Raw genomic sequence first — 113,661 nt, 5'->3', positions numbered from 1 at the left:
ATGATGGTGGCCTGGTACCTGCACAAGATGCCGCTGCCGCCGCGCTTCAACACCGTGCTCGTGGCCCTGGTCATCATCGGCGTGCCCACCGGCCTGGTGATGTTGCAGCCGGACTTCGGTACCGGTGTGCTGATCGCCGCCAGTGGCGTGTTCGTGCTGTTGTTGGCCGGCCTGCCGTGGTGGTGGGTCGGTCTGGGTGTGGGCGGCGTGGCCGCGGTCGCGCCGGTGGCCTGGTTCTGGCTGCTGCGGCCCTACCAGAAGGACCGCATCATGATGTTCCTCGACCCGGAGATGGATGCGCTGGGTGCTGGCTGGAACATCATCCAGTCGAAGATCGCGATCGGTTCCGGCGGCTTCGATGGCAAGGGGTGGGGCGAAGGCTCGCAGTCACACCTGAACTTCATTCCCGAACAGACCACCGACTTCGCGTTCTCGGTGCTGAGCGAGGAATTCGGCTGGATCGGCGTGGCTACCGTGCTGGCACTGTATCTGGTGGTGATCGGGCGCTGCCTGTGGATCGCCAGCCAGTCGCGGGATTCCTATTCGCGCCTGCTGGCCGGCGCTACCGGCCTGGCGTTCTTCGTCTATGTGCTGGTGAACGGCGGGATGATTTCCGGCTTGCTGCCGGTGGTGGGCGTGCCGATGCCGCTGATCAGCTACGGCGGTACCTCGGCGGTGTCACTGCTGGCTGGCTTCGGATTGGTGATGGCCGTGCGTAGCCACAACCCCGTACACGGCGGCTACGGCTGAGCCCGGCTCCGCAGCCTTTGTAGAGTCGAGCCATGCTCGACTGCCTTCCGTACAGCGCGTGCCGGCCCCAAGCCGAGCATGGCTCGACGCTACAAACGCAGAAGCACCATGACAGCTTCACGCAAGCGCCCGTTGCTACCGTGGCGGACGTGGAATGGAAACGAATGCTTGGCGGCAGCCGTGAGGCGGTGCGCACGATCGACCTGCCGTTGCTGGTCGCGTTGTTGATCCTGATGGCCGCGGGACTGGCGGTGCTGCACAGCGTGTCCGGCCCGGTGGGCGGGCAGGCGGCGCGCTTTGCCGGTGGCCTGGTGGCGATGTGGCTGCTGTCGCGTGTTTCGTTGCTGCGCCTGCGCGCGTGGACTCCGGCGTTGTACACGCTGTCGATGCTGCCGCTGATGGCGGTGTACGTCATCGGCACCGGCAAATATGGGCAGCGCTGGCTCAACCTCGGCGTGTTCTACCTGCAACCGTCGGAGCTGCTCAAGCTCAGCCTGCCGTTGATGATGGCCTGGTACCTGCACCGGCAGCCGTTGCCGCCGTCGCCACGCACGGTGCTGGCCGCCGCAGCGCTGATCGGCGTGCCGGCGGTGCTGATCCTGATGCAGCCGAACCTCGGCACCGCCACCCTGGTCACTGCCAGTGGCGTATTCGCATTGTTGCTCGCGGGCCTGCACTGGGGCTGGGTGGCCATCGGCGCGGCGGGGCTGGCGGTGGCCGCACCACTGGCGTGGTTCGGTCTGTTGCGTCAGTACCAGAAAGATCGCGTGCTGACCTTCCTCGATCCGGCGGCAGATCCGCTCGGCACCGGCTGGAACATCCTGCAGTCACGCATCGCAATCGGTTCTGGTGGCTGGCAGGGGCGTGGCTGGGGGCAGGGCACCCAGGCCACGCTGGATTTCCTGCCCGAGTACACGACCGACTTCGCGTTTTCGGTGCTGGCCGAGGAATTCGGCTGGATCGGTGTGGCGACGCTGTTCGCGCTGTACCTGTTCGTGGTCGGACGCTGCCTGTGGATCGCAGTGCATGCGCGCGACACGCATGCACGGTTGCTGGCCGGCAGCCTGGGGCTGGCGTTCTTCGTTTACGTACTGGTGAACGGTGGCATGATTTCCGGCCTGCTGCCGGTGGTGGGCATTCCGATGCCGTTGATCAGCTATGGCGGGACATCGGCGGTCTCGCTGTTGGCCGGCATCGGACTGGTAATGGCGGTGCGTGGGCACCGGCCCGTGCACGGGGGATAGGGTTTCCAGCCAACGGCGCAGCCCCTCGTGGGTGGAGTGGGTCGCTGAAAGCCGGATTGCTGAGGGCTGGCCGGGTGGGTGGGCAGTGCGGGGACGCCGTGAACCCATCCATGGGGGCTTGGCCGCGGCATCCATGCCGCGGACACCCCGCACTGCCCACCCACCCGGCCGCTGGCAGATTCCGTGTTCGTCCACCCACGGAGAAGAAAAAGAAGATCAAAAGCAAAAGCAGCTTGGCCGCCCGCTTCATTGCTTCCTGTAGAGCCGAGCCATGCTCGGCTCACGAGCAAGCGCAGCGTCGCGATCCGCTTTTGATCTTCTTTTTCTTCTCCGTGGGTGGCAGACCTCCGAAATCTGTCAGAGGCCGGTCGGGTTGGGTACGCGGGGGTGTCAGCCGCATGGATGCGGCTGACAAGCCTCCAGGGACGGATTCACGGCGTCCCCCGCGTACCCAACCCGACCGGCCCACCCGCGGCTTCTGCTTTCAGCGACCCACTCCACCCACGAGGGGCTGCGCCGTTGGCCGGAAACTTCCTGACTCTGCGCAACGCCCGTTGTGGAAGCGTTCTCACAACGATGCACGGCAGCACACCCGCTGACCAAAGTCCGCAAAAAATGTTAGCTGGTTCACACTTTTACAGCGCGTTGATCTTGATCAATGGACTTGTCGTAATCGGCCTGCACAATGGCGGCCCGCTCGGCACAGGCGCCGTCAATCGATGCAGCGCAGGGGGCGCCGGGCGGGAAGCAGTACTGATCCAACGGGTACAGGGAGCGCGGGGTACTGCCACTGGGGAGCGGCAGCCGCGCAGGTACCGACCGGATCCGGTCGCCGGTTGCGTCTGCGGGGATGGGGACGCAACCGGCAGCCTCTATCTGAATGGGGAAGCCTGATCACGACGTCTTCACATTTCCCGCTGAACGCAGGCAAATCGTTGTGATTCATGGTGTTAGGGGTTTTAATTCATCCATGACCTGCTAACCTGCGACGATGATTCGACGCACTCTGGCCTGCATGCTCACCCTCGGCCTGGTCGCCTGCGCGACCCAGCCGAAGTCCCCACCGTCTTCGCCCCAGGCCAGCAGTACGCCGCGCCAACCCGCCGCCAGGGCTCATGGCCCGGCCGAGGCCGCGCCCGAAGCCGCCGCTGCCACCGCGCCGCCTGTCGATCTCACCCCGGTACCGTTCGAAGTCGCGCGGGCCCGCTTCATTGCCGATACCGCCAAGCGCTATGGCTTGAAGCCGGAGCAGATCAGCAGCGTGCTCGACCAGGCGCAGGTGCGCCAGCCGATCATTGCCGCGATGTCGCGCCCGGCCGAACGGGTCAAGCCGTGGAATGAATATCGACCGATGTTCATCAGCAAGGCACGCATCGATGGCGGCCGTGCGTTCCTGGCCCAGCATCGCGCCGAACTGGATCGCGTGCAGCAGCGCACCGGTGTGCCGGCCGAAGTGATCGTGGCGATCATCGGCGTGGAAACCAGCTACGGCAAGAATGCCGGCAGCCATCGCGTGCTTGATGCGCTGTACACGTTGGCGTTCTATTACCCGCGCAGCGGCGACCCGGCCAAGCTGGAGCGCGAAGTACGCCGCGAGCTGTTCTTCCGCGATGAACTGGCCAAGCTGTTCGAGCTGGGCCGCGAAGAAAACCTGGACATCACCACGCTCAAGGGCAGCTATGCCGGTGCGATGGGCATGGGCCAGTTCATGCCGTCCAGCTATCTCGATTACGCCGTGGACGGAAACGGTGATGGCCGCCGCGACCTGTTCACCAGCTACGACGACGTGTTCTCGTCCATCGCCAACTACTTCGTGAAGAAGGGCGGCTGGGTGCGTGGCGGGCAGGTGGCCGTTCCGGCCACGCTGGCGCCGGGCCGCGAGGAGTTCAATCCGACCGAATGGATGCCGACCTGGTCGCTGGCTGACCTGGCCCAGCGCGGTTACCAGCCGAGCGCGCCGGTGCAGCCGGGCGCCACCGCCACCCCGATCACCCTGGAAGGCAGCACCGGCAAGCAGTACTGGCTGGGCTTCCAGAACTACTACGCGATCACCCGCTACAACCTCTCTAAGATGTACGCGATGGCCGTGTTCCAGTTGTCCCAGGCCATCGCCGGACAGGAGCTGCCCCCGGCATGAACACCAGATGGCTGGTCCCAGGCTTGATCGTCCTCGCGCTGGCTGCCTGCAGCAGCGCGCCGAAGAAGCCGGCCACGGCCGGCCATGGTGGCAAGTCCAGTGGCACGCTGGTGCAGGGCCGTGGTTCGCGCCCGGCGCACTGCCCGGAAGGTTCGCCATATGCGGCGGCCAAGGAAGACCTGAGCACCCGCGGCAACTACACCGCCGGTGGCCTGTACAAGCCGGGCGTGCGTGACAGCACGCCGGACTACATTCCGAACGTGGCCTGCATCCCCGAACCGGAAGTGACCGCGGAAGAGCGCTCGGCGATCGGCAACAAGACCCCGTACGTGGTGCTGGGCAAGTCCTACAAGGTGCTCGACGACACCCGCAACTATGTCGAACGCGGCACCGCGTCGTACTACGGGGCCAAGTTCCACGGCCGCCTGACCTCCAACCGTGAGGTCTACGACATGTACCAGTTCACTGCCGCGCACAAGACGCTGCCGCTGCCCAGCTTTGCCCGCGTCACCAACCTGGACAACGGCGAATCGGTGATCGTGCGCGTCAACGACCGCGGCCCGTTCCACGATGGCCGCGTGGTTGATCTCAGCTATGCCGCCGCCGTGCGCCTGGGCATCACCCAGCGCGGCACCGGCAACGTCGAAGTGCGCGCGCTGCAGCCGGGCGAGAGCAACCTGATGGCGCAGAAGCCGTCGCGTCGCGAGCGTCGTGCTGCCGAAGCGGCGGCAACCACCGCCGTGGCCAGCGCGCGGCCGGCTGCGGCCCGCGTGCTTCCGCCGACAGCGATATCGATCGCCTGGTCAACCGCCTGCCCACCGATGGCGCCCCGGCGCGTGGCCAGCCGGCCACCACCCAGGGCGTGGCCAGCACCGCGCCGGATGTGGCGGTCAGCAGCCTGCCGCCGAGTGCACCGCCGGTGCGCAGCGCGCCGTACGCGCCGGCTCCGGCGGCTGTTGCCAGCACCACGCCGCGCGCCGCTGCTGCGCCGGCACCCGTCCGCACCGCACCGGCCACCCCCAGCCTGTCGCAGCAGGTGGTAGGCGCGGTGATGGTGCAGGTGGCCAGCTTCTCCAACCGCGACAACGCCAACCGTGCGATGGGGCAGCTCAATGCCGCCGGCATTGTCGGCGCGACCATCAGCGACATCGCCGCCGGTGGCCGCACCCTGTTCCGCCTGCGCGTTCCCGCCAGCGACCATGCCAGTGCCGCGGAACTTGCCGGCCGCATCGCCGGTCTGGGCCTGGGTTCGCCGCAGATCGTGAAGGATTGATCCGCCCGGGCCGGTGCTGCCGGCCCATGCTCCCCCGGCCTACAATGGCCGTTACGTTCCACCCTCCATTCCCGGCCGTCCCCTGGAGCCTGCTGTCCAATGAATTTCCGTTCCGCCGCCACCGCCCTGGCCGCCACCCTGGTGGTGGGCCTGGCTTCCGCCCAGACCCCGCTGCCGACCCCGGCCACGCCGCGCCTGCCGCCGCCGCTGCCGCCCCGGCTACCGTCGCCACTCCGCCGGCCCCGGCGCCGAGCGTGTCCAAGGCCTGGGTCCTGATGGATTACGCCACCGGCCAGGTACTGGCTGGCGAGAACGTCCACGAACAGCTGGCTCCGGCCAGCATCACCAAGGTGATGACGTCCTACGTGATCGCCGCCGAGGTCAAGAACGGCAAGGTCCGTGCGGATGACCAGGTAATGATGAGCGAGCGCGCCTGGCGCGAAGGTGGCGCCGGCACCGACGGCAGCTACAGCGGATTCCCGGTCAACCAGACTGCACGCCTGGAAGACATGGAAAAGGGCATGGCGATCCAGTCCGGCAATGACGCCGCGATTGCCCTGGCCGAGCACGTGGCCGGCAGCGAAGAAGCCTTTGCGTCGCTGATGAACAGCTACGCCGCCAAGATCGGCATGAAGGACTCGCACTTCGTCAACGCCCACGGCCTGACCGCGCAGGGCCACCACAGCACCGCCTACGACCTGGCGCTGCTGGGCCGCGCGATGGTGCGTGATTACCCGGAAACCTACGCGTACAACAAGATCAAGGAATTCCAGGTCGGCAACATCAAGCAGCCGAACCGCAACCTGCTGCTGTGGCGCGATGGCAGCGTCGATGGCATCAAGACCGGCCACACCTCCGAAGCCGGCTACTGCCTGATGAGCTCGGCCCAGCGTGGCGACCAGCGCCTGATTGCCGTTGTGCTGGGCGGTGCGTCGGAGAAGCAGCGTGCCGATGACAGCCTTGCGCTGTTGAACTGGGGCTTCCGCTTCTTCGAGACCCACCGCCTGTACGAGCCGGGCAAGGCCGTGGCCGAGCACAAGGTCTGGAAGGGCACCACCGACAAGGTGCAGCTGGGCGTGGCCCAGCCGATGCTGGTGAGCGTGCCGCGCGGCCGCTACAACGACCTGAAGCCGAGCATCGACGTGCCCAAGACCCTGGAAGCACCGTTCACCGCCGGCCAGCAGATCGGCACCGTGAAAGTCACCCTGGATGGCAAGGTCATCGCTGAGGCACCGCTGGTGGCCGTGGCCGCCGTCGAACAGGCTGGCTTCTTCAAGCGCCTGTGGGACAGCTTCTGGATGTGGTGGGAATCGGAATGATCCACGCCCTGGCGTGGTGAACGGAAAAGGCCGGCGAATGCCGGCCTTTTCCGTTTTGCAGAGTCGAGCCATGCTCGACTGAGGTTGAATGCAGTCGAGCATGGCTCGACTCTACAAATGGCGCTTACAGCGAGCGGCTGATGGTGAAGCTGCCGAACACGGGGGCTTCGCGCTGGCCGTAGAACTCGCGGGTGCTGTGGTAGCGCGCTACCGCGAACTTCCAGCGGCCGTACATCAGCGCCATGCCGTAGCCGCCCTGGGCTACCACGTGGCGCTTGTCCACGCTGTGGCTGCTGCGGAACGTGTTGCCGTCCAGGGTGATGTCGCGGATCATCCACGCCGCGTCGGTGGTCACGAACATGTGCCATGACCAGCCATTGGGGCGACCGCCACGCGTCGGCGCCGTGTTCTCACCGGCCGGACGCAACGGCGTGCTGCCGAAATCATCGGGCAGCTTCCAGCCGAAACGCACTTCGCCACCGGCATTGGCCTTGGTTTCCAGGTTGCCGATCGCACCACCGTAGTGGCTGATCGCATCCCAACCCCAGCCGCCGGCATTGATGCTGGCATCGGCCGGCCAGCGGCGCATGCGCTCGTGGGTCAGCATGAACAGCGGCTCGTTGTGCAGCTGGTTGTCCCAGCCCTCGAACTTCTTGTCGCCCAGGATGTTGTGCACCGCGTCCTGCACCTGCTTGCCCTGGGCCCACGGGCCGACCACGCCCAGCGTCAGCTGGGTGGTCTGCAGGCGGTCGCCGCTGCGCGCGTTGAAGCCGAAGCTGGCGATCAGTACACCGGCATAGGGGCGGTCATCCTTGATCAGATCGCGGCGGGCCGGATCGGCCGGGGTGAAGATGCCCTGGCCGATGCTGAAGATCATGTTCTGCTGTTCGAACCTGCCGGGGTGCAGGCCTTCCAGATACTGGTTCACCCAGCGTGCCATGCGCGGCAGGCACGGGTCGTCGGTGTAGTCGACCAGGTTCGGCGAGACCAGGGTCAGCTGCGCGCCGTTGGTGTACCCCTGGTCCTGGTGGCGGCCACCGAACAGGTCGTTGTCGACGCGGAAGTTGATCTGCGGTGGGTGGTCGCGCATTGCGTCCGGACCACATTGTTCGGCGGCCTGGGCGGCAAGCGGGAGGGCGGCAGCGAGCAGGCCGGACAGCCCGAGGGCCGTGAGGCGGCGTTGGGAAGGGGGGCTCATGGGTGGGGCGGATTCTTTTGTCGTTTTATGCCGCGACACGGTACCCCCAGGCGGCGGTTGAAACGACTACACGGCGGTCACTTGTCTGTTCCGAAAACAACATTGTCCACCTGACACAATGCGATACATGAGGTGGGTCGGGATCGCGCGGTGTTGAGTGGCGGGATCGGACCACGCGTGTCGGCATCAGCATCTTCAGTCAGCTGCGGTTGTGGTTGGGGCCGTCCATGCCCTATTCTCTGCGCCGACGCCTGGGGGGCGTCGCCAAAGGATTCAGGTCCCAGACCCTTTCTCAACCCATGGATTGTGCTTCGCCGTCGGCGAAGTGCTGGATGACTCATATGAACAAATCGAATTCGCTCGCCCATGTGCTGGCCTGCGCGCTGCTGGGTGCCGGTCTGGTGGCCGTCAGTGCCCCGGCGTCGGCGGGTCTGCGCGACAGCTTCGCCAACAGCCGCACCTCGGCCCAGGAACAGAGCAAGAAGGGCCAGGCCGAGATTCCGGTCTGCACCAAGCCGCTGGGTTCCATCTCGGTGATCGAGCCGGAAGACGTGGTGAACTGGTGGACCGGCCAGCAGTTGCCGGCGCCTTCGAAGCTCATCAAGGTCTTCGTCAACAAATCCAAGTGCTTCACGCTGGTGGACCGTGGCGTCGGCATGGCCGCAGCCCAGGCCGAGCGCGCGCTGGCCAGCGAAGGCCAGCTGCGTGGTCGTTCCAACATCGGCAAGGGCCAGATCCGCGCCGCCGACTACGTGCTGGTGCCGGACCTGATCTCGCAGAACAGCAATGCCAGCGGCAACGCCATTGGTGGCCTGCTGGGTGGCCTGATCGGCGGCAAGGCCGGCGCCGTGGTCGGCGGCCTGAACTTCCGCAGCAAGACCGCGGATGTGACCCTGACCCTGACCGACGTACGCTCTTCCGAGCAGGTGGCCATCGTTGAGGGCAACTCCAAGAAGACCGATCTGGGCTGGGGCGCCGGTGGTGGCCTGTTCGGCGGTGGCGGCATCGGCGCAATGGGCGTCGGTGGCTATGCCAATACCGAAATCGGCCAGGTGATCACCCTGGCCTATCTGCAGGCCTACACCAACATGGTGGCCGAGCTGGGTGGTCTGCCGGCCAATGCCTCGGCGGCCAATGCCGGCCAGGCTGTGACCATGCTCAAGGCCGGCCGCCTGCTGGCCAATGCCAAGGGCACCGGCGCTCCGGTGCGCTCGCTGGAGCCGGGCATGCTGCTGTACCCCACCGGCGTCAAGGAAGGCACCATGTGGGAAGTGGAAGACGAAATGGGCAACAAGGGCTGGGTCAATTCCACCCTGATGGAAACGGCCAAGTAAGCCGCCCGCGTGCCGGTTCCGTGCCGGCACGCGTCGCCTGCCGGACCGGCCTGCAAGGGCCGGCTCCGTCAAGTGCGGAGGCCGTCTGCAACGCAGCGGCTCGCCTATGCCGCTTTTGACTTTGATGAATACTCTTGGGTTTGTTGCCCTGCGGCCCGATAATGGGTCCATGGAAATCAAGTCCGACAACCCCGACCACGGCTTCCAGTTCCCCGGCCAGTTCGAGCTCAGCGCAATGGGCCCGGCCAACCGCGGCCTGGAGCACGAGCTTCCCCGCCTGCTGCTGGCTGCCGGTATTGATGTCGTCAATGAGCGCATCAGCTGGAAGCATTCGTCCAACGGCAAGTACGTGTCCGTCCGCATCGTGTTCAAGGCCGAGAGCCGCGAACAGTACGACCTGGCGCACCAGGCACTGCGTGACCACCCGGAAGTGAAGTGGACGCTGTAGCCGACAACTGCCCGGCCCAAGCCGCCCCCGAGGACCGCGCGCCGCGTCCGGCCCTGGTCCGCGACCTCGGCCGTCAGGCTTACGAGCCGGTGTGGCGGGCCATGCAGCGCTTCACCGACCAGCGCAGCGATGCCGACGCCGACGAGCTGTGGGTGGTCGAGCACGACCCGGTGTTCACCTTGGGCCAGGCCGGCAAGGACGAGCACGTGCTGGCGCCGGGCGAGATCCCGGTGCTGCACGTGGACCGCGGCGGACAGGTGACCTATCACGGCCCCGGCCAGATCGTGGTCTATCCGTTGCTGCGTCTGCCGCGGCTGGGCATCGGTGTGCGCGATTACGTGTGTCGCATCGAGCAGGCCATCATCGACACCCTGGCCGAGTGGAACATCGGCGCCGAACGCCGCGAGGGCGCCCCGGGCGTCTACGTCGGTGGCGCCAAGATTGCCGCGCTTGGCATCCGCGTGCGACGCGGCTGCACCTTCCATGGCCTGGCGTTCAACGTGTCCATGGACCTGGAACCTTTCCACCGTATCAACCCCTGTGGCTATCAGGGGTTGCAGGTGACCTCGGTGGTAGACTTGGGCGGCCCCTCCGGGATGAATGCCGTCAAGCCGGTGCTGCTGGACCACCTGGCCCGCCAGTTCGGCCTGCTGCTGCAGCACACGCCGGAACTGCCTGATCTTTCTGCGGCCGCCTGACCGCCCCCCGGAACTGCCATGACTGAAACCACCGCCCGTTCCATTCCCCTGCAGATCGTGCAGGGCGACTCTCCGTCCGCCGCGCCGTTGCAGGCCGGGGTCAAGCAGCTGGGCGGTGACAAGATCAACCGTTCGCCGGTGCAGTTCGCCGACGCGCCGGTGCTGCGCAAGCCGTCCTGGATCCGCGTGCGCATTCCCTCGGGCAATGCCGTGCAGAACCTGAAGGCCAAGCTGCGCGAGAACCGTCTGGTGACCGTGTGCGAGGAAGCCAGCTGCCCGAACATCCACGAGTGCTTCGGCCACGGCACCGCCACCTTCATGATCCTGGGCGAGGTCTGCACCCGCCGCTGCTCGTTCTGCGACGTGGCCCACGGCCGCCCGAAGCCGCCGGACGCCAACGAACCGGCCAGCCTCGGCCAGACCGTGGCCGACATGGGCCTGAAGTACGTGGTGGTGACCAGCGTCGACCGCGATGACCTGCGCGACGGCGGTGCCCAGCACTTCGTCGACTGCATCACCGCCATTCGCGAGAAGTCGCCGGGCACCCGCATCGAAGTGCTGACCCCGGACTTCCGTGGCAAGGGCCGCATGGAGCGCGCGCTGGAGATCCTAGCGCAGAACCCGCCGGATGTGTTCAACCACAACATCGAAACCGTGCCGGACCTGTACCGCAACGTGCGTCCGGGCGCGGACTACCAGTGGTCGCTGAACCTGCTGAAGAACTTCAAGGCGCAGCATCCGGAGGTGCCGACCAAGAGCGGCATCATGCTGGGCCTGGGCGAGGAGTTCGAACAGATCAAGGCCACCATGCGCGACCTGCGCGCGCATGACGTGGACATGATCACCATCGGCCAGTACCTGCAGCCGACCGCGCACCACCACCCGGTGCTGAAGTACTGGACCCCCGAGGACTACAAGGCGCTGGAAGACTACGGCTACGAGCTGGGCTTCAGCCACGTGGCCTCCGGCCCGATGGTGCGCTCTTCGTACCACGCCGACGTACAGGCCAAGGGCGCCGGCATTTCCTGAGGTGGGTGCGGACCGTTGGTCCGTACGCCTTCGCCAGCCATGGCCCGGCGCTGCCAATGGGTGTCACCACCATCCTGGTGGCTGCGGATCGTTGGTCCGCACGCCTTCGCCTGCATTCACAATTTGCTACACCGGCCCGGCTAGGCTGGTTTTCCACCGAGCGCGCCGGGTGACAAACCCGGCAACTTTCGGCACTGTCGTGGTGTCCTAACACCCCGCAGTCTCCCCCTTGGCAAGGCGCCTTCGAGCACGTCAATGAAATTCAAAGCCCCCGCATTCCTGATGGCCCTGGCGCTGGTCGCGCCGCTGGCGTTGGCGGCCAAGGCCGACTCGCCCGCATTGCCCGCGGCGGCCACCGCCGATCAGGTGACCACCTCCAAGCTGGTGTACGGCCTGCTGTCCGACAGCCGTTACGCCTACCGCCCGCGCGCGCTGGACGAGGCCACCTCCAAGGACGTGTTCAAGCGCTACCTGGAGACGCTGGACGGCGGCAAGCAATACTTCACCCAGGCCGACGTGGCGCGCTTCGCGCCGTTCGAAGCCAACATCTCCTCGGCCATCCGTGGCGGCGAGCTGGAGCCGGCGTTCCAGGTGTTCGCGGTCTACAAGCAGCGCGTCGGCGAGCGCGTGGCCTATGCGCGCAAGCTGCTCAAGCAGGAGCCGGATTTCACCACCGACGAGCGCTTCGAATACGACCGCAAGAAGGTGCCGTGGGCGGCCAGCAGCGCCGAACTGGATGAGCTGTGGCGCAAATCGGTCAAGAACGACTGGCTGCGCCTGAAGCTGGCCGGCAAGAAGCCGGACGACATCCGCAAGACGCTGGACAAGCGCTACGCGACGCTGGAGAAGTCGGTCAACGAGCTGAAGGGCGAAGACGTCTTCCAGTTCTTCATGAATTCGTACACCAGCGCGGTTGATCCGCATACCGATTACTTCACTCCGCGCACCGCCGAGAACTTCAACCAGGCGATGTCGCTGTCGCTGGAAGGCATCGGTGCGCAGCTGCAGCGCCAGGACGATGTGGTGGTGATCCGCGAGATCATTGCCGGTGGTCCGGCCGCAGTGGACGGCACGCTGAAGCCGGGTGACCGCATCGTTGGCGTTGGCCAGGGCAAGTCCGGTCTGGTCGAGGACGTGATCGGCTGGCGCATCGACGATGTCGTGGCCAAGATCCGTGGCGCCAAGGACACCCAGGTCAAGCTGGAATTCATTCCGGCTGCCGAAGGTGCCGACGGCAAGCACCACACCCTGGTGCTGACCCGCCAGAAGGTGCGCCTGGCCGAACAGGCCGCCAAGGGCGAGACCATGACCATCCCGGCCGCCAACGGTGAGCCGGCACGCAAGATCGGCGTGATCAAGCTGCCGACCTTCTACCAGGACTTCGAAGGCCGTCGCCGCAATGCGGCCGACTACGCCTCGGCCACCCGCGACGTGGCCAAGCTGCTGGCCGGTTTCAAGAACGACAAGCTGGATGGCGTGGTGCTGGACCTGCGCAACAACGGCGGTGGTTCGCTGGATGAAGCCATCGAACTGACCGGCCTGTTCATCGAGCAGGGCCCGGTGGTGCAGGTGCGTGAGTCCGGTGGCCGCGTCACCGTCAACAGCGACCGCAACCAGGGCGTGGCGTGGGATGGCCCGCTGGCAGTGCTGATCAACCGCGGTTCGGCCTCGGCGTCGGAGATCTTCGCCGGCGCCATCCAGGACTACGGCCGTGGCCTGGTGATCGGTGAGACCAGCTTCGGCAAGGGCACCGTGCAGAACATCGTCGACCTCGACCGTTGGCCGAGCGGCGAGACCCAGCGCTTCGGCCAGGTCAAGCTGACCATTGCCCAGTTCTTCCGCATCAGCGGCAGCAGCACCCAGCACAAGGGTGTGGTGCCGGACCTGGCCTTCCCGGCCAGTGTCGATGCCACCGAATTCGGCGAGAGCACCTACGACAACGCGTTGCCGTGGACCCGCATCGCCGCCGTGCCTCACACCCAGTACGGCAACTTCGCGCCGCTGCTGCCGAAGCTGGAAACCCGCCACGACACCCGCATCGCCACTGACAAGGAGTTCCAGTGGTGGAACGAAGACGTGCAGCAGTTCCGCACCGAGGCCGCGAAGAAGTACATCTCGCTCAACGAGGCCACCCGCCGCGCCGAGCGTGAGCGCCAGGACACCCAGCGCAAGGAGCGCCAGGTGCAGCGCAAGGAACTGGGCCTGGCCCTGGACCCGCTGGCCGATGACAGCAGCGATGACGGCCTGACCGGCAACGAGCGTGACATCGTCAAGGATGCCGCGCGCGAGAAGGCTGCCGAGAAGCGTCCGGACCCGCTGCTGCGCGAGTCGGCCTCGATCCTGGCCGACGCCGTGAACCTGCTGGCCAATGACCGCCCGCTGTCGGCACAGGTGCTGCCGCAGTCCACCGGCGCCGGTCGCTGGGCCGACTGAGCCGGCAGGACGCGTGTGTATTCGAGGGGCCGGCATTGCCGGCCCCTTTTCGTTTGGGCGCCTCCGTCCCGGTAGCGCCGGGCCATGCCCGGCGAGCCATGTGCCGGAAACGACTTAATCCCCTCCGTCCCCTTTTACGTGCATGAACCGGCAGCAACGGCGTGACCCGGTCATGCTGGCTTCGACCTGCCGCACACGGCCGCGGGACTACCCTTGGCGGCAACGTCCTCGCAGGAGTACCCATGCGGGCCTCCCGTCTTTCCAGTGCTGTTGTGGCGCTTGGCAGCGCCCTGATCCTGTCGGCCTGTGGTGGCCGCGCCGCCGACAGCACGTTGCTGCGCGAATCCTTCGATTCCGGCGACACGTTCTCGCGTACGGTCGACGGTCGCCCGGGCGACGCCTGCGAAGCGGCGCGGCGCACCCTGCTCAGCCAGGGCTACGCCATCGCCCGTTCCGACGAAGCGCAGGTGGAGGGCAACAAGAACTTCCAGCCGCGCGAAGACGACCACGAGCAGCTGGTGCTGCGCATTTCCTGCGCGCCGCGTGGCAGCCAGACGCTGGTATTCGTCAGCGCGGTACAGGACCGCTATGCGCTGAAGAAGAGCCCAACGTCAGCCAGTGTCGGCGTCGGTGCGCTGGGCTCGGTGTCGCTGCCGTTCGGCAGCAATGACGACTCGCTGGTGAAAGTGGCCAGCAGCACGGTCACCGATGCCGGGTTCTATCAGCGCTTCTTCCAGCGCCTGCAGCAGTACCTGCCGGCGACTGCAGGCACACCCGCACCACCTCCGGCCGCACCACCGGAACCTGCACCGGCCAGCACGGACCAGGGTTGAGGGTGCGCGCCAGTTTGATCGGCGTGGCCCTGCTGCTGGCGCCTGCGCTGGGCAGTGCGTCCATGGTGCCGGACTGCAGGCAAGGCCTGCTGCAGCGGCTGGGATGGCGCTTCGACGAGGCCATGGTCAGTACACCCCAGGTGCATGGCGGTCCGGTATGCACGCGCGCGTCGCTGGCTGAAGCACAGGCGGCGGGCGATCTGCGCGTGCAGTGGCCGGCCGGAATGCCCGCTGCGGCCCGCCAGGCAGTGCTGCAGGAGCTGCTGGATGACCCTGCGACGGTCTGTGCCTATGCCTTCCAGCTGGGCGCAGCCACGCACCGTGCAGCCTCGGCATTGCAGGCCAACCCCACCTTCCGCTTCTCCGGCCCGCAGCTGGGCTGGATCGGCTTCGGCCTGCAGGGGCCGCGCGCGCAAGGCTGGCAGCGCACGCGCAGTTTCGGCCGCGGCTTCGTGCCCAGTGCAGGCAACAGCCAGGCGCTGCAGGCGTTCTACAGCGGTGCCGTGCGTGCCGAATGTGGTGTCGGTCGCCAGGTCGCGCAGCTGGCCACCCAGCGCGAGCTGTATGGCGATGCAGCATTCGATACGGAGTTCGCTGCGGATGAGCTGTCGATCGGCACCTTCCTCGCCCTGCATGGGACCGACAGCATCCTGCTTGGCGCGCATGCCGGCGATTTCTTCGCCGATGGCAAGGCAGTGCGTACCTCGGCGATGGGGCGCCAGGCGTTCGTCGGTGTGCCTGGTTTCATCGAGCATGTGTACGACAAGGGCATGCTGGACGACCTGAGCAACCAGGCCGAGAACTTCGTGGTGGTCGATGTGGGGGCGGACGCTGCGCAGGCACTGGCGATGCACGGTGGGCTGGCCTGGTACGACCAGCGCAATGCCGAACTCTGGAAACTCGCGCAGGGCATCCCGCGCATCGGCCAGCGCTACTTCGAGCGCCTGCTGTTCGAGCGCGATGCGGACCTTCGTGCACGGCTGGAACCGCGCTACCACGCCACGCTGGCACGCATGGACCAGCTGCTGGACGATCCGTTCTACCAGCAGTTCGTGATCTATGTGCACCCACGCGGTATACGTCCCATCGGCTACCACGTCGCCCGCCTGCTTGATCGCAACCCACGAACGCCGTTTTCGATCGATCTGGCGGTGCACAATCTGCATACCACGCTCTACCGGCGTTGGCGCGAGGCGCAGCTGCGCCACTGCGCGGCTACCGGCAGGCCAGGCAGCCTGACCCTAGACCCCAAATGAAGGTGAAACAATGGACATTGCAATGATCGGCCTCGGCCGCATGGGTGCCAACATGGCCCAGCGCCTGCATCGCGGCGGCCACCGCGTCGTTGGCTACGACCCGGGCGAAGGCGCCCGCCAGCGCGCCGCCGAGGCCGGCCTGGACGTGGTGGATTCGCTGGCAGCTGCCGTGGCTGCGCTGCCGGTACCGCGCGTGGTGTGGCTGATGGTGCCGGCCGGCGAGACCGTCGACCAGACGCTGGGCCAGCTGACCCCGCACCTGGCCGAGGGTGACATCGTCATCGACGGCGGCAACTCCAACTATCAGGACTCGATCCGCCGTGCCAAGTCGCTGGCCGAGGACGACCTGGGCTATGTTGACTGCGGCACCAGCGGTGGCGTGTGGGGGCTGCAGGAAGGCTACAGCCTGATGGTCGGCGGCGAAGCGGCGGTGGTGGAGCAGATCGCACCGCTGCTGCGCACGCTGGCACCGGCCGAAGACCGTGGCTGGGGTCGTGTCGGCCCGTCCGGTGCTGGCCACTTCACCAAGATGGTCCACAACGGCATCGAGTACGGAATGATGCAGGCCTATGCCGAAGGCTTCGCGCTGATGGAGCGCAAGCAGGAGATGGAGCTGGACCTGGCCCAGGTGGCCGAAGTCTGGCGCCACGGCAGCGTGGTGCGTTCCTGGCTGCTGGACCTGAGCACCGAAGCGCTCAAGCGCAATCCGTCGCTGGATGGCATCGCCCCGTACGTGGAGGATTCCGGCGAAGGTCGCTGGACCGTGGCCGAAGCGATCGCACTCGACGTGCCGGCACCGGTGATCACCTTGTCGCTGCTGGAACGCCTGCGCTCGCGCGAATCCAATTCGTTCACCGACCGCCTGCTGTCGGCGATGCGCAACGAATTCGGCGGCCACGCCATCAAGAAGTCGTAAGCACCGCGGTGGGGTCAGAGCCCTTCGGCGTTGCCGAAGGGATCCGACCCCAGGCAGATCGGGGTCGGATCCTTTTCTGAAGGAAAAGGCTCTGACCCCATGCAGCCAGTCGAGCATGGCTCGACGCTACAAAAGCCTTCTCCGATCGTTGCCACGTCATCCACGCATGGCGTGGATCTTATCTCTTGCCGATCTGGCACCTTGGCTGCCGAGAGCCCGGCGTGGGCGACCGTGTGGATCCAGGTCTTGCGACCGAGAAGTAGCTTGGGTCCCCACGCCGGATTCTCCCTGAACCGCCCGAACAGTTGGTTGAGTTGGCGCTCGAACTGATAAGACTGGGCAAGCGGGGAGAGCTCTCGACCCTGTCAGCCTAGCGGAGTTCTGCCATGTTTGGGATCGGGATCGATGTGAGCAAAGCCACGCTGGATGTGGTCGTCCATGGAGAGCAGTTTCGCCAATTCAGCAACGACAAGCGCGGCTTTGTGCGCTTGATTCGGTGGCTGAAGACGTGGCCGATCAAGCAGGTCGTTCTTGAGGCAAGCGGGGGTTACGAGCGTGCTGCTCTGGATGTATTGCACGCCGCCGGCCTGCCGATGGTGCGAATCAATCCGGCGCGTGCACGGCGATTTGCCCAAGGCACGGGCCGTGCCGCCAAGACCGATCGGCTCGATGCGACAGTGCTGGCGCAGATGGCCCATTTGTTGCCGCTGACCCGCTACGTACCGCCTGCCCCTTGGCAGCAGCGTCTGGCTGAATTTGCGCAATGCCGCAGGCATCTGGTGCAGATGCGGGTCAGTGAGATGCAGCGCTTGCGGCGATTGGTCGATCCGGATCTGATTGCGATGAAGCAACGCCATATAGCCCAGCTATCTGACGACCTGAAGCAACTGGATAAAGCTATTGCCGAGCAGCTTGAGGGACAGCCTGGCTGGAAGAATATCGGCACGCTCAAAGGCGTCGGCCCCATCCTGATCAGCACACTGGCCTGCGAATTGCCCGAACTGGGCAGCTTGGGAAGCAAAGCCATAGCATCGCTGGTGGGGTTGGCCCCAATGAACCGCGAAAGTGGCACCTGGCAGGGCCAACGGCGGATCAGTGGTGGGCGCGCAGTAGTACGCGAAGCCCTTTACATGGCGGCCCTGACGGCCATCCGGTACGAGCCAGGACTGCGCGCGTTTTACGCTGGCCTGAAGGCCAAGGGCAAAGCGAGCAAGGTGGCGCTCGTGGCGGTCATGCGCAAAATGCTGGTGATCCTCAACGCCCGTAAGCGGGACGCCGAGGTGGCCCTCGGCTGCCCCTGACAAGACAGTTGCTACTGGTCAGTCCAACGCGACCCGTCGGCCTTCACGCGCGCTGTCCATGCCGGCCTGCAGCAACCGCATCAGCTGCAGCGCCTGTACCGCGCTCACCGTTGGCTCGCCATCGCCATGCATCGCCGCCGCGAACTGCGCATACAACCGCCGGTAGTCGCCCGGCCGGTTGTCCACAGTGCTGCGCTGCACATTGTCCTCGGCGTCGCAGCGCACCAGCTCACCATGCCGCGGGTCGATCCCCCAGCCCGGCGCACCGGGTGCCACACTGCGGCGCAGCTGTGCCTCCTGCACGTCCAGACCGTGCTTGATCCAGCTGGCCTTGCTGCCATGCACGCTGAAGTGCGGCGTCTGCGCTGCAACCAGCGAACCGGAATGGATGATCGCGCGATGCCGTGGGTAGTGCAGCACGGCGTGGAAGTAGTCGATGCCGGTACCACCTTCGCGCTGTACGGCCAGATCGGCATCGACCGCCTCGGGCCAGCCGAACAGCACCAGCATCTGGTCCAGCAGGTGCGGGCCAAGGTCGTACCACAGGCCGCTTCCCGGGCCGTCCTGTTCGCGCCAGCGCTCGCGCACCTGCGGGCGGTAACGGTCGAAGTGGGCGTGGCATTCGGCCACGTCGCCGAGCGTGCCTTCGGCCAGCAGCGCCTGCAGGGTGAGGAAATCCGCATCGAAGCGCCGGTTCTGGAACACGGTGGCGATGCGTCCGGCATCGCGTGCGGCAGCCAGCACCGTTTCTGCTTCCGCGACATCGAGCGCGAATGGCTTGTCGACCAGCACGTGCTTGCCGGCGGCCAACGCTGCGATCGCAAGCGGGGCGTGCTGTTGGTTCGGTGTGGCGATCACCACCGCATCCACTGCTGGATCGTCGAACACCTCTTGCGGCGTAGCGCGCACGTGTACGTCGCTGAACGCGCGCAGCAGGGTGTCGCGTTGCGAACTGACAATGCTGTGCAGCACCAGGCCCGGCGTGTGCTGGATCAGCGGTGCATGGAAGACGCGGCCGGCAAGGCCATAACCGATCAGGGCCAGTTGCAGGTCGGGGCGCATGGCAGAGTTCCGGCAGTGGGAAGGGCAGGGTAAACGACGGGCCGTGGCAGGCCAAAACTGAACCGTTGCCGTTGGAAACGTTTCGATTCACGGCGGCATGACCGCAACGCCACGCCTGCTCCACGTGCGCTTGTCCAGACTGGCAGCACACACCAAAGGAGTACGACACGATGAGCAATACCACCCGTACGCTGATTGCTTCCGCCCTGACTCTGGGCCTGGCGCTGTCTTCCTCCGCCGCATTCGCCAAGGATCCGGCTGCCAAGAGCCCGCCGACCAGCACCCATCCGGCGACCCATGCTGATCGCCACGACTCCAACGAGCCGGTAACCGATACCTGGATCACCACCAAGGTGAAGGCCGATCTGCTGGCCAGCAGCAACGTTCCGGGCACTGAAATCAAGGTGGAAACCGTGAATGGCGTGGTCAGCCTCAGTGGCGCCGTGGCGAGCCAGGCCGAGAAGGACAAGGCGGTGACCACCGCCAAGGGCATCAAGGGCGTGACCCGCGTCGATGCCGCAGCATTGAAGGTCAGCGCTGCCGCCAAGCGCTGATCCCTGTGGGCGCCCCATGCGGGGCGCCCACTGACCTGTAGAGCCGAGCCATGCTCGGCTGGAACTCCAAGGCAGCCGAGCGTGGGCTCGGCTCTACAGCATCGAATTCCGAACCCGTTCAGCCAGCCGCGCTGGAAATTCCAGAGTTGTGACCGCCTGCGCTATATTGCCGGTTCCGCCGCAGTGGGGGCCGGTAACGGCAGACGCTTTGCGGCTGTGCTGACGAGGAACTATGGCGCTGGTTTTCAGTGACGACATCTGGGACCGCTGGCGGTTGCCGGCTTTGGCGCTGGCCGCTGCCGCGATCATCGTGGTGCCGTGGTTGACCCTGCGCCACCTGCAGCAGGACAGCGAAGACGCGATGGCCTGGGTCAACCATACCCAGGCCGTCGGTGTGGCCCTGCAGCAGCTGCAGGCCGATGTGCGCGATGTCGAATCGGCTGCGCTGACCCTGTCCAAGGGTGTGGACGCGCCGGGCCTGCGCGAACGCATGGCCAAGGCCAATGAGCTCCCCGGTCGTCTGGCCGAACTGGGACGGATGACCCGCGACAATCCTGAGCAGTTGATCCGCATCGGCCGCATCGAGTCGATGCTGGAAGGCCGTATGGCGCTTGCCCGCGAACTGGCAAAGTCCGAGCCCAACAGTGATCAGCGCGAGCTGGTGCAGGACCTGAGCACGCGTTATCCGATCCGTGGCCTGGTGGAGGAGCTGCAGGCCAGCGAACAGAAACTGCTGACACAGCGCGCCGAGCAGGCCGCTCGCCAGCGCAGGCAGACCGAGCTGGTGTCGTGGAGTTCGTTGGTGGTGCAGTTGGCCCTGCTTGGCCTCGTGCTGTGGCTGCTGCAACGACAGATCGGCCGCCGCCTGCATGCCGAACGGCAGTCGCTGCGTTCGGCCGCACGTGCAGCCTCGGTGCTGCAGACCGTGCGCGAACCCATTGTGCTGCTTGACCGCGACCTGCGCGTGCAGCTGCACAATCCGGCTTTCGCCGAGCTGTATGGACTGCAGGATGAGCGCGCCGATGGCCTGTTGCTGGACACCGTCGGCGATGGCGCCTGGAAAGACCCGGTGATGCGCCAGCGATTGTCCGATGTGCTGCTGCGTGGCCGCGAACTCTGGGATTTCGAGCATGAGCAGCGTGCCGCCGATGGCATGGTGCGCTACATGCTGCTCAACGCGCGGCGCATGCCGCTGCCGGACACCGACGACGAAGTGGTGCTGCTCACCGTCAGCGACGTCACCGTGCAGCGTGCCGTGCAGCTGCGGGTGGAGGAACTGAACCGCCAGCTGGAAGGCAAGGTTGCGCAGGTGTCCGAGGTCAACAGGGAGCTGGAAGCCTTCAGCTATTCGGTCTCGCACGATCTGCGCGCGCCGCTGCGTCACGTTGCTGGATTCTCCGACAAACTGTCACGCCATCTCGGCGACGCCGCCGATGACAAGAGCCGCCATTACCTGGAGGTGATCTCCAGTTCGGCGCGGCGCATGGCGACACTGATTGATGACCTGCTGGTCTATTCGCGGCTGGGCCGCGCGGCAATGCGCCAGCAGACGGTGGACATGCAGTCGCTGGTGGCCGATACCCGCGCCATGCTCGATTCCAACCTGCAGGCCGAGGCCGAAAGCAGCGGCCGTGCGCACCATGTGGAGTGGAGCATCGCGCCGCTGCCGATCGTGGTGGGCGATGAGAACATGATCCGCCAGGTCTGGCTGAACCTGCTGGGCAACGCGGTGAAGTACTCGGGCAACCGCGAACCGGCAAAGATCCGCGTGGACTACCAGCCGCAGCCTGACGGCGGTCATCAGTTCACGGTCAGCGACAATGGTGCAGGCTTTGACATGGCCTACGCCGGCAAGCTGTTTGGTGTCTTCCAGCGCCTGCACAAGGCCAGCGACTATCCGGGAACCGGCATCGGCCTGGCCAGCGTGCGCCGCGTGCTGACCCGCCATGGCGGCCGCATCTGGGCCGAGGCCGAACCGGACGTCGGCGCCACCTTCCACTTCTACCTGCCTCCCGCGATCGATGCGGACAAACAAGGGCCTTCTGCATGACCACTCTGCGCACCATTCTTCTCGCCGAAGACAGCCCGGCTGATGCCGAAATGGCGATCGACGCCCTGGAAGAGGCGCGTCTGGCCAACCCCATCGTGCACGTCGAGGATGGCGTGGAAGTGATGGACTACCTGTTGCGCCGCGGTGCCTTCGCCAACCGCGAGGAAGGCCTGCCGGCGGTGCTGCTGCTGGACATCAAGATGCCGCGCATGGATGGCCTGGAAGTGCTGCGGCAGATCCGCGAGCATGAAGAGCTCAAGCGCCTGCCGGTGGTGATCCTGTCGTCTTCGCGCGAGGAAAGCGACCTGGCCCGCAGCTGGGACATGGGCGTGAACGCTTATGTGGTCAAGCCCGTGGATGTGGACCAGTTCTTCGGCGCGGTGCAGACCCTGGGCAAGTTCTGGGCGTTGATCAACCAGGCACCGGAACTCGAGTGAGCCCATGCCCTTGACCGGTCCCGCCCTGGGGGCGCTGCGCATCCTGCTGGTGGAGGACTCACCGGAAGATGCCGAGCTGATGTCCGAACAGATGCTCGATGCGGGGCTGGACGCCCGCTTCGAGCGGGTCGAGAGCGAGGCTGAACTACGCCAGGCACTGGCAGCGTTCCAGCCGGACATCGTGCTGTCCGACCTGAGCATGCCGGGGTTCTCCGGTGACGACGCGCTGCGCATCGTACGCGAGACCTCACCGGAAGTGCCCTTCATCTTCGTCTCCGGCACCATGGGTGAGGAGAACGCGGTGGCGGCCCTGCAGAAGGGCGCCAACGATTACATCATCAAGCACCTGCCGGCGCGCCTGCCGTCGGCGGTGGCGCGTGCGATCCGCGATGCCCGCAGCGCCATAGAGCGCGCACGGGTGGAAACCGAACTGATGCGCGCGCAGCGCCTGGAAAGCCTGTCGCTGCTCGCCGCCGGCCTCAGCCACGACCTGCGTAACATCCTGCAGCCGCTGCTGATCATGCCGGACCTGCTGAAGGCGCGTACCGAAGATCCGCAGCTGCACCACCTGGCCGATGTCATCGCCGAGTGCGGCCGACGTGGGCACGAGATGGCCGAATCGATGTTGTCGTTCGTGCGCGGCTCGCGCAAGCCGAGCGAGCGCATCGAGATCGATGGCCTGTTCGATGCGGTGGCGCTGCTGTTGCGCAGCAACGTGCCCGATGCGGTGCGGTTGGAACTGCAGGTGCAGGACGAGGGCCTGGTGGTCGACGCCAACTACACCGAACTGCAGCAGGTGATGTTGAACCTGGCGCTCAATGCGATCCAGGCGATGCCGAACGGGGGCCGCTTGAGCCTCACTGCCAGCCATGCCGGCCAGCGCGATGGCGTGGACTGGATGCACATCCGGGTGGCCGACGAAGGGATCGGCATGGATGCGGACACACTGTCGCATCTGTTCAATCCGTTCTTCACCACCAAGGCCGATGGCACCGGCCTGGGCCTGATCTCCTGCAAGCGCATTGTTGAAGGCGCCGGCGGCAGCATCCACGTCAGCAGCCAGCCGGGGCAGGGCACCTGCTTCGAACTGCGGCTCCCGATGCACGACGCCATTGATGGCAGCGAGCCGATCGAGCAGCTGGTAGCGCTGGGCAGCGGCCAGTCGATCCTGGTGGTCGATGGTGAGGCCACCCGCCTTTCGCTGCTGGGCAATGCGCTGTCCAGCCAGGGTTACCAGCTGCAGCTGGCGTCCGACGGCCCGGCCGCGCTGCGCTGGATGCAGCAGGAGGCGTTGCCGGCCCTGGTCATTGCCGACGCCGGCTCCAAGCTGCTGCCGGCCAGCCAGTTGCTGGGCGAGATGGCAGCACTGGGCTATCGCGGCCCGGCGCTGGTGCTGGAAGACGCAGCGGTGGAGGTGGCGGCCGATGCATTCCCCGCTGGCGTGCAGGTGCACGTGCTGCGCAAGCCGCTGCAGATGCAGCAGGTGTTCCGCGCGGTGGCCGAAGCGCTGGGCTGATGCCGCTGGGGTTCTGTAGAGCCGAGCCCATGCTCGGCTGCTGTTCGCATTGACCTCGACAGCCGAGCATGGGCTCGGCTCTACAGCACGGTTTCCCAGGGGAATCGCGGCAGGGCGTCCACCGCCTGTTCCAGCCGCCGCGACCAGTTCTGGTGGATGTCGGCATACAACGCCGAATCCGCGCCCAGGCGCAGCTGCTGGCCGATGCGCAGCTCGCCGTCGCGCAGCAGAGCGAGATCGATCGGCAGGCCCACCGACAGGTTGGAACGGATGGTGGAGTCCAGCGAGACGATTGCCGTGCGCGCGGCATCCTCCAGGCGCGTGGCCGGGCTGAGGATGCGGTCGAGGATCGGCTTGCCGTACTTGGACTCACCGATCTGCAGGTAGGGCGTTTCCGGCGAAGCGGCGATGGCGTTGCCGAGCGGGTAGATCATGTACAGCCCAGGCCGCTCGCCGGCGATCTGGCCGCCGAAGATCAGTGTGGCCTGGGTGTTGACCCCGTCATGGCCGTGTTCGCTGTGGCTGCTGTGCACCTGGCTGTCCACCAGCAGCTGGCCGACGTACTCGGCAGCTTCGAACAGATGGGTCATGTCGCGCAGGTTGGGCGTGCGCCGTTCACCAGCGTCGCGCCCCAGGCGCGACACCAGCAGCTGGGTGGTGGCCAGGTTGCCAGCCGCCATCAGCACGTAGGCTGCCTGGCCGGGGTACTCGAACACGTGCAGCTTGCGATGCACGCGCACATCGTCCAGCGAGGCATTGGTCCGGGTGTCGGCAGCGAAGACCAGGCCCTCGTCCACCTCGATTCCAACGCAATAGGTCATGTCGGTGCCCTATCATGTGCGTCCCGGATTGTAGGCAGGCCGCCGTGACGACGGCATGTCCACGCCCCCCAAGTGCCGTCACCTGAACCGCATGACCACCGTGCTCCTGAGCCTGGGCAGCAACGTCCAGCCCCGCCGCTACCTCCACGCCGCGGTGACGGCCCTGCGCGAGCGCTTCGGCGCACTGCAGGTGTCGCCCGCCTACCGCACTGCCGCGGTCGGCTTCGATGGTCCGGCCTTCCTCAACAATGCGGTGGCGATCGAGACCGACCTGCCCCTGCAGGAACTGGACGACTGGCTGCATGCGCTGGAAGACGCGCATGGCCGCGACCGCAGCGGGCCGCGCTTCTCCGACCGGACCCTGGACATCGACGTGGTGTTCTATGGCGACCTGGTGGTGGAAGGGCCCGGCCACCTGCGCATTCCGCGCCCGGAGCTGAAGCATGCCTTCGTGCTGAAGCCGCTGGCCGACATCGCGCCGGACTTCATCGATCCGGTCAGTTGCCAGGACCTGGCTGCGCTGTGGCGTGCGCACGCGCAGTTTGGCGAAGCGTTCGAGGTGGTGGACCTGGAATGAGGGAGGTGGCCGGCCAGCGGCTGGCACTACCTCAACTTACTGTGCGCCCACCATCCACGCGCAGGGTGTGGCCGGTGACGAAGCTGGCTTCGGCCACCAGCCAGTAGACTGCCTCGGCGATCTCCTCGACCGTGCCGATCCGTGCCAGCGGCGTGCGTGCCAGCAGCGCTTCGCGGGCGAAATCATCCTTGCCCTGTTCCGGCCACAGGATCGCACCCGGCGCGACTGCATTGACCCGCACCTTCGGCGCCAGCTCCAGCGCCAGCGAGCGGGTGGCCATCTCCAGCGCGGCCTTGGCCATGGTGTAGGCGATGTGGTCGCGCATCGGGTCGGTGCCGTGCAGATCGGTCAGGTTGACGATGCAGCCCTGCTGGCGGCGCAGGTAGGGCGCCGCCGCCTGTGACAGCAGCAGCGGCGCGCGCGCGTTGACCGCATACAACTCGTCCATTGCTTCGGCGGTGACCTGGCCGAGCGGGGTGGGGAAGAAGTTGGAGGCGTTGTTGACCAGCGCATCCAGCCGCCCGAAGTGGGTGACGGCCTGTTCCACCAGGTCGGGCAAGGCGTCGGCGTCACGCAGGTCGGCCTGCAGGGCCAGCACGCTGCCGGGGCGCACGTTGTCGAAATCGAACGCGGCCTGCTGCAGCTCGGCGCTGGAGGTGTTGGCATGCAGCACCACCGACCAGCCACAGGCGTGGAACTGGCGGGCGATGGCCGCACCGATCCGGCGCGCGCTGCCGGTGATCAGGACCACGGGGTGGGTATCGCTCATCGAGGGTCCTCCAAGGCTCGGCTATCCTGTGCACCATTGTCACCGCATTCGAAGACGCCATGCAGCCCACCTTCCCCCTGCCCGAAGCCGATGCCCTGGCCCACAGCGACCAGCTGGCGGCCGCCCTGCGCGCCGAAATCCTTGCGCAGGGCGGGGCAATGCCGTTCTCCCGCTTCATGGAGCTGTGCCTGTACACCCCAGGCTGGGGCTATTACAGCGCCGGCGCCAGCAAGTTCGGTGGCAGCGGTGACTTCACCACCGCGCCCGAGCTCGGCAGCCTGTTTGCCGGCAGCGTAGCCAATGCGCTGGCACCGGTGTTCGCCCAGCTGGGTGCGCAGGCGCGCATGCTGGAACTGGGCGGCGGTACCGGCGCCTTTGCCGAGGCGGTGCTGCTGCGCCTGGCCGAGCTGGATGCGCTGCCGTCGCGCTACGCCATCCTCGAACCCAGTGCCGATCTGCGCGAGCGCCAGCAGCAGCGCCTGCAGCAGAACCTGCCCGCCGAGCTGGCCGCGCGCGTGGACTGGGTCGACCGCCCGTTCGAGGAGGACTGGGAAGGCGTCGTGTTCGCCAACGAGGTGATCGACGCGCTGCCGACCCCGCGCTTCCTGATCCGGGATGGCGAGGTCTACGAGGAAACCGTCGAGCTTGATGGCGAAGGCAATTTCATCCGTGGCGCGCAGCCGGCCGACATCCTGCTCAACGGTGCGGTGCGCCATATCGAGCGCTACCTGGAAAAGCCTTTCGCCGAGGGCTACCGGTCCGAGGTGCTGCCGCAGCTGCCGTACTGGCTGCAGGCGGTGGCGGGCGGCCTGCAGCGCGGCGCGATGCTGTTCGTCGACTACGGTTACAGCCGCAGCGAGTTCTACCAGCACGACCGTGACGATGGCACCGTGCGTGCGTTCTACCGCCATCACGTGCACAACGACGTGCATCGCTGGCCGGGCCTGCAGGACATCACCGCGTCGGTGGATTTCACCGCGATGGCCGAGGCCGGCATGCACGGCGGTTTCGAGCTGGCCGGCTACTGCAGCCAGGCCAGCTTCCTGCTCGGTAACGGCCTGGACCAGGTGCTGCTGCTGGCCGAGGAGCGTACCGACGAGGTCGGCCGCATCCAGCTGCGCGACCAGGTGAAGAAGCTGACCCTGCCGACGGAGATGGGCGAGCGCTTCCAGGCCATCGGCCTGCAGCGTGGTGTCGACTTCGAACCCGCCTTCGAGCTGGGTGACCTGAGCTGGCGCCTGTGAGCGAGGTGTTGCCGGTGATCAAGCCGCTGCGGCGGCCGCGGTTGTGGGCCACGTTGTGGGCGACGGCGGTACTGCTGGTGATCGTGGTCTGCCTGATTCCACCGCCGCCGATTCCGTTGCCGGAAAACAGCGACAAGGGCGAGCACTTCCTCGCCTACTTCATCCTGGCTGGCAGCGCGGTGCAGCTGTTCCGTCGCGGGCGTCCGCTGCTGTGGGTGGGCGTGGGACTGGTGTTGATGGGCATCGGCATCGAGTTCGCCCAGGGCGCGTTGACCAGCAACCGTACTGCCGACCCGATGGATGCCATCGCCAACACGATCGGTGTGCTTGCCGGCATGGCCACCGCACTGACCCCGCTGCGCGATCTGCTGCTGCGCTGGCGCGGGTAAAGTTCCTGTAGAGCCGAGCCCATGCTCGGCTGCCTTTGGGAGGAAGCCGAGCATGGGCTCGGCTCTACAGTAGATCCACGCCATGCGTGGATCGATTGCACCAGGACAGGCCTGGGGTCACTTCCCCAGCGTCACCTCATCCAGCACCCACATCGCCGGGCGCGTATCGCCGGTGAAGTTGATGCATAGGTCAGCGGTGCCCTGTGTACCCTTCGGTAGCGCTGCATGCAGCGTCACGAAGCCATCGGCATCGGGCTTGGCCGGCAGCGCTACTTCGGCGAGCACCTTGCCGCTGCAGTCGCCGCGACGCACCTGCATCTCGCCGTGCGCGCGCTTGGCCTTCTCGAAGCGACGCTTGGGCTCGTCGTGGGCCAGCTGGAAGTAGTACGGAATGCGACCGGCACGCACTTCCACGCTGCCGATGCCGTCCAGCTGCGCCTGCGGCCAACGCCAGCACGGCTGGAAGATGTCCACGTTGAACACCGCACGTGTTCCCTCGCGCGGGCCATCGTCTTCCAGACGCAGCACCAGCCCCTTCTTGCCCACGCAGCTGAGCAGTTCATCGCTGCGGCGGCTGAGCAGCGATTGTGCGCTGAACGCCGCTACCGTTGGCTTCGCCGCCAGCATCTGGCCCTGGTAGAACGCACCCGCCTGCACCGTAGCAGGCAGCGTCGCGGTCAGCGGCTGCTGGTACAACGGCGACTGCGCGGTCACCGGCTGGCCGTCGGTGCTGTAGCGCACCTCATAGCCCAGCGGATTGGCCAGCGACACGGTCACCGTGTCGGCCGCGCGGTTGTCGGTGTAGTCCACGCCCACTTCGAACGGGGTCTGCGCGTAGGCCAGGCCCCAGGCGCGGTAGCGTTGCAGCTGCGCGGGCAGGCGCGCGAGGAAATCGCGGAAGTCGCGATGTTCCGGCGTGCTCCAGCCGGTCTCGGCCACGGCGGCCAGGCGCGGGAACAGGTTGTGCTGCAGGCGTGCATAGCTGCGCGTGTGCTCGGTGAACATGTTGGCCTGCAGGCCGAGGATGTGCCCGCGCTTGTCGGCGGCCAGCTCGGCCGGAACCGGTTCAAAGTTGTACAGCTTGCCGAGGTTGACCTGGGTCGGGCGGCCCGGGGGCTCGTTCGGCGAGGCCGTCTGCAGGTAATCCAGATAGAGGTAACCGACCGGCGACATGATCACGTCATGGCCGGCGCTGGCGGCGGCCAGACCGCCTTCGGTGCCCTGCCACGACATCACCGTGGCCTGAGGCGGCAGGCCGCCTTCAAGGATTTCATCCCAGCCGATCAGGCGCCGGTCGTGCTCCTCCAGGAAGGTCTCCAGTCGCTTGATGATGTGGCTCTGCATGGCCATCTCATCCTTGATGCCCAGCGCACGCATGCGCTGCTGCACCTGCCTGGAGGCTTTCCACTGGTCTTTCACTGCCTCGTCGCCACCGACGTGCACGTACTTCGCCGGGAACAGCGCGATCACTTCTTCCAGCACGTTCTCGAGGAAGGTGACAGTGCTGTCTTCCACGTTGAACAGGTTCGGGAACACGCCCCATTCGCTGATCGGCTTCAGCGGGGTGTTGACCGAGCCCAGTTCCGGGTAAGCGGCGATCGCAGCGGTGGCATGGCCGGGTACGTCGATTTCCGGAATGACCTGGATATGCAGCTTGGCCGCATAGGCGATCACGTCGCGGATCTGCTCCTGCGTGTAGAAGCCGCAGTACGGATGCTCCTGGCCGCTGACCGGATCGATGCCACCGTCGCCGGCCGGCAGGCGGCAGCTGCCGACCCCGGTCAGCTTCGGGTAGCGCTTGATCTCCATGCGCCAGCCCTGGTCGTCGGTCAGGTGCCAATGGAAGGTGTTGAGCTTGTGCGCGGCCATCGCGTCGAGCACGCGCTTGATCTCGTCCAGGCTCTGGAAGTGACGTGCGGAATCGAGCATGAAACCGCGCCAGCTGAAGCGCGGCGCATCCTGGATCTGCACCGCCGGCAGCACGCCGTTGCTGCCGCCGGTGGCCAGCTGGGCGAGGGTGGTTGCGCCATAGAACAGGCCGGTCTCGTTGCCGGCCTGCACCAGCACGCCCTGCGCGGTGCTTTCCAGTGTGTAGCCCTCACCACTTTCGCGGAAGGTCGGCACGATCTGGAAACGGATGCCGCCACTGTGGGCGGCGATCTTGCCCTTGGCCAGTGCAAGGTGCGGTCCGCCGCTGCGGGCCAACAGATCGGCGAACTGGGTGGCGACCCGCTGTGCGGCCTCGCCTTCGGCGTGCAGCACGGTAGCGGCGCGCACGGTGATGCCGCTGCCCTGGCCGGGCTGCACGGTAGCCGGGGCGGGAATCAGCATCAGGCTGCCGGCGCGCAGTTGCGGACCGGGTGCTTCAGCGGCCGGCGTGGGATCGGCAGCGAGTGCCGGCAGGGCCGGCAACAGGGCGAGCAGGCTGCCCAGCAGCACTGCGCTGCGCATCCGGGCGCGGGAAGGCTTGACCATCGGGACGACTCCTTGGAACGGTGCGATGAACGCTATACATGAAAAACGCCGGGCCCGGAATGACCCAGGCCCGGCGTGCGTGCACGACTCGGCGATGTTGCCGCCGCTGGATCAGTACTTGAAGCGGAAGTTGAGGTAGTACTGGCGACCGTTGCTGTAGAACGAGGTCGGGATGGCCGCGGTCTGGTAGTACTTGTAGGTCGGGTTGTTGAGGTTCAGGCCATCCAGGCTGATGCTCAGCCAGTCGGTGGCCTTGTAGCTCAGCGATGCCGACAGCGTGCCGAAGTCATCCTGGTAGTACGGGTTGGTGCCCGACAGGCTGATCAGGAACGAGGAGCGGCGGGTATAGCTGACGCGGGCACCAAAGCGCTCGTTCTCGAAGTAGGCACCCACGTTGTAGGTGTTCTTCGAGGTGCCCAGCAGGTTGTGCGAGCCATCCGACCAGGTGTGCGAGGTGGTGCCGTTGGCATAGGTGTAGTTGGCATTGATGCCGAAGTACTCGCCGATCGGCTGCTCGTAGGCCACTTCCACGCCGGTGACCTTGCCGTCGGCATTGATCGGGGTGGAGATCTGGTAGGTCTCAAGCTGGTTGGTCAGTTCGCTGTACAGCTGGCGCGAGACCACGTCGAAGGCGATGTAGTCCTTCAGGTTCATGTGGTACGCGCCCACCGACAGCAGGCCGCGCGGCATGAAGTACCACTCCAGGTTGGCATCCAGGTTGGTCGACAGGGTCGGCTTGAGGTTTGGATTGCCGCCGCCGCCGGTGCGGTTCAGATCCGAGCCGTACGAGGAAGCGCCCAGTGCCGAGTAGTCCGGCAGGGTCTGGGTCTGCGAGGCGGCGACGCGCAGCACCAGCGAGTCGTCCAGGTCGAACTTGATGTTGGCGCTGGGCAGCACACGGTTGCGCTTGTTCTGGAAGGCCAGGCGCTCCCACATGCCGAACAGGCTGCTGACATCGGCATCGGCGGCCTTGCTGACCGCGTTGTAGGTGTCGATGTCCTGCTTGATGTTGACGTAGCGCAGGCCGACGTTACCGCTCCACCAGTCGCCGCGGAAGTTGGCCTGCACGTAGCCGGCGAAGTTCTTTTCCTTCACCTTCCACTCGGCGCCATAGTTATGGCGACCGGTCGGGCCATCATTGCCGGCCAGCCAGGTGGAGTTGTTCGTCACCGCGTCCTTCAGCGCGCCCGGGGTGAAGTACCAGAGGTTGCGCGGGAAGGTGCCGCCGATGTCACCGGCAAAGCCGCTGGGGTAGTTGGCCGTCGCACCGTTCTTCAGCGCGCTCCAGATGTCACCCGGGGTTGCACCTTCCGGCGACAGCGCTTCGCGCTTGTGGTCGGCGAAACGCAGGCCGAAGTCGATCGAGCTCAGCACGCCGCCATCATTGAAGTACTGGTTGAAGTCGAGCGTGGCCCACTTCTCCTTGTCCTCGGCGGTGACCTGCTGGTTGCCCCAGGTGCCGAAGCTGGTCACGCCATTGGGCGAGATGTCGCCGCCGACATTCCAGTCGATCGGCGAGCCATTGCCGTGGGTGGCCCAGCTGGCGCCGCCGCCGTTGGCCAGGGTGACCTCGGCGATGTACTGGCGCGGCGTCTCGCCGGTGCCCTTGGTGCTGCCGGCCTGGAACTTGGCGGTCAGGCTGTCGTTGATCTGCCAGTCGGCATCGAAGGTGACATAGCTCGACTTGGCCTTCGACTCACGGTAGATCATGTCGTACACCGCGTAGTCGGTGCCCGGCACGCCCTTGTAGGTGGCATTGGTCAGCACGCCGTCCTTGATTACATAGCCCGGATCCGGCGCCTGCGACTTGGCGAAGCTGTTGCCGAACATCATGAAGTTGCGGTTGTAGTTGTTCGCCTTCAGCTCGGAGCTGAAACCATTCAGGCCGAGGGTGAGGCTGTCGCTCGGCTTGAACTGCAGCGAGACCAGGCCGCCCTTGCGTTCGCGGGTCTGTTCGAACAGGGTCGAACCCAGCAGGCCTGGAACTGCCACACCGTTCAGATCGGGATGTGGCGCAACGCCCTTTGCCGCGTTGCCTTTAACCACGTCGTCGTTCGGGCCTAGGGTAAAGAAGCCGCCCGGAATTTCCTGCGCCTCACGGCGCAGTTCGCGCTTCTGGCTGAAGCCCTGCACCATTACGCCAAAGGTGCCTTCGTCGTTCTTGTAGTTGAACAGCGCCGAATACTGCGGGTCGTTCGACTTGGCCTGGTCCGAACGCACCATGCCGATCGAGCCTTCAGCGGTGAACTGCTTGGAGAATTCCAGCGGCTTGCGGGTGATGATGTTGACGGTACCGGTGGTGCCGCCGTCCTGCAGCTTGGCCTGCGAGGACTTGTTCACTTCCACCGAGCTGACCAGTTCCGACGGCAGCAGCGAGTAGCTGACGCTGCGGCCGACGTTGTTGCCCTGGCTGAGCACGAACCAGTCGGCCGAGCCGACGGTGTGGCCGTTGATCAGGGTCTGGGTCAGGCTCGGGCTGGTGCCGCGCAGGCTGACACGGTCGGCTTCATCGAAGCCACCTTCGTCGGCGCTGGACGAGCTGATGTTGACGCCCGGCAGGCGCTGCAGGGTGTCGGCGACGTTGTGCGCCGGCAGCTTGCCCACGTCTTCGGCGGTGACCACTTCCACGCGCGCATTGGCTTCGCGCTTGGTGTCCAGCGACTTTTCCATCGAACCACGGATGCCCGTGACAGTCACGGTGTCCAGATCGGTGGCGGTCTGGGCGGCCTGCTGCGCGTGTGCACTGAAGGCGATGCAGCTGACGATGGCGGCCGAAAGCAGGGTCTTGCGGGTATTCATGATGTCTCTCCTCATCACTCGATTGGATGCCGGCGGCGGTGTTCGATTACGGTTGCGATGACATGCGCGGGGCGGCGGCGAAGTCCCGTGCGTTGGCGTGCCACGTACTGCGTGCTGCGATTGCGTTGAAGCCTGTTGCGGTGTCAGGCGGCGGACTGCTGCTGCAGGTACCAGCTGGCAGCGCCGACCACGCCCAACTGGCCGTGTTCGACGACCTTCACCGGGATGCGTGCCAGCGCTTCGCCCATCGGCCCCTTCTGCAGGTAGCGTTCGACGAAGGTGCTGGCATGCAGGTATTCGCGGATCTGCGGCAGGATGCCGCCGGCCAGGTAGACGCCACCGTGGGCGCCGTAGAACAGGGCCATGTCGCCGATGGTGCTGCCGAGCAGGCCGCAGAACACATCCAGCGCCTGGCGGGCGTTCGCATCGGTATCGGCCATGGCGGCGGCAGTGACCGCATCGGGACTGGCCAACGTCGGTGCCTGCCCCTGCAGCGCGCACACCGCGCGGTAGAGGTTCATCAGGCCCGGGCCGGAGATCGCATGTTCGATCGACACATGGGCGCGGTCGCGCTGCATGTGGCGGACGATGGCCATTTCAAGTTCCGTGCTGGCGGCCAGGGTCGGCTGGCCGGCTTCGGTGGGAAGCACCACCGGGCCGTGCGCAGTGGGAATCCACAGTGCCGCACCGAGGCCGGTGCCGGGGCCGACCACCAGGGTCGGGCCACGTGCGGCGGTGTCCGGCCCGCACAGGTGCAGCACGCCACTGGCGTCCACCTGCGCGGCGGCATAGGCCACCGCTTCGAAGTCGTTGACGATGTAGACCCGCTGCAGGCCGACGTCGGCTTCCACCTGGCGCGCCGACAGCGGCCACGGCAGGTTGGCGGTGATCACCGTGCCGTCCTCGCGGGCGTAGCCAGCGCTGGCGACCACGCAATGCGTGGGCCGCGGGCCTTCACCCAGGAAGTCGGACAGGATCGCGCTGAGGCCGCCGTGGTCGGCGTTGCGGTACTTGCGGTACTCCAGCACCTGCACCGGGTGGGCGGCATCACCGCTGGCCTGGACCCGGGCCACACGCACATGGGTGCCACCGACGTCGGCGGCCAGGAACGAGGGCGCGATTCGGGACAGGACATGGGCCGGGGCGGGGTGGCTGGCGGTCACGCGGGCTCCTGCTGCAGGTGGGGCCGGACCCGGGAAAGGGGGCGGCGATTGGGCGGAGTCTGTAACCCCGCTGACAACGATGTCAACGAGTTCGTGACATTTTCGTTGCTGCGCCGCAACGAACGGGGCATGCAGTAAACGTTTACACGGCGTGAGCATGCGTTTCACGCGGGAACCTTTGCTGCACGGGGCTCAAGGGCTCAGGCGCATTCAGCAAAACGCGCTGTGATCAGGTTGCGCAGTGCAGCACGAGGTTCACAGGGCTGCGCGTGGAAGTTGACAAACCGCAGCTGTCCATCGAAAGAATGTGACAACGTTGTTCCCAGCCACTCTCCGACGCCGCGTTCTGCGGCCGTCGCCGCAGGAGCCCTCCTGATGTCCGCCGTCCCCGCTGCAAGCGCGCGCCCGAACGTGGCCACCTCCATCGCCATCGTTGGCGTGTTGTTCTTCCTGATCGGCTTCTTCACCTGGCTCAACGGCCCACTGATCACCTTCGTCAAGTTGGCCTTCGAACTCAGCGAGGTCGGCGCCTTCCTGGTGCTGATGGTGTTCTACCTGTCCTACTTCTTCCTGGCCCTGCCGGCGTCGTGGATCCTGCGCCGCACCGGCATGAAGAAGGGCCTGAGCCTGAGCCTGCTGGTGATGGCCGGTGGTGCCGCGTTGTTCGGCGAATTCGCCACCCAGCGCTGGTACCCGGGCGCGCTCGGCGGCCTGTTCGTGATCGGCAGCGGCCTGGCCCTGCTGCAGACCGCGATCAACCCCTACATTTCCATCCTCGGCCCGATCGAGACGGCGGCACGCCGCATCGCGCTGATGGGCATCTGCAACAAGATCGCCGGCATGCTCGCCCCGGTGCTGATCGGTACCGTGGTGCTGCATGGCATCGGTGATCTGTCGGCCACGGTAGCCGCTGCCGATGAAGCGACCAAGGCGCAGCTGCTCAACGAATTCGCCGCCAAGATCCATGCACCGTACCTGGCCATGGCCGGCCTGCTGGTGCTGCTGGCGGTGGCCGTGCTGTTCTCGCCGCTGCCGGAAATCAAGTCGTCCGAAGCCAACGCCACGCCGGTTGCGGCCGGTGCCGCCGAACGGCGCAGCATCTTCCAGTTCCCGCACCTGTGGCTGGGCGTGTTGTGCCTGTTCGTCTACGTGGGCGTGGAGGTGATGGCCGGTGATGCGATCGGTACCTACGGCCATGGTTTCGACCTGCCGCTGGACCAGACCAAGATGTTCACCTCGCTCACCCTCGGCGCGATGCTGGTCGGCTATGTGGTCGGCCTGCTGCTGATCCCCAAGGTGGTCTCGCAGTCGCGCTACCTGACCATCTCGGCGGTGCTGGGCGTGCTGTTCTGCCTGGGTGCCTGGGCCACCCACGGCTACGTATCGGTGGCCTTCGTGGCCCTGCTGGGCTTCGCCAATGCCATGATGTGGCCGGCGATCTTCCCGCTGGCGATCCGCGGCCTGGGCCGCTTCACCGAGACCGGCTCGGCCCTGCTGGTGATGGGTATTGCCGGCGGCGCGATCATTCCGCAGCTGTTCGCCGTGCTCAAGCAGCACATCGACTTCCAGCTGGTGTTCGTACTGCTGATGGTGCCCTGCTACCTGTACATCCTGTTCTACTCGGTGATCGGGCATCGCGCTGGCCTGCCGCAGGACAAGGCCTGATCGGCGATGATGGACGGCAGCCAACCCCAGGGAAAACCCATGCGCAGAGCGACCATCAAGGACGTTGCGGAGAAGGCCAAGGTCTCGCTGAAGACGGTCTCGCGCGTGATCAACAACGAGCCCTCGGTGATGCAGGCCACCCGCGCGCGGGTGCTGCGTGCCATCGCCGAGCTCGACTACGAACCCGATCCGTCCGCGCGCAACCTGCGCAGCGGCACCACCTTCGTGATCGGGCTGGTCTACGACAACCCGAACCCGTACCACATCATCGGCGTGCAGAACGGCGTGCTCGCCGCCTGCCGCGAGACCGGGTTCGGGCTGCAGATCCATCCCTGCGATTCCAGCTCGCCGCTGCTGGCCGATGAACTGGCCGATTGGGTGCAGCGTTCGCGCCTGGCCGGGCTGGTGCTGACCGCGCCGATGTCCGAGCGCCGCGACCTGATCCAGGCGCTGACCGCACGCGGCATCAAGCTGGTGCGCATCATTGCCGCCACCGAAGACCCGGCCGACGGTGCCTGCGTGTTCGTGGACGACCGCGAGGCCGCCTACGAGATCACCGAGCATCTGATCCAGCTGGGCCACCAGCGCATCGGCTTCCTCTGGGGCGGCAGCTCGCACCGCTCCTCGGGCGAACGCTATGCCGGTTACGAAGCCGCGCTGAAGGACTACGGCATGACCGTGGACAAGCACCTGGTGGTGCAGGGCGACTACACCTTCGACGACGGTTTCCGCGGCGCGCGCCGCCTGCTGGCGCTGCGCGAACCGCCCACTGCCATCTTCGGTTCCAACGACGAAATCGCCGCTGGTGTACTGGCAGCAGCGAAGTCGGCCGGCATGAACGTGCCCTACGACCTGTCCATCGCCGGTTTCGAGGACAGCCCGTTCTCGCGTCAGTCGTGGCCGCCGCTGACCACCGCCAAGCAAGCCACCGAAGACATCGCCCGCCATGCCGCGCGCCTGCTGATCGCGCAGCTGCGCAGCGACGCCTATGACGATGCGCCGGCACCGCTGCATAACCAGGGCTTTGTGCCGCAGCTGGTGGTGCGCGGTTCGACCGCGCCAATGCGCCCAGCCGGCGCACGCCCCCTTCCTTCCGATCCTGCCTGAGCCTGCCATGTCGCTGTCAGACCCCACGTCCACCCTGATGTTCGCCGAGGCCGCTGAAGCGGCGACGTGGTCGCGCGCCAGTTCTCGCGCAACCACGCCACCATGGAAACCCTGGCCGCCAGCCTGCGCGCCGCGCCGCCGCCGTTCGTGGTCACCTGTGCACGTGGCAGCTCCGACCATGCCGCCACCTATGGCAAGTACCTGCTGGAGACCCAGCTGGGCCTGGTGGTTGCCTCGGCCTCGCCGTCGGTGGGGTCGGTCTATGCCGCACCGCTGCAGCTTCGCGGTGCCTTGTTCATCGTCATTTCGCAGTCGGGCAAGAGCCCGGACCTGCTGCGCAACGCGGAAGCTGCCAAAGCAGCCGGTGCGCGCGTGATCGCGCTGGTCAACGTCGAGGATTCGCCGCTGGCGCAGCTGGCCGACACGGTGATTCCGCTGCATGCCGGTGCCGAAAAGAGCGTGGCGGCGACCAAGAGCTACCTGGCCTCGCTGGCCGCACTGCTGCAGCTGGCCGCGTACTGGAAGCAGGACAGCAGCCTGCGCGCCGCGCTGGATCTGCTGCCGGATGCGATGCGTGAGGCCTGGCAGTGCGACTGGACGCCGGTGACCGAGGGTCTGGTCGAGGCGACCAACCTGTTCGTGCTCGGCCGCGGCCTGGGCCTGGGCGCGGCGCAGGAAGCGGCACTGAAATTCAAGGAAACCTGCAGCCTGCACGCCGAGGCCTACAGCTCGGCCGAGGTCAAGCATGGCCCGATGGCGCTGGTTGGTCGCGGTTTCCCGGTGCTGGCCTTTGCTCAGCCGGACGAGACCGGCGCCGGCACCCGTGCGGTGGTCGAAGAATTTACTTCGCGTGGCGCGCAGGTGTGGATGGCCGGTGCCGGTGGCAACCTGCCGGTGGCCGCTACGCCTCACCCGCTGTGCGCACCGCTGCTGACCGTGCAGAGTTTCTACCGCGCGATCAACGCGCTGGCGCTGCGTCGTGGCTTCAACCCGGATCTGCCACCGCACCTGAACAAGGTTACGGAGACGGTGTGATGGCAACGGTCCTGCGCAACGCCCGCATCCTCGCCGGCGACGAATTCCGCGATGATCTGGCGGTGGTGATCGAGGAGGGGCGTATCAGCGCGCTGCTGCCCGATGCAGCGCCGCAGCTCGGCCACGCCGCCGAGCAGGTGGACCTGGGCGGCGGCTGGCTGCTGCCCGGCTTCATCGATGTGCAGGTCAATGGCGGCGGCGGTGCGCTGTTCAACAACACGCCGGACGTGGCGGCACTGCGTACCATCGCGCAGGCACACCGTCGCTTCGGCACCACCGCGATGCTGCCAACGCTGATCAGCGACGATGTGGGCGTGATGCGCGAAGCGATCGCCGCAATGCGCGAGGCGATCGCGCAGGGCGTGCCGGGCGTGATCGGTATCCATCTGGAGGGGCCGTACATCGCGCCGGCACGCAAGGGCACGCACGATGCCAGCAAGTTCCGCGTGCCGGACGAAGCGGAGATTGCGCTGGCCGCGTCGCTGGACAACGGCGTGACCCTGCTGACACTGGCACCGGAACGCGTGCCGCTGGAAACCATCCGCGCGCTGGTCGAGCGTGGCGTGATCGTTGCCGCTGGCCACACTGCAGGCACCTACGAGGAGATCCGCGCCGGTCTGGAGGCCGGCGTACGCGGTTTCACCCACCTGTACAACGCGATGTCGCCGCTGCAGGGCCGTGAGCCCGGCGCGGTAGGCGCTGCGTTGGAAGACCGCGACAGCTGGATCGGCATCATCGTCGATGGCGTGCATGTGCACCCGGCCAGCCTGCGCGTGGCGCTGGCGGCCAAGCCGCGCGGTCGCCTGCTGCTGGTGACCGACGCGATGCCACCGGTCGGCGCCGACAATCCCAGCTACGTGCTGTATGGCGAAACCATCACCGCCATCGATGGTGTGGTGCGCAATGCCGCCGGTTCGCTGGCTGGTTCGGCGCTGGACATGGCCACCGCCGTGCGCAACACCGTGCAGCTGCTCGGCCAGCCGCTGGCCGAAGCGGCGCGGATGGCCTCGACCTATCCGGCACAGTTCCTCAATGTCGACGACCGCCTGGGCCATATCGCCGAGGGTTACCAGGCCGACCTGGTGCTGCTGGATGATGCCCTGCAGGTGCGTGGCACCTGGATTGCCGGACAGTACGAGGCCGCCTGATGAGCAGTACGCAGCCACGCCGTCTGGGCTCGATCGATGCCCTGCGCGGCATCACCGTGGCGGCGATGCTGCTGGTCAACAACCCGGGCGAATGGAGTGCGGTGTTCGCACCGCTGCGTCATTCGGAATGGCATGGCTGCACGCCGACCGATCTGGTGTTCCCGTTCTTCCTGTTCCTGGTCGGCGTGTCGATGGCCTTCAGCGTGGCACCGCGCGCGCGGGATGCGGCGGCACGGCCGGCATTGGCGCGCGGTGTGCTGGAGCGCGCATTGCGCATCCTGCTGGCCGGTGCGCTGCTGCACCTGCTGATCTGGTGGGCGCTGCATACCCATCACTTCCGCATCTGGGGCGTGCTGCAACGGATCGCCGTGTGTGCTGCGCTGGTGGGTGTGCTGGCGGTGTATGCGCGGCCGCGCTTGCAGGCCGGTGCGCTGGTCACGTTGCTGGTGGGCTATACCGCGCTGCTGCTGGGCATCGGTGATCTGGCGCCATGGACCAACCCGGCCAGCCGCCTGGATACCACGCTGTTCGCCCCGTGGATCTATCAATGGCACGCCGATACCGGGCTGGGCCACGACCCGGAAGGCTTGCTGAGTACGCTGGGTGCGCTGGCCAGTACCGTGCTCGGTCTGTTGGCCGGAGGCCTGCTGCGCAGCGGACGTACTGCGGCGCTGGCAGGGCTGGGTACAGTGACCGCCGTGCTGGGTCTGTTGCTGGCCGTGGTGCTGCCGTTGAACAAGCAGTTGTGGACGCCCAGCTACGTGCTGTGGACCGGCGGTCTGGCGGCGCTGGCGCTGTGGCTGGGCCATGTGCTGATCGACCAGAAGGGCTGGCCGGCGCTGGGCCGTCGCTTCGGCGTCAACGCGATCACCGCGTATCTGGGGGCATCGGTGATGTCGGTGGCCTTGATGGCGACCGGTGCCTGGGGCTGGATCTGGCAGCAGCTGGCCGCCGTCATGCCGCAGGCGCTCGAGCTGGCATCGATGCTGCAGGCGCTGGCGTTCGTCGCGCTGTGGTGGGGCGTGGCGTGGTGGCTGGACCGGCGGAAGATCTACCTGAAGATCTGACGGCGCGGGGTCGGATCCCTTTCCGCAGGAAAAGGCTCTGACCCGGGAGGGCACCTCATCCACGCATGGCGTGGATCTATCGGATGGAACAGTAGATCCACGCCATGCGTGGATGCTCTCCGCGTGGCGTCTGACCGCCGCAAAGATGAACAATTTCAGTCACGTAGAGGTGGGGTGATAGCCGATCGAGTTCGCATCTGAACTGTGATAGTTGGCACGCTATTTCACCTGTCGAAACGGTTCACCATGGCGCAGACTGCGCTCGCAGTACCGCATATCCGCAGTTCCTGATCCCTTGTCCAGGAGTGCCGTATGTCCCGTGCCGTCCCGCGCGCAACGCGTATGCGCCGCCTCACCGCTTCCGTACTGCAGGCCCTGGCCGTCCCGTCCGTCATGCTGCTGAGTGCCGGCGCCGCCTGGGCGGGCTGTGACAACGCCACCCCGATTGCAGGCCAGACGGTCACCTGCGACGCCAACGCCCCGAACCCGCAGGCCGTTCCCATTACCGCCAATGGCGCGGCCGGCATCACCGTCAATGTCGCCAACACGGCACAACTGCAGCAGAGCGGTGGCAGCAGCGCGATTTCGCTTGTCGGCGAAGGTGGGCACCTGTTGTCCAACCTGGGCACGATCAGTTCGGTCGGCGGTGTGGCGGTCCAGCTCGGTGGCGGCAGTCGTGTCGAAAATGCGGGCAGCCTCAGCACCGGCAACAACACCGCCCTGCAGTTCGTCGGTGCGGGCGACAGCGTGCTGGTCAACCGCGGAACGATCAGCGGGCGCAGCGGGGTGCAGTTCGGTGCCGGCAATGATCGCCTGGAGATGCAGGCCGGCAGCATCAGCGGCGGGGTCCTGCAGGGCGATGGCAACGACGTGCTGCTGCTGGGCAATGGCACGATCGACAGCGTCGACCAGGGCAACGGCGATGACCAGATGACCGTCACCGGCGGCACCGTCACCGGCCTGGTGGCGCAGGGCAGTGGCCGCGATGATTTCGTCATGAGCGGCGGCACGATCGGCGCGCTGCAGCAGGGCGACAACATCGATACCTTCCGCATGAGCGGTGGCCGCATCATCGGCGCGTTCGAGGATGGCGACCAGGCCTGGATGACCGCTGGCCGCATCGGCCGCGTCAACATGAAGCTGGACAAGAACCTGTGGGACCAGTCCGGCGGCACCGTGGATGGCAATGTGGTGACCGGCTTCGACACCGACACCATCATCATCTCGGGTACGGCCTACATCGGCGGCAATATCAGCGTCAGCGGCGGCAATGACAGCGTGACCATCACCGATGGCACCGTGCGTGGGCAGGTACTGCTCAGTACCGGCAATGACACCTTCAACTGGAATGGCGGCGGCATCGTCTACGGCGCGATCGACCTGGGGCCGGACGACGACGTGGCCAACCTCAGCAACCTCAACCATGGCAATCTCGGTGCGGTGCCGCTGTTCGACGGTGGCGCGGGCAACGACAGGCTCAGCTTCAACAACGTCAAGACTACGGGTGTAGGCCGCTTCCAGAACTGGGAGACGATCAGCCTGGCCAACAGCACCGAGCTGTCCTTCGATGGCGATCTGGTGCTGGGCGACAGCGCAACCGGCACCGGCACGCTCACCGTGGATGACACCAGTACCGTGTATGCGGGCAGTGGCGGCCATGCCATCCGTCCGTTCAACAGTGGCGCACTGGTGGAGATGGTCAATGCGGGGCGCATCGACCTGACCGGTACCGGTGCCGGCGACGTGTTCACCGTGCGTGGCAACTATCGCGGTGATGGCGGTGGCCTGTACCTGCGTACTGTGCTGGGCGCGGACAATTCCACCAGCGACCGTCTGGTGATCGATGGCGGCGCCGCGACCGGCACCACCGGCATCGGCGTGCTCAATGCCGGCGGCAGCGGCGCCGCCACGCTGGCCGACGGCATCCTGGTGGTGCAGGCCTTGAATGGTGGCCGCACCGCGCTGGGCGCGTTCTCGCTGTTCGCACCGGTCGCGGCCGGTGCCTACGAGTATTTCCTGTTCAAGGGCGGTGTCAGTGCCGGTACCGGCGAGAACTGGTACCTGCGCTCCACGCTGGTCAGCGGGCCGACGCCGGCACCCGATCGCGGCCCTGCAGGCGTGAGATCGACGCCACACCACCACCACTGACGCCGCCGGTGGCACCACCGCCGCCGATCGCCCCGGCGCCGCCGCCGCCGCCCGAAGGCGCCACCGACCCGGACCTGACCGCAGGCGAGACCGCGCCGCCACCACCGCCACCGGAACCGGCGCCGGTGGCGCCGCCCAGCGATCCGGCCGTGCCGGACGTGCCGGTGGCCGGTGGTGCGCTGCCCGGAACCGGTACGCCGCCGACGCCGGGCGCACGCCCCGCCGAGGGCGCAGTGGTACCGCTGTACCGCGTGGAGACTGCGACCTATGCCGTGGTGCCGCCGCTGCTGCGTGAGACTTCGCTGGCCAGCCTGGGTACCTTCCACGAGCGCCAGGGCGAGCAGCGCCTGCTGTACAACCAGGGCACATTCCGTACCGCCTGGGGCCGCTTGGTGGGCCAGAGCAGCGAGATCCACTGGAAGGGCGATGCGCAGCCCGGCTTCGATGGCGATGTGATGGGCCTGCAGGCTGGTCTCGACGTGTGGGCTGCGGCGTCTGACAACCACCGCAACCAGATCGGCGTATTCGTTGGCCGCACCCGCGCGCAGGGCAAGACCACCGGCCTGGCACTGGGCTGGGAGAACGTACAGGTAGGCCAGAACCGCTTGGACGACAAGCACGTGGGTCTGTACTGGACGTTCACTGACAGCAACGGTGGCTACATCGACGCTGTAGCGATGCAGAGCCGCTATGACGGCCGCGTGCGTTCCTCGCGTGGGCTCGGCTTCGGGATCAAGGGCGATGGCACCAGCGTGTCGGTGGAGGCCGGCAAGCCGCTGCTGCGGTTTGGGCAATCGGCGTGGTGGTTGGAGCCACAGGTACAGGTGATCTGGCAACGCACCTCGCTGGATGACCGACGCGATGAAGTATCGAGCGTACGCTTCGACAACGACAACGCCTGGACCGGCCGCGTCGGCCTGCGTCTGGCCGGCGATTATCAATTGGCCGACAACGGCTGGCAGCCGTATTTCAAGCTCAATTACTGGCATGGCCGTTCCGGCGAGGACCGCATTCGCTTCGACGACGACGTGATCGTCAATTCGCAGCGCTCGCGCGCGCTGGAAGCCGGCGTGGGTGTGGTCGGGCGTTTCAACCGCACCATCAGCGCCTATGCCGTGGCCGACTACACGCGCGAGCTGGGTGGCGACCGCAACGAGAAGCGCCGCATCATCGAAGGCAACATCGGCCTGCGCGCGGACTGGTAGCGCGCGGTACGGATGTCATGGCCCGCTCTGGTAGGTGCCGACCTTGGTCGGCACGAATCTCTCCGCTGCCATGACCCTGTAGAGCCGAGCCATGCTCGGCTGCTTCGGTCCAATCCCACAAAGCCGAGCATGGGCTCGGCTCTACAACACAGCAGCGTGTGTATCGGGTTCCACCAGCGCCCCCGCGTGATCGGCCAACACCATCACTGCATGCAGCAGGCCTTCCTCCACGTGCGGCGGACACTGCACGGACGCATCCTCCATCTCACGCGCCGACTGTGCGGCCAGCAACACGCCGCCGCAGGCGGACAATGCGGCAAGGCAGCGCGTTGCCTCGGCCAGGTCCCGACCGCGCGCCTCGCTGAGTTGCCGCTCGCGCCACGGCTGACCATCGGCAGCGTGGCTGTGCGTGATGGCGCGCAACCGCGCGAAGAATGCGGATGGCGGCGCCTGTTCGTGGACTTCGGTGAGCGCATCTTCCAATGCCTCGGCTACGGCATTGGAGAGCTGCAGGCCGGGCAACGCGGCGCCGAGCAGTGCCTGCAGGCGTGGATAGGTGGGGAAGGGTGTGTTCATGGCGGCAACCTCACGGAGCAAGGCCACCTGCGGCATGCAAGGTGGCGGGCGGTGCGGGTTGGCGTGCCGGTCAAAATCAAAGAGAAAAAAAGCCGACGGATCACGAGGATCCCCACGCACCGCCCGCCATGGGCGAGCCGGTGCATTGTCGTGATTGCCGCAACGACGGCAACCCGTTCTCTTTGATGTTTGATTCAGGACGCCAATCCCGGCCAGCGCAGGAGGCGCCGACGGAAGCAACCTTCTCGCGTTCTACATGGCGATGACATGGGCAAAGTTGCAATTTTCTGATCGCGTGCAGGCTGTCTTGCTGCAACCCGCGGCGGGGCCAGATACGACAGTTCGCGCATGGCGGAAGCCATCAGCTGCGGGCTATGCTGCGCGCCTGACTCAACGACAAGGAAACGTCACATGCAGGTTCGCAAGGGAGTGCGTCGTATTGGTACGCTGGTGATCGCGCTGGTGGCTGCCAACGCCATGGCCGATACGCCCAAGGCAATCGAAGTGCCCTCGCCGGAGGCGGAGGCCGAGATCCTCAACCTGCTTGAACGACAGGCGCTGTATCGCGACCGGGTGGACTGGCCCGCCACCCGCACACGACTGCAATCGGTGCAGGGAGACCCCGTGAAGCGGCTGGCGTTGCTGCGCGAAGCCATTGCGCTCAGCACGGGCAATCATGGCGTATGGACGACGACCCAGCGCCAGAGCGAATCCCTTGCGCGCGCGCAGCAGGTCGGCGCCGTCGCCGTGGAAAGGGCCAAGGCCGCCGACGCGGTGGATGCGCGCATCGGCTGGCTGGTCATCGAGGGATATGCCTCCACGCCCGGCGCGACGCTACAGGAAGCGTTCCGCCAAAACATCCAGCGCGCCGCGCGGTGGCAGCAGGTCATCCGCAGCAAGGACGACGGCATGCGCTGTGGCTGGATCGTCGACCTGCGTGACAACAGCGGTGGCAACATGTGGCCGATGCTGCTGGGCATGGCACCGCTGCTGCGCACCTCGGTGGTGAACAACGAAGATGTGGGGTCGTTCGAAACCGCACAGGGGCCGGAGCGCTGGACGTTGACCGCGACCGCCGTGCAGCGTGCAGGCAAGTCGGTGCTGGACTTCGGCCAGTCCGGGTATGTGCTGCGGCAGCCTGGCGCGCCGGTGGCGGTGCTGTTCGGATCGCGTACCGGCAGTTCGGGCGAGGCCTCGGCGCTGGCGTGGCGTGGCCGCGCGCAGACGCGCAGCTTCGGCCAGCCGACGGCAGGGGTCTCGACTGGCAACAACGTGCGCACACTGGCCGATGGCAGCCGCCTGTTGTTGACCACCACCGTGATGCGCGACCGCAATGATCGTGGTGATGGGTTGAAGATCGAGCCCGACCAGCGCATCGAGGGTGATGCCGCCACTTTGGCCGCCGCCCAAGCCTGGTTGCTGGCCCAGCCCGCCTGCAAGGGCCACTGAGCCATGATCCTGATCGGCCAACAGGAACGGGTGCTGATCGTCGGCCCGACCGAAGCCCATCACTGTCTGCGCTGCCAGACGGAAACCGAGTTCGCGCCCCAACTGCGCTACAGGATGGCGCGCATCGACCTGCTGTTCGGTTTCACCTACCAGCGTCGCTACGAGCTGGCCTGCAGCCGGTGCGGGCACGGCTGGGTGCTGGACACCGAGACCATGGACCAGCAGCTGGGTGGGGTGCCGATCCCGTGGCGGCACCGCTTCGGCCTGCCGTTGATGCTGGTGGGGGTGGCCGGCCTGGCGGCGTTGGGCTGGCTGTGGCGGCACGGATTCCTCGGTTGAGGACCGGGCCTGTTAAAGTCTGCCCTGCAACCACGTACCGGAACCGACCATGGACCACGACACCCCGTTCGAACCCCTCAACGACCTCGAGGTGCGCCTGCTGCAGGCCCAGGACAGCACGCTGACCGCAGCGCAGTTCCTCGACGGCCTGCTGACTTCGACGGCGTTCGTGCTGCTGGACAAGGCCATTGGTGAGGATGGCGCCTGGGACGAAAGCATCTCGCCGCTGGTGCTGACCAGCGAGAGCGGCGAGCCGATGTTCGCGGTGTTCACCGCCCCCGAGCGCGCCGGCCTGTGGCACGAGCAGCTGCCGCAGTTCGCGCATGCCATGCCGATCGCGGTGCACGCGCTGCTGGCCGGTATCGGCGACGGCGTCGGCCTGGTGCTGAACCCGGGCCTGGACGTGGGCATGGAGATGATTCCCGATGCCGTGGCCCAGCTGAAGCAGCGTGCGGCGGCGATCACCCGTGGGATGGCGCACTGAATCCAGTGATTGTCTGGTTGCCGGCCAGCGGCCGGCACTACCCGTTGTGCCGGACGGCGGCGATGGCTTGCAAGCGCGTCCTGTTCAATGGAGAGGAGCATCGTGGGCAAGCGTTCCAACCGATCGCTATGGGTCCATGAAATCGGCCTTCTTGCGGGTTTGGCACTGGCAGCTGCGTTCATCACCCGGTTCAATCCGGTGGAGACGCTCCGGTTGGGTGGATGGCTGTTCCTCTTGATGCAACCCATCTTGTTGGGTGCTCATGCTGTCGACCATTTTTCGCGCAAGCGCCGTCGATAGACGGGAGATGTGAAGGTGCCGGCCAGCGACCGGCACTACCCGGTGCTTCAGCGGGCGGCGGCGATGGCTTTCACCCGCGCCTTGGCCAGTGCTTCGCCGATGGCCGGGCCCTTCAGATGCGTGGTATCCAGATCCCGCGCCTGCACTGACAGCGCCGCCTGGTGCAGGCGCTTGAGCGTTTCGCCCTGTGGGTAGTCGGCGTCCTCGAAGCCGAGCCGGCCGCGCTTGTCGGCCTCGCAGCACAGTGCGATGCGGGCCACGCGCTCCGGCCGGCGCAGGGCATCACAGCGGCCCAGCAGTTCCAGCACGGTGGCATCGCGCAGTTCGTCGATGCGGTGCACGTTCAAGTGCTCGCGGCACACCGCTTCGGCCAGCTGCTGGTGCTCGGTGGGAATCTTCAACCGCGCGCACAATGCCTTCAGCGGCTTGATGCCGCGCTGTTCGTGCATGATGTGGCGCGGCCATTCCTCCGGCGGTGTCAGGCCCTTTCCGAGATCGTGGGTGAGGGCAGCGAAGCCGACCAGGTCATCACCCGGTGCCAGTTTCGCGGCCATGTCGCTGACCATTTCCTGGTGGATGCCGGTGTCGACTTCCGGGTGGAATTCGGCACGCTGCGGCACGCCATACAGCGCTTCCAGCTCGGGCAGGATCGGGCCCAGTGCCTGCGCATCGTGCAGCGTGCGCAGGAAGGCGGAGGGCCGTTCACTGACCAGCGCCTTGCGCAGTTCCTGCCAGACGCGTTCCGGCACCAGCGCGTCCAGTTCGCCACTGGCGGCGACCTCGCGCATCAGTGCCATGGTCTCTTCGGCGACGGTGAAGCCCAGTGACGCGAAGCGTGCCATGAAGCGTGCCGCGCGCAGCACGCGCAGCGGATCCTCGACAAAGGCCGGACCGACATGACGCAGCACGCGTTGCTCGATATCGCGCACGCCGCCATAGGGATCGACCAGCGCACCGCTGTCTTCGTCGCAGGCAATCGCATTGATGGTGAAGTCGCGACGCTGCAGGTCTTCTTCCAGCGTCACCGCCGGATCAGCATCAACCACGAAGCCGCGATAGCCTCGGCCGGATTTGCGCTCGGTGCGCGCTAGTGCGTATTCCTCACCGCTCTTCGGGTGCAGGAATACCGGGAAATCGCGGCCGACGGCGGTGTAGCCCTGCGCTTCCATCTGCGCGGGCGTGGCGCCAACCACCACCCAGTCGCGGTCGCCGGCAGGGCGCTGCAGCAGGCGGTCGCGTACGGCGCCGCCGACAAGATAGATCTTCATGGGGGGATGATCGCATGGCCGGTGCAGATGTTCCGGTAGTGCCGGCCACTGGCCGGCAATCGCAGCCATCCCGAAGCTGCCGGCCAGCGGCCGGCACTACCAATGGGCATCACGGCAAACCGCGCCACTCCGGCACGAACAGGCCGGCCAGGAACCACAGGCCGTAGACGATCCACAGGCAGAGGAAATACAGCTTGATCTGCGCTTCGTCCCACAGGCTGCCCCAGCTGTCGACGAAGGCCAGCGACTTCCAGCCTTCCATCCAGGCCGCGCCACCCCAGCGCAGCACCCAGGTGGCGAGCAGGCTCCAGGCGGCGAATATCCCGATCCAGGCCAGCAGGCTCATGTTTTCCCCTCCCCGGGAATGGATACCGGGTCGTGCCGGCCAGCGGCCGGCACCACCGTGTTGCGATCAATCGCCGCCCTGGTCGGCGTTGGCGGCGCAGCTGAAGCTCTTGCGCTTGTCCACCAGGCGGCCCATCAGGCGGTCGCTCAGCGGCAGCGCATCACCATTGAGGCGCCAGTCGTAGATCACGCTGAAGGCCAGCACGCGGGCGACGTACTCGCGGGTTTCCTTGTAGCTGATGGTCTCGATCCACAGGTCCGGATCAAAGCCCGGGCGCTGGCCCTGCCAGCGTGCTGTCGGGGTCGGGCCGGCGTTGTAGGCCGCGATGGTCACGTACGGCAGGCCGTCGTACTTGTTCATCAGCTGGCGCAGGTAGGCGGTACCGATGGCGATGTTGGTGTCTGGGTCGTACAGGCTGTCGGCGCCGCCGTAGCCGGTCAGGCCGATCGACTTGGCCACGCCGGCACCGGTGGCCGGCAGCACCTGCATCAGGCCCATGGCGTTGGCAGGCGAGCGCGCACGCGGGGTGAAGGTGCTCTCGGCGCGGATTTCCGCCGCCACCCAGGCCGGATCGATCGCGTTGCGAGCCGATTCGCGGCGGATGGTGGCGTCGTGGTGCAGCGGGAAGCGCAGGTCGTACAGGCGCTGCTCCTGCGGCTGCTTGCCGAGTGCGAACACGGCGCGGTCGAACCAACCGTTGTCCTGCGCGACGCGTACCGCGAGGCGGCGCTGGGTGTCATCGAAGCGCGACAGCGCGCTGTTCCATTCGGCCACGGCCCAGCCGGCACGGTCGATCTGGTACAGCGCCATCGCGCGCTGGATGGCCGGATCGCGCGCGACTACTGCCTGTGCCTGCGCGCTGTCATTCGGCGTCCACGGGCACAGCGTGTAGCCCTGCTGCAGCTTGTCGGCGGCCAGGAAACCGTGGAAGGTCGGTGCGCGTGCGGCCTCGCGGAACAACGGCTGCGCCTGCTGGGCCTGGCCGGTCTTCTCCAGCATGCGGCCTTCGAAGTAGCGCCAGCGCGGGTCGCTGCGCTGCTTGCTGGCCATCTTGCGAATCGCTGTCAGTGCCGCTGGCCAATCGCCGCGCGACATCGCTTCGCGCACGCGCCATTCGTGCAGGCGCTCGTCATACGCCGATTCGGGTACCGCATTGAGGCGGCGCGCCGAATCCGGAAGATAGGACGCCACCGTCCACAATGCGATCTGGTACAGCACCTGGCCCTGCTGCTCGGCACTCAGGCCCAGCGCCTGGGCATACTGCGGCAGCTGCTGTTCGGTGGCGGCCGGGTCGGCCTTGGCCAGCTTGGCCAGGCCATCGGTGGCGATGCGTCGGCTGCGTTCGTTGCGCGGCCAGTTCAACGCGCTGGCATTGGGCTTGTCGACAAAGGCAGCGTAATTGTTCGCCAGCGCCAGGTCGGTGGCAGGCAGGCCACGTGCGGCGCTGCGCATCACGGCCGGCTGCTGGGCGTCGGCGGCGGCATCGATGCGTTCCCAGCGCAGGGCGTCGCTCAGGCCACCCTGCGCCTGCAGCACGGCGAAAACGGCATCACAGCCGTCCGGCAGCGACTTGCCGTTCTTGCGCCACAGGTCCTGCGCCTCGCTGATCCACTGCGGATCGACCTTGCCCGTCACCTGGCGCGCGGTCAGCTGCGCACAGCGCAGGCCGGCGTTGTCGGTGGGCACCCAGTTGGCGAGCAGGGTGGGCCAGTCCTGGCGGCGTGCGACCGAGGGCAGCCACACGCTGCGGAACGTGTTGGCCACGGCCTGGCCGTCATAGCGCTTGAGGAAGGCCTGTGCCTGCGCGGTATCGACGGTGTCGATGTTGCGGCGCAGGTTGGCGTACTCCAGCCATCCGTAAGCCGGATGGCGGCTGAGTGCAGCGGCCTGGCCGGGATCGAACTGGCCGCGTTCGGCGGCAGCGATCGCAGCCTTCAGCTGCGCGTTCTGGGCGTCGAGGGACTGGGCGTTGGCGCAGCCGATCAGCAGCGTGGTGGCCAAGGGCAGCAGGGACAGGGCAGTTGAAGTGCGTCGGGTCATGGCGACCAGCATAGCGGGCGATGGCTGAATTCAGTTTCGCATTGCGTGCACGCCGAGCGTCGGCAACGACAGCTGAATGACCCCGCGCAGGCCACTGCCGCAGCGGATGGGAGGCGTCGTAACGTCGGCCTTGGGCGAACGGCCCGGCTGCAGGGAGCGGCACATGGCGTTCAGTAGCGCAGGAAGAAGCGGCCCGCTGGCGGACATCAATGTCACGCCACTGGTGGATGTGATGCTGGTGCTGTTGATCATCTTCATCGTGACCGCGCCGATCGTGGCCCGGCCGATTGCCGTGCAGTTGCCACAGGCCACCGATCGGGTGGTCGACCGTCCCGAACCGCCACCGCCGATCGAGCTGCGCCTGGACGCTGCCAACCAGCTCAGCTGGAATGGCCAGCCGATGGCGATCGGCGAACTGCAGGCGCGCCTGCAGGCACAGGCGGGCGAACATGCCGGCAACCTGCCGGAGCTGCGCATCGCCACCGATCCGGCGGCCGAGTACGAAGGCATGGCCCGGATCCTGGCTGCGGCCGAGGCCACCGGCATGGAGCGCATTGCGTTCGTGCGGTAGCGCTATCTAAACCGCCGCTCATGGGGAGATTGCGACATGAGCGGCGGATGAGGGTGTCAGTATTGCTGGCAGTAGACTGTGCGACCATCCCAACTGCACGAGATGCGGCTGCTGCTTCCGCGCTGGACGGGGACTCCATACATCTGTGCGGATCTGACCCAGTTGTCCAGGTCGCCATGCTGGCCGAAATAGTATTGTCCGGCGTACGAAGGGGCGGAGATCGGGTCGGCGATGGATTCGTCAGGAACCTTGTTGCCTGTGCTGTCGCGGCTTTCGCCCTTCTGATACTTGGCTTCGGCAACGTTGTCCGGTGTTACTCAATAAAGCGTCTTAGACCCATCACGCCATGTGATCATTATTGTTATGGATCCGCCACCTTTGAGGCCTGCCCAGTTCAGGGCCGCTTGTTGAATCGAGAGCGCAATGCTGTTCCAGGTTGGGCTTCCCGTATTGGCTCCTGCCAATTCTGTGGCTAGATACTGGCCAAGTCGGGTTCGCAGTGTGGCTGAGGAGACGATGTCAAAGGTATTGGAGGACTTGTAAGACTCGGGGAACCTCACTCCATTGGAGTTTCCGGGGTTGTCTGGATGCAGCACGACCACTGATCCGCCTCCTGCCATCGCGTGGGCCTCTTCAGGTGGCGCTCGAAAGGCTGACGTCGCATCCAGAATCCGTAGGAAGGCCATTTGAATCTGTGCGGGAACCGGTGTCGAAAGTGCGCGCCACTTTCTGATCTCGCGGTCATATTCAACTTCGAAGGCGCTCAGTCTGGCTCTCTCGAAGTCCATTACAACCGCCAACCCGGAGCCTGACAGCAGGGCTGCATCCTTTGGAGATGCACAGTTGTTGCATTCAATCAGGCCTCCTGCTCTCGATTCGCTTGCCGAGAACAGAAGCAATGCCGTGACAATCGCGACATGGATCATGACGGTGATTGTTTTCACAATTGTGCCTCATGAGAATGACTGGGGTTCTCAGTCTCACCTTTGTCGGCCCCTGAGATTCGTCTGACGGGCAATTTTCAAACTATTCCTAAATGTTGTCTGAGTTTGCTTCGTAAGATTCAAGCAAGTCGATGCATGTGGCTCTGTCATCAAGATGGCAGCAGCCGAAAGGGCAGCCATTGAGTGCCTCACGTTCGCACGGTGATCTCGGCGATCTGCAGTCCGTCACTGCAAGGCCCCCTCCCTACGGGTTACTCGCCATCTTGGTAAGTTCCAGCTCGAAAGCGATCTGATCGATACCATCAACCCGACGGCAGCGGCGATCATCATGCTGCCGATGACGCAGGCGCATTGTCGTTGGACGGGTCGTCAAGAGCACTGTCCAACTGCGCGAAAGCTGAGAGATCCATGTCGCAGCCGGCATCAAGGCTGCCTGCTGTGAACAGTACCGTCCGGTCTTTAATTGCATTCATCTGTCGCAATCGGCCCGCATTTGCGTCAATTCCGCGTGAAAGAGTGTCGATCATCACGCCGCGACTTTTACCACTTGTTTACAAAGGAGACGCTGCCGCCATGCAGGGGGGAGCGCGGCAGCCAATGTCCCGACATTCCTTTGGAGAGAGAGCGAATGATTCACCTGCATCACCGCCCGTTGGCGGTTGCCGTTGCGCTGTGCGTGACGGCCCTGGCCCCGCTGGGTGTCGCTGCACAATCCACCACCAACCTCGATGCGGTGGAAGTGACCGGTACCCGCATCAAGCGCGCTGAAGTCGAAGGCCAGGTACCGATCCAGACGCTGACGCGCGGCGACATCGAACGCACCGGCCTGACCTCGATCGGCGAGGTGCTGCAGCAGCTCACCGGCTCTGGTTCGGCGCTCAATGCCAAGTTCAATTCATCCGGCAACTTCGGCTTCCCGCCTGACGGCAGTGGTGTGGGTGCCGGTTCCGCGCAGGTCGATCTGCGCCATCTGGGGGCCAAGCGCGTGCTGGTGCTGGTCGATGGCATCCGCTGGGTCAATGAGTCGTCCGCCTCCGGCGTCGGCTCGGCCACCGATCTAAATACCATTCCGCTGGCCATCGTCGAGCGCATCGAAGTGCTGGAAGATGGCGCGTCGTCGCTGTACGGCTCCGATGCCATTGCCGGCGTGGTCAACATCATCACCCGCCGCGATTTCGACGGCGGGCAGGTGACACTGAACTACGGTGAGTACAGCAAGGGCGACGGCACGCAGAAGGGCGTGGATCTGGCCTGGGGCAAGAGCGGTGACCGCTACAGCCTGTTCCTGGGCGCCAGCTGGACCAAGCAGGATCCGGTGTTCGCCAAGGATCGCGAGCAGTCGCGCTTCCCGATTCCCGGCACTGGCCTGGCCTTCGGCAGCGGCGGCATTCCGCAGGGCCGCTTCGCCTTCGTCGATCCCAACACCGGTGCCGAGCAGGACATCGTGCCCAATACCGGCGTAGGCAACCCGCGTTACGACGGCAGTGCCGGCTGCACGCGCACCGATGACTATCACTGCTTCACCAGCGCTGATCGGTTCAATTTCGCCGAGTACAACATGGTGCTGACGCCGTCGGAGCGCAAAGGCCTGTTCGGTCAGTTCCGCTTTGACATCACCGACAACGTGCAGTGGTACGTCAAGGCCCTGGGCAACCGCCGAGAGTCGACCAACCAGGCCGGGCCGGAGCCGCTGTTCTTCGGCCCCGATGGCGCCACAGGCAACCCGCTGGCCGACAACATCGTGGTGTCGCGCTTGAACCCGTACAACCCGTTCGGCTTCGATCTGGTGTCCGGCGGCAACATGAGCCTGATCGGCCGCCGCCCGGTGGAAGGCGGCGCGCGCGTGTTCGAGCAGAAGGTGGATACCACGTACTTCGCCACCGGTCTGGTCGGTGACTTCCATGCCGCTGATCGCAGCTGGTACTGGGACGTCAACGGCATGTACAGCAAGAACAAGGCCGAGCAGACCAACTACGGCAGCTACAACATCTACAACGTCAACATGGCGCTGGGTGATCCTGCAATCTGTGCGGCGACGCCGGGGTGTGTGCCGCTGAACATCTTCGGCGGCGTCGGTTCGATCACCCCGGACATGCTGAAGTGGATCCAGCCGGTGGTGCGCGATCGCAGCCAGAACGAGCTGAGCCTGTTCACCGCCAACCTGTCCAGCGAGCTGTTCTCGCTGCCGGCCGGTCCGGTGTCCTTCGCCACCGGCTTCGAGTACCGCAAGTACAAGGGCTCCTACCAGCCGGATCCGCTGACGGTGATCGGCCACTACAACGGCGTGCCGTCACAGCCGACCTCCGGTTCCTACGACGTCAACGAGGCCTACCTGGAGTTGAGCGTGCCGATCTTCGCCGATTCCTCGTTCGGCAAGAAACTGGACCTGAGCCTGGCCGGTCGTTATTCGGACTACTCCACCTTCGGTGGCGAGTTCACGCCCAAGTACGGCCTGCGCTGGCAGGTGACCGATGACTTCGTGCTGCGCACCACCTATGCCGAGGGCTTCCGCGCACCGTCGATCGGTGAACTGTACGGCTCGGCGGCACGTGCCGACCTGCAGCTGTTCGACCCGTGCTCGGTGGGCCTGGGCGGCACGCCGCCGCGTGGCAGCGCGGCCAACTGTGCCACGCTGGGCGTGCCGGCCGGCTTCCAGCAGGCCAACTCGCAGATCTCGGTGACCACCGGCGGCAACCGCGAGCTGGAGCCGGAACGCTCGCGCAGCTTCAGTGCCGGTTTCGTGTGGAGCCCGTGGTTCGGCAACAACGCCTCGTGGTCGGAGCGCTTCGATGTGGAGGTGACCTTCTACCGCCATGCCATCGACGGTGCGATCCAGGCGATCAACGCGCAGACCCAGCTGGACCTGTGCGTGGATACGCTGGATCCGATCTACTGCAATGGCATCACCCGTGCCAGCACCGGTGCGGTCAGCAGTTTCAACAACCGCCTGACCAACCTGGGGTCGATCAAGACCGATGGCTGGGACGTGGACCTGTTCTGGACCCTGCCGCAGACCTCCATCGGCCAGTTCAAGCTGGGTTGGAAAAACACCTTCGTCGGGCGTTACGAGGCCACCGGCGCGGCCGGGCAGAAGCAGCCGCAGAAGCCGGGTGTGGAAGTGGCTGACAGTTCGATTCCGGAATGGACCAGCAATGCCAGCATCGGCTGGACGTTGGACCGCTGGAGTGCCAACTGGACCGTACGGCACATCTCTGAGCTGACCGAAAACTGCGGTGATGCTGCTGCCTTCCCGGTGTGCAGCGACCAGGCCGCAGGCACCAACACACTGTCGGCCACCACCTTCCACGACATGCAGGTGGGCTACAAGATCGACTGGATGAAGGGGCTGCAGCTGACGGCCGGCCTGAACAACGTGTTCGACAAGGATCCGCCGATCTGCCTGTCGTGCTCGTTGAACGGTTACGACGCTTCGACCTATGACATCCCGCGTGGCCGCTACTGGTACCTGCGCGCGGACCTGCGCTTCTGATGTAACGGTGGCAGTGCCGGTCAGTTCCGGCGCTGCCTTGCTGGTGTAGAGCCGAGCCCACGCTCGGCTCAGAGAATCAGCCGAGCGTGGGCTCGGCTCTACAGGTGCGGGGCGATCGTGCCCCGCGCCTGATCAGAACGCCCAGGTGAACGTCAGCGAGCCATTCCGGCCATCACCGAACGCGCCGTAGCCGTTGATCTGCGACAGGTACTTCTTGTCCAGCAGGTTGTTGAGGTTGGCCTGCACGCTGAACTCCGGCGAGATGCGGTAGCGCACGAAGGCGCTGACCAGTGCATAGCCGCTCTGCTCGATGCGGCCGTAGGCCGGCACCGGATAGTAGATGCGGTTCTGCCAGTTGGCACCGCCACCGAAGGTCAGTGCCTGTAGCGACTGCGGGGTGTAGCTGGTGAACAGCTTCAGCGCGGTCTGCGGCAGGTTGGTATTGATGTCGGCACCGTTGATGTCCTTGGCCACGTAGCGCGACGCACCGAAGGTGGCATTCCAGCCCGGGGCCAGTTCACCGTTCAGCTCGAACTCGAAGCCACGGCTGACCGTGCCACGCGCGGCGCGGTAGGCGGTTTCGCCGCCGGTACCGCCGATGACCGGCTCACCGGTGGACTGGCCGACGTTGTCCTGTTCGATGCGGAACACTGCCAGCGAGGCGTTCAGGCGGTTGTCGAACCAGGCACCCTTGACGCCCACTTCGTAGCTCTTGCCATCGACCGGTTCCAGGTAGCTGCCGTTGCGGTCCTTCAGCGTCTGCGGCTGGAAGATTTCGGTGTAGCTGGCGTAGGTCGAGTAGGTGTCGTTGATGTCGAACACCAGGCCGGCATACGGCGTGGTGACCTTGTGCGCGCGGTCGGCGCCTTCGCCTTCGCTCTTCCAGTCGGTGTAGCGGGCGCCGATGATCAGCTTCAGCGGATCGGCCAGCGACAGGCGTGCGGCGGCGTAACCGGCCTTCTGGGTGATTGTGCCTTCGCTGGCCAGTGCCAGCGGGTTCCAGTTCGGCTCGCTGATGTTGCCAGTCCAGTTCAGATAGCTGGCGAACGGGTCCCAGGTCTGGCCCGCGCCACCGACCTGGTAGTCGCCGTAGTTGGCGTACTCGCGCTTGTTGTAGCTCAGGCCGGCCATGAACTGATGTTCGCGGCCGAACAGCTGGAACGGACCGTCGACATAGCCGTCCACGCCGGTGACCTTGCGCTCGGTGTTGTAGAAGCCCGCCGAGGGCGAGATGCCCGCGCCGGTGGTCTTGTCGAAGTACGACGCGCCGCTGGTCCAGTCGTTGTAGGCCGGGTAGAACAGCTTGTCGTCGGCCTTGGTCTCATCGTGGGTGGCGCCGACCTTGAACTTCCAGCCATTGCTGAAGGCATGCTGCAGGGTGGCGAAGGCGCGCTTGCTGGTGGTATCCCAGTAGGTCCAGTTCGGGCTGGCGTTGAAAGATTCGTCGTAGCCCGTGCGCGAGCCATCGGAGTACAGCATCGGGAAGCCGCCCCAGGTCGCACCATTGGCGCGCTTCTGCTGGTAGTCGTAGCCCACGCTCAGCTGGGTATCCGGGGTCAGGTCGGCGTCGATGACGGCGTAGCCCAGCGTCTTGCGCTGGTTGTAGCGGTCCATCTGGCCGTCGGTATCCAGGTAGCTGCCGATCACGCGGCCACGCACGCTGCCGCTGGCGTTGAGCGCGCTGCCCACGTCCACGGTGGTGCGGGTGCGGCCCCAGCTGCCCACGTTCACCGAGACGCTGCCGGCCAGCTCGGCGCTGTCGGCGTGCTTGCGCACCAGGTTCACCGACGCCGACGGATTGCCGGCGCCGCTGAGCAGGCCGGTGGCACCGCGCACCACTTCCACGCGGTCATACAGCGCCAGGTCCAGGCCGGAATCGCCGTAGCTCCAGTTCTGCACCATCTGCGTCGGCAGGCCATCGAACTGGTAGGCATCGATGTAGAAGCCGCGCGCGTAGAACTCGGTGCGCTCGCTGTCGGACTGGGTGCTGGTCACGCCGGTGGTATTGGCCAGCACGTCGATGATGTCGTCCAGCTTCTGATCTTCGATGCGCTGGTGGCTGATGATGCTGACCGACTGCGGGATTTCGCGCGGTGTCAGGTCGAAGCGGGTACCGGCCGAGGTGCGGCGCACCGAATAGCCTTCGGCACGCTCGCCCTTCACCACCACCTTGTCCAACGTGGTCGGATCGGCGGCGGTGGCGGCGAAGGCGGCCGGGGCCACGGAACAGAGCACAGCAAGCACGGCAACGGACAGCCGCTGCGGCTGCAGGGTACGGAAGGCGGGACGGGTCATGGGGGTCCTGGACGAGCACGCGCGTTCGGCCGTCATCCAGGAGGCGATGCGCTACGGGTAGGGGAAGGGCGGGCAGGCCGTCCTGGCACCACCGGAAACGAAAGAAATGGTAATACGAACTATTCCTATTTACAAATCATGAACAGATCGGTCCGCGGGTACGCGGTGGCGGTCAGTGCAGCAATGGCAGCGGATCGCGGGGGCCGTTCGAGCCGTAGATGCCCCAGTGCAGGTGCGGCGGTGTGCCCTTGGCGTTGCCGCTGTCGCCGACATGGCCGAGCAGATCGCCGGGCTGCACCACCTGGCCGCGTGCCAGGCCGTCGGCCCAGTTCTCCAGATGCGCGTAGTAGTAGCGTTCGCGTCCGGGCCCGATCACCCACACCTGGCGGCCGCCGAGTCCGCGCTCGCTGACATCCGCAACGACACCGGCCGTGGCGCTGCGCACTGGCGTGCCGCGCTTGGCGAAGATGTCGATGCCGGCGTGGGAGCGGTCGCGGCCACGTGGCGCACCGAAGGTATCGGCGATCTGGCGTGGCCGCACGCCGTCCACCGGCACCGGCAGTTGCGTGGCCGGCGGCATACGAGAGAGTGTCCACAGCAGTTTCGGTGCAGCGGCCCATGGGCTGTTCCACAGCGTCATCGCGGCGACGAGGGCGATGGCCAGCCACAGGCTGCGCAGCATCCAGCGGCGAAGGTGGTGGGCAGGGGAGGGCGGTGTACTCATGGTTTCGAAGTGTAGAGTCGAGCCACGCCCGACTGCTTCAGCTTTGCGGTCAAAAGGCAGTCGAGCCTGGCTCGACGCTACAGAGCCGGTGTCAGCGGGACTTCGAAACTCCGCTTCAACGTGCCCAGTGCCACCGAGGTGCGGAAGCGCTCGATGTTGTCATCGCCACCGAACAGGCGCTCGGTGATCGCCTCGTACTCTTCCATCGACGCCGCCGAAAGCAGCAGCAGGAAATCGCCATCGCCGGTGATCGAGTAGCACTGCTGCACGGCCGGGTCGTCCTGCACGCGGCGCTTGAACGGCGCCACGCGTTCGCGCTGCTCGCTGACCACGCGCACCTCCACGATGATGGTCAGCGGTCGCCCGACCTTGGCTGCAGCGACCACCGCCACATTGGCTGCGATCACGCCGCTGTCCTGCAGGCGCTTGATGCGGCGCTGCACAGCCGGGGTGGACAGGTGCACGGTCTCGGCGATTTCGCCCTGCGGCAGGGTGTTGTCCCGCTGCAGCAGGTCGAGGATGGCGCGATCGAAGCTGTCGAGCACGGGGGCGGTGGCCATGGCGAGCAGAAGTTGCACGAACGGGCTGTCAATTGAGCCAAGTGCTCGGCGCCGGCGCAATAGACTTTGCCCATGCAGACCTCACGACTCGCGCCGATGTTGCCGGCGCTGGCGGTGCTTGGCTCGGTCACCTCGCTGGCCATCGGCACCTCCTACGCAAAACACCTGTTCCCGCTGATCGGCGCCCAGGGCACCAGCGCGCTGCGCGTGGGCTTCTCGGCGCTGTTGCTGCTGCTGTTCTGGCGGCCATGGCGCTGGAAGACCAGCCGCGTGGATGCGATCACCATCCTGCGCTACGGGCTCACCCTGGGCCTGATGAACCTGCTGTTCTACATGGCCCTGCGCACGATTCCCTTCGGCATCGCGGTGGCCATCGAATTCACCGGGCCGCTGACGGTGGCGATGCTGTCATCACGACGCCCCATCGACTTCGTCTGGGTGGGCTGCGCGGTGGTGGGGTTGCTGCTGCTGTTGCCGCTGGGCGGTGGCCCGGCGCTGGACCCGGCCGGGGTGCTGTATGCAATGGGCGCAGCCGCGTGCTGGGGCCTGTACATCGTGTTCGGCAAGCGTGCTGGCCATCTGCACGCCGGGCATTCGGTCTCGCTGGGGCTGCTGGCCGCGTCGCTGGTGGTGGTACCGGTGGGCGTGGTGCATGCCGGCGCCGCGCTGCTGGACCCGAAAATCCTGGCGGCCGGCCTGCTGGTGGCGCTGGTCTCCAGCGCGATCCCGATGTCGCTGGAAATGATGGCGCTCAAGCGCCTGCCGAAGGAGACCTTCGGCATCCTGATCAGCATGGAACCGGCGGTGGCCGCGTTGTGGGCGATGCTGCTGCTGCACGAGCACCTGCATGGATTGCAGTGGCTGGCGATCGGCTGCACGGTGCTGGCCTCGGTGGGCAGCACGATGACCGCGCGGCGGTTGAAGGTACCGGTCACCGCCTGAAAAAAGGGACGGAGGGGATTAAGTCGTTTATGCCCTGATTTAGGGGGGCGCCAGGCGGCGGCCGGCGCGAAGCGTGCGGACCAACGGTCCGCACCTACCAGGGGGGCGGTTCAGCGCAGGGCGTCGGCCGGGACGTCGATCTGCATCGCCAGGGCGAGGTGATCGGAGAACGCGGCCGGCACAGCTTCAACGGTGCGGGTCTGCAGGCCGCTGCTGACCAGGATGTGGTCGATGGCGCGGTCGGGGCGCCAGCTGGGGAAGGTCGGTACGATGCAGCCCGGGGGCTGCAGCCGGGTCTTCTGGTACAGCACCTGCATTTCCGGGCGCTCGGCCAGGCAGTTGAAGTCGCCCATCAGCACTGCGTTGGGGTGGTCGGACAGCAGCTCGGCGATGAAGCCCAGCTGTGACATCCGCGAGCCCGCGCCCAGCGACAGATGGGCAACTGCCACCGCCAGACCATCGGCACCCTCGCCGAACTTGGCCAGCAGCACGCCGCGCCCGCCGATGCGGCCGGGCAGGGCGTGGTCCTGCACTTCCACCGGTTCCAGCTTGCTCAGCAGGCCATTGGCGCTGGAGGCGACCCCGCCCATGCGCCGGTTCGGCTGATGGCTCCAGTAGTTGAAGCCGGCACGCTGGGCCAGGTAGTGGGTCTGGTTGGTGAAACCCGAGCGCAGGCTGCCCGGGTCGGCCTCCTGCAGGCCGACGATGTCATGTTCGCGCGCCAGGGTGGCGATCGCGTCCAGGCTGCTGCGCTTGCGACCCGCCGGCAGCGCATGTGACCAGCTGCGGGTCACATAGTCGCTGTAGCGGCGGGTACTTGAGCCGGCCTGGATGTTGGCCGTCAGCAAGCGCAGGGTCCGTGTACGGGGGGAATTCACGGCCGGGAAGTGCTTCTCTTGGATCAGTGAGCCTGGGCCGCACCGCGTTCGCGGGCGATCAGGTGGTCGGCAATGCGCAGCATGTCCGGGAAGCTCTTGCCCTTCACCAGGTACTTGCCGTTGACGATGATCGACGGGGTGCCGCTGATCTGGCTGCGCTGGGCGAACTGCTTGGCCGAGTTGGTCTTGGCATTCACTGCGAAGCTGCCCATGGTGGCGGCGAACTGCTTCGGATCCACGCCGTAGGCACCGTAGAACTTGGCGATGTCGTCAACCGAATCGGTGCCGCGCTCGCCCTTCAGGGTCTTCTGCGAATGGATGGCAGCGTACAGGGCTTCGTGGGTCTTCTCCTGCACGCCCAGGGTCTGCGCGGCGTAGAAGGCACGGGCGTAGTTGTCCCAGGTGCCGCCGAACATGGCCGGCACGTAGACGAAGTTCACGTCGCTCGGCAGGCCGGCCTTCCACGGGCCGACCAGCGGCTGGAATGCGGCGCAGGCCGGGCAGACGTAGCCGAAGATCTCGGTCACTTCGATCTTGCCGGCGGCCGGCTGGAACGGCTGGCCGTTCGGGATCACCTGGTAGTCAGCGCCTTCCACCGGGGCCGGGCCGGTCAGTGCGGCGGTGGTCGGGGCCGGTGCAGCGGCCGGTGCCGCTTCAGTCGCGGCCTTCTCGCCTTCGGCAGCGGCCGGGGCAGCGCCCTCGGCGCCAGCGGCAGGCGCCGCCGGTTCGGTGGTGGCCGGCGCGGCCGCCGGTTCGGCCGGAGCCGCGGAGGTGTTGGCGGTGCCATCGTCGCTTGCAGGCGGCCAGGATCGGCAGCAGCGCTGCGAGTGCGAGGGCGTAACGGATCTTCATGGAAACGTCTCCAGCATCTGGAAAGGTGGGGCCGGCGTCAGGCGCCGGCCAGAGGGAAATGATGACATGCGGCGGCGACAGCGCCGTGTCGATGGTGGGCGTTGGTTCAGCGGCCGCGGGCGGCGCGGGCCTGGGCGATCAGCGCCGAGGCGATGCGCAGCTGGTCGTTGAAGCTGTTGCCACGCACCAGGTACTGGCCGTTGATGATGATCGCCGGGGTGCCCGGAATCCTGGTGCGCTGGGCGAACGCGCGGGCGGCGTCGACCTTCTTCTGTACGGCGTCGCCGCGCAGGGCCTGCAGATAACGGTCCGGAGTCACGCCGTAGGCCTTGTAGAAGGTGGCGAGCTCATCGGCCGAGACGTTCTGCATCGGCAGCGAGCCGTCCTCGTGCAGGGCCTTGAACACGGCCGCGTGGCTGCGCTTGGCCACGCCGACTTCGTCGGCGGCGTAGTAGGCCAGGGCCCAGGCGTCCCAGGCGCCGCCGAAGGCCGCCGGAACCGGGGTGAAGCGCACGTCGGCCGGCAGCTTGGCCGCCCAGGCTTCCAGCTGCGGTTCGAAATGGGCGCAGTGCGGGCAGGTGTAGCCGAAGACCTCGACCACCTCGATCTTGCCGGCCAGCGGCTGGAACGGGCCCGGCTGGGCGATGCGTTCGTAGTCTTTGCCCTCGACCAGCGGGGCATTGGCGGGGGTTGCGGCGCAGGCCACCAGGGGCAGCAGCACCAGCACGGACAACATCAGGCGGGAAATCAACCTCATCGACACGCATCTCCGTTGAAAAAAGCAACGCCGGCGCGGTCGCCGGCGTGAAGGAAACATACCGCAGGCGAGGGCCGCGGTGGCGGCCCGGGCCGACCAGCGGTGGTCAGGGCGCGGCAGCCGGTTGTACCGGCGTGGTCGTCACAGCCACGTCGTCGGCCTTGTTGTGCAGGCCCTGCAGGTAGCTCGACAGCGCCTGCACCTCCTGCTCGCTGAGCTTCTGCGCGACCGTGGCCATGATCTGGAAGTGCGCCTTGTCGGTCTCGTTGGTCTGGCCGGCCTGGTATTCCTGCAGGCGGCGCGCGACATAGCTGGCGTGCTGCCCACCGAGGTGCGGATAGGCCGGTCCGGGATTGCCGGCACCGCTGGGGCCGTGGCAGGCCATGCAGGCCGGCAGGCCACGCTTGGCATCGCCGCCACGGTACAGCTGCTGGCCGATCTCGTAGAACTTCATGCCCTTGTAGGGGCCGTCAGTGACCGCCGTGTCATCGGCGATGCCGGCGGTGGCCTTCTGCGTGGCGAAGAACGCACCGATGTCGCGCATGTCCTGCGGGGTGAGGTTCTGCACGAACGGCACCATCGCCACCGCCGCACCGGAGCTGCGCTGCCCATTGGCGATCAGGGCCATCTGCTGGGCGACGTAGCGTTCGCTCTGGCCGGCGATGGACGGGTACATCTCCACCGTGGAGTTGCCGTCGGCGCCATGGCAGGCCGCGCAGGCCGAGGCCTTGGTCTGGCCGGCCTTGGCATCGCCCCAGTGGGTCTTGCTGAAATCCACCTCCAGCGAGGCGGTGTTGATCGGCCCGTTGTCGGGCAGCGGGGTCAACGTGGTCTGCGCGAACGCAGCAGCGGCAACGACTACAGCAGTGGCAAGGGCGGATACGGCAAGAACGCGAGCGTGGCGCATGCTGAAGCTCCGTATGGACCGGGCCGGGCGGTGGCCGCCGGCATCGCCCGGATTATCAACGCCGTTTCCGCACCCGGTCAACGCAGCAGTGCAGCATTTTCCCGGCGGAGGGCCCTGGGCCGGGCGCGCGGTGCAGCAACATGCGATCCTATGCACATGTCATTGCTCATCGAACGCGCCCGTTACCACCTTTCGGCCCACAACGTGCGGCAGCTGCCGCCCGACGAAGGGGCCGAAGTGGCCTTCGCCGGCCGCTCCAACGCCGGCAAGTCCAGTGCGCTCAACGCACTGACCCGCCAGAACGCCCTGGCCCGTGTCTCCAAGACCCCCGGCCGGACCCAGCAGCTGGTGTTCTTCCAGGTCACCCCGGAAGCGCATCTGGTCGACCTGCCCGGTTACGGCTACGCCAAGGTGCCGCTGGACCTGCAGGCGCACTGGCAGGCCTTCATCGACAAGTACTTCCGCACCCGCGAGGCGCTGAAGGGCCTGGTGGTGGTGATGGATATCCGCCATCCGCTGAAGGACTACGACCGGCAGATGCTGTCCTATGCCGTGCAGCGTGGCCTGCCGGCGCACGCGCTGCTGACCAAGGCCGACAAGCTCAGCCGCAGCCAGCAGATGCAGTCCCTGCAGAAGGTGCGCAAGGAGCTGCAATCGGCCTACGGCGACAGCGTGAGCGTGCAGGTGTTCTCCGGCGAAGACCGCACCGGCGTGGACGAAGCCCGCGGCGTGATCGGTGGTTGGCTGGGGCTGGAATAAGGCATTGCCGGTCGCCCGGCTGGCAGCCGGGCGCTACCCGATCGGTGGGTGCCGACCTTGGTCGGCATACCCTCACAACGGCGAATACTCCGCCGGCACCCACGCATAGGCCTTGCCCTCGCCACGCACATGGCCCAGGCCGGGGAACGGCAGGTGCGCACCGGCCACCCACCAACCATTGGCGGTGGCCTGCTGCAACAGCCCCCGCCGGCTGGCGATGGCCGCCTTGCGGTCCGAATCCGCCTCGAATGCCGCTTCCGGATGCGCGAACTGCACGGCGTGGAAGTGCAGCACATCGCCCCACACCAGCAGCGACTGGCCCTGGCTGTCGAACCGGTAGGAGACATGGCCGGGGGTGTGGCCATGGGTGTCCATCGCCACCGCGCCGCCGGGCAGGGCATCGCCGGGGCTGAAGGTGCGCAGGTGGCCGCTGGCCTGATACGGCGCCACCGCGTTGCGTGCCAGCGGGAAGGCGAAGCGCACGCCCTTCGGCGCGGTGGCCTCGCTGGCAGGGTTGAGCCAGTAATCGGCATCGGCCTTGGACAGCCACACCGTGGCATTGGGATAGGCCGGCTTGCCCTGTGCATCGAGCACGCCACACAGGTGGTCCGGATGGGCGTGGGTCAGCAGCACCTCATCCACCTCGGTCGGGTCGACGCCGGACGCGCGCAAGTTGCCCAGCACTTGGCCCAGGCCGGGGCCAAAGCACTGCGCGGTGCCGGTGTCGACCAGGGTCAGGTGGTTGCCCTGGCGCACCAGGAAGGCGTTGATCGCGGTCTGCAGGCCTTTCTTGTCCTCAGGTACATAGCGGCCTTCGAGCAGGCGGCTGACCAGCGTCGGCGGCACGTCCACCACTTCCTGCCGACCCAGCGCGACCACGCCGTCGAACAGGGCGGTGATCTGCAGCGCACCGACGCGCTGGTGGTAGACGCCGGGCACCTGCTGGGTGGGGGCGGGCGAGGTGGCTTCGGCCAGTGCGGCCAGCGGCAGGGACGACAGGGCCAACAGCAGGGCGCCGTGCAGCGGCAGGTGACGCAGGGTCATGGCGGTTCTCGGTGGACGACGGATGATTCCGTTGCTGCATAGCGTGCCGTGGCCGATGTGTGCGCGGCGCTCAAACCACTACGCGGAATGCTCAGGGAAGGGGTGTTGTCTGCAGGGCTGCGCCCTGCACCCGCAGAGGCAACGGCCGCAGCCAAAGCAACGTCAAAAACTGGTTTCCTGTGGGATGGCGGGGTGGGTCCGGTTGCGGGGGACGCTGCAAGTACATCCATGTAAGCTCGGTCGCCGCATCCATGCGGCTCACGCCCCCGCAACCGGACCCACCCCGCCTTCGACAGTTTTCCGCGATCTGTTGGAACGACGTATTGCCCCGGTGGGTGTCGACCTTGGTCGATACAGTAGATCCACGCCATGCGTGGATGACTCATTCGATATGTGACAGATGTGTCGACCAAGGTCGACACCTACCAACAGCCGCGCGGAACAAAGCCGCAGTTGCCAACAGCCGAGTGAACCTGTCGAAGGTGGGGCGGTGTGGGTGGGCAGGACCGTTGGCGCCATGGATGGCGCCATCGAGCCCCCAGGGACGGGTTTACGGCGTGTCCTGCCCACCCACACCGTCCCGCCATCCCACGGAATGCACGCTGTTGCTGTTGCTGTTGCTGTTGCTCCGGCTCTTGCTCTCGCTTCGGCGGGTGCAGGGCGCAGCCCTGCCGAACCCCCTCAAATGTCTGTGGGAGCCAGTCCGTACTGCTCGGCGAAGCGCTTGCTGAAACTCGCCGCAGACCGGTAGCCCGCGCGTGCGGCGACGGTCTTCAACGGCAGGTCGGTGGTATAGAGCAGCTGCATGCCATGCGCCAACCGTGCCTCGGTGAGCAGCTGACGCAGGCTGGTGTCCTCGGCGGCGAGTCGACGGCGCAGGGTGGCGCCGCTCAGCGCGAACTGCTCTTCCACGTCGCGCGATTGCCAGTCGCGTGCCGGTTCGGCGGCGATGCGGTCGCGGATCTGTTCACCCAGGCTCGGAGCCTGCGGCAGCAGCAGGTTGCCATGGCCCTGCCGGCACAGCGTCAGCACCAGTGAGGCCAGGGCCAATCGTGCTTCGCTGTAGCGGCCGTCCTGCAGCGACTGGCGCCACTGGCGCAGCACCGTGGCGTGTTCGATCAACGGCAACCGCGCCATCGACTGGCCCGGCGCGGGAAGTTCCTCGCTCCACAGCGTGCGTGCGGCTGCCAGCACCTCGGCACACAGTGGCACGATGGCACTGAGATAGCGGCCAGTGCGTGGATCGGGGCTGTTGACCACGTCGATGCGGCAACGCTGGGTCAGCAGCAGGATGTCGCCGGGAACGAACTCCAGCGACTGGTGTGCGGTACGCACCTGCTTGCGGCCTTCCAGCAGGATCGCGAACTGCGGTTGCGGAATCTCCACCGAGCTGGCGCCATGTTCGCGACGTGCGGTGATGCAGGCATAACCTTCGGCGCGTGCGCAGCCGGCCAGGCTGGCCATCTCGGCCAGCAGTGCGGTGGCCGGGGGCAGCATGGCGGTCATGTCACGTGCGCGCCGAGCAGGCGACCGACGCCGGCGGCCGCGGCCATCGCCAGTGCGCCCCAGAACATCACCCGGATCGCGCCGCGTACCGGCGGTGCGCCGCCGGCCCGAGCCGCCATCGCGCCGGTCAGGCACAGGCCGAGCAGGGTGCTGGCCGTGGTCATCATCGCAACCTTGTCCACCGGCGCGAGCAGGGCGGTCAGCACCGGCAGTGTCGCGCCGCAGGTAAAGGCCCCGGCCGAGGCCAGTGCCGCCTGCAGCGGGCGCGCGCGCAGGGTATCGGTGATGCCCAGCTCGTCGCGTGCGTGGGCGCCCAGCGCATCGTGGGCGGTAAGCTGTTCGGCCACCTGCCGTGCCAGCGCAGGCTCCAGGCCGCGGTGGCGGTAGATCGCGGCCAGCTCTTCCAGCTCGCTGTGCGGATCTTCGTGCAGTTCGCGCTTTTCCATCGCCAGGTCGGCGTCTTCGGTGTCGGCCTGGGTCTGCACCGAGACATACTCGCCGGCGGCCATCGACATCGCGCCGGCCACGGTGCCGGCCACGCCGGTGGCCAGGATGGTCGCAGCCGAGGCGCCGCTGGCGGCCACGCCGACCACCAGGCCGGCCACCGAGACGATGCCATCGTTGGCGCCCAGCACGGCGGCACGCAGCCAGCCGACACGCTCGGAGCGGTGCAGTTCGGGGTGTCGTGAATGGCGGCTCATGGCCTTGAGTGTACGAGGGTCAAGAGGGCGTCGGTAGGATGCTGAAACCCGTCACCGTCGCATGACGCAACCGGTCGCCACGCTATAGTGCGCCCTTGCGATGGAAGGCCCCGGGCCCCACATCCCCCGCCACTGTCCAGCGAGCCCTCCCCTTGTCGAGCCCCAGCCACGTCGCCGATACACCCATTACCGACCGCTCGCAGCTGGTGGAGGTGCTCGCCTCCGGCGAGAAGCCCCGCGCGCAGTGGCGCATCGGCACCGAGCACGAGAAGTTCGGGTTCCGCCTGGATGACCTGCGCCCGCCGACCTTCGAAGGTGAGCGCGGCATCGAAGCCCTGCTCAACGGTCTGGTCCGCTTCGGCTGGGAGCCGGTGCAGGAAAACGGCAACACGATCGCCCTGCTGCGCGATGGCGCCTCGGTGACGCTGGAACCGGCCGGCCAGTTGGAACTGTCCGGCGCGGCGCTGGAAACCATCCACCAGACCTGCGTGGAGACCGGCACCCACCTCAATGAAGTGGCGCAGGTGGCCGGCGAACTGCAGCTGGGTTTCCTCGGCATGGGCTTCCAGCCGAAGTGGAAGCGCGATGAGATGCCGTGGATGCCGAAGGGCCGCTACAAGATCATGCGCGCGTACATGCCCAAGGTCGGCTCGCTCGGCCTGGACATGATGACCCGCACCTGCACGGTGCAGGTGAACCTGGACTACGCCACCGAAGCGGACATGGTGAAGAAGTTCCGCGTGTCGTTGGCGCTGCAGCCGATCGCCACCGCGTTGTTCGCCGATTCGCCGTTCACCGAAGGCAAGCCGAACGGCTATCTGAGCTACCGCTCGCACATCTGGACCGACACCGATGCCGACCGCACCGGCATGCTCGACTTCGTGTTCGAGGATGGGTTCGGTTACGAACGCTATGTCGATTACCTGCTCGACGTGCCGATGTATTTCTCCTACCGCGATGGCATCTACCACGACGCCAGCGGACAGAGCTTCCGCGATTTCATGCAGGCCAGGCTGCCGGTGCTGCCGGGCGCGCTGCCCACCCTGCGCGACTGGTCGGACCACATGACCACCGCGTTCCCGGAAGTGCGGCTGAAGAAGTACCTGGAAATGCGCGGCGCCGATGGTGGCCCGTGGAGCCGTCTGTGTGCGCTGCCGGCGTTCTGGGTGGGCCTGCTGTACGACGGCACCGCACTGGATGCCGCCTGGGACCTGGTGCGTGACTTCACCCTGGCCGAGCGACATGCACTGCGCGACGGCGTGCCGAAGCATGCGATGAACCTGCCGTTCCGCAATGGCACCGTGCGTGATCTGGCCCGCGAAGCAGTGAAGATTTCCGTGGAAGGCCTTAAGCGCCGTGCGGCGCGCAATGCCGATGGCCAGGATGAAAGCAAGTTCCTGGATGTGCTGCAGGAGATCGTCGAGTCCGGCCTGACCCCGGCCGAACGCAAGCTGGCGCTGTTCCATGGCCGCTGGCACGGCGATGTGGATCCGGTGTTCCGCGAGTTCGCGTACTGAGTGGATTGCGGTAGTGCCGGCCGCTGGCCGGCAGCCTGGCAGGGTCGCCGGCCACGGCCGGCACTACCAGAAAAAAACCCCGGCATTGCCGGGTTTTTTTTTCGTTTCCACACCCGCCCTGGATCAGGCGGCGTTCTTCATCGTCGCCATGTCGATTACGAAGCGGTAGCGCACATCGTTCTTCGCCATGCGTTCCCAGGCTTCGTTGACGTTCTTGATGTCGATCATCTCGACATCGCTGACGATGCCGTGCTCGGCACAGAAGTCCATCATTTCCTGGGTTTCGGCCATGCCGCCGATCGCCGAGCCGGTCAGGTGCTTGCGGCCGAAGATCACGCTGCCGCCGGTCAGCGGCGGGTCCAGCTCGGTCAGCACGCCGACCAGGCACATGGTGGCCTCGCGCTTGAGCAGGCCCATGTACGGGTTGGTGTCATGGCCGACCGGGATGGTGTTGAGCAGGAAGTCGAAGCTGCCGGCGTGCGCCTTCATCTGCGCGGCATCGCGCGAGACCAGCACTTCGTCGGCGCCCAGGCGCTTGGCGTCGGCACCCTTTTCCGGCGTGGTGGTGATCATCACCACGTGCGCGCCGAGCGCTTGGCGAACTTCACGCCCATGTGGCCAAGGCCACCGAGGCCGATCACGCCGACCTTCTGGCCCGGGCCGACCTTCCAGTGGCGCAGCGGCGACCAGGTGGTGATGCCGGCGCACAGCAGCGGTGCGGCCGCCTTCAGGTCGAGGGTGTCGGATACCTTCACCACGAAGCGCTGCTCGACCACCACGTGGTCGGAATAGCCGCCGTAGGTCGGCGCGCCGCTTTCGCGTTCACGGCCGTTGTAGGTCCAGGTCGCGCCTTCGGCGCAGTACTGCTCCAGGTCGTGCTGGCAGGCGTCGCAGTGGCGGCAGGAATCGACCATGCAGCCGACACCGGCGTGGTCGCCCACCTTGAAGCGGGTGACGTTGCTGCCGACCTCGGTGACGCGGCCGATGATCTCGTGGCCCGGCACCATCGGGTAGATCGAGCCACCCCAGTCGTCGCGGGCCTGGTGCAGGTCGGAGTGGCAGATGCCGCTGTAGAGGATCTCGATACGCACATCGTCCGGGCCGACCGCGCGGCGTTCGAACTCGTACGGGATCAGCGGGTCGGTATGTGAATGGGCGGCGTAACCACGGGCGAGGGACATGGGGAATCCTTTGCAGGGTTTGTCGAAAGGCGTTTTACAATACGCCCCGTAACCAGCGGCAAGAAGCCCGGATATCGGCATGATTCATCAAGTGAAACTGCACAATCATGGCCACTGACAACCTCTCCCACCTGGCCGCGTTCGCGGCGGTCGCCCGCCACCGCAGCTTCCGCCGCGCCGGCGCCGAGCTGGCGCTGTCGACCTCGGCGGTGAGCTATGCGATCCGCGCGCTGGAAGAACGCCTGGGCGTAGGCCTGTTCCATCGCACCACCCGCAGCGTGGCCCTGACCGAGGCCGGGCAGCGCCTGCTCGAGCGCCTGCAACCGGCACTGGGGCAGGTGCATGACGCGCTGGAGGAGATGAACCAGTTCCGCGCCGCACCGGCCGGGCTGTTGCGCATCAACGCCACCCGCGCCGCGGTGCCGACCCAGCTGGGGCCACGGCTGGCGCGCTTCCTGCGCGCCCATCCCGACGTGCGGGTGGAACTGACCGAGAACGATGGCCTGGTCGACATCGTTGCCGAGGGCTATGACGCCGGCGTGCGCCTGCACGAGTTCGTGCCCGAGGACATGGTGGCGGTGCCGATGGGGCCGCCGCTGCGCGGGCTGATTGTCGGCTCGCCGGACTACCTGCGTCGGCACCCGGCGCCACAGCATCCGCGTGATCTCGCCGCGCACGAATGCATCCGCTTCCGCTTCGCCAGCGGGCATCTGTACAAGTGGCAGTTCGAGCGTGGTGGGCAGGCGCTGGAGATCGATGTACCCGGGCGGCTGACCCTGTGCGAGCAGGGCACCGTGGTCAGAGCGGTACTCGATGGCATCGGACTGGCCTACGTGCTGGAAGACACCGCGCGACCGTACATCGAATCGGGGCAGATGGTGGCGGTGCTGGAAGACTGGAGCGAGCCGTTCGCCGGTTTCGCGCTGTACTACCCGAAGCAGCGGCAGATGCCGGGTGCGCTGCGCGCGTTCGTGGACATGCTGCGCGAGTGAGGTGCTGCAGGCGTGCCGACCAACGGTCGGCACCCACCGGGGCAGGCAATTGCCGACCAACGAATCGGGATCGGCCGGTAGATCCACGCCATGCGTGGATGGCACCACGCTACGGTTCCTGCAACACCGGCGCCAATAACGCCAGGCACTCACGCAGGTGCGCGTCCACCGGCGCATCCTCGGCCACCACGCCGATCACGCGTTCGCGCAGCGGCTCGGCCACGGCCATCGCGAGCAGCAATCGCGCCATGCGAACAGGATCTCCCTCGCGCAGCAGCCCACGCTGTTGCTGGCGTGCCAGCCAATCGGCCAGCAGCGCTCGGCCGCGTTCAATGCCGTTGTCCAGGTAGGCCTGCAGCAGCGCGTCCTTGCCGGGAAAATCGGTGGCCAGCAGGCGGAACACCTGCACCGCCTGCGCCGACAGCGCCTGTGCGCACACCGCGTGCAGGATGTCCTGCAGCAACGGCAGCACCTCGTCGGCATTGCGCGCATCGCGCTGCAGTTGTGGCGCGAAGCCGTCCGTCCACTCACGCACCGCCAACCCGACCAGTTCCTCGCGGTTGCTGGCATGCCGATAGACGGTCTTCTTCGCCACCCCGGCATGCGCCGCCACCGCTTCGACGGTGGTGGCCTCGTAACCCTGCGCCAGCAGCAGCTCCAGCGTGGCCTGCAGCACGGCGTGGCGGACTTCGGCTTCCGGTCGGGCAGGGCGGCCGCGACGGCGGGTCGGTGATGTGGGTTCGGGCAGGGTGGTGCTGTTCATTGCGCCCATCTTACCGCACCCATCCAATTGCGAAACGGTGTGCGTTTCCTTATTGTCGGGTCTCCCAACCCGTAGGACACCCCGATGGATACCGCTGTGAACGCTCGCGCCTGGCTGGACCACCACGATCTGCTGGACCCGGCGCCGATGCATCTGGAGACCGGCATCCAGCGCCGCGAAGAAGGCACCCTGCTGGTGGCGGTGCGCACCGATCTGCACGGCTGCAAGGGCCGCATGCTGGACTGGTGGTTCACCTTCTTCGAGACCACCCAGCACATCCGCTGGTGGCATCCGGTCGATCATGTCGAGCATCGCGGCTGGGACGAGGCCTGGCAGCGCGGGCGCAGCTACCACGGCGCCAGCATCCATGCGGTGGAATCGCTGGCCGACATTCCGCCGGTGGCGGCGCGCCTGAAGTTCCATGACCCGCGAGCGTTGCTGGTGCCCGAGCGACTGCAGGCGGCACAGGATGCAGGCGATGTATCGGCGGTGATCGCCGCGCGCATCGGCTTCGGCGACCACGTCCGCCTGGATGCAAACGGTGACCCCTGCGACGGGCAGATGCTGCACGTGGCGCGCGATACGCCGTTTGGCTGCGTGCTGCGCAGCCGCTTCGTGCTCGGCCTGGACAGCACCGATCCGCACCGCGATGCCGGCGATGCGGTCGGGCTGGGCCTGCTCAAGCACTGCTACACCGAGTTCAGCTTCCTCTCGCGCCTGCTGCCGTCGCTGTACTACGGCGAGCGCGCCAACGGCGAAGCGGTGCCGTTGCCGTGGTGAGTGGTGCAACGGTCATTCGACCAGCACGTCGTAGCCTTCGCTACTGAACTGGATCAGGCAGAAGCCATGGCCGAACGGATCGGCCAGCACGGCGATGCGCCCCCAGCGACGCTCGCGCACGGACTGCTCGAGTGTCGCCCCGGCCGCAACCGCACGTGCCACTGCAGCTTCGATGTCATCCACCACCCAGTCCAGGTGCAGCGGCGTCCAATGGCGCTCGTAGTCGCGCACGTCGCCATCTTCGGTGGCAGCGCTGCCGGCGTCGTTCTGCAGCAGGTACAACGGTGTTGGCCCGCCGAGCAGTTCCACGGCCTCCGGCCCGAGACGGCGGCCGATCCGCAGGCCGAAGGCCCGGATGTAGAAGTCTTCGGCGGCGGCCAGGTCGGGCACGTCGAGGTTGACGATGAACGAAGTGGTGACGGAGTTCATGGGGACTTTCGTCATGTTGTTGGGCACGGATGGACGCTCTAGGATCGAACTGTAGTTCAGGATCGGAGCGCCCTCCGTCGTTGCGACCGGTGGCCTCGTTGCCAGGGAGGATTCCATGCGGGATCTGGAAGTGGAAGCGCGCGTACGCAAGCTTGAGCAGCGGGCAGGCCGATGGCGCTGGCTGCTGGTGGCAACGCCCATCCTGTTGGTATCGACCGTACTGGCCGGTCGCGGTTTTGCCAGCCCTGAGGCCGGCATCGTTCCGGAGATTCGCACCCAACGCCTGATCGTGCTTGATCACGAAGGACGCAAGCGCGTGGAAATCGGCGAGGACGCGCCGGACCTGGACATCAAGCGCAACGCCCGGGTGGCGGGGTTGATCATCTTCGATGGCGATGAACAGGAGCGCGGAGGCATGGTCACCGCCGACGATGGCAGTGCCACGGTTGCCTTGGATGCACCGCGCGGCGTTGGCTATCGCGTGTCTGATCGCGCCGGGATGAAGGTGGGAGCGGACGGTTCGGCACTCATTGGTGTCCTCTCCAACGCCGGAGGCTTTGCCGCCAGGCTGGTCGCGCAGGGCGCGGAAGGACAGCTGGAGCTGAGCCGCGTGGACGCCGCCGAAGGCGGAGCATCCACCCGTGTGATCCACGTGGAAGCTGATAGCAAGTAACGGAGCAACCACAGACTCAAACAGGGAGCGCAACATGCATGAGCAGGATATAGCCGTACGCTTGGAACGCCTGGAGCACAGGCTGCGCCACAGGAATCTGCTTGCTGCCTCGATGTTCGCGCTGGGCGCATCGTTGGCCCTGATCGGGACCAGCGTGGCTACGCCCGACGTCGGCGTGGTGCCGGAGATCCGCACCTATAAGCTGACCGTGCTCGACAGTGAAGGGCGCACGCGCGTGCAGATTGCCGAGGATGCCAGTGACATTGCCCGCAACTCACGCGCAACGGGCATGACCATCTACGATGCGAAGGGCGATGAGCGCGGTGGCATCGGCACCATGGCCAACGGCAGCGCGGTAATGGCGTTGGATGCGCCGGTTGGCGTGGGATACAAGGTTCGCGATCGGGCGGGCATGAGAGTCGCGCCCGATGGCACCGCCGTGATCACAGCACTGTCCAACGAGGGCAGCTTTGCCGCCAGCCTGGTGGCGCAGGGCAACCAAGGGCGGCTGGAGCTGAGTCGGAAGGACTCGACCAGGGGCGAGATCAGCACCCGTGTGCTGACCTTTGATTCGGACTCGACCAAGGTGGAGAAGGCGCCGTGATGCGTTTCGCAGCGAGAGTTGCATCGCATCCATGCATGGCGTGGATCTACTGTGCGCGCGGGTAATCGACGTAGCCGGCCTCGCCGCCACCGTAATAGGTGCTGCGGTCGGGCGTGGCCAACGCGATGTTGCGCTGCAGGCGCTCGACCAGATCCGGGTTGGCGATGAACGGCTGGCCGAACGCGGCCAGGTCGATGGTGCCCGCTTCAACCAGCTGCAGGGCGCGTTCGCGGGTCATGCCACCTGCCAGGATCACGGTGCCACCGTAGGCCTGCTTGAACTGCCGCAGGAACGCCTCGCCCAGCACCGACTGCCCCGCCTGCAGGTTGTCGTTGAGGTGCACATAGGCCAGCCCACGCTTGCCCAGTTCCTCGGCCAGGTACAGATAGGTGGCTTCGTTGTCGGGGTAGAACGGCATGTCGAAGGTGAGGTTGTTCGGTGCCAGGCGCACGCCGACGCGCTGCGCACCGATGCGCTGGGCCATCGCGTCGACGGTGTCCAGGATCAAGCGCGCGCGATTGGGCAGCGAACCGCCGTAGCGATCATCACGCTGGTTGATGAGCGGGTTGAGGAACTGCTCGAACAGGTAGCCGTTGGCGGCATGCAGTTCGATGCCGTCGAAGCCGGCGGCGATCGCGTTGTCGGCACCCCGTGCGAAGTCCTCGACGATACCGGGGATCTCCGCGGTCTCCAGTGCACGTGCCGGGGTGGGATCGGCGTGGCCGCGGCTGCCATCGTCCAGGTAGACGAACGAGGTGTTCTTCGGTGCGCTGGCTACCGGGCGGGTACCGGCGCTGACCGGTTGCCTACCGTCGGGCTGCAGCGAGGAATGCGACATGCGGCCGACGTGCCAGAGCTGGGCAAAGATCGTGCCCTGAGCGGCATGCACCGCCTCGGTGACGAGCCTCCACCCAGCCACCTGCTCGGCAGACCAGATGCCGGGCACGTCGATGTAGCCCTGTCCCTGCGGCGAAACCGGCGTGCCTTCGCTGATGATCAGGCCGGCGCTGGCGCGCTGCCGGTAGTACTGTGCGGTGAGTTCGTTGGCGACCGCTCCGGGGTTGCGGGCACGGGTCATCGGCGCCATCGCGATGCGGTTGCGCAGGGCGGTGCCTGCAAGGTCGAAGGGGCGGAACAGCGCGGCGGTCATGTCGGTCATCTCGGTGCGGGGGAAGGCGCCAGCGGCGCGATGCACACAGGATGGAGTTGACATGCAGGCGCATAAAGCGCTTCGATCTCCCCGGGTGCGGGACTATTTGTCCCCAATGGAGCGCGATGGATGCTGCCGCTGGAATCGTTGAATGGCTTGGTCACGTTCGTCACCACGGCCCGCTCGGGCAGCTTCACCGAAGCCGCCGACGCGCTGGGCATCTCGCGCTCGGCGGTGGGCAAGGCCATCGCCCGGCTGGAAACACGGCTGGGGGTCCGCCTGTTCCACCGCACCACGCGGCGTATTGCGCTGACCACCGACGGCGAGGCGTACTACGCGTCGTGTGCGGCGGCGCTGGAAGAAATCTCTGCCGCCGAGGCCTGCCTGGGATCGGCCGGCCTGCCCAGCGGACGGCTGCGCATCGACATGCCGTCCTCGTTCGGGCGGCTGGTGGTACTGCCGGTGCTGTTGCGGCTTTGCCGGCAGTACCCGGACCTGCAGTTGACCATGACCTTCACCGATCACTTCGTCGATCCCGTCGAGGAAGGCATCGACCTGCTGATCCGCTTCGGCGGGCTGCACCAGGCCGAGCATCTGGTGGCGCGGCGGCTGGGGCGCCAGCGGCTGGTTACCTGCGCATCGCCGGAGTACCTGCAGGCACATGGCGTGCCGCGCACGGTTGAGGAACTGGCGCAGCACCGCAGCATCGTCGGCTTCCGCCATGGGCAACCGGTGTGGTGGCGGATCGGCAGCGAGGAGGACGAAGGGACATTCATCCCGAATGCGCCGTATCAACTCAATGACGGCGACGCGGTGATTGAAGCGGCCATCGCCGGGCTTGGTATCTGCCAGATGCCGGTTTCACTGGTACGCCGCCACCTGGAATCCGGCGCGCTGCAGTCGGTGCTGGACACGCACATGCAGCGGCATATCGACATCCATGCGCTGTGGCCGCCGACGCGCCACCTGCGGCCCAAGGTGCGCTACGTGGTGGATGAACTGACTCGGTTGGCGGGTGAGGGATTGTTCGATTGAGCCGGCGAGGATTGAGTTCGTGACTTCGGTTTGTATACTATCCCCCAGTATAGTTCCGAGGTGGCCTCTCCATGCCGCACTCCCCCGAAGAAAAGAAAAAGGTCCTGGCCCGCGTGCGCCGCATCCGCGGCCAGTGCGATGCGCTGGACCGCGCGCTGGAAGCCGGTGCCGACTGCGGGCCGGTGCTGCAGCAGATCGCCGCCATCCGTGGCGCGGTCAACGGCCTGATGTCCGAGGTGATGGAGGCCCATCTGCGCGAGGAGTTCGGCCAGCCTGCGGCCTCCGATGAACAACGCGCCGAACGCGTGCGCGACATGAGCGCGTTGATCCGCTCTTACCTGAAATAAACGATGGCGCAACATGGCGCCGCCCATCCTGTCATTGCCTGTCTTTGGAGAAACCACCATGAAGTCCCGTGCCGCCGTCGCCTTTGGTCCCGGCCAGCCGCTGAAGATCGTCGAGATCGACGTCGCCCCGCCGAAGAAGGGCGAAGTGCTGGTCAAGATCACCCACACCGGTGTCTGCCACACCGATGCGTTCACCCTGTCCGGCGATGATCCGGAAGGCCTGTTCCCGGTGGTGCTGGGCCATGAAGGCGCCGGCGTCGTGGTGGAGGTGGGCGAGGGCGTGACCAGCGTCAAGCCCGGCGACCACGTGATTCCGCTGTACACCGCCGAGTGCGGTGAGTGCCTGTTCTGCAAGAGCGGCAAGACCAACCTGTGCGTTTCGGTGCGCGCTACCCAGGGCAAGGGCGTGATGCCGGATGGCACCAGCCGCTTCAGCTACAACGGTGAGCCGCTGTACCACTACATGGGCTGCTCGACCTTCAGCGAGTACACCGTCGTTGCCGAGGTCTCGCTGGCCAAGATCAACCCGGACGCCAACCCGGAACACGTCTGCCTGCTCGGCTGCGGCGTCACCACCGGCATCGGCGCGGTGCACAACACCGCCAAGGTGCAGGAAGGTGACAGCGTGGCGGTGTTCGGCCTCGGTGGCATCGGCCTGGCGGTGATCCAGGGTGCGCGCCAGGCCAAGGCCGGCCGCATCATCGCGGTGGACACCAACCCGTCCAAGTTCGAGCTGGCGCGCGAATTCGGCGCCACCGACTGCATCAACCCGAAAGACTTCGACAAGCCGATCCAGCAGGTCATCGTTGAAATGACCACCTGGGGCGTGGACCACAGCTTCGAGTGCATCGGCAACGTCAACGTGATGCGCGCGGCGCTGGAATGCGCGCACCGTGGTTGGGGCCAGAGCGTGGTGATCGGCGTGGCCGGTTCGGGCCAGGAGATCTCCACCCGTCCGTTCCAGCTGGTGACCGGCCGCAAGTGGATGGGCACGGCCTTCGGTGGCGTGAAGGGCCGCAGCCAGTTGCCGGGCATGGTCGAGGACGCGATGAAGGGCGATATCGAACTGGCCCCGTTCGTCACCCACACCATGGACCTGGACAAGATCAACGACGCCTTCGACCTGATGCACGAAGGCAAGTCGATCCGTTCGGTGGTCCATTACTGAGGCGCGGCGTGAGCTGGTTCGATGCCCTGCGCGGGCCGCGTGCGGACGATCCTCGCGCGGCTTTGGTCGATCCGATCGAGCAGGCCCTGCGTGCACTGGGCTGGGTCGAGGGCGACGTGGGTCCGCCGCGCGCGGTGGACTCACCCTTCGGCATCGATGAAATGCCGTTCGAGCACTGGCTGGCGCAGGTGTTCCTGCCGCGTCTGCACGAAGCCCGCGCTGATGGCCAATGGCCACCGCGCAGTGACGTGGCGGTGGCGGCGTACCGCAACCTGGACGGCCAGCCCGGTGTCGAACCCTTGCTGCGCCTGTTGGCGCAGCTGGATGAACGGATCAACCAAGGCATCCACGCCGGGCGTGGATAAGCCGACCAAGGTCGGCATCTACCAGAAGCACGCGTGCGCTGACGCGCCGCGCAGGAGAGCACCATGGAACGCATTGAACACCGCGCATGTTTTGGCGGCTGGCAGGACGTTTACCGCCATCATTCCACCACGCTGGGCTGCGACATGCAGTTCGCCGTGTACCTGCCACCGCAGGCGGAAACACAGAAGCTGCCGGTGCTGTACTGGCTGAGCGGCCTGACCTGCACCGAGCAGAACTTCATCACCAAGGCCGGCGCACAGCGCTACGCCGCCGAACACGGTGTGATCATCGTTGCGCCTGATACCAGCCCGCGCGGTGATGACGTGTCCGATGCCGAAGGCTACGACATCGGCAAGGGTGCCGGGTTCTACCTCAATGCCACCCGTGCACCGTGGGCGAAGCACTACCGCATGCACGACTATGTGGCGCAGGAACTGCCGGCGCTGATCGAGGCGATTTTCCCGGCCACCGATGCGCGTGGCATCAGCGGCCATTCGATGGGCGGCCATGGTGCGCTGGTGATCGCGCTGCGCAACCCGGGGCGCTACCGCAGCGTGTCGTCGTTCTCGCCGATCGTTGCACCCAGCCACGTGCCGTGGGGCCAGAAGGCATTCACTGCCTATCTGGGTGACAACCTGGCCGACTGGGCGCAATGGGACGCCTGCGAACTGATTGCGGCGGCCAGCGAGCGGCTGCCGTTGCTGGTCGACCAGGGCGAGGCGGACGAATTCCTGCAGACCCAGCTGCAGCCGCAGCGCCTGCAGCAGGCCTGTGATGCCGCCGGCCATCCACTGACCCTGCGCCTGCAGCCCGGTTACGACCACAGCTACTACTTCATCGCCAGCTTCATTGGCGAGCATATCGCTCACCACGCCCGCGCCCTGCAGGGCTGAGGGCGTTCCGGTAGCGACGGCCGCTGGCAGGCAACCTGCGGTCCTGTGATTCCCCGGGTTTGCCGGCCAGCGGCCGGCACTACCATCGCGGTGCACTCGGAGTGTCGTTTTGCCGCAGTGGATCACGCCGCTGTGGCGTGCCGGCGCGCTATCGTGCGCGCAGACGGCCTTGCGGATCGGGGGTATGCATGCCGGTAGTGCTGGCGCTGCTGTATGTGCTGTGCCATGGCCTGGTGCTGGCCCTGTGGCCTGGCCCCGCCGGGGTAGGCTCCTTCGTTTTCCTGACCGGCGCGCCGCTGCTGGCTGCGGTCGCCTGCCTGTGGCGGGCCCGCCGCGACCGGGCGGCGCTGGGCTGGCGGGCCACCGCGTTGGCGCTGCTGCTGTGGGCCGGCGGCATGGCGTTCAACATGATCGACGCGCTGGGCGCCGGCCGCGCCGATTTCACTCCGCGGGCAAGCCTGTTCCTGTACGTGCTGTACGGTGTGCCGCTGGTGTTCATCCTGGCCCGGGCGCGCCGGGAGCGGGTCAGCATCAGCCTGATCGATGCGGCGATGGCGGCGCTGCTTGGCGTGCTGTTCTTCGTGCATGCGCAGTCGTTCGCCGCCCGCGTGGACATCGACGACCACGCATTGTCCAACATGCAACGCATGTTCGATATCCAGAACCTGTGTATTGCCGGATTCGCCGTGGTGCGCTGGCTGGCCGGCGACGTGCCCGAACGGCGCAGGTTCTTCCGCGCACTGGCGCTGTACGCGATGGCCTATCTGCTGGTGGCCTACTACATCAACCATTACACATCCGACGATGCATTCGGTGCGTTCAACGATCTGGTGATCGACATACCTTTCCTGCTGATCGCCTGCCTGACGCTGGACACGGCGCCGGACGCAGGCACAACGCCGCACCCGCGGCTGGCGCGGACGGTGCAGGCCGCCGGTCCGATCATCCTGCCCTTGCTGCTGCTGGTGGTCGGCACGCTGGTGGTTGATCATGCGCGGCCGTTGGCGGTGGCGGGCTTCGTCGTAGCTACCTTGGGTTTCGGCCTGCGCAGCGTCCTGCTCCAGGCGGATCTGCTGGAGCGCCAAGCGGCGCTGGATCAATTGGCGCGGCAGGACGGTCTGACGGGTGTGGCCAACCGCCGTGAATTCGATGCGCGGCTGATGGCCGAGTGGAATCGTGCGCGACGCAGCGGCACTGAACTGGGTCTGCTGCTGGTGGATATCGACCACTTCAAGGCCTTCAACGACCAGCACGGCCATCCGGCCGGTGATCGTTGCCTGCAGGCGGTGGCCGGGGTGCTGAAAGCCATAGCCGGTCGCGGTGGTGACAGCGTTGCGCGTTATGGCGGTGAGGAATTCGCCGTCATCGTGCCCGGAAGCCCGTTGTCGGGCGTGCTGGCGCTGGCCGAGCGGCTGCGTGAGGCAGTGGAAGCGCTGCCGTTGCCGCAGGGGTCGGTCAGTATCAGCATCGGCGTGGGCTACCTGCACCCGCCGGCTCTGGCCAGCGCCGATCAGTTGCTGGCGGATGCCGATGCAGGCCTGTATGCCGCCAAGCGGGCCGGTCGCAACCAGGTGATCCTGCATGCGCACGTGCTCGACGACGAAGGCAGCGCGCACGGCAGGATGGATTGCTGAGCGCGCCGGGTGCCTGGTCCCGGTGCGTGATTGCGCACGGATGGCTCGGCCGGGTCATCGCTGCCGCAACCAGCCGGTGGGATCGAGCAGCCTCAGCCCGACCGGTGACAACGAGCGCTGCCGCAACGGCAGGTTTGCTGCCTGCACGGCCATCGCACAGCGCGCCAACTGCTGGCGCAACGGTGCCAGCGTGTCGTCTTCGCGGGGCCGCGCATGCCGCCATTGCGCGATGCGTAGCAGGCACACCAGCAGGTCCAGTTCGCTGGCGGCAATGAACGGCGAGTCGGCCGGCAGCAGATCGATGGGGGCGGCGGGCGTGGCCAGCAGTGGCAACAGGCCGATGAAGGCGTTGCAGCCTTCCGGGTCGAGCCCGAGCGCGCTCAGCTGGGCGAGGCCGTCGGGCTGCAGATCGGGATCGTGCAGCTGGCGGAGCGCGCCCAGCAGCGCCTGCTCGCCGCGGCCGAACTGGCGGCCGAAGGCGCGATAGCTGACGCGGGTGGGAAACAACGGGGAACGTGAGGCCATGGGGGCTAGGGTTGCGGATCGCGGGTTTCCACCAGCACGGGACAGGGCGCGTGGTCGATGGTCCATTGCCCGATCGAGGGTTCGAACAGGCGTTCCAGCCGGGACAGATGGCGGTGGCCGATGACGATCAGGTCGCACTTCAGGCGCCGGGCCTGCTCGCTGATCACTTCGCCCGGGTCGCCGGAGGGAATCTGCGCGATGGCGTCGACGCCGCGCTCGCGCAGCTCGGCCAGGGCTTCGGCCAGCACCGCTTCGGCCCGCGAGCGCTGGCGGGCGGCTTCCGGGTACTCGATGCGGTCGACTTCGCTGGCATCGGCCGCCAGCGCGAATTCGGGGTCGAGCACGCACAACAGGTGCAGGCGGCTGCGCTGGCCGGCGATGGCGGCAGCCAGGTCCAGCACGCGTGCGTGCTGGGGGCCGCCGTCCAAGGCGACCAGCAGGGTAGTGAACATGGATGTCTCCTTGGCAGGCCGGGGATGGTCGCCGATGTCACCGCGCGCACCCATGCCGTGCGCGGCAGTCAATGAATGCGTATAACGCAATCCACGGTGGTTACACGTGTCGTAGAGTCATCTGATTTACTGGAGACTGTCATGCCCTTGCCGGACCTGAACCTGTTGCTGGCACTGGACGTGCTGATCGACGAATGCAGCGTGGCCACCGCCGCGCGGCGGATGAACCTGAGCGCGCCGGCGATGAGCCGCACCCTGGGCCGGATCCGCGTGGCGCTGGGCGACCCGGTACTGGTGCGCGCCGGTCGCGGGTTGGCACCTACGCCGCGGGCCCTGCAGCTGCGCGAGCAGGTCCGCGATGTGATCGAGCAGGCCCACCGCGTCTTCAACGCCGGTCGCGAAGTGGACATGCGCGTGCTCGAGCGAACCTTCAACGTGCGTGCCAACGACGTCTTCATCGGTGGCTTTGGCGGTCGCCTGCGCGAGATATTCCGCCAGCAGGCACCGCGCGCGATGCTGCGCTTCGTGCCCGAAGGCGATACCGATGACGATGCGATGGCGCAGGGCCGGATCGATCTGTACATCAGCACCGCCGGCAAGCACGCACCCGACACCAAGGTGCAGAACCTGTTCAGTACCTCGTTCATGGGGGCTGCGCGCGAGGACCATCCGTTGTTCGATGGCGAGATCAGTGCCGAGCGCTTTGCCGCCTGCGACCACATCGCGGTGTCGCGCCGCGGCCTGCCACGCGGCCCGATCGATGACGACCTGGCCACGCTCGGCCTGCAGCGCCGCGTGGCACTGATCAGCCCGACCTTCCACGGTGCGATTTTCGCCGCTGCCGAGTCCGACCTGATCCTGCCGCAGATGCCGAGCGTGATGCTGGAGCGCATCGTCAGCATGCGCCTGCCCCTGCGCCTGTTCCCGCTGCCGATTCCGGTGCGCACGGCGGCCATCGTGCAGGCCTGGCACCCACGCCTGGACAACGACGCCGCCCACCAATGGCTGCGGCGCTCGATCAAGACCATGTGCGAAAGCGTCGAGGACATCCGCCGCTGATGTTCCGGGCGTGCGCCCGACGCACGCCTGCGATGCCGGTCACGCCATTTTTCGCAAGGTAACGGCTCCCTAGACTGCGCTCCCCGGAGTTTCACTGAGCGCATTCCAATGACCCCCAACATGCCGTGTGCTGCACGGATCGGTGCCCGGCGATGAGTACGCCGGCCGCTGCTGTTCCGGCCACCGCAGCGCCCCGTCCCGCCGCCGCCCCCGGACTCGACCGCCGCGTCCTGGTCGGCTTGTGTGGCGTGCTGCTGGCGGTGCTGGTGTCGGGCTTCAACGAGAACATCACCAAGGTCGCCCTGGCCGACATCCGCGGTGCGATGGGTTTCAGCGTCGATGACGGCAGCTGGATTGTTGCTCTGTACAGCGCGATGTCGGTCAGCGCGATGGCGTTCGCACCGTGGTGCGCCGCCACCTTCTCGCTGCGTCGCTTCGCATTGGCGATGATCGGTGGGTTCATGGTGCTGGGCGTGCTGTGCCCGCTTGCCCCGAACCTGCAGGTGTTCCTGCTGCTGCGCGCGCTGCAGGGCCTGTGCGGTGGCGCGCTGCCGCCGCTGCTGATGAGCGTGGCGCTGCGCTTCCTGCCCCCGGGCATCAAGCTGTACGGCCTGGCCGGGTACGCGCTGACGGCGACGTTCGGCCCGAGCATGGGCACGCCGCTGGCCGCGTTCTGGGTCGAGCAGGTGGGCTGGCACTGGGCGTTCTGGCAGATCGTGCCGTACTGCCTGGCCGCCATGGCGATGGTCGGCTGGGGCCTGCCTCAGGACCCGCTGCGGCTGGAGCGTTTCGCCCAGTTCGATGGCGTCGGCCTGCTGCTGGGCCTGCCGGCGCTGGTGCTGCTGGTGCTGGGCCTGGTGCAGGGCCCGCGCCTGAACTGGTTCGACTCGCCGATGATCACGCTGATGATCGGTGGCGGTGCCGGTCTGATGGTGCTGTTCATGATCAATGAATGGTTCCATCCGCTGCCGTTCTTCAAGCTGCAGCTGCTGGCCAACCGCAATCTCAGCTACTCGCTGGTGACGCTGGGCGGCGTGCTGTTCGTGCTGCTGGCGGTGATCTCGATCCCGTCCGGGTTCCTGGCCAGCGTGCAGGGCTACCGGCCGCTGCAGACCGCACCGATGCTGCTGTGGGTGGCGCTGCCCCAGGTGATCGCGCTGCCGCTGGTGGCGGCATTGCTGAACATCCGCGCGGTGGACTGCCGCTGGGTGCAGGCCACCGGCCTGGCGATGCTGGCGCTGGCCTGCTGGCTGGGCTCGCACCTGGACGTGGCTTGGATCCGTGACAACTTCCTGTGGGTGCAACTGCTGCAGGTGTTCGCCCAGCCCATGGCGGTGCTGCCGCTGCTGATGCTGGCCACCGGCGGCCTGGCGCCGCAGGACGGCCCGTTCGCCTCGGCGTGGTTCAACACGGTCAAAGGCTTCGCTGCCGTGCTCGCCGGCGGCGTACTGGATGCCGTCGCCCAGGGCCGCCGTCATTTCCATTCCACCGTGCTGGTCGACCGCCTTGGCGGGCAACCGTGGCTGGCCGATGGCCCGCAGCTGGGCGCGCGCCTGCATGCGCAGGTACAGGCGCTGACTTCGGCCGACCTGTACTGGGTGGTCGCACTGGTGGCGCTGGCCTTCATTCCCCTCATTGCCTGGATGCCCACCCGCATCCATCCGCCACGTGCCGTGGCCTGAACCTTTCGCAGGAACCCCTTCATGACGATCAATCGAACCACTCTCAACACCGGCCTGGGCCTGGGCGTGCTGGCCCTGGCCATCGGCGCCTGGCTGCTGCTGCGCGATGGCGGCCATCAGACCACCAACAACGCGTACGTGGCGGCTGACTACACGTTGGTGGCGCCGAAGATTCCCGGCTTCGTCAGTGCCGTGGAAGTAGAAGACAACCAGTCGGTGAAGGCCGGCGACGTGCTCGCCCGCATCGACGACCGCGACTATCAGGTCGCCCTGCAGGCGGCGCGTGCCGACCTCGCCAATGCCCGAGCACAGCTGGCCAACGCGCAGGCCGCATTGGCCCAGCAGGGCTCGCTGATCGCGCAGGCCAGGGCCAGCGTCGATGTCAGCCGTTCCGAACTGACCCTGGCCAGTGCCGACCAGCAGCGTTACCGCGAACTGGCCCGTGACGGCGCCGGTACCGTGCAGAACGCTCAGCAGGCGCAGTCGAAGCAGGCCGTGGCCAGTGCGCATCTGCAGCAGGGCCAGGCCGCGCTGTCGACCGCGCGCCAGCGTACCGACATCCTCAGCGCCAGCGTGCAGGCCGCGCAGGCGGCGGTGCAGCGTGCAGAAGCGGCGCAGGCACGCGCCGAACTGGATCTGTCGCACACCGTGCTGCGTGCACCGATCGATGGCATCGTCGGTCGTCGCGCCGTGCGCGTGGGTGCCTATCTGACGCCGGGTACGCCGGTGGCTGCGGTGGTGCCGCTGAAGCGCGCCTTCGTGGTCGCCAACTTCCAGGAAACGCAGATGACCCGCATGCAGACCGGCCAGCAGGTCGAACTGAAGGTGGACGTATTCCCGGGCAAGCCGCTGCGCGGGCACATCGACAGCATTGCACCAGCCACCGGCGTCACCTTTGCTGCAGTCGCACCAGAGAACGCCACCGGCAACTTCACCAAGGTGGTGCAGCGCATTCCGGTGAAGATCGTGCTGGAGCCGGGCCAGCCGCTGCTGGACCAGCTGCGTGCCGGCATGTCGGTGGAAGCCAGCGTTGACCTGGGCAGCCGCGCGCGCGCGCAGAGCGTGCAGCACAGTCCGGGCCACAAGAGCGGGGAGGGCGCATGAGCGCAGTCACCGTGTTCCGCACCTTCGTTGCGGCCAGCCTGTGCACGGCCCTGGCTGCCTGCATGATGGGTCCGGACTTCGTACGCCCGCAGGCGGAACTGCCCAGCCACTGGCAGGGTGAGGCCGTCGCCGGCAACGCCATCGACCAGGACGCGGCCTGGTGGGCCGGTTTCGACGATCCGCTGCTGGGGCAGCTGGCCAACCAGGTGCTGGCGGCCAACCTGGACCTGCAGCTGGCGGCCAACCGCGTGCAGCAGAGCCGCGCCGCGCGCGGCATCACCGCCGCCGATCGCCTGCCCAGCGTCAGCGCGAGCGCCAGTGGCGTGCGTGCACGTAACAGCGAGGTGGGCCTGAATGATCCGTCCGGCAACGGCGGCCGTGATGACTACGGGCTGTTCCAGGCCGGTATCGGCCTGAGCTGGGAACTGGACCTGTGGGGCCGCGTGCATCGCCAGATGGAAGCGGCCGACGCGCGCGTGCAGATGGCCGAGGAGGATGCACACGCAGTGCGCATCGCGCTGCTGGCGGAAACCGCGCGTGATTACCTGCAGCTGCGTGCGACGCGGCAGCTGCTGGCGATCACCGAGGACAACCTCAGCATCGCCCACGACATCAAGCGCCTGACCGAAGCACGCCAACGCCAGGGCGTGGCCAGCACGCTGCAGGTGTCCAGCGCGTCCGCGCAGGTGGCATCGCTGCAGGCACGCATCGCGCCGTTGCGGCATCGCGAATCGCAGCTGCGCAATGCGCTGGCGTTCCTGCTGGCGCAGCCGCCGCAGGCGCTGGACGCGCAGCTGCAGGATGCACGCCGTGACTGGCCGGCGTTGCCGGCCGTAGCGGTGGGGCTGCCGAGTGAACTGGCTGAGCGTCGCCCAGACATCCGTCGTGCCGAGGCGGCACTGCATGCGGCAACGGCGGGCATCGGCGTGGCCAAGGCCAGTTTCCTGCCGCGCATCACTTTGAATGGCGACGCGGGCTTCCAGGCCAAGCAGCTGGATGATCTGGATGGCTGGAACGCGCACCGTTTCAGCATCGGGCCGTCGATCAGCCTGCCGATCTTCCAAGGCGGACGGCTGAAGGCCAATCTCGCGCTGAGCAGGCTGCAGCAGCAACAGTCCGCCCTGCAGTTCCACCGTACCGTGCTGCAGGCCTGGCATGAAGTGGACGACGCCATGGATGGCTACAGTGCCGAGCAGCAGCGCACGGTGCAGCTGCACGTGGCAGTGAATGAAAGCGAGACCGCACTGGGCGCTGCGCGCCGGCAGTACCAGGCCGGCGTGGTCGATATGCTGGACGTGCTGACCACCCAGCGCATCGCGCTGGACAACCAGGCCGCGCTGGCCAACAGCCAGGCCACGGCCGCGATCGCACGGGTGGAGCTTTACCGCGCGCTGGGCGGCGGCTGGTAGTGCCGGCCGCTGGCCGGCACTCTCATGGATTGTGCGGCTGCCGGCCGGCGGCCGGCACTACCAGGAAATGGGTAGCTGCCAACCTTGGTTGGCAACATTCTTCCAGAAGCGCCAACCAAGGTTGGCAACTACCAGATCCAAGCCTCAACGCACGTCGCGCAGTTCCCAGTGGCTGCCGGCCAGCAGGCGCAGGCGCTGCTTGAACACGTCACTGTCGATGCGGGTGGTGGCGACGAGGTTGATGCGCAGGTCCTTCTGCTCGCCGGTCACGGTGGCATCCGGGTCGGTCACGCCCCACTGCGGTTCCACCGCATCCGGGTCGGGCTGCTTGGCCTTCCAGCGCTCGAACAGCGTGCCGCTGCGCAGGGCGTCCTGCAGCTCTTCGGCGAAACCGGCGGCGCCCTGCGAATGGAAGGACAGGTCAGGATCGTTGCCGCGGGCCTTGGACGGGTCGGGCAGGCTGATGTGGTACTGCGCAGGCATGGAGTTCTCCTTGAAGTGCGGCAAGACTGGCACAACCGCGGTGGAATCGATGTGCAGAATCCGGCCGTGGCCGGCGCTCATTCGAACCGATGTGGCCCATCGGCGAAGCCCACGGTGACTGCGCCCTTGCCGACGTTGACCATGCCGGTCAGGCTCATCACCGATTCGTACACGGTCACGCCGTGGGCGGCGCAGACCTCCTTCATCTGTGCATAGCCGGGCAGGGTACGCAGCTCGTCCAGTTCGCCGCCGTAGCTGACGCACACCGTCGGTGTCATCAGCCCGGCACGCACACGTTGGCCGACCACCGCGAACAGCTTCTGCACGGCGTTGTCGAAGCCCTTGATCTTGGCCACCGGCCCGGTCTCGCCGCGGTAGCCATGCAGCACCGGCTTGATGTCCAGTGCGCTTCCCAGCGCTGCACTGAGCAGGCCGACACTGCGGTCACCCTTGTGCCGCGCACGTGCGCGCATGTAGTACAGGTCGCGGGTAACCATGTAGCCATGCACGTTGCCCGCCAGTTCCTCCAATCGTTCGCGGATCTGCTGCACGCTGGCGTTGCTGTCGCGCAGTCGCACCGCTTCCACCGCCGTTACCGCCTGGGCAGCGAACAGGTTCTGGGTATCGAGCACGCGCAGCGCGAACGGCGAGTTGTAGCCCGCTGCCTGACGCACCGGTTTGTAGTCGTTGAGGATGGCGAAGCTGGCCTGCAGCGCGTTGTCGTGGATCGGGCTGCGGGTCTTGGTGATGGTCATGCAGAACACGTGGTCGTAATCGATCACCAGCTGCTGCAGGAACAGGTCGCGGATCTGGTTGACGCTGAAGGGGATGGTCTCCGCCTCGGCGCCATGTTCGGCCACATGCGCGTGCAGGAAACTCAGGGTGGCCTGCTCATCGCGATGATCGGCCAGCACGGCTTCGCCGATCCGTACGGTGATCGGCAGCAGCACGATGTTGTGCTCGGCAATGAAGGCCTGCGGCAGGTCGCAGGCCGAGTCGACGACGATTCCGATGCGCATCCGCGGCTCCCCCTCCAGGGCGGTAGTAGGTTCGGAAACGTGAAATCTATCTCAAAATCTGCCGTGGCGCGCGAGGGAAACGCGCCACGCCCCGCTCAGCGGCTGCGCTGGACTGCCACCGGCAGGCTGGCCAGACGCTGCCATTCGGGTTGCTGCAGCAGGCCCGGATCGGCCAGTACCGCGGCCATCAGCGGATGCGCATCGTTGCCCCAGAACAGTTCCCCGTCGATCGCCAGGGTCGGCACACCGAACACCCCGGTGCCAATTGCGGCCTCGGTGTTGCGCCGCAGCTGCTCCTTCACCGCCGGGTCGGCGATGGCACTGGCGACATCCTCGATACCCAGCCGCGCGGCCGGTTCGCGCAGGGCCTCAGGGCTGTCGCCCGCGTGGCCTTCGCGCCAGATCCAGTCGAACAGCACGTCCACCGCTTGCGTGCCGGCGCCAGCGGCCAGGCACAGGCGCAGGGCGGACAGCGGGTTGAATGGGTGGCCCGGCGGGAAGTGCAGCGGCGTGCCCTCGGCCTGTGCGTTCCATAGCAGCTGGCGGTAGATGAAACGACGCTTGGCCGGAATCTCGGCCGGGCCCAGGTTGCCCAGGTGATGCAGTACCGCACCGAAGGCGATCGGCACGGTCTGGATCTGCCCGAACTGTGGCAACTGCTTCAGCTTCTGCCAGTGCAGGTAGGAATAGGGTGAGACGAAGTCGAAGTACCAGCGCAATGTCGCCATCGGTGTGTCCTCGTGTGCGGTCAGGGCTGCGCGTTGCGCTGCAGGTAGCGGTCGCGCAGTTCGGTCTGGCGCGAGCGCATCGGCATCGCGCGTCCGCCCAGCCAGACCTGTTCGGCGTAGTGCGCCACATCCAGCGGGTCGCCCTCCCACAGCACCAGGTCGGCACGCTTGCCCGGCTCGATGCTGCCGATCTGGTCGGCCACGCCGAAGGCCTGCGCCGGGACCCGGGTCAGCCCGGCCAGGCCGTCGGCCCACGGCAAACCGTTGGCCACCGCGTTGCCGGCCAGCTGGCGCATCTTGCGCGCGTTGTGGGTGGCGTCGCCGCGCTGCGCGAAGGAAACCGCCACGCCGGCACGCTGCAGGCGCGCGGCGTTTTCCAGGGTGGCACCGAGCTGGTCGAAGCTGGCCGGCAGGTTGGCCAGCACGTCGACGAACACCGGCACGTGCGCAGCGGCCAACTCCGGCGCCACCTGCCACGCTTCGCTGGCACCAGCGATGGCGATCTTCACCTTTTCGCGGGTGGCCCAGCGCAGCAGTTGGCGGATGTCGGCGGCGCGATCCACCTCCACCACGATGCGGCCCTGGCCGGCCAGGTAGCGGCTGAGTGCGCGACGCCCGGCCGGCGTCAGCAGTGCGTGCGGCGAGTCCGCAGCCACCTGTCCGCGTGCTTCGTCGATCATCTGCTGCAACAGCATCCATTGCGCGGCGCGTGAATGCCCGGTCAGTTCGGAGGCTGCCGCGCCGATGCGCAGGAACAGGGCACGCGGGCCGATCGGGTCGATGCTGCCATCGAGTCGCATCACACCGCCCTGGCCGGCGACGAAGCCACCGCCCGGGGTCGCGCCGAGTGCGGTGAAGCCGATGCCTTCCAGGCGCGTCACCGGAATCAGTACCGAGGCCGGGTTGTAGGCCAGGGTCACGTCGAACTCGGGTCGCAATGGCTGATCGCTCATTTTCAGCGAGCTGTCGACGGTACTGGTTTCAACCAGGACCTCCTCGATCCCGGTCTCGGTGATGCCACCGAACAGCGCCGGTGTCAGCGGGCGGCCATTGGCCTCCACCACGGTTGCGCCAGCCGGTGCCGACAGCCCGCTGCCCACCGCGCGGATGATGCCGCCCTGCACGAGTACATCGGCGTTCTGCAGGCTGCCGCGCGCGCTGGCGGTATGCACCGTGGCGTTGCGCACCAGCAGGTCCTGCGCCTGCGCGGATGCGCAGATGCAAGACAACGCCATGACCGTAGAACCGAGCCATGCCCGGCTGCCCTTCGCGGCAGACTGCACCAACTGCTTGAGCGCCGCCATCAGCGCACCTCCTGGCCAAGCTGGAAATCGGAACGCGGCGTCGCCGCCGGTGCGCTGCGGTCGTACAACCTGCGGCCATCAATGAAGACCTGCTCGGCCAGTGCATACGAACTGAACGGGTTGCCGTTCCAGACCACCACATCGGCCATCTTGCCGGCTTCCAGGGTGCCGGTCTGCCCTTCGATGCCCAGCGCCTTGGCGGCGTTGGCGGTCATCCAGGTGATGGCGTGCTCGGGCGTGATCTCCGGCATGCGCGCGCGTCGCGCGGACGCCATCACCTTGGCCGCTTCCTGGTTCAGGCGCTGGATGCCTTCGGGTGAATCGGAATGGACGATGGCGCAGCTGTTCTTCGGCCGGTCGACCAGCGCAATGTTCTCCGGAATGCCATCGAAGGCTTCCATCTTGAAACCCCACCAGTCGGCCCAGAGTGCGCCGCAGACGCCGTCGGCGGCCAGCCGGTCGGCCAGCTTGTAGGCCTCCACGCCGTGGTGGAAGGCGGCCACCTTGAAGCCGAATTCCTTGGCGAGGTCGAGCATGGTGGCCATCTCGTCTGCGCGGTAGCAGTGGATGTGCACGCGGATGTCGCCTTCGATGGCGCCGGCCAGCGTGTCCAGCTTGAGATCGCGCTTGCCGCCGGCATCACCCGCGCTGTCGCCCTTGTCGCTGCCGAACCAGCCCTTGCGCTTGGCCGGCTTCGGCTTGTTCTTGGCGATGTAGTCGGCGGCATCGATGAAGGCGGCACGATAGCCGGCCACGTTGCCCATGCGCGTGGCCGGGGTCACGCCCTTGCCTTCGCCATAGACCCGCTTGGGGTTCTCGCCGCAGGCCATTTTCAGGCCCCAGGGTGCACCGGGGAACTTCATCGCCTGGTAGGTGACGGCCGGGACGTTCTTCAGGGTCACGCCGCGGCCACCCACCAGGTTGGCCGAGCCGGGCAGCACCTGCATGCTGGTCACGCCGCCGGCCAGTGCGGTGGCGAAGCCGGGGTCCTGCGGCCACACCGAGTGTTCGGCCCAGACGTTGGCGGTGACCGGCGCGGTCATCTCGTTGCCGTCGCTGTGCGCGCCGACGCCGGGGCTGGGGTACACGCCCAGGTGCGAGTGCACGTCGATCAGCCCGGGGGTGACCCACTTGCCCTGTGCATCGATGCGGGTGACGCCGTCGTCGGCCTGCAGCTGGGGCCCGACGGCAACGATACGGCCCTCGCGCAGCAGCACGTCGGCATTGTCCAGGCGCTGGCCGGTGCCGGTCAGCACAGTGGCGTTCTGGATCAGTACCGGCGCATCGGGATGCGCCTGGTAGGTGCTGGGGTAGGGATCGGCGACGAAGCGCGAGGCGCCCACCGCCGGAGCCGTGCTCAATGAGAGCAGTGCCAGGGCTACCCCGGCGCGCAACAACGTCGATGCCATGCAGTTCCCCTTGCAGTCCGGTCCAATCTTCGACGCTAGCCCGGAGGCGGCGGGCTTGCCAAGTGACCTTCTTCACAGGCCTGCCGACGGTGGCTCGACGGCACCGGCCGCGTGCCCGAAAATACCCGGCCCCCCGCCGTACCGGACTGGCCATGAAGAGCAAGCAGGAAATCGTCGACAACTGGCTGCCGCGCTACACCGGCGTGCCCCTGGACCAGTTCGGCCAGCACATCCTGCTGACCAACTTCGGCGGCTACCTGCATACCTTTTCCGAGCTGACCGGGGCGCCCATCATCGGCCTGGACCGGCCGATGGCCAGCGCCACCATCGATGGCATCACCATGATCAACTTCGGCATGGGCAGCCCCAATGCCGCGATCATCATGGACCTGCTGTCGGCGGTGATGCCCAAGGCAGTGCTGTTCCTGGGCAAGTGCGGTGGCCTCAAGCGCAAGAACCAGCTGGGCGACCTGGTGCTGCCGATCGCTGCGATCCGGGGCGAGGGCACCTCGGGTGACTACCTGCCGCCGGAAGTGCCGGCGCTGCCGGCGTTCGCACTGCAGCGTGCGGTCTCGACCATGATCCGCGATCTCGGCCACGACTACTGGACCGGCACCGTCTACACCACCAACCGCCGGGTCTGGGAACACGACGAGGCCTTCAAGGAACGGCTGCGGGCGATGCGCTGCATGGCCATCGACATGGAAACGGCCACCGTGTTCGCCGCCGGCTTCGCCAACCACATCCCCAGCGGCGCGCTGCTGCTGGTCTCGGACCAGCCGATGATCCCCGACGGGGTCAAGACCGAGGCCTCCGACGCCAAGGTCAGCTCCCAGTTCGTGGAAAACCATATCCAGATCGGTATCGAGGCGCTTAAGCTTATCCGGCGCAACGGCAAGTCGGTCCGCCACCTGCGCTTCGACGAATGATGATGATGGCCTGGCGCGGCGCGCCGGCCCTGGGGAGTAGGTGATGGACGTTGCCGCGCAAGTGGTGGATTTCTGGAAGGAAGCGGGCCCTGCGAAGTGGTTCACCCGCGACGATGCCTTCGACGCGCAGTTCCGCGGATTGTTCCTGGATGAACATTACGCTGCGGCGTCGCGCGCGCGCGAGCATTGGCTGGGCAGTGCCGAAGGCGCGCTGGCGTTGATGCTGCTGCTGGACCAGTTCCCGCGCAACTGCTTCCGCGGTACCGCCCACTCCTATGCCACCGATGGCCTGGCGCGGCATTACGCCATGCGCGCGATCGAGGAAGGGCTGGACCTGCAGCTGGTACCGAAGCTGCGTGCCTTCATCTACCTGCCGTTCGAGCACTCCGAGGATCCGCTGGACCAGGACCGTTCGGTGGCGATGTTCGATGTGCTGGGTGACAAGGAATACCTGCAGTACGCCGAACTGCACCGCGACATCATCCGTCGCTTCGGCCGTTTCCCGCATCGCAATGCCGTGCTCGGCCGCATTCCCTCGCCGGAAGAACTCGATTACCTGGCCGAAGGCGGATTTGCCGGCTAAGAAAAAGGGGACGGAGGGGATTAAGTCGTTTGTGCCATAAACGACTTAATCCCCTCCGTCCCCTTTTTCAGTGCCGATCAGTACTTCGGCACGCCGTTGTCCACGTCTTCCGACCAGGCATTGATGCCGCCGGTGACGTTGAACACCTTGGTGAAGCCCAGGGCGCGGAACTGCTCGGCGGCCTGCGCGCTGCGGCCACCGTGATGGCACATGAAGGCCAGCGCGGTGTCCTTCGGCAGGGCTTCCAGCGCGGCGCGGCCGTTGCCGTCGAAGGTCTTGAACGGCACGCCCACGGCGGCGATCTCACGCTCGTCGGCCGGGCGCACGTCCACCAGGGTGATGTTGCCGGCACGCACCAGGTCGTCGGCATCACGCACGCTGATTTCCTGCACCGGCTTGGGCGCATTCGGGTTGTCGATGGCCAGGCCCTTGCCGCGGATGTCGTCCACCCAGTCGATGGTGATGCCGTTGGCGCGACGGGCGCTGGCCAGGTCGAACTGCACGCGCAGGCCGTTGGACTCGGCGGCAATGGCGCCTTCATCATGCGGGGCCAGCTGGAAGTTCGGCTGGAAGCCGGCGTCGATGCTCAGCTGCAGGGCGGCGCCCGGGGCGTCGGCCAGCGCGCCTTTGAGCATTTCCACGGCGGCCGGGGTCACGGTGATGCTCGGCGGGGTGCGGTCCGGCGCGGCCAGGCCCAGCACGCTGCTCAGCTCGCCGCTGGCGGCCATCTGCAGCACGATGTCGCTGCCGCCGACCAGTTCGCCGTCGATGTACAGCTGCGGGATGGTCGGCCAGTCGCCGTAGGCCTTGATGCCTTCACGGATTTCCTGATCGGCCAGCACGTTGACGTGGGCGAACTCGACGCCGAGGTCCTGCAGGCGCCCACGGCCTTGGCCGAGAAACCACACTGCGGCATCGACGGCTGGCCCTTCATGAACAGCACGACGCGGTTGGCGTTGAGGATGGATTCGATGCGCGAACGCAGGGCGGGATCGAGGGACATGGACGTCGGGGTTCCGGGAATTCGAATCATCAATTCTAACCCCCATGGCATCATGGGGGATGAGCAGCGCAGGAACATTGCATCGCATCCCGGCACGCCCCTGGCGGTGGCTGCCCTGGCTGGTGGCGTCGCAACTGGCCGTGATCCTGGCCTGGGCACTGGCCGGCTGGCAGTGGGGCCTGCCGCTGCTGGTGGCCAGCCATGCGCTGTTCGTGGTGCCGGTATTCCTGCCCAACAGCCGTTTCTATGCACCGGTGCTGAGCCGGGTGCCGGATGCCGGCAACAGCGTCTGGTTGACCATCGACGACGGCCCCAGCCCGGAAACCCGCGCCGTGCTCGACCTGTTGGACCGCCACCAGGCCCGTGCCACCTTCTTCCTGGTGGGGGAACGTGCGCTGGCGCAGCCGGAACTGGTGGCCGAGATCCTGCGCCGTGGCCACGACCTGGGCAACCACAGCCACAGCCACCCGCAGGCACGTTTCTGGCGGCTGGGCCCAGCGGCGATGCGCGCCGAGATAGAAGGTTGCCAGCACGCGCTGCAGGACCTGGGGGGGCAGCCGGTGCGCTGGTACCGCTCGGTGGTGGGCATGACCAACCCATTCGTGGCACCGGTGCTGCAGCGGTTGGGTCTGGTCCGGGTGGGCTGGAGCGCGCGCGGCTACGACGGGGTCGGCTGCACCACGCAGGGCGTGCTCGACCGCCTGCTGCCGGACCTGCGCACGGGCGCCATCGTGCTGCTGCATGAGGGGGCCGCACACGGCCACAACCTGGAGATCATCGAGCGCGTGCTGCAGGCCCTGGACGAGCGTGGATTGAAGGCGCAGCTGCCGGTCCCGTGACGGCGAGCCCTGGTGGTGTAGAACAGCCGAGCATTGGCTCGGCGCTACAAGGGTTGGCGACCATCCTGCAGTGCCCGAGCCGATGTTCGGACGGCGGTGCGCAGCACCGGAAGACGTCGCAGGGCAGCCGAGCATTGGCTCGGCGCTACAAGGGTCGGCGCCCATCCTGCAGCGCCCGAGCCGATGTTCGGACGGCGGCGCGCAGCGCTGGCACATGCTGCGCTTGGCCCTACAACGCGGGGCGTTCGGCCACCAGCAACCAGCTGTTGAACGGCGTGCGTCCATGCAGAGGGCGCGGTGCCGTCACCTGCAATCCGGCTTCGCTCAGCGTCGCCTGCAGCACGTTCGGATCGGGGTAGTGGCAGGGTCGCGTGTCCATCCAGCCGACCAGCCAGGCCAGCCGGTCGGCCACCCGCGTGGTGCGGTCGCGGCCATCGCCGGTGGCGAGGGGCGTACGCAGCAGCAGGCGCCCACCGCGGGCAACACGCGCACTGGCGGCGCGCAGCAGCGCCTGCTGCGCACCCGCTTCCAGGTATTGCAGCACATCCAGCAGCAATACGTGCCCGGCCCGGGCCGGCAGCGGCGCCTGCAGGTCCAGACAATCGAAGTGCACATCGTCAAGCTGGGTGGCAGCACGCCGGGCGCGTGCGATCTTGGCGGCATCCAGGTCCACACCCAGGTAGCGCCGGGTGTCGCCGCGCTGGCGCAGCACGTGGGCAAACAACCCCAGCCCGCAGCCCAGGTCCAATACCGGATGCCCGTCATCGGGAAGCTGCTGCAGCGCGCCGCCGTACAGGGGATCGCTGCCGAGCTTGCTGCGGGTATAGAAGTAATCGCTGCGGTTGCCCCAGACCCGTACCGGGCGGAACGCCTCGGCAATGGAACGCGCCTGTGCGTTCGTCAGTGCAGTGCAGGGCAGCGGCGCGCCAGTCCGTGGCAAGCCGCCCATCGTCTCAGTCCGCTGCGCCGAGCAGGTGCGCGGCCACCGACAACGCCCGCTTGCTCCACAGCGCGTACATCCGCGCCGAAGGGTGCAGGCCATCCTCGGCGATCATCGTCGGGTCTTCGCCCTGCGCGCGGCTGATGTCGGTGATGTCGACGAAGGCCACACCGTGCCGGGTACTGATCACCTCGGCGGCGGCATTGAACTCGTCGGTCTCGATCTCGATCGCGGCCAGGTCGCGTCCGCTGCTGGCGCCGAACGGGGTCGCACCCCAATCGGGGAAGGACAGCACCAGCACGCGGCCAGCATCACCGCCCGCGAAGCCGATCGCCCGCTGCAGAAGCGCCTGGAACTGGCTGCGGTATTCGTCCAGCGGACGCCCGCGGTACTGGTTGTTGACGCCGATCAGCAGGCTGACGAAATCGAACGGCCCCTGCGGCGCGGCCGCATCGATGCCAGCATCGAGTTCGTCGGTGGTCCAGCCGGTGGTCGCAATGGTCTGCGGGTCGGACAGCTCAATGCCCTGCGCACGCAGCGCGGCGGCCAGCTGGTGCGGCCAGCGGCCTTCGACCGCAACCGCTTCACCGATGGTGTAGGAATCGCCCAGGGCCAGATACGACAAGCCCATCGATCAAGCCACCGACCGGCGGGGCTTCAGCGGCACCACCTTGGTGGCGTCTTCGGCACGGCGGGCGAGGGCGCGGTCGATACGGGCGAACACGTCGCGCATCACCGACGCCTCCGGCAGCAGGGTCACGCGGAAGTGATGGCGGTAAGGCACGTTGAAGCTCGAGCCCGGCACCACCAGCACGCCGTCGTTGTTCATCAGGTCCAGCGCGAAATTATGGTCGTCGAAGCCCTTGGCGGCGGCGCCGACCACGGCCGGGAACGCGTACAGCGCGCCGGCCGGCGCGACCAGCGACAGGTGTTCGCTGGCTTCGCAGGCCTCGATCACCGCGCGGCGGGTTTCATACAGGCGGCCGCCCGGCGTGCACAGTTCGGAAATGGTGTCCGGGCCGTTCACCGCGGCTTCGATGGCGTACTGGCCCGGCACGTTGGCGCACAGGCGCAGCGCGCCGAGCAGGTCCAGCGCGGCGCGGAAGTCGCCCAGGCGCGCGTCGTCGCCGCTGAGGTGGGCCCAGCCCACGCGCCAGCCGCAGGCACGGTGCACCTTGCTCAGGCCGCTGAAGGTCAGGCACGGATGGTCGCCGGCCAGCGGCGCGACCGGCTGGAACACCGCGTCGTCGTACAGGATCTGGTCGTAGATCTCATCGACCAGCAACAGCAGGTTGTGGCGTCGTGCGATCTCGACCACGCGCTCCAGCAGTTCGCGCGGGTAGCTGGCGCCGCTGGGGTTGTTCGGGTTGATCAGCACGATGGCGCGGGTGCGCGACGACACCAGCGTCTCGATTTCGCTCGGGTCCGGCTGGAAGCCGTTCTCGGCAGCGCAGCGGTAGTACACCGGGCGGCCATCGTTGAGGATGGTCGAGGCCGACCACAGCGGGTAGTCCGGCGAGGGCACCAGCACTTCATCGCCCGGGTTGAGCAGCGCGCGCAGCGACAGGTCGATCAGCTCGCTGACGCCATTGCCGACGAACACGCGGTCCGGGTGCGCATCCGGTGCGCCACGACGGGCGTAGTAACCGGCGATGGCCTCGCGCGCCACCGGCAGGCCCTGCTGATGGGTGTACGGGTCGGTGCGGCCCATGTCGTCGGCGATCGCACGCTGCAGGTGCTCCGGCGCGCGGAAGCCGAAAGCGCCCGGATTGCCGATGTTGAGCTTGATCAGCTTGCGGCCCTGCGCCTCCAGCTCCCGGGCTCGCCGCGCCAGTTCTCCGCGGATTTCGTAGCGCACTTCGGAAAGGCGCTCGCGGATGGCCAGGGGCTTGGGCGAGTTGGTGGACATGGGAGCTGGGCCGTCAAAAGGCATGGGGCTTCCATCCTACCGGAATTGCTGCAATGCATGGCAAGGGCGCCGGGCCCGTCATTGCTGGGCTGGCAGGGCGCCGGCACAGGTAGAATGGCGGCGATGACCCAGACCCCCGATTTCATCGCCCTGCAGACCATTGGCTGGCCCTGGCCGGGCCCGGCGCAGCAGGCCGACTGGCAGGCCGCGATGGCCGCACATCCGCAGGCCCGCCCGGCGCGGGTGATCGAACAGCACCGCACCCACTACGTGGTGGCCGATGGCCCGGATGCGTCGATCAAGGCCGAGTCGCTGCCGGAATGGCAGCGCCCGCGCTTCCCCAGCCATGAACGGCCGGCGGTGGGTGACTGGGTGCTGCTGGACGGCATCCGCATCGTCGCGCTGCTGCCACGCCGCACCGCGATCAAGCGAGGCGCCGCCGGTGAGCACTACCACCAGCAGGTGATCGCGGCCAACATCGACACGGTGTTCATCGTCTGCGGCCTGGATGCCGACTTCAATCCGCGCCGCATCGAGCGCTACCTGCTGCTGGTCGGCGGTGGCGGTGCCGAACCGGTGGTGGTGCTGACCAAGGCCGACCAGACCGAATACAGCGAGGACGCACTGGCAGTGCTGGAAGAGCTGGAGATGCAGGGTATCGCCCTGCATGCGATCAACGGTCTGGATGCCGACAGCGTGGCGGTGCTGCAACCTTGGCTGGGCCCGGGCCGCACGGTGGTGCTGGTCGGTTCCTCAGGTGCCGGCAAGTCCACGCTGACCAACACCCTGCTCGGCGAGCAGCGGATGAAGACCAACGCGGTGCGCGCGAACGATTCGCGCGGCCGCCACACCACCACCCATCGCGCGCTGATGCCGCTGCCGATGGGCGCCTGCCTGATCGACACCCCCGGCATGCGCGAGCTGAAGCCGACCGGTGAAGAGACGCTGTCCGAAGGTGGCTTCGCCGATATCGAAGCGCTGGCCGCGCAGTGCCGTTTCAACGACTGCAAGCACCAGCAGGAACCGGGCTGTGCCGTACGCGCAGCGATCGACGCGGGCGAGATCGAAGAGAGCCGGCTGCTCAACTACTTCAAGCTGAAGGAAGAAGTGGCCGCCGCCGCCGCCAAGCTGGCGGTGCGCCAGGCCGAGACCGCGCAGGAGCGTGGCGGCAAGAAGGGCAAGGGCCAGCAGTTCCGCCCGGCAGGCAAGCCGCGTAGGCGCTGATCGGTACCGCGGGGTCGGATCCCATTGCGCCGCAATGGGCGCTGACCCCTGCAATGAACCCGCCTCTGCCTGCTTCGGGCGGGTGCCAACTGCCCGCTCCTGGTAGGTGCCAACCTTGGTTGGCACGGGTGTGTCCGAAGCCCGCCGTCGGCGGATGCCAACCAACGTTGGCACCTACCAAAGCAAGGGCAGGGCGCTATAGTCCGCGCATGGAACCGACTGCGACGCTGGACCGTGACGTGGCCCACCATGCAGCGCTCGATGCGCGCCTGGTCGAGGCCGTGGGAGGCATCCGCCTGCTGGGCCTGACCAGTTGGCCGGCAACGGTGCAGGCACCGTTCCTGGACAGCGTGGCACGTGGCCAGCCGGTGCTGCCGAAGGTGGATTACCCACGGCTGGACTTCAGCGAAGAACGTCGCGCGCTGGGCTCGATCGCCGCCGACTGCGACGACACTCATCCGCTGGGCCACTACGTGCGGCAGTCAGCGCAGAGCTGGGACCTGGCCGCGCAGCTGCTGGAAGGGCTGGGCACCGCCGCCGTTGATACCTGTTCGGTGCAGCTGTTCGGCGCCCCCGAGCAGCCGCTGCCGGGCAATGGCCCGAGCACGCGCGAAGCGGCGCGCCACTTCATCCAGATTGCCGCCGAACTGGACCACGAACTGCTGGCGCCGGAAGAGCAGGTGCCGGTCTCGGCCATCGCCCTGCAGCTGCAGCTGCAGAATGATCTGGATGCGTTCTTCGAATCGCGCATCATCCAGGTGCAGCTCGACCCGGAACTGGTGTCCAAGGCCGCTGCCGGCCCGACCCGCATCCGGCTGCGCACCAGTGCGCGCTTCAGCGCCTACGACCGCGCGCAGCTGTTCCACCACGAAGCGCTGGTGCATTCGCTGACCGCATTGAATGGCCGCGAACAACCCGTGCTGCCCAGCCTGGCATTGTCGTCGCCGCGGGTAACGGCCACCCAGGAAGGGCTGGCCACCTTCGCCGAACAGATCACCGGCAGCATCGACATCGAGCGCCTGAAGCGCATCAGCCTGCGTACCGAAGCGATCGCCATGGCGCGCGAAGGCGCCGATTTCATCGAGGTATTCCGCTACTTCTGCGATGCCGGACAGAACCCGGAAGAGAGTTTCGCCTCGGCGCAGCGCGTGTTCCGTGGGGTACCGCCGAGTGGCGGCCTCGCCTTCACCAAGGACACGGTGTACCTGCGCGGACTGGTATCGGTGCACACCTTCTTCCGCCACATGCTGGCCGAGGACCGCCTGCAGGTCTGCCGCTGGTTGTTCGCGGGCAAGATGAGCCTGACCGATGCGATCGCGTTCGCGCCGCTGTTCGAGTCGGGGGTGCTGAAGCCGCCTCGCTGGCTGCCGCACTGGATGAGCCGGGCGAACGGCCTGGCCGGCATGCTGGCGTTCTCGCTGTTTGCCAACCGGATACGAATGGACCAGCTGGCGCCGGAATGAAATGCGTTGGCGGATCCTCCTGTGCCTGCCTGCTATCGGCTGGGAGGAGGCGGGGCACCCTGGCCAGGACACGCAAAAGCCCCTCCATGGTGCTCGATGGCGCCTTGCTCGCGTGCGCCGTCCTGCGCACACGGCAAGACCGGGGTTGGGCGTCCTGCCCAACCCGCCAGTCGCATGCGACTGGCCCATGGCGCCAACGGTCCTGACCAGGGTGCCCCGCCTCCTCCAGACAATTTCCTGCGGGCGCGGCAGCAGGTCCACCAGAGGAATTGCGCTTGAAGAGCTTGAAAAGCAAAGCGCCGGGCAATGCCCGGCGCTTTGCTTTTGCTCTTGCTTTCCATTGCCTCCGCGCCGGCGCAGGGGATTGTCGAGCGAGGTGGGACGGGCCGAGGCAGGACCGTGAGGCGCATGGATGCGCCGACCGAGCCTACATGGACGTACTTGCGGCGTGTCCTGCCTCGGCCCGTCCCACCTCGCCCCGCTGCGGTACTGATGCGCCGCAGCGCCCGCTTTTGATTTAGAACTCCGCCGCCACCGTCATGAACAACTGCCGCGGCGCGCTCGCATGGATCGCATAGCGCGTGCCCTTCGGATCGGTCGGCGCGAACGAGCTCAGCTGGCCGGCGTAGCGCTTGTTGGTCAGGTTGGTCGCGTTCAACGACACCCGCACGTTGCGCAGGCCCAGGCCCGGGCCAAAGTCGTAGCCCGCACCGGCGTCGAAGGTGGTCACGCCCGGCACCGACTGGTCGTTGGTGTAGGTGTAGTAGCGCTTGCCGGTGTACTTGGCACGCAGGCTGGCGAAGAAGCCATCGCGGTTCCAGCTGATTTCACTGGAGGCCATGCGCTGCGGCGTATCCACCGTGATCTTGCCGGCCACCGGTACGATGGCGCCGCCCGAGGTGTAGTCATCCTCGTAGGTGGTCTTGTTCCAGGACAGCGCGTTGTACCACTGCAGACCGTCGATCGGCTTGAGGATGAAGGTCAGCTCCGCACCGTGGCTCTTCACCGAGCCGACGTTGATGAAGCGCGTCACGCACTCCGGGCGCGTGCCGACCTCGATGCTCGAGCACGGGTTCAGCGACAGCAGGCGGTTGTCGAACTTGACGTTGTAGGCCGCGATCGACGCCTGGTACTTCTCGCCGAAGGTACGGAAGCCGGCTTCCAGGCTCTTGGACTTCTCCGGCTCCAGGCCGGCGCTGGCCGCGAACGATTCCGGCGATACCTGCAACGGGCCGCCGCTGCCACCGCCGACGAAGGCGGCGATGTTCTCGGCATAGGAAGCGAACAGCTCGTTGTTGGCGTTGAGCTTGAAGCCCAGGCCCAGCTGCGGCAGCACCGATTCCTTGGCGGTCAGCGTGCCCGACGCAATGCGGGTTTCAACGCCCGGCTGGGCGGTGGCGCGCATGCGGGTGTTCGGGCTCTTGATGCCCACATCCACGGTCAGGCGCTGGTCCAGGAAGCGCATGCGGTCCTGCACGTAGAACTGGCGCGTGCGGATGTCGAAGTCCTGGTTGAACAGCAGGCGGTCCGGGTTCTTCAGATACACGTCGTCCAGGAACGGGCCACTGATGTAGTAGAAGTTGCGCGAGACGTTGTGGTCGTTCTGCTCGTACCACAGGCCGGCTTCCAGTTCGTGGATGCCCACCGTCCACGACAATGCGGCGGTCAGGCCATCGCGGTTGATCGTGTAGTTGGTACTGCGGATCGAGATCGGCAGCATCTTGTCGGTGCCCGGGTAGGATGGCTGGCCCGGTGCCCACCAGTGGCCCTGGCCACGGTTGTCGTGGTGATAGGCCAGCAGCTTCAGGCGGCCCTGCTCGCCCAGGCGCAGGTCCGCATCCACCGAGTACAGGTTGTCGTCGCGCAGCGCACGGCTCTGGTAGTACGCGTCGTCGATGCTGTTGACGCCGCCGCTGAAGGCGCAGCGTGCCTTGTTGTAGGTGCCCGGCGCGCAGTACGCGGCGGCGACGGCGCGATCCCAGTCCGGTGCATAGATGTTCCAGTCATAGCCCAGGCCGCGGGCCAGCATGTCCTTGGACAGATAGGCGTAGTTGGCCTGGCTGGCGCGCGAGGTGGCCACGAACGCACCGAAGCGGTGATCGCCGACGTTCCACACCGCCTTGGCGTTGAACTGGCGGGTGGTCTGGTTCTGGTACGGCGCGGCCCACATGTCCTGGTCCTGGTGCACGCCGGACACGTAGGCCGAGAAGCCGTTGATGTCGCCGGTATCCACGCGCAGGTAGCCACGGCGCTGGCTGTCGTCGCCAACGGTGACGCTGGCGCGGCCACCGAATTCGGTGGACGGGTCCATCGAGAAGTACTGGATGGTGCCGCCCAGATTGCTGGTCGAGGCCACGCCCAGCGAACCGATGCCCTGCGACAGCTCGGCACCGGCCAGGTTCTCGGCGATGATCGCGCGGGCGATGCTCAGGCCGTTGTAGTTGCCGTAGCTGTTGTCGCCCAGCGGAATGCCGTCCAGCGTGTAACCGAGGCGGCTCTTGTCGAAGCCGCGCAGGCTGATGGTCTGCGATTCCTCGTTGGCACCGAAGGCATCATTGGACTGCACCGACACGCCCGGCAGGCGGTCGAGGATCTTCTGGCCGCTGGTGCCCGGCGGCAGCACCTGCTTGTCGACGGCGGTGATGCGCTGCACCTGGCGGGTCTCGCCCTGGCCGATCACGGAGACGGTATCCAGCGTCTGCGCGCTCAGTGCGGCATCGGTGCTGGCGCCGGTATCGGCGGCGGTGGCGGCATGGGCGCTGGCGGCGGCGGAGAGCGCGATCGCCACGGCGATCGTCAGGTGTCGGGTCTGCATGGTGGTCCGTTGCATTGGGGGTGGTCACCGGCACGCGTGCGCGGTGCATGGCCACTATGCGAACGGAACATGAAACCTTCTTTACGGAAAACCAACGAACGGTGCAGGGCCGCCGTGCGTGTCCTGCAACATGTTCGTCATGGTGGTAGGCCGGTGGGAATCAGAAGCGCTCACCGGGCCAGCTGAATTTGAGCTGGTCCATGCAGTCACGGTCATGTTCGGAGAATGAGAACCCGATCTGGATGCCGTTCACTACCGTGCCGAACACCGTCGACTCGTCCAGGCTATGCCCTGACGGCACGGAAAGGACGTTGAAGTCGGGGTAGCGACGACCCATCTGCTTTCGCGAGATGCAGGCGCCGCTCAGCCGCAGCGTGATGCCTTTGATGATTCGCCCCGACGCATCGGTGTAGATCTGGCCAGAAGGCCCCTTGATCCTCCCGGCGACCACGAAGGGCGCCAGATCAATGGTGGCGCTGTCGCCCCGGCCCCTTCTTGCTTCCGAGCGCGAGCCGGCCGGCGCCAGTGGCGATAGCTGCGCGACAAGGTCAGAGCGTGCCAGCTGCAAGGACCAGCGTTCCACGAGCCGCCATGTTGCATCCGCCTCATCCGCAGTGGCAGCAGGTGGGGTGGCCGCCAGTGGCGGGGTGGCGACCACAAGAAGCGCAATCAGCAATGCACGCATGCCAACCTCCTTGATCCGCGATTCCGGCCGTTCATCCATCGGGCTCGGCGAGCGTTGGAGGTATAGCACCGGTTCTGCCGATGTGTCGGGCAATACGTCCCGAAAATGCAGAAACAAAAAGGGGCCGGATCCCCCTCGCAAGCGAAGGTTCACCGGCCCCGCGCACTCCGTGGGGGAGGCGGTCCACGCCTTGCGTGGAGACGGGCTCAACCCATGTACAGGCCACCGTTGACCGGATAGTCGGCGCCGGTCACGTACGAAGCTTCATCCGACGCCAACCACGCACACAGGCCAGCTACTTCCTCCGGGCGTCCCAGGCGGCGCACCGGCACCGAGGCGGCCAGCCGGTCCAGTACATCCGGCGGGAAGCCGCTGATCGCCTGGCTGGCGATGTAGCCCGGCGACAGCGTGTTGACGGTGACCCCGCGCGAGGCCACTTCCGCCGCCAGCGCACGGCTGAAGCCGTGCATCGCGGCCTTGGCGGTGGCGTAGTTCACCTGCCCGATCTGACCCTTGTGGGCGCTGACCGAGCCGATGTTGATGATGCGCCCCCAGCCCCGCGTGGCCATGCCATCAACCACCTGCTTGGTCAGGTTGAACAGCGCATTGAGGTTGGAGGCGATCACCGCGTTCCAGTCCTCCACCGTCATCTGCCGGAACAGCAGGTCGCGGCTGCCACCGGAGTTGTTGACCAGCACGTCCACTTCACCGACTTCGGCGCGGACCTTGGCGAACGCGGCGCTGGTCGAGGCCCAGTCGGTGGCGTTGCCTTCGGAGGCGATGAAGTCGAAGCCCTGTTCGCGCTGCTCGCGCAGCCAGTTGGCCTTGCGCGGTGAGTTGGGCGCGCAGCCGGCAACCACGGTGTGGCCGCTGCGGGCCAGGCTCTGGCAGATGGCAGTGCCGACACTGCCCATTCCACTGGTGACGTAAGCGATTCGAAGCGTCATTGCAGAAGTCTCCTTGGCAAAGGGTCAGGCGGCGAGGGGATACAGGCCGAACAGCAGGCTGCCGATCATCAGCAGCATCGAGATGGCGATGGCCCACTTCAGGGTGAACTTCTGGTGGTCGGCGAATTCGACCTTGGCCAGGCCCACCAGCAGGTAGGTGGACGGCACCAGCGGGCTGAGCAGGTGCACCGGCTGGCCGGCCAGCGAGGCGCGCGCCATCTCCACCGGGGTGATGCCGTAGTTGCTGGCCGCCTCGGACAGGATCGGCAGCACGCCGAAGTAGAACGCGTCGTTGGACATGAAGAAGGTGAACGGCATCGATGCCACGGCGGTGATCACCGCCAGGTACGGGCCCCACGATTCCGGAATCACGGCCAGGAAGCTGTGCGACATCGCCTCTACCATGCCGGTGTTGTTGAGGATGCCGGTGAAGATGCCTGCGGCGAAGATCAGTGACACCACCGACAGCACGTTGCCGGCGTGGTTGACCACGCGGCGGCGCTGCTCGGCCAGGTTCGGATAGTTGATCACCAGGGCGATGGCGAAGCCGACCATGAACAGCACCGGCATCGGCAGCACGCCGATGATCAGCGCGGTCATCAGCGCTACGGTCAGCGCAAGGTTCACCCACAGCAGCTTCGGCCGCTTGATGTCTTCGGCGTCCTCCACCGACGGCAGCGCGTTGTTGTCATCGGACACGCTGTTGTCCATCCAGCTGCCACCCTGCGGCAAGGTCACCACACCCAGGCGGCGGCGTTCCTTCAGGCCCAGGTACCAGGCCAGCAGCAGCACGCCGGCACAGGCGATCACCATCGACGGGATCAGCGGCACGAACACGTCGGCCGGGTCCACGTGCAGCGCGGTGGCCGCGCGTGCGGTCGGGCCACCCCATGGGGTCAGATTCATCACGCCGCCGGCGAGGATGGTCACGCAGGTCATGTTCAGCGCGTTCATGCCCAGCCGCTGGTACAGCGGCAGCATCGCCGAGACGGTGATCATGTAGGTGGTCGAGCCATCACCATCAAGCGAGATCAGCATCGCCAGCACCGCGGTGCCGAGCACGATCTTCATCGGATCGCCCTTGACGAAGCGCAGGATCACCCGCACCAGCGGATCGAACAGGCCCGCATCGATCATCACCCCGAAGTAGAGGATGGCGAACATCAGCATCACGCCGGTCGGCGCGATCTTCTTGATGCCCTCCAGCATCATCTCGTCGATGCCGGCGCCGAAGCCACCGATCAGCGCGAACAGGATGGGGATGGTGATCAGGGCGACGAGCGGCGACAGGCGCTTGCTCATGATCAAGTACATGAACGTAATGACCATGCCAAAGCCGAGGATGCTCAGCATCATCTGCGGACTCCTTGCGAAAACAGGACGTGGGGGAGTGGAAGGCGCCCGGGCGGCATGCCCGGGAATCCGGGCTTAGAAGTCGTACTGCAGGCGTCCGGTAACCGCGCGCGTGCGGTCCACCGTCACCCCGGCCAGGCGGTCGCGGTTGCGGCTTTCGATCACGTTGAGCATGAAGCGCAGGTTGTCGCGCAGGTACCAGTTGCCACCCAGCGTCCAGGCTTCGGTGCTGCCGCGGCGCAGGTCCGGCGCGCCGTCGAGATGCTGCGCACCCCACATCTGGTCGTAGCGCAGCGCCAGTTCGAAGGCGCCGGCCTTGTGGCGGATGTCCTTCACTCGCGCGAAGCGACCGGTCTTGCGGTCGTAGGCGCGGCTTTCGCCGGTCACGAACCAGCTGAGCATGCCGTAGGCGGCCATCACATCGCCACGCTGGGCGCCGTCATCGAAGGTGGCGCCACTGAACTCGCCCTGCCACGACAGCGGGCCGCGCACCTGCGCGTACTCCAGCGACCACTTGTTGACGTCGGTATCGCGGCCGGCGGAGAAGTCGACCAGGGTCAGGCGGCTCTCGTCGGACAGGTGGCCGGCCGGGCGCGGGCGGATGCGCAGGCCGGGCACGCCGTTTGCGCCGGGGTTGTCGTAGGCCTCGCGGGCCAGCGACAGGCCCAGGTGCAGCACGTCGCCGTCGCTGGGCGAGGGTGCCCAGGTGACGCGGCCACCGGCAGCGCGCCCCTTCACCTGCCAGGCGTCGATGCTTTCCAGGCTGTAGAGGCTGGCCGCCCAGGTGAAGTCACCGGGGTTGGCCTGCCATGACGCACCCAGGCGGTACAGCGGCGCCAGCGTGGTGCCGGCGTTGCCGCGCTCCAGGAAGCTGCCGTAGTTGGAACTGGTGCGGTCATCCAGCGAGAAGTACTGCTTGAACTGGCCCACGGTCAGCTTGCCGGCCTTGCCGAAGCTGCGTGCCAGGTACACGTCCTTGGCCTCGACGCGGTCGCCGGAGAAATCGGCTTCCAGCTTGTAGTCGACCACGAAGAACTTGCCGGACACGTCAACCCACGCACGGCGGATTTCGGTGTCGTCCTTGTTCGGGGTGCCGCGGTTGTCGTTGTCGAAGGTGGCGAAGTCCAGGTGCAGGCGGCCACCGAGGGTGGCGGTGACCGGACGGTCGTCTTCGGCGGCAAAGGCCGGCGCCGACAGGGCAGCCAGCGCCATCATGGCGGCAGGACGCCGCCAGGCAAACGTGAATTCCACAAACCCTCCCAGGTGCGCGCCAGGCGCGCGGCAATCGTGGGCACCGGACGGTGCGCGGCCGCAGTCTGGGTCGGGCAAGCTGTCATCGTCCTGTCAACGGATTGTGCGGTGCAGCGTAAAGCGACCCGCTGCTGCCTCCGGACGGGGCGCGGCGAGCGCGGCAGCGGCATGCGGTAGCATTCGTTTCCCCTCCCACCCCCGTGCCCATGCGCCTGCTGCTGGTCGAAGACAACCCGGATCTGGCCGATGCGATCATCCGCCGCATGCGCCGCAGTGGGCACGCCGTGGACTGGCAGGCCGATGGCTTGGCGGCGGCCAGCGTGCTGCGTTACCAGAGCTTCGACCTGGTGGTGCTGGATATCGGCCTGCCCAAGCTCGATGGCCTGCGCGTGCTGGCGGGCATGCGCGAGCGCGGCGACAGCACACCGGTACTGATGCTGACCGCGCGCGATGGCATTGAAGACCGCGTGCAGGCGCTGGATGTCGGCGCCGACGACTACCTGGGCAAACCGTTCGATTTCCGCGAGTTCGAAGCGCGCTGCCGCGTGCTGCTGCGGCGTGCACGTGGCCAGGCCAGCGAAGTGGTGCAGATCGGAGGCTTCCAGTTCGACAACGCGGCGCACCGGGTGAGCCTCGACGGCGAACCGATCGAACTGCCCAACCGCGAATACCGACTGTTGGAGATCCTGGTCGGCCGCCTCGGTCAGGTGGTCGGCAAGGACGAGATCGGCAATGGCCTGTTCGGCTTCGACGACGAAGCCGGCCCGAACGCCATCGAGCTGTATGTCGGTCGCTTGAGAAAAAAAACTGGCCAGTGCGCCGTTGCGCATCACCACAGTGCGCGGCGTCGGCTACCTGCTGGAAGCCAGCGATGGCGGCAGCGACACCGATGGCTGACGCACGCGCTGCGAACGCCGCACCGGGTTCGTTGCGGCGCACGCTGCTGCTCTACCTCGGCGCGCTGCTGGCAGTGTTCGCGGTGGCCCTGCTGTTTGCCGCGCGCGGCTATGGCCAGCGCGCCGCCAACCGTTCCTACGATCACCTGCTGGTGTCCTCGGCGTTGTCCATTGCCGATTCGGTGGCCTTGGTCGATGGCCAGTGGCAGGTCGATCTGCCCTATGCCGCGCTGGACCTGCTGGCGATGGCCCCGGAAGACCGTGTGTTCTATCGGGTCGCAGACAGCCGCGGCAACCTGATCACCGGCGATGGCGACCTGCCGGCGCCGCCGCGCCGGCCCGGCACGCAACCGCAGCTGTTTGATGCGGCGTACAGCGGCGAGACCGTGCGCTTCGTGGTGGTCGGCCGCAGTTTCGCCGCCGCCTCGGCGCAGGGCGAAGTACAGGTGCAGGTGGGCCAGACCCGGCGAGCGCGAGAAGCGGTCGCGCAGGACATGGTCAACCGTGCATTGCTGGCGATCGGCGTGCTGTCCGGGCTGCTGCTGGCGCTGGTGGCCTTTGGCGTGCATCGCGCGTTCCGGCCATTGGTGCGGGTGGAACGCGAGCTGTCGCGCCGCGAGCCGTCCGATCTGAAACGGCTGGATGCGCGCGTGCCTCGCGAGATGGACCAGATGGTGGCGGCGTTGAACCGCTTCATGGAACGACTGTCCAGCAGCAACGAGACCTTGCGCGCGTTCATGGCCGAGGCCGCGCACCAGATGCGTACGCCGTTGGCTGCCCTGCGCGCGCAGGCACAGCTGGCGCTGGATGACGACGACCCCGAAGACATGCGGCGCAGCCTGCAGGCGATCGAGCGCAATGCCACCCACATGAGCCGGTTGTTGAACCAGCTGCTCAGCGATGCCAGTGTGATCCATCGTTCGCATCTGCAGCGCTTTGCGGCGGTGGACCTGGCCGAGACCGTGCACCAGGCCCTGCATGAAGCGCTGCCGCAGGCCAGCCCGGCGCCGCGCGTACAACTGGCGATGACCGCCGAACCCGTGCAGGTGCATGGTGATGCACTGCTGCTGCGCGAGGCGATCAAGAACCTGGTCGACAACGCACTCAAATACGGCGGTGACGGCCCGTTGCAGATCGCGTTGACCGTGGAAGGCGGGCAGGCCGTGCTGACCATCGCCGACCATGGCGCCGGCATCGCGGCCGCCGATGCCGAGCGCGTATTCGAGCGCTTCGCCCGTGGCGAAGGCGCGCCGTCCGGTGGCGCCGGGCTGGGCCTGGCCATCGTCAAGCGCGTGGTCGACAGCCATGGCGGCCGCATCGACCTCAGCAACCGCCCGCAGGGCGGGTTGATCGCCACCATCCGCCTGCCCCGGAGCAGTCCATGATCCGCCTGTTCGCTGCTGCCGTTGCCTTGCTGTTGGCCGTGCCGGTGCTTGCAGCACCGGGCGACGTACGCCGCTTCCCGGCCCAGGCAAAGGCCACTGCGCAGCTGCGCATCCACGGCACCACCGACATCGAAGTGTTCGCGGTGGTGATTGCCGATTACCAGCGGCTGCACCCCGGCACGGAAGTGGTGTACGAGGACATCATCACCCAGGACCTGTACGCACGTTACCTGCACGACCGCGGCGGACCGGCATCGCCGGACCTGCTGATCTCCAGCGGCATGGACCTGCAGACCAAACTGGTCAATGACGGTCACGCGCTGCCACACCGTTCGGCGCAGACCGCCGCGCTGCCGGCCTGGGCGCAGTGGCGCAACGAGGCATTCGGCATCAGCTATGAGCCGGTGGTGATGGTCTACAACACCCGCGCGATGCCTTCGGCCAAGGTGCCGCACACGCGCCGCCAGCTGTTGGACCGGCTGCGCGCGGAGGGGGCGCCCCTGCGCGGCAAGGTCGGCACCTATGACATTGAGCGCAGCAGCGTCGGCTACCTGTTGGCGACCCAGGATGCGCAGCGCGGCAGCATTGCCGGCGCGTTGCTGGGCGCGCTCGGCGACAACGACGTGGTGCGCGAGGAGCGCACCGGTGTTCTGCTGGACAAGGTCGCCAGCGGACAGCTGTCGCTGGTCTACAACGTGCTCGGCTCCTACGCGCAGGCGCGCATCGACGCGGGTGCGCCGCTGGCGATTGTGGAGCCCGAGGACTACACCCTGGTGGTGCTGCGCACCGCGGTGATCCCGCGCACCGGCCCACACCCGGAAGAAGCGCGACGCTTCCTCGATTACCTGCTGTCCCCGCGAGGCCAGCAGGTCCTGTCGCGCGAGGCGCGGCTGATGCCGATCGTGACCGGCAACGCACGTGGCGACGATGCGCCCGGCCGCAGCCGCCGTCCGATCCAGCTCGGCCCGGGCCTGCTGGTGTATCTGGACGCACTCAAGCGCCGCCAGTTCCTCGATGCCTGGCGCAGCAGCGTGGAGCCGGCAGGGCGCTGAGGCTCCGGCCTGCCCGTACAATGGCCGCATGAGCGAATACACCATCCTGATCGCCGATGACCACCCGCTGCTGCGTTCGGCGGTGGTGCAGTCATTGCGGCAGAGCCTGCCGCTGGCGCAGGTGCGCGAGGTCGCCAGCGCCGAGGCATTGGCCGAAGCACTCGACGCGCACCCGGACGTGGACCTGGTGCTGCTCGACCTGACCATGCCCGGTGCACACGGTTTCTCCGCGCTGCTGCACGTGCGCGGCTCGCATCCGGACATCCCGGTGGTGATCCTCTCGTCCAACGATCATCCCCGGGTGATCCGCCGTGCCCAGCAGTTCGGCGCGGCCGGTTTCATCCCGAAGTCGGCCCCGGCCGAGACCATCGGCGAGGCGGTGCAGGCGGTGCTCGATGGCGGCCTGTGGTTCCCGGCGATGGCCGCCGAACGCTCCGAGGCCGACGCACTGCTGGCCAGCCGCCTGGCGCAGCTGACCCCGCAGCAGTTCCGCGTGCTGCTGTGCCTGGCCGATGGCCTGCTCAACAAGCAGATCGCCTACACGCTGGGGTTGGCCGAGAACACGGTGAAGGTGCATGTCACTGCGATCCTGAAGAAGCTCGAATGCCACAGCCGCACACAGGCAGCGGTACTGGTGAAGGCGCTGGAGCCTGAGGGCGACGCCGGCACCGGGTTGTAGTTTCCAGCCAACGGCGCCGCCCCTCGTGGGTGGACACGTAGAGCAGTTCATGGGTGAGGCCGGGCAGGTGGACTGCACAGGGGCCGCTGCAAGTACGTCCATGTAAGCTCGGTCGCCGCATCCATGCGGCTCACGCCCCTGCGCAGCCCACCTGCCCGGCCACGGACAGGTTCCGTGCACGTCCACCCACGGAAGAGAAAAGAAGATCAAAAGCAAAGGCAGCCTGACAGGCCGCTTTTTGTAGAGCCGAGCCCACGCTCGGCTGCTTTCTGGCCGGTCCGTGAAGCCGAGCATGGGCTCGGCTCTACACGAGCAAGCGCAGCGCGCGACCCGCTTTTGATCTTATTTTCTTCTCCGTGGGTGCAGGCCACCGAAATCTGTCGGAGGCCGGTCGGGTTGGGTGCGCGGGGGTGTCAGCCGCATGGATGCGGCTGCCAAGCCTCCAGGGACGGATTCACGGCGTCCCCCGCGCATCCAACCCGACCGGCCCACCCACGGCCTTTGCTTTCCACGACCAACCAGACACCACCCACGAGGGGCTGCGCCGTTGGCTGGAAACTACCCGCGATGCCGGATCAACAACTGACTCATCAGCGCCCGCAGCGCCGGCGGCTTCACCGGCTTGGCCATCATTCCCCAGCCGCGTTCGGCGGCCATCTCACGCAATCCCGCGTCGCGCTCGGCAGTGACCAGCACCACCGGCGGGCGAGCCTGCCACAGTTCGGCCAATGTCTCGTACAGCACCGGTCCGTGGTGATCGCCCATGCGCACATCCAGCAGCACCAGCTCCGGTACCGTTACGGTACTGGCCAGCTGCAGCGCCGCCTGTGGGCCATCGGCCAGTGCCACCTCGCAGCCCCAGCGCTCCAGCAGCGCGCGGCTGGCGGCGCAGACGTGCGGATCGTCGTCGATCACCCACACCCGGCGCCCGCGCAGCGGATTGTCCGCAGCCGGTTCCTGCGCCAGCACCGGTGCGGGCGCGGCGGCGGGAATCGCGCTGGCCTCGCCGAACGGCACGCCCACCGCGAACACGCTGCCCTGGCCCAGCTGCGAGCGCAGGCGGATCGGGTGGCCGAGCAGCCGACCGATGCGGTCGACGATCGCCAGGCCAAGGCCGGCGCCGCGCTGCTGGCCGTCGTGCAGGCGGCGGAACTCCTCGAAGATCTCGCCCTGCAGCGCATCGGGAATGCCGGGGCCCTGGTCGTGCACTTCGATCCACAGCAGGCCTTCGCGGCGACGGCAGCCGAGCAGCACGCGGCCACGTTCGCTGTAGCGCAGTGCGTTGGACAGGAAGTTCTGCAGGATGCGGCGCAGCAGCGCTTCATCGCTGACCACCACCGCAGCGGTATCGACCCAGTCGACCACCAGCCCACGTGACTGCGCGGCGATGCCGAACTCGCGTGCCAGCGTCTGCAGCAAAGGCCCGAGCCGGAACGCCTGTACGCGCGTGGGCAGGCTGCCCGATTCCAGGCGCGCGATATCCAGCAGGCTGTTGAGGATCGCATCCTGCGCGGCCAATGCAGCATCGATGTGGTCGCTGGTCTGTTGCTGCGCCGGGTCAATCAGCTTGCCGCGCAGCACCGAGACGAACATGCGCGCCGCGTTGAGGGGCTGCAGCAGGTCGTGCACGGCCGAGGCAACGAAACGGGTCTTGTAGCGGTTGGCCTGCTCGGCTTCGCGGCGGGCTTCTTCCAGATCATGGGTGCGCTCGGCGATGCGGTGTTCCAGCGCATCGGCCAGGGAGCGCAGTTCGCGCGCGGCGTTCTTGTAGCTGGTGATGTCGGCATAGCTGGTGACGAAGCCGCCGTCAGGCAGCGGATTGCCACGGATCTCCAGCACCGTGCCGTCGTCCTTCTCGCTCTCGCGCATG

The 113,661-nt window shown here is 66.9% G+C and carries 95 protein-coding genes and 8 pseudogenes (2 of these 103 cut by a window edge); 59 read left to right on the top strand and 44 right to left on the bottom strand.

Features of this window, described 5'->3' with window-relative positions; translation table 11 throughout:
• From rodA (FQS62_RS19065) to FQS62_RS19040, 5 genes and pseudogenes are all read left to right on the top strand, one after another.
• On the top strand, positions 1 to 750 hold the 3' portion of the coding sequence (gene rodA, locus FQS62_RS19065; RefSeq protein WP_010481418.1) for a rod shape-determining protein RodA. Its footprint begins 363 nt before the window's first position; the window shows 750 of its 1,113 coding nt (coding positions 364-1,113); its start codon lies off the left edge, out of view; it ends in the stop codon at positions 748 to 750.
• A 164-nt stretch (positions 751 to 914) separates the two neighbouring features.
• Positions 915 to 1,994 carry a rod shape-determining protein RodA gene (rodA, locus tag FQS62_RS19060; RefSeq protein ID WP_180835994.1) on the top strand — a complete coding sequence of 360 codons (1,080 nt, stop codon included), beginning with the start codon at positions 915 to 917 and terminating at the stop codon, positions 1,992 to 1,994.
• Positions 1,995 to 2,985: 991 nt separating this feature from the next.
• Positions 2,986 to 4,131 (top strand): lytic murein transglycosylase B, encoded by a 1,146-nt coding sequence (gene mltB, locus FQS62_RS19055; RefSeq protein WP_088479652.1) that lies wholly within the window; start codon positions 2,986 to 2,988, stop codon positions 4,129 to 4,131.
• Positions 4,128 to 5,404, top strand: a pseudogene (locus FQS62_RS22315) (septal ring lytic transglycosylase RlpA family protein). The gene mltB and the pseudogene FQS62_RS22315 overlap by 4 nt, the downstream one beginning before the upstream one ends.
• Positions 5,405 to 5,503: 99 nt before the next feature.
• Positions 5,504 to 6,723 (top strand): annotated as a pseudogene (locus tag FQS62_RS19040) (D-alanyl-D-alanine carboxypeptidase family protein).
• A 124-nt stretch (positions 6,724 to 6,847) separates the two neighbouring features.
• Here the strand turns inward: FQS62_RS19040 and FQS62_RS19035 are convergent.
• Positions 6,848 to 7,921, bottom strand: coding sequence for a lipid A deacylase LpxR family protein (locus FQS62_RS19035; protein ID WP_208043711.1), 1,074 nt, complete (start codon positions 7,919 to 7,921; stop codon positions 6,848 to 6,850).
• Between the two features lie 341 nt (positions 7,922 to 8,262).
• On the opposite strand from FQS62_RS19035, the gene FQS62_RS19030 reads away from it, so the two are divergent.
• The 9 genes from FQS62_RS19030 to FQS62_RS18990 all read left to right on the top strand — a co-directional run bounded on the left by FQS62_RS19030 (position 8,263) and on the right by FQS62_RS18990 (position 18,169).
• On the top strand, positions 8,263 to 9,255 hold the full coding sequence (locus tag FQS62_RS19030; RefSeq protein WP_049447832.1) for a CsgG/HfaB family protein: 993 nt from the start codon (positions 8,263 to 8,265) through the stop codon (positions 9,253 to 9,255).
• Between the two features lie 169 nt (positions 9,256 to 9,424).
• Positions 9,425 to 9,703: a YbeD family protein gene (locus FQS62_RS19025; RefSeq protein ID WP_005411067.1), complete on the top strand. Its 279-nt coding sequence runs from the start codon at positions 9,425 to 9,427 to the stop codon at positions 9,701 to 9,703.
• Entirely contained in the window at positions 9,691 to 10,401 is a 711-nt protein-coding gene (lipB, locus tag FQS62_RS19020; protein WP_049447831.1) for a lipoyl(octanoyl) transferase LipB, read from the top strand. The genes FQS62_RS19025 and lipB overlap by 13 nt, the downstream gene beginning before the upstream one ends.
• Positions 10,402 to 10,419: 18 nt before the next feature.
• Positions 10,420 to 11,430 (top strand): lipoyl synthase, encoded by a 1,011-nt coding sequence (gene lipA / locus FQS62_RS19015; protein WP_049447830.1) that lies wholly within the window; start codon positions 10,420 to 10,422, stop codon positions 11,428 to 11,430.
• A 255-nt stretch (positions 11,431 to 11,685) separates the two neighbouring features.
• Complete coding sequence (locus FQS62_RS19010; RefSeq protein WP_049447829.1) at positions 11,686 to 13,863, top strand: carboxy terminal-processing peptidase; 2,178 nt, start codon at positions 11,686 to 11,688, stop codon at positions 13,861 to 13,863.
• 242 nt (positions 13,864 to 14,105) lie between these two features.
• Positions 14,106 to 14,696 (top strand): DUF2242 domain-containing protein, encoded by a 591-nt coding sequence (locus FQS62_RS19005; RefSeq protein ID WP_049447828.1) that lies wholly within the window; start codon positions 14,106 to 14,108, stop codon positions 14,694 to 14,696.
• Between the two features lie 17 nt (positions 14,697 to 14,713).
• The gene (locus tag FQS62_RS19000; RefSeq protein WP_049447838.1) at positions 14,714 to 15,952 is read left to right on the top strand and encodes a hypothetical protein; all 1,239 of its coding nucleotides are present in this window, start codon (positions 14,714 to 14,716) and stop codon (positions 15,950 to 15,952) included.
• Between the two features lie 10 nt (positions 15,953 to 15,962).
• The gene (gene gnd / locus FQS62_RS18995; RefSeq protein WP_049447827.1) at positions 15,963 to 16,868 is read left to right on the top strand and encodes a phosphogluconate dehydrogenase (NAD(+)-dependent, decarboxylating); all 906 of its coding nucleotides are present in this window, start codon (positions 15,963 to 15,965) and stop codon (positions 16,866 to 16,868) included.
• Positions 16,869 to 17,254: 386 nt separating this feature from the next.
• The gene (locus FQS62_RS18990; protein ID WP_088481082.1) at positions 17,255 to 18,169 is read left to right on the top strand and encodes an IS110-like element ISStma6 family transposase; all 915 of its coding nucleotides are present in this window, start codon (positions 17,255 to 17,257) and stop codon (positions 18,167 to 18,169) included.
• An 18-nt stretch (positions 18,170 to 18,187) separates the two neighbouring features.
• Here the strand turns inward: FQS62_RS18990 and FQS62_RS18985 are convergent, their stop codons facing one another.
• Positions 18,188 to 19,231, bottom strand: coding sequence for an oxidoreductase (locus tag FQS62_RS18985; RefSeq protein ID WP_099589342.1), 1,044 nt, complete (start codon positions 19,229 to 19,231; stop codon positions 18,188 to 18,190).
• A 170-nt stretch (positions 19,232 to 19,401) separates the two neighbouring features.
• On the opposite strand from FQS62_RS18985, the gene FQS62_RS18980 reads away from it, so the two are divergent.
• The 4 genes from FQS62_RS18980 to FQS62_RS18965 all read left to right on the top strand — a co-directional run bounded on the left by FQS62_RS18980 (position 19,402) and on the right by FQS62_RS18965 (position 23,788).
• Entirely contained in the window at positions 19,402 to 19,785 is a 384-nt protein-coding gene (locus FQS62_RS18980) for a BON domain-containing protein (protein WP_049447825.1), read from the top strand.
• Between the two features lie 232 nt (positions 19,786 to 20,017).
• A complete protein-coding gene (locus FQS62_RS18975; protein ID WP_208043864.1) occupies positions 20,018 to 21,835 on the top strand; it encodes a sensor histidine kinase in 1,818 nt (605 codons plus the stop codon).
• On the top strand, positions 21,832 to 22,272 hold the full coding sequence (locus FQS62_RS18970) for a response regulator (protein WP_005411057.1): 441 nt from the start codon (positions 21,832 to 21,834) through the stop codon (positions 22,270 to 22,272). The genes FQS62_RS18975 and FQS62_RS18970 overlap by 4 nt, the downstream gene beginning before the upstream one ends.
• 4 nt (positions 22,273 to 22,276) lie before the next feature.
• Positions 22,277 to 23,788, top strand: a complete 1,512-nt coding sequence (locus FQS62_RS18965; protein ID WP_057499318.1) for an ATP-binding response regulator — start codon at positions 22,277 to 22,279, stop codon at positions 23,786 to 23,788.
• A gap of 80 nt (positions 23,789 to 23,868) precedes the next feature.
• Here the strand turns inward: FQS62_RS18965 and FQS62_RS18960 are convergent, their stop codons facing one another.
• On the bottom strand, positions 23,869 to 24,609 hold the full coding sequence (locus tag FQS62_RS18960) for a proteasome-type protease (protein WP_164158801.1): 741 nt from the start codon (positions 24,607 to 24,609) through the stop codon (positions 23,869 to 23,871).
• A gap of 91 nt (positions 24,610 to 24,700) precedes the next feature.
• Between FQS62_RS18960 and folK the strand changes: the two genes are divergently transcribed.
• Positions 24,701 to 25,186 carry a 2-amino-4-hydroxy-6-hydroxymethyldihydropteridine diphosphokinase gene (gene folK, locus FQS62_RS18955; protein WP_164158802.1) on the top strand — a complete coding sequence of 162 codons (486 nt, stop codon included), beginning with the start codon at positions 24,701 to 24,703 and terminating at the stop codon, positions 25,184 to 25,186.
• 31 nt (positions 25,187 to 25,217) lie between these two features.
• Here the strand turns inward: folK and FQS62_RS18950 are convergent, their stop codons facing one another.
• A complete protein-coding gene (locus FQS62_RS18950; protein WP_008265570.1) occupies positions 25,218 to 25,955 on the bottom strand; it encodes a pteridine reductase in 738 nt (245 codons plus the stop codon).
• A gap of 59 nt (positions 25,956 to 26,014) precedes the next feature.
• On the opposite strand from FQS62_RS18950, the gene FQS62_RS18945 reads away from it, so the two are divergent.
• Positions 26,015 to 27,199 carry a class I SAM-dependent methyltransferase gene (locus FQS62_RS18945; RefSeq protein ID WP_049447819.1) on the top strand — a complete coding sequence of 395 codons (1,185 nt, stop codon included), beginning with the start codon at positions 26,015 to 26,017 and terminating at the stop codon, positions 27,197 to 27,199.
• Positions 27,196 to 27,588, top strand: a complete 393-nt coding sequence (locus FQS62_RS18940; protein ID WP_049447818.1) for a VanZ family protein — start codon at positions 27,196 to 27,198, stop codon at positions 27,586 to 27,588. The genes FQS62_RS18945 and FQS62_RS18940 overlap by 4 nt, the downstream gene beginning before the upstream one ends.
• Positions 27,589 to 27,705: 117 nt before the next feature.
• Here FQS62_RS18940 and FQS62_RS18935 read toward each other — a convergent pair whose 3' ends face one another.
• The 3 genes from FQS62_RS18935 to FQS62_RS18925 all read right to left on the bottom strand — a co-directional run bounded on the left by FQS62_RS18935 (position 27,706) and on the right by FQS62_RS18925 (position 34,025).
• The gene (locus tag FQS62_RS18935) at positions 27,706 to 30,063 is read right to left on the bottom strand and encodes a beta-N-acetylglucosaminidase NagX (protein ID WP_208043266.1); all 2,358 of its coding nucleotides are present in this window, start codon (positions 30,061 to 30,063) and stop codon (positions 27,706 to 27,708) included.
• Between the two features lie 111 nt (positions 30,064 to 30,174).
• On the bottom strand, positions 30,175 to 32,862 hold the full coding sequence (locus tag FQS62_RS18930) for a TonB-dependent receptor (RefSeq protein ID WP_049447816.1): 2,688 nt from the start codon (positions 32,860 to 32,862) through the stop codon (positions 30,175 to 30,177).
• Between the two features lie 143 nt (positions 32,863 to 33,005).
• Complete coding sequence (locus tag FQS62_RS18925; protein WP_107380434.1) at positions 33,006 to 34,025, bottom strand: glucokinase family protein; 1,020 nt, start codon at positions 34,023 to 34,025, stop codon at positions 33,006 to 33,008.
• Between the two features lie 375 nt (positions 34,026 to 34,400).
• Between FQS62_RS18925 and FQS62_RS18920 the strand changes: the two genes are divergently transcribed.
• The 6 genes and pseudogenes from FQS62_RS18920 to FQS62_RS22310 all read left to right on the top strand — a co-directional run bounded on the left by FQS62_RS18920 (position 34,401) and on the right by FQS62_RS22310 (position 43,400).
• Complete coding sequence (locus FQS62_RS18920) at positions 34,401 to 35,690, top strand: sugar MFS transporter (RefSeq protein ID WP_049447814.1); 1,290 nt, start codon at positions 34,401 to 34,403, stop codon at positions 35,688 to 35,690.
• Positions 35,691 to 35,729: 39 nt separating this feature from the next.
• Complete coding sequence (locus FQS62_RS18915; RefSeq protein WP_005411045.1) at positions 35,730 to 36,797, top strand: LacI family DNA-binding transcriptional regulator; 1,068 nt, start codon at positions 35,730 to 35,732, stop codon at positions 36,795 to 36,797.
• A 7-nt stretch (positions 36,798 to 36,804) separates the two neighbouring features.
• Positions 36,805 to 37,832 (top strand): annotated as a pseudogene (locus FQS62_RS18910) (SIS domain-containing protein).
• Positions 37,832 to 38,980, top strand: coding sequence for an N-acetylglucosamine-6-phosphate deacetylase (nagA, locus tag FQS62_RS18905; RefSeq protein ID WP_208043264.1), 1,149 nt, complete (start codon positions 37,832 to 37,834; stop codon positions 38,978 to 38,980). The pseudogene FQS62_RS18910 and the gene nagA overlap by 1 nt, the downstream one beginning before the upstream one ends.
• Positions 38,980 to 40,047 (top strand): acyltransferase family protein, encoded by a 1,068-nt coding sequence (locus tag FQS62_RS18900; protein WP_208043263.1) that lies wholly within the window; start codon positions 38,980 to 38,982, stop codon positions 40,045 to 40,047. Before nagA ends, FQS62_RS18900 begins: the two co-directional genes overlap by 1 nt.
• A gap of 312 nt (positions 40,048 to 40,359) precedes the next feature.
• Positions 40,360 to 43,400, top strand: a pseudogene (locus tag FQS62_RS22310) (autotransporter outer membrane beta-barrel domain-containing protein).
• Between the two features lie 141 nt (positions 43,401 to 43,541).
• Here FQS62_RS22310 and FQS62_RS18885 read toward each other — a convergent pair.
• Complete coding sequence (locus FQS62_RS18885) at positions 43,542 to 43,976, bottom strand: hypothetical protein (RefSeq protein ID WP_208043838.1); 435 nt, start codon at positions 43,974 to 43,976, stop codon at positions 43,542 to 43,544.
• Between the two features lie 411 nt (positions 43,977 to 44,387).
• Between FQS62_RS18885 and FQS62_RS18880 the strand changes: the two genes are divergently transcribed.
• The 4 genes from FQS62_RS18880 to FQS62_RS18865 all read left to right on the top strand — a co-directional run bounded on the left by FQS62_RS18880 (position 44,388) and on the right by FQS62_RS18865 (position 46,548).
• Positions 44,388 to 45,425, top strand: coding sequence for a S41 family peptidase (locus FQS62_RS18880; protein WP_208043837.1), 1,038 nt, complete (start codon positions 44,388 to 44,390; stop codon positions 45,423 to 45,425).
• 3 nt (positions 45,426 to 45,428) lie between these two features.
• Positions 45,429 to 45,764, top strand: coding sequence for a hypothetical protein (locus FQS62_RS18875; RefSeq protein WP_154349639.1), 336 nt, complete (start codon positions 45,429 to 45,431; stop codon positions 45,762 to 45,764).
• Between the two features lie 49 nt (positions 45,765 to 45,813).
• Positions 45,814 to 46,248 (top strand): SseB family protein, encoded by a 435-nt coding sequence (locus FQS62_RS18870; RefSeq protein WP_049447808.1) that lies wholly within the window; start codon positions 45,814 to 45,816, stop codon positions 46,246 to 46,248.
• 102 nt (positions 46,249 to 46,350) lie between these two features.
• Entirely contained in the window at positions 46,351 to 46,548 is a 198-nt protein-coding gene (locus FQS62_RS18865) for a hypothetical protein (RefSeq protein ID WP_129550635.1), read from the top strand.
• A gap of 47 nt (positions 46,549 to 46,595) precedes the next feature.
• Here FQS62_RS18865 and FQS62_RS18860 read toward each other — a convergent pair whose 3' ends face one another.
• From FQS62_RS18860 to FQS62_RS18850, 3 genes are all read right to left on the bottom strand, one after another.
• Positions 46,596 to 47,816 (bottom strand): multifunctional CCA addition/repair protein, encoded by a 1,221-nt coding sequence (locus FQS62_RS18860; protein ID WP_208043836.1) that lies wholly within the window; start codon positions 47,814 to 47,816, stop codon positions 46,596 to 46,598.
• Positions 47,817 to 47,925: 109 nt separating this feature from the next.
• Positions 47,926 to 48,162, bottom strand: a complete 237-nt coding sequence (locus FQS62_RS18855; RefSeq protein WP_049447806.1) for a hypothetical protein — start codon at positions 48,160 to 48,162, stop codon at positions 47,926 to 47,928.
• Between the two features lie 66 nt (positions 48,163 to 48,228).
• Complete coding sequence (locus FQS62_RS18850; protein WP_208043543.1) at positions 48,229 to 50,214, bottom strand: transglycosylase SLT domain-containing protein; 1,986 nt, start codon at positions 50,212 to 50,214, stop codon at positions 48,229 to 48,231.
• A 151-nt stretch (positions 50,215 to 50,365) separates the two neighbouring features.
• On the opposite strand from FQS62_RS18850, the gene FQS62_RS18845 reads away from it, so the two are divergent.
• Positions 50,366 to 50,773, top strand: a complete 408-nt coding sequence (locus FQS62_RS18845) for an ExbD/TolR family protein (protein WP_019338425.1) — start codon at positions 50,366 to 50,368, stop codon at positions 50,771 to 50,773.
• A 317-nt stretch (positions 50,774 to 51,090) separates the two neighbouring features.
• Here FQS62_RS18845 and FQS62_RS18840 read toward each other — a convergent pair whose 3' ends face one another.
• Positions 51,091 to 51,717 carry a hypothetical protein gene (locus tag FQS62_RS18840; RefSeq protein ID WP_208043542.1) on the bottom strand — a complete coding sequence of 209 codons (627 nt, stop codon included), beginning with the start codon at positions 51,715 to 51,717 and terminating at the stop codon, positions 51,091 to 51,093.
• 326 nt (positions 51,718 to 52,043) lie between these two features.
• Positions 52,044 to 52,244 (bottom strand): hypothetical protein, encoded by a 201-nt coding sequence (locus FQS62_RS18835; RefSeq protein WP_143568495.1) that lies wholly within the window; start codon positions 52,242 to 52,244, stop codon positions 52,044 to 52,046.
• Between the two features lie 101 nt (positions 52,245 to 52,345).
• Between FQS62_RS18835 and FQS62_RS18830 the strand changes: the two genes are divergently transcribed.
• Positions 52,346 to 55,207 (top strand): TonB-dependent receptor plug domain-containing protein, encoded by a 2,862-nt coding sequence (locus FQS62_RS18830; RefSeq protein WP_208043541.1) that lies wholly within the window; start codon positions 52,346 to 52,348, stop codon positions 55,205 to 55,207.
• A gap of 132 nt (positions 55,208 to 55,339) precedes the next feature.
• On the opposite strand, the gene fhuE is transcribed toward FQS62_RS18830, so the two are convergent.
• The 3 genes from fhuE to FQS62_RS18815 form a co-directional block, all read right to left on the bottom strand.
• Positions 55,340 to 57,502, bottom strand: a complete 2,163-nt coding sequence (fhuE, locus tag FQS62_RS18825; protein ID WP_208043540.1) for a ferric-rhodotorulic acid/ferric-coprogen receptor FhuE — start codon at positions 57,500 to 57,502, stop codon at positions 55,340 to 55,342.
• 172 nt (positions 57,503 to 57,674) lie between these two features.
• Positions 57,675 to 58,226, bottom strand: a complete 552-nt coding sequence (locus FQS62_RS18820) for a M23 family metallopeptidase (protein WP_164158792.1) — start codon at positions 58,224 to 58,226, stop codon at positions 57,675 to 57,677.
• Positions 58,227 to 58,303: 77 nt separating this feature from the next.
• Positions 58,304 to 58,786 (bottom strand): Lrp/AsnC family transcriptional regulator, encoded by a 483-nt coding sequence (locus FQS62_RS18815; RefSeq protein ID WP_208043539.1) that lies wholly within the window; start codon positions 58,784 to 58,786, stop codon positions 58,304 to 58,306.
• A 72-nt stretch (positions 58,787 to 58,858) separates the two neighbouring features.
• Between FQS62_RS18815 and FQS62_RS18810 the strand changes: the two genes are divergently transcribed.
• On the top strand, positions 58,859 to 59,728 hold the full coding sequence (locus tag FQS62_RS18810) for an EamA family transporter (RefSeq protein ID WP_049447799.1): 870 nt from the start codon (positions 58,859 to 58,861) through the stop codon (positions 59,726 to 59,728).
• 110 nt (positions 59,729 to 59,838) lie between these two features.
• Here the strand turns inward: FQS62_RS18810 and FQS62_RS18805 are convergent, their stop codons facing one another.
• The 4 genes and pseudogenes from FQS62_RS18805 to FQS62_RS18790 form a co-directional block, all read right to left on the bottom strand.
• Positions 59,839 to 60,606, bottom strand: coding sequence for an endonuclease/exonuclease/phosphatase family protein (locus FQS62_RS18805; RefSeq protein WP_049447798.1), 768 nt, complete (start codon positions 60,604 to 60,606; stop codon positions 59,839 to 59,841).
• 23 nt (positions 60,607 to 60,629) lie between these two features.
• A pseudogene (locus FQS62_RS18800) lies at positions 60,630 to 61,458 on the bottom strand (thiol:disulfide interchange protein DsbA/DsbL).
• Positions 61,459 to 61,564: 106 nt separating this feature from the next.
• Positions 61,565 to 62,215 (bottom strand): thiol:disulfide interchange protein DsbA/DsbL, encoded by a 651-nt coding sequence (locus tag FQS62_RS18795; RefSeq protein WP_049447796.1) that lies wholly within the window; start codon positions 62,213 to 62,215, stop codon positions 61,565 to 61,567.
• 106 nt (positions 62,216 to 62,321) lie between these two features.
• Positions 62,322 to 63,122 (bottom strand): c-type cytochrome, encoded by an 801-nt coding sequence (locus FQS62_RS18790; RefSeq protein ID WP_049447795.1) that lies wholly within the window; start codon positions 63,120 to 63,122, stop codon positions 62,322 to 62,324.
• A gap of 156 nt (positions 63,123 to 63,278) precedes the next feature.
• Here FQS62_RS18790 and yihA point away from each other — a divergent pair, with 156 nt between their 5' ends.
• Positions 63,279 to 63,881, top strand: coding sequence for a ribosome biogenesis GTP-binding protein YihA/YsxC (gene yihA, locus FQS62_RS18785; protein WP_005411022.1), 603 nt, complete (start codon positions 63,279 to 63,281; stop codon positions 63,879 to 63,881).
• Between the two features lie 72 nt (positions 63,882 to 63,953).
• Here yihA and FQS62_RS18780 read toward each other — a convergent pair whose 3' ends face one another.
• The 3 genes from FQS62_RS18780 to FQS62_RS18770 all read right to left on the bottom strand — a co-directional run bounded on the left by FQS62_RS18780 (position 63,954) and on the right by FQS62_RS18770 (position 67,132).
• Positions 63,954 to 64,925: an MBL fold metallo-hydrolase gene (locus FQS62_RS18780; protein WP_154349629.1), complete on the bottom strand. Its 972-nt coding sequence runs from the start codon at positions 64,923 to 64,925 to the stop codon at positions 63,954 to 63,956.
• Positions 64,926 to 65,606: 681 nt separating this feature from the next.
• Positions 65,607 to 66,431: a helix-turn-helix transcriptional regulator gene (locus FQS62_RS18775; RefSeq protein ID WP_049448867.1), complete on the bottom strand. Its 825-nt coding sequence runs from the start codon at positions 66,429 to 66,431 to the stop codon at positions 65,607 to 65,609.
• Positions 66,428 to 67,132, bottom strand: a complete 705-nt coding sequence (locus tag FQS62_RS18770; RefSeq protein WP_208043885.1) for a VIT1/CCC1 transporter family protein — start codon at positions 67,130 to 67,132, stop codon at positions 66,428 to 66,430. The genes FQS62_RS18775 and FQS62_RS18770 overlap by 4 nt, the downstream gene beginning before the upstream one ends.
• Positions 67,133 to 67,284: 152 nt before the next feature.
• On the opposite strand from FQS62_RS18770, the gene FQS62_RS18765 reads away from it, so the two are divergent.
• Complete coding sequence (locus tag FQS62_RS18765; protein ID WP_099590008.1) at positions 67,285 to 68,649, top strand: glutamate--cysteine ligase; 1,365 nt, start codon at positions 67,285 to 67,287, stop codon at positions 68,647 to 68,649.
• Between the two features lie 123 nt (positions 68,650 to 68,772).
• On the opposite strand, the pseudogene FQS62_RS18760 reads toward FQS62_RS18765, so the two are convergent.
• Positions 68,773 to 69,830, bottom strand: a pseudogene (locus FQS62_RS18760) (NAD(P)-dependent alcohol dehydrogenase).
• Between the two features lie 107 nt (positions 69,831 to 69,937).
• On the opposite strand from FQS62_RS18760, the gene FQS62_RS18755 reads away from it, so the two are divergent.
• A complete protein-coding gene (locus FQS62_RS18755; RefSeq protein ID WP_057500530.1) occupies positions 69,938 to 70,822 on the top strand; it encodes a LysR family transcriptional regulator in 885 nt (294 codons plus the stop codon).
• Between the two features lie 109 nt (positions 70,823 to 70,931).
• Here FQS62_RS18755 and FQS62_RS18750 read toward each other — a convergent pair whose 3' ends face one another.
• Positions 70,932 to 71,594, bottom strand: coding sequence for a TetR/AcrR family transcriptional regulator (locus FQS62_RS18750; RefSeq protein WP_049448856.1), 663 nt, complete (start codon positions 71,592 to 71,594; stop codon positions 70,932 to 70,934).
• 75 nt (positions 71,595 to 71,669) lie between these two features.
• On the opposite strand from FQS62_RS18750, the gene FQS62_RS18745 reads away from it, so the two are divergent.
• On the top strand, positions 71,670 to 72,365 hold the full coding sequence (locus tag FQS62_RS18745) for a DAPG hydrolase family protein (protein ID WP_208043255.1): 696 nt from the start codon (positions 71,670 to 71,672) through the stop codon (positions 72,363 to 72,365).
• 12 nt (positions 72,366 to 72,377) lie between these two features.
• Here FQS62_RS18745 and FQS62_RS18740 read toward each other — a convergent pair whose 3' ends face one another.
• A complete protein-coding gene (locus FQS62_RS18740) occupies positions 72,378 to 72,794 on the bottom strand; it encodes a VOC family protein (protein WP_049448851.1) in 417 nt (138 codons plus the stop codon).
• A 115-nt stretch (positions 72,795 to 72,909) separates the two neighbouring features.
• On the opposite strand from FQS62_RS18740, the gene FQS62_RS18735 reads away from it, so the two are divergent.
• Both FQS62_RS18735 and FQS62_RS18730 read left to right on the top strand, forming a co-directional pair.
• The gene (locus FQS62_RS18735) at positions 72,910 to 73,467 is read left to right on the top strand and encodes a hypothetical protein (RefSeq protein ID WP_164158621.1); all 558 of its coding nucleotides are present in this window, start codon (positions 72,910 to 72,912) and stop codon (positions 73,465 to 73,467) included.
• 34 nt (positions 73,468 to 73,501) lie between these two features.
• On the top strand, positions 73,502 to 74,071 hold the full coding sequence (locus FQS62_RS18730; RefSeq protein WP_208043254.1) for a hypothetical protein: 570 nt from the start codon (positions 73,502 to 73,504) through the stop codon (positions 74,069 to 74,071).
• Positions 74,072 to 74,117: 46 nt separating this feature from the next.
• Here FQS62_RS18730 and FQS62_RS18725 read toward each other — a convergent pair whose 3' ends face one another.
• The gene (locus FQS62_RS18725; RefSeq protein WP_049448871.1) at positions 74,118 to 75,221 is read right to left on the bottom strand and encodes an alkene reductase; all 1,104 of its coding nucleotides are present in this window, start codon (positions 75,219 to 75,221) and stop codon (positions 74,118 to 74,120) included.
• Positions 75,222 to 75,350: 129 nt separating this feature from the next.
• Between FQS62_RS18725 and FQS62_RS18720 the strand changes: the two genes are divergently transcribed.
• From FQS62_RS18720 to FQS62_RS18695, 6 genes are all read left to right on the top strand, one after another.
• The gene (locus FQS62_RS18720) at positions 75,351 to 76,256 is read left to right on the top strand and encodes a LysR family transcriptional regulator (RefSeq protein WP_049448845.1); all 906 of its coding nucleotides are present in this window, start codon (positions 75,351 to 75,353) and stop codon (positions 76,254 to 76,256) included.
• Between the two features lie 71 nt (positions 76,257 to 76,327).
• Positions 76,328 to 76,603, top strand: coding sequence for a formaldehyde-responsive transcriptional repressor FrmR (frmR, locus tag FQS62_RS18715; protein ID WP_005411009.1), 276 nt, complete (start codon positions 76,328 to 76,330; stop codon positions 76,601 to 76,603).
• 58 nt (positions 76,604 to 76,661) lie between these two features.
• Positions 76,662 to 77,771 carry an S-(hydroxymethyl)glutathione dehydrogenase/class III alcohol dehydrogenase gene (locus FQS62_RS18710; protein ID WP_049448843.1) on the top strand — a complete coding sequence of 370 codons (1,110 nt, stop codon included), beginning with the start codon at positions 76,662 to 76,664 and terminating at the stop codon, positions 77,769 to 77,771.
• Between the two features lie 8 nt (positions 77,772 to 77,779).
• Positions 77,780 to 78,136: a YqcC family protein gene (locus FQS62_RS18705; protein WP_088480497.1), complete on the top strand. Its 357-nt coding sequence runs from the start codon at positions 77,780 to 77,782 to the stop codon at positions 78,134 to 78,136.
• Positions 78,137 to 78,199: 63 nt separating this feature from the next.
• Positions 78,200 to 79,030, top strand: a complete 831-nt coding sequence (gene fghA, locus FQS62_RS18700) for an S-formylglutathione hydrolase (RefSeq protein WP_208043253.1) — start codon at positions 78,200 to 78,202, stop codon at positions 79,028 to 79,030.
• A gap of 188 nt (positions 79,031 to 79,218) precedes the next feature.
• Positions 79,219 to 80,664 carry a GGDEF domain-containing protein gene (locus tag FQS62_RS18695; RefSeq protein WP_049451441.1) on the top strand — a complete coding sequence of 482 codons (1,446 nt, stop codon included), beginning with the start codon at positions 79,219 to 79,221 and terminating at the stop codon, positions 80,662 to 80,664.
• Between the two features lie 54 nt (positions 80,665 to 80,718).
• On the opposite strand, the gene FQS62_RS18690 is transcribed toward FQS62_RS18695, so the two are convergent.
• Together FQS62_RS18690 and FQS62_RS18685 are read right to left on the bottom strand one after the other, a co-directional pair.
• On the bottom strand, positions 80,719 to 81,189 hold the full coding sequence (locus FQS62_RS18690; RefSeq protein ID WP_164158624.1) for a hypothetical protein: 471 nt from the start codon (positions 81,187 to 81,189) through the stop codon (positions 80,719 to 80,721).
• A 5-nt stretch (positions 81,190 to 81,194) separates the two neighbouring features.
• Positions 81,195 to 81,641: a universal stress protein gene (locus tag FQS62_RS18685; protein WP_208043252.1), complete on the bottom strand. Its 447-nt coding sequence runs from the start codon at positions 81,639 to 81,641 to the stop codon at positions 81,195 to 81,197.
• Between the two features lie 141 nt (positions 81,642 to 81,782).
• Between FQS62_RS18685 and FQS62_RS18680 the strand changes: the two genes are divergently transcribed.
• The 4 genes from FQS62_RS18680 to FQS62_RS18665 all read left to right on the top strand — a co-directional run bounded on the left by FQS62_RS18680 (position 81,783) and on the right by FQS62_RS18665 (position 86,895).
• Entirely contained in the window at positions 81,783 to 82,700 is a 918-nt protein-coding gene (locus FQS62_RS18680) for a LysR family transcriptional regulator (protein WP_088480500.1), read from the top strand.
• Positions 82,701 to 82,852: 152 nt separating this feature from the next.
• Positions 82,853 to 84,382: an MFS transporter gene (locus FQS62_RS18675; protein WP_208043251.1), complete on the top strand. Its 1,530-nt coding sequence runs from the start codon at positions 82,853 to 82,855 to the stop codon at positions 84,380 to 84,382.
• A gap of 21 nt (positions 84,383 to 84,403) precedes the next feature.
• A complete protein-coding gene (locus tag FQS62_RS18670; protein WP_099590004.1) occupies positions 84,404 to 85,486 on the top strand; it encodes an HlyD family secretion protein in 1,083 nt (360 codons plus the stop codon).
• Positions 85,483 to 86,895, top strand: a complete 1,413-nt coding sequence (locus tag FQS62_RS18665; protein ID WP_164158627.1) for an efflux transporter outer membrane subunit — start codon at positions 85,483 to 85,485, stop codon at positions 86,893 to 86,895. Before FQS62_RS18670 ends, FQS62_RS18665 begins: the two co-directional genes overlap by 4 nt.
• Before the next feature lie 144 nt (positions 86,896 to 87,039).
• On the opposite strand, the gene FQS62_RS18660 is transcribed toward FQS62_RS18665, so the two are convergent.
• The 5 genes from FQS62_RS18660 to FQS62_RS18640 form a co-directional block, all read right to left on the bottom strand.
• Positions 87,040 to 87,378: a hypothetical protein gene (locus FQS62_RS18660; protein ID WP_005414449.1), complete on the bottom strand. Its 339-nt coding sequence runs from the start codon at positions 87,376 to 87,378 to the stop codon at positions 87,040 to 87,042.
• A 77-nt stretch (positions 87,379 to 87,455) separates the two neighbouring features.
• Positions 87,456 to 88,397: a DegV family protein gene (locus tag FQS62_RS18655; protein ID WP_049448834.1), complete on the bottom strand. Its 942-nt coding sequence runs from the start codon at positions 88,395 to 88,397 to the stop codon at positions 87,456 to 87,458.
• A 95-nt stretch (positions 88,398 to 88,492) separates the two neighbouring features.
• Positions 88,493 to 89,125, bottom strand: a complete 633-nt coding sequence (locus FQS62_RS18650) for a 2-hydroxychromene-2-carboxylate isomerase (protein WP_057500548.1) — start codon at positions 89,123 to 89,125, stop codon at positions 88,493 to 88,495.
• 20 nt (positions 89,126 to 89,145) lie between these two features.
• Positions 89,146 to 90,429, bottom strand: a complete 1,284-nt coding sequence (locus FQS62_RS18645; RefSeq protein WP_099590001.1) for an amidohydrolase family protein — start codon at positions 90,427 to 90,429, stop codon at positions 89,146 to 89,148.
• Positions 90,429 to 91,838 (bottom strand): amidohydrolase, encoded by a 1,410-nt coding sequence (locus FQS62_RS18640; protein WP_049448830.1) that lies wholly within the window; start codon positions 91,836 to 91,838, stop codon positions 90,429 to 90,431. Before FQS62_RS18640 ends, FQS62_RS18645 begins: the two co-directional genes overlap by 1 nt.
• 152 nt (positions 91,839 to 91,990) lie before the next feature.
• Between FQS62_RS18640 and FQS62_RS18635 the strand changes: the two genes are divergently transcribed.
• Positions 91,991 to 92,767 (top strand): AMP nucleosidase, encoded by a 777-nt coding sequence (locus FQS62_RS18635; protein WP_049415280.1) that lies wholly within the window; start codon positions 91,991 to 91,993, stop codon positions 92,765 to 92,767.
• A 43-nt stretch (positions 92,768 to 92,810) separates the two neighbouring features.
• Positions 92,811 to 93,350, top strand: coding sequence for a DUF924 family protein (locus tag FQS62_RS18630; protein WP_049448828.1), 540 nt, complete (start codon positions 92,811 to 92,813; stop codon positions 93,348 to 93,350).
• 77 nt (positions 93,351 to 93,427) lie between these two features.
• On the opposite strand, the pseudogene grxD reads toward FQS62_RS18630, so the two are convergent.
• Positions 93,428 to 94,353: pseudogene (grxD, locus tag FQS62_RS18625) on the bottom strand (Grx4 family monothiol glutaredoxin).
• A 59-nt stretch (positions 94,354 to 94,412) separates the two neighbouring features.
• Between grxD and FQS62_RS18620 the strand changes: the two are divergent.
• A complete protein-coding gene (locus FQS62_RS18620; protein ID WP_208043008.1) occupies positions 94,413 to 95,192 on the top strand; it encodes a polysaccharide deacetylase family protein in 780 nt (259 codons plus the stop codon).
• Between the two features lie 229 nt (positions 95,193 to 95,421).
• On the opposite strand, the gene FQS62_RS18615 is transcribed toward FQS62_RS18620, so the two are convergent.
• From FQS62_RS18615 to FQS62_RS18605, 3 genes are read right to left on the bottom strand one after another with little or no spacing between them, the layout of a single operon-like run.
• Entirely contained in the window at positions 95,422 to 96,141 is a 720-nt protein-coding gene (locus tag FQS62_RS18615) for a class I SAM-dependent methyltransferase (RefSeq protein WP_208043009.1), read from the bottom strand.
• Positions 96,142 to 96,145: 4 nt separating this feature from the next.
• A complete protein-coding gene (locus FQS62_RS18610; RefSeq protein ID WP_208043010.1) occupies positions 96,146 to 96,763 on the bottom strand; it encodes an SGNH/GDSL hydrolase family protein in 618 nt (205 codons plus the stop codon).
• A gap of 3 nt (positions 96,764 to 96,766) precedes the next feature.
• Positions 96,767 to 98,041 carry a pyridoxal phosphate-dependent aminotransferase gene (locus FQS62_RS18605; RefSeq protein WP_164158631.1) on the bottom strand — a complete coding sequence of 425 codons (1,275 nt, stop codon included), beginning with the start codon at positions 98,039 to 98,041 and terminating at the stop codon, positions 96,767 to 96,769.
• Between the two features lie 114 nt (positions 98,042 to 98,155).
• On the opposite strand from FQS62_RS18605, the gene rsgA reads away from it, so the two are divergent.
• The gene (gene rsgA, locus FQS62_RS18600; protein ID WP_049448338.1) at positions 98,156 to 99,265 is read left to right on the top strand and encodes a ribosome small subunit-dependent GTPase A; all 1,110 of its coding nucleotides are present in this window, start codon (positions 98,156 to 98,158) and stop codon (positions 99,263 to 99,265) included.
• Positions 99,266 to 99,474: 209 nt separating this feature from the next.
• Entirely contained in the window at positions 99,475 to 100,728 is a 1,254-nt protein-coding gene (locus tag FQS62_RS18595; RefSeq protein ID WP_107380401.1) for a flavohemoglobin expression-modulating QEGLA motif protein, read from the top strand.
• A 517-nt stretch (positions 100,729 to 101,245) separates the two neighbouring features.
• On the opposite strand, the gene FQS62_RS18590 is transcribed toward FQS62_RS18595, so the two are convergent.
• The 5 genes from FQS62_RS18590 to FQS62_RS18570 form a co-directional block, all read right to left on the bottom strand.
• Complete coding sequence (locus FQS62_RS18590) at positions 101,246 to 103,543, bottom strand: TonB-dependent receptor (protein WP_208043011.1); 2,298 nt, start codon at positions 103,541 to 103,543, stop codon at positions 101,246 to 101,248.
• A gap of 160 nt (positions 103,544 to 103,703) precedes the next feature.
• Complete coding sequence (locus tag FQS62_RS18585) at positions 103,704 to 104,228, bottom strand: hypothetical protein (protein ID WP_208043012.1); 525 nt, start codon at positions 104,226 to 104,228, stop codon at positions 103,704 to 103,706.
• A gap of 206 nt (positions 104,229 to 104,434) precedes the next feature.
• Positions 104,435 to 105,175, bottom strand: a complete 741-nt coding sequence (phbB, locus tag FQS62_RS18580; protein ID WP_057500557.1) for an acetoacetyl-CoA reductase — start codon at positions 105,173 to 105,175, stop codon at positions 104,435 to 104,437.
• A 24-nt stretch (positions 105,176 to 105,199) separates the two neighbouring features.
• A complete protein-coding gene (locus FQS62_RS18575; protein WP_057500562.1) occupies positions 105,200 to 106,528 on the bottom strand; it encodes a CitMHS family transporter in 1,329 nt (442 codons plus the stop codon).
• Between the two features lie 75 nt (positions 106,529 to 106,603).
• Entirely contained in the window at positions 106,604 to 107,743 is a 1,140-nt protein-coding gene (locus FQS62_RS18570; RefSeq protein ID WP_208043015.1) for an OprO/OprP family phosphate-selective porin, read from the bottom strand.
• Positions 107,744 to 107,985: 242 nt separating this feature from the next.
• Here FQS62_RS18570 and FQS62_RS18565 point away from each other — a divergent pair.
• From FQS62_RS18565 to FQS62_RS18550, 4 genes and pseudogenes are all read left to right on the top strand, one after another.
• Positions 107,986 to 108,676: pseudogene (locus tag FQS62_RS18565) on the top strand (response regulator transcription factor).
• Complete coding sequence (locus FQS62_RS18560; RefSeq protein ID WP_208043013.1) at positions 108,669 to 110,060, top strand: sensor histidine kinase; 1,392 nt, start codon at positions 108,669 to 108,671, stop codon at positions 110,058 to 110,060. Before FQS62_RS18565 ends, FQS62_RS18560 begins: the two are co-directional and overlap by 8 nt.
• The gene (locus FQS62_RS18555; protein WP_049448326.1) at positions 110,057 to 111,112 is read left to right on the top strand and encodes an ABC transporter substrate-binding protein; all 1,056 of its coding nucleotides are present in this window, start codon (positions 110,057 to 110,059) and stop codon (positions 111,110 to 111,112) included. Before FQS62_RS18560 ends, FQS62_RS18555 begins: the two co-directional genes overlap by 4 nt.
• Before the next feature lie 28 nt (positions 111,113 to 111,140).
• Positions 111,141 to 111,791 (top strand): response regulator, encoded by a 651-nt coding sequence (locus FQS62_RS18550; RefSeq protein ID WP_049448343.1) that lies wholly within the window; start codon positions 111,141 to 111,143, stop codon positions 111,789 to 111,791.
• Between the two features lie 558 nt (positions 111,792 to 112,349).
• On the opposite strand, the gene FQS62_RS18545 is transcribed toward FQS62_RS18550, so the two are convergent.
• Positions 112,350 to 113,661: the end of a hybrid sensor histidine kinase/response regulator gene (locus tag FQS62_RS18545; protein WP_208043014.1), read on the bottom strand. It continues 1,331 nt past the right edge of the window; 1,312 of the gene's 2,643 nt are visible here — the last part of the coding sequence; the start codon falls outside the window, past its right edge — the gene reads right to left on this strand; it ends in the stop codon at positions 112,350 to 112,352.

Source organism: Stenotrophomonas sp. SBJS02 (assembly GCF_020428325.2).
Lineage (GTDB): Bacteria > Pseudomonadota > Gammaproteobacteria > Xanthomonadales > Xanthomonadaceae > Stenotrophomonas > Stenotrophomonas africana.
The sequence above is the reverse complement of the archived record's forward strand: the minus strand, read 5'-3'. Positions and strand labels throughout refer to the sequence as shown.

Bases quoted from the DNA above. Each gene is read 5' to 3' on its own strand.
- rodA (WP_180835994.1), top strand. From the start codon at position 915: ATGCTTGGCGGCAGCCGTGAGGCGGTGCGCACGATCGACCTGCCGTTG.
- mltB (WP_088479652.1), top strand. From the start codon at position 2,986: ATGATTCGACGCACTCTGGCCTGCATGCTCACCCTCGGCCTGGTCGCC.
- FQS62_RS19035 (WP_208043711.1), bottom strand. From the start codon at position 7,921: ATGAGCCCCCCTTCCCAACGCCGCCTCACGGCCCTCGGGCTGTCCGGC.
- FQS62_RS19030 (WP_049447832.1), top strand. From the start codon at position 8,263: ATGAACAAATCGAATTCGCTCGCCCATGTGCTGGCCTGCGCGCTGCTG.
- FQS62_RS19025 (WP_005411067.1), top strand. From the start codon at position 9,425: ATGGAAATCAAGTCCGACAACCCCGACCACGGCTTCCAGTTCCCCGGC.
- lipA (WP_049447830.1), top strand. From the start codon at position 10,420: ATGACTGAAACCACCGCCCGTTCCATTCCCCTGCAGATCGTGCAGGGC.
- FQS62_RS19010 (WP_049447829.1), top strand. From the start codon at position 11,686: ATGAAATTCAAAGCCCCCGCATTCCTGATGGCCCTGGCGCTGGTCGCG.
- FQS62_RS19005 (WP_049447828.1), top strand. From the start codon at position 14,106: ATGCGGGCCTCCCGTCTTTCCAGTGCTGTTGTGGCGCTTGGCAGCGCC.
- gnd (WP_049447827.1), top strand. From the start codon at position 15,963: ATGGACATTGCAATGATCGGCCTCGGCCGCATGGGTGCCAACATGGCC.
- FQS62_RS18990 (WP_088481082.1), top strand. From the start codon at position 17,255: ATGTTTGGGATCGGGATCGATGTGAGCAAAGCCACGCTGGATGTGGTC.
- FQS62_RS18985 (WP_099589342.1), bottom strand. From the start codon at position 19,231: ATGCGCCCCGACCTGCAACTGGCCCTGATCGGTTATGGCCTTGCCGGC.
- FQS62_RS18980 (WP_049447825.1), top strand. From the start codon at position 19,402: ATGAGCAATACCACCCGTACGCTGATTGCTTCCGCCCTGACTCTGGGC.
- FQS62_RS18975 (WP_208043864.1), top strand. From the start codon at position 20,018: ATGGCGCTGGTTTTCAGTGACGACATCTGGGACCGCTGGCGGTTGCCG.
- FQS62_RS18970 (WP_005411057.1), top strand. From the start codon at position 21,832: ATGACCACTCTGCGCACCATTCTTCTCGCCGAAGACAGCCCGGCTGAT.
- FQS62_RS18965 (WP_057499318.1), top strand. From the start codon at position 22,277: ATGCCCTTGACCGGTCCCGCCCTGGGGGCGCTGCGCATCCTGCTGGTG.
- FQS62_RS18960 (WP_164158801.1), bottom strand. From the start codon at position 24,609: ATGACCTATTGCGTTGGAATCGAGGTGGACGAGGGCCTGGTCTTCGCT.
- folK (WP_164158802.1), top strand. From the start codon at position 24,701: ATGACCACCGTGCTCCTGAGCCTGGGCAGCAACGTCCAGCCCCGCCGC.
- FQS62_RS18950 (WP_008265570.1), bottom strand. From the start codon at position 25,955: ATGAGCGATACCCACCCCGTGGTCCTGATCACCGGCAGCGCGCGCCGG.
- FQS62_RS18945 (WP_049447819.1), top strand. From the start codon at position 26,015: ATGCAGCCCACCTTCCCCCTGCCCGAAGCCGATGCCCTGGCCCACAGC.
- FQS62_RS18935 (WP_208043266.1), bottom strand. From the start codon at position 30,063: ATGGTCAAGCCTTCCCGCGCCCGGATGCGCAGCGCAGTGCTGCTGGGC.
- FQS62_RS18930 (WP_049447816.1), bottom strand. From the start codon at position 32,862: ATGAATACCCGCAAGACCCTGCTTTCGGCCGCCATCGTCAGCTGCATC.
- FQS62_RS18920 (WP_049447814.1), top strand. From the start codon at position 34,401: ATGTCCGCCGTCCCCGCTGCAAGCGCGCGCCCGAACGTGGCCACCTCC.
- FQS62_RS18915 (WP_005411045.1), top strand. From the start codon at position 35,730: ATGCGCAGAGCGACCATCAAGGACGTTGCGGAGAAGGCCAAGGTCTCG.
- nagA (WP_208043264.1), top strand. From the start codon at position 37,832: ATGGCAACGGTCCTGCGCAACGCCCGCATCCTCGCCGGCGACGAATTC.
- FQS62_RS18900 (WP_208043263.1), top strand. From the start codon at position 38,980: ATGAGCAGTACGCAGCCACGCCGTCTGGGCTCGATCGATGCCCTGCGC.
- FQS62_RS18885 (WP_208043838.1), bottom strand. From the start codon at position 43,976: ATGAACACACCCTTCCCCACCTATCCACGCCTGCAGGCACTGCTCGGC.
- FQS62_RS18880 (WP_208043837.1), top strand. From the start codon at position 44,388: ATGCAGGTTCGCAAGGGAGTGCGTCGTATTGGTACGCTGGTGATCGCG.
- FQS62_RS18875 (WP_154349639.1), top strand. From the start codon at position 45,429: ATGATCCTGATCGGCCAACAGGAACGGGTGCTGATCGTCGGCCCGACC.
- FQS62_RS18870 (WP_049447808.1), top strand. From the start codon at position 45,814: ATGGACCACGACACCCCGTTCGAACCCCTCAACGACCTCGAGGTGCGC.
- FQS62_RS18860 (WP_208043836.1), bottom strand. From the start codon at position 47,816: ATGAAGATCTATCTTGTCGGCGGCGCCGTACGCGACCGCCTGCTGCAG.
- FQS62_RS18855 (WP_049447806.1), bottom strand. From the start codon at position 48,162: ATGAGCCTGCTGGCCTGGATCGGGATATTCGCCGCCTGGAGCCTGCTC.
- FQS62_RS18850 (WP_208043543.1), bottom strand. From the start codon at position 50,214: ATGCTGGTCGCCATGACCCGACGCACTTCAACTGCCCTGTCCCTGCTG.
- FQS62_RS18845 (WP_019338425.1), top strand. From the start codon at position 50,366: ATGGCGTTCAGTAGCGCAGGAAGAAGCGGCCCGCTGGCGGACATCAAT.
- FQS62_RS18835 (WP_143568495.1), bottom strand. From the start codon at position 52,244: ATGATCGACACTCTTTCACGCGGAATTGACGCAAATGCGGGCCGATTG.
- FQS62_RS18830 (WP_208043541.1), top strand. From the start codon at position 52,346: ATGATTCACCTGCATCACCGCCCGTTGGCGGTTGCCGTTGCGCTGTGC.
- fhuE (WP_208043540.1), bottom strand. From the start codon at position 57,502: ATGACCCGTCCCGCCTTCCGTACCCTGCAGCCGCAGCGGCTGTCCGTT.
- FQS62_RS18820 (WP_164158792.1), bottom strand. From the start codon at position 58,226: ATGAGTACACCGCCCTCCCCTGCCCACCACCTTCGCCGCTGGATGCTG.
- FQS62_RS18815 (WP_208043539.1), bottom strand. From the start codon at position 58,786: ATGGCCACCGCCCCCGTGCTCGACAGCTTCGATCGCGCCATCCTCGAC.
- FQS62_RS18810 (WP_049447799.1), top strand. From the start codon at position 58,859: ATGCAGACCTCACGACTCGCGCCGATGTTGCCGGCGCTGGCGGTGCTT.
- FQS62_RS18795 (WP_049447796.1), bottom strand. From the start codon at position 62,215: ATGAGGTTGATTTCCCGCCTGATGTTGTCCGTGCTGGTGCTGCTGCCC.
- FQS62_RS18790 (WP_049447795.1), bottom strand. From the start codon at position 63,122: ATGCGCCACGCTCGCGTTCTTGCCGTATCCGCCCTTGCCACTGCTGTA.
- yihA (WP_005411022.1), top strand. From the start codon at position 63,279: ATGTCATTGCTCATCGAACGCGCCCGTTACCACCTTTCGGCCCACAAC.
- FQS62_RS18780 (WP_154349629.1), bottom strand. From the start codon at position 64,925: ATGACCCTGCGTCACCTGCCGCTGCACGGCGCCCTGCTGTTGGCCCTG.
- FQS62_RS18775 (WP_049448867.1), bottom strand. From the start codon at position 66,431: ATGACCGCCATGCTGCCCCCGGCCACCGCACTGCTGGCCGAGATGGCC.
- FQS62_RS18770 (WP_208043885.1), bottom strand. From the start codon at position 67,132: ATGAGCCGCCATTCACGACACCCCGAACTGCACCGCTCCGAGCGTGTC.
- FQS62_RS18755 (WP_057500530.1), top strand. From the start codon at position 69,938: ATGGCCACTGACAACCTCTCCCACCTGGCCGCGTTCGCGGCGGTCGCC.
- FQS62_RS18750 (WP_049448856.1), bottom strand. From the start codon at position 71,594: ATGGGCGCAATGAACAGCACCACCCTGCCCGAACCCACATCACCGACC.
- FQS62_RS18745 (WP_208043255.1), top strand. From the start codon at position 71,670: ATGGATACCGCTGTGAACGCTCGCGCCTGGCTGGACCACCACGATCTG.
- FQS62_RS18740 (WP_049448851.1), bottom strand. From the start codon at position 72,794: ATGAACTCCGTCACCACTTCGTTCATCGTCAACCTCGACGTGCCCGAC.
- FQS62_RS18735 (WP_164158621.1), top strand. From the start codon at position 72,910: ATGCGGGATCTGGAAGTGGAAGCGCGCGTACGCAAGCTTGAGCAGCGG.
- FQS62_RS18730 (WP_208043254.1), top strand. From the start codon at position 73,502: ATGCATGAGCAGGATATAGCCGTACGCTTGGAACGCCTGGAGCACAGG.
- FQS62_RS18725 (WP_049448871.1), bottom strand. From the start codon at position 75,221: ATGACCGCCGCGCTGTTCCGCCCCTTCGACCTTGCAGGCACCGCCCTG.
- FQS62_RS18720 (WP_049448845.1), top strand. From the start codon at position 75,351: ATGCTGCCGCTGGAATCGTTGAATGGCTTGGTCACGTTCGTCACCACG.
- frmR (WP_005411009.1), top strand. From the start codon at position 76,328: ATGCCGCACTCCCCCGAAGAAAAGAAAAAGGTCCTGGCCCGCGTGCGC.
- FQS62_RS18710 (WP_049448843.1), top strand. From the start codon at position 76,662: ATGAAGTCCCGTGCCGCCGTCGCCTTTGGTCCCGGCCAGCCGCTGAAG.
- fghA (WP_208043253.1), top strand. From the start codon at position 78,200: ATGGAACGCATTGAACACCGCGCATGTTTTGGCGGCTGGCAGGACGTT.
- FQS62_RS18695 (WP_049451441.1), top strand. From the start codon at position 79,219: ATGCCGGTAGTGCTGGCGCTGCTGTATGTGCTGTGCCATGGCCTGGTG.
- FQS62_RS18690 (WP_164158624.1), bottom strand. From the start codon at position 81,189: ATGGCCTCACGTTCCCCGTTGTTTCCCACCCGCGTCAGCTATCGCGCC.
- FQS62_RS18685 (WP_208043252.1), bottom strand. From the start codon at position 81,641: ATGTTCACTACCCTGCTGGTCGCCTTGGACGGCGGCCCCCAGCACGCA.
- FQS62_RS18680 (WP_088480500.1), top strand. From the start codon at position 81,783: ATGCCCTTGCCGGACCTGAACCTGTTGCTGGCACTGGACGTGCTGATC.
- FQS62_RS18675 (WP_208043251.1), top strand. From the start codon at position 82,853: ATGAGTACGCCGGCCGCTGCTGTTCCGGCCACCGCAGCGCCCCGTCCC.
- FQS62_RS18670 (WP_099590004.1), top strand. From the start codon at position 84,404: ATGACGATCAATCGAACCACTCTCAACACCGGCCTGGGCCTGGGCGTG.
- FQS62_RS18665 (WP_164158627.1), top strand. From the start codon at position 85,483: ATGAGCGCAGTCACCGTGTTCCGCACCTTCGTTGCGGCCAGCCTGTGC.
- FQS62_RS18660 (WP_005414449.1), bottom strand. From the start codon at position 87,378: ATGCCTGCGCAGTACCACATCAGCCTGCCCGACCCGTCCAAGGCCCGC.
- FQS62_RS18655 (WP_049448834.1), bottom strand. From the start codon at position 88,397: ATGCGCATCGGAATCGTCGTCGACTCGGCCTGCGACCTGCCGCAGGCC.
- FQS62_RS18650 (WP_057500548.1), bottom strand. From the start codon at position 89,125: ATGGCGACATTGCGCTGGTACTTCGACTTCGTCTCACCCTATTCCTAC.
- FQS62_RS18645 (WP_099590001.1), bottom strand. From the start codon at position 90,429: ATGGCGGCGCTCAAGCAGTTGGTGCAGTCTGCCGCGAAGGGCAGCCGG.
- FQS62_RS18640 (WP_049448830.1), bottom strand. From the start codon at position 91,838: ATGGCATCGACGTTGTTGCGCGCCGGGGTAGCCCTGGCACTGCTCTCA.
- FQS62_RS18635 (WP_049415280.1), top strand. From the start codon at position 91,991: ATGAAGAGCAAGCAGGAAATCGTCGACAACTGGCTGCCGCGCTACACC.
- FQS62_RS18630 (WP_049448828.1), top strand. From the start codon at position 92,811: ATGGACGTTGCCGCGCAAGTGGTGGATTTCTGGAAGGAAGCGGGCCCT.
- FQS62_RS18620 (WP_208043008.1), top strand. From the start codon at position 94,413: ATGAGCAGCGCAGGAACATTGCATCGCATCCCGGCACGCCCCTGGCGG.
- FQS62_RS18615 (WP_208043009.1), bottom strand. From the start codon at position 96,141: ATGGGCGGCTTGCCACGGACTGGCGCGCCGCTGCCCTGCACTGCACTG.
- FQS62_RS18610 (WP_208043010.1), bottom strand. From the start codon at position 96,763: ATGGGCTTGTCGTATCTGGCCCTGGGCGATTCCTACACCATCGGTGAA.
- FQS62_RS18605 (WP_164158631.1), bottom strand. From the start codon at position 98,041: ATGTCCACCAACTCGCCCAAGCCCCTGGCCATCCGCGAGCGCCTTTCC.
- rsgA (WP_049448338.1), top strand. From the start codon at position 98,156: ATGGCGGCGATGACCCAGACCCCCGATTTCATCGCCCTGCAGACCATT.
- FQS62_RS18595 (WP_107380401.1), top strand. From the start codon at position 99,475: ATGGAACCGACTGCGACGCTGGACCGTGACGTGGCCCACCATGCAGCG.
- FQS62_RS18590 (WP_208043011.1), bottom strand. From the start codon at position 103,543: ATGCAGACCCGACACCTGACGATCGCCGTGGCGATCGCGCTCTCCGCC.
- FQS62_RS18585 (WP_208043012.1), bottom strand. From the start codon at position 104,228: ATGCGTGCATTGCTGATTGCGCTTCTTGTGGTCGCCACCCCGCCACTG.
- phbB (WP_057500557.1), bottom strand. From the start codon at position 105,175: ATGACGCTTCGAATCGCTTACGTCACCAGTGGAATGGGCAGTGTCGGC.
- FQS62_RS18575 (WP_057500562.1), bottom strand. From the start codon at position 106,528: ATGCTGAGCATCCTCGGCTTTGGCATGGTCATTACGTTCATGTACTTG.
- FQS62_RS18570 (WP_208043015.1), bottom strand. From the start codon at position 107,743: ATGATGGCGCTGGCTGCCCTGTCGGCGCCGGCCTTTGCCGCCGAAGAC.
- FQS62_RS18560 (WP_208043013.1), top strand. From the start codon at position 108,669: ATGGCTGACGCACGCGCTGCGAACGCCGCACCGGGTTCGTTGCGGCGC.
- FQS62_RS18555 (WP_049448326.1), top strand. From the start codon at position 110,057: ATGATCCGCCTGTTCGCTGCTGCCGTTGCCTTGCTGTTGGCCGTGCCG.
- FQS62_RS18550 (WP_049448343.1), top strand. From the start codon at position 111,141: ATGAGCGAATACACCATCCTGATCGCCGATGACCACCCGCTGCTGCGT.